This is a genomic window from Pseudomonas sp. AS2.8 (assembly GCF_014190935.1).
Taxonomy (GTDB): Bacteria; Pseudomonadota; Gammaproteobacteria; order Pseudomonadales; family Pseudomonadaceae; genus Chryseomonas.
This window is the reverse complement of the sequence record NZ_JACHVV010000001.1, coordinates 111,400-226,742: the sequence shown is the minus strand read 5'-3', so window position 1 is coordinate 226,742 and position 115,343 is coordinate 111,400. Positions and strand designations below refer to the sequence as shown.

Sequence of the window (115,343 nt, the reverse complement as noted above, 5' to 3'; positions counted from 1 at the left end):
TGCCCTGCTGGCCAGCTACAGCCTGGGTGCGGCCAATGTGCACCGCGCCCAGCACTGGGCCGCCGAGCGGACCACCGCTGCCTACGAAGGCGCCCGTGGACGGATCGCCGCCTGGCTGGGCGCTACCTCGCCGCACGAGGTGGTGCTGACCCGCGGCGCGACCGAGGCGCTCAACCTGCTGGCCTATGGGCTGGAAGATACCTTCGAGGCGGGCGACGAGATCCTCGTCAGCGCCCTGGAGCACCACGCCAATCTGCTGCCCTGGCAGCAGCTGGCCCGGCGTCGCGGCCTCGAACTCAGGGTCATCCCCCTGACCCCGAGCGGTCATCTGGACCTGCAGGCCGCCGAGCGGCTGCTGGGACCGCGGACGCGCGTGGTCGCGGTCAGTCAGCTGTCCAATGTGCTCGGCACCTGGCAGCCGCTGGCGGAGCTCGCGGCCCTGGTACGGGCGCGCTCGCCGGCCTGGCTGGTGGTGGATGGCGCCCAGGGCGCGGTCCATGGCCGCCACCGTCCGGGCGACTTCGACGCCGACTTCTATGTCTTTTCCGGCCACAAGCTCTATGCGCCCGAGGCCATCGGCGTGCTCTGGGGCAAGGCCGCTGGCCTGGCACGGCTCAAACCCTGGCAGTTCGGCGGCGAGATGGTGCAGCACACCACCTTCACCGACGCCCGCTTCCACGCCGCGCCCATGGGCTTCGAGGCGGGAACGCCGCCCATAGGCGCGGCCATCGCCCTGGGCGCGGCGGTCGACTGGCTGCAAGGCCAGGACGAGACGCTGATCCGCGGTCACGAGCAGGCGCTCAGCCTGAAGCTCCTGGCCGGGCTGGCTGCCCGTGACGGCGTCCAGGTGCTGGGTGAACCCCAGATCGCCCTGGCCAGCTTTCAGGTCGCGGGCGTCGATGTGGGTGATCTTTCGCACCTGCTGGGTGAGCAGGGCATCGCCGTGCGCGCCGGTCAGCATTGCGCCATGCCGCTGTTCCAGACCCTGCAGACCCCCGGTGCGCTGCGGGTCTCCCTCGGCCTGTACAACGATGCCGAGGACCTGCAGCGCTTTTTCACTGCCTTGGACAACGCCCTGGAGCTGCTGCGATGAATCTGCTTCCCGATGCCGCGGAAGCCCGCCGCGCCTTCGTCATCGCCAAGGGCTGGGAAGCGCGCTCGCGACTGCTGCTGCAGTGGGCCGAGCGCCTGCCGGCGGTGCTCGAGGAGCGCGACGAGGATCTGGTGCAGGGCTGCGAGAGCCGGGTGCGGCTGACCCATGAAGCCCAGGGCGATCGCCACTTCTTTCGCGCCAGCAGCGAATCCCGGGTGCTCAAGGGGCTGCTCGCCGTGGTGCTGGTGCGCGCCAACGGCCTGACCCGCGAAGAACTGGGTCGCCTCGACATCCACGGCTGGCTGGGCGAACTCGGACTGGAACGGCAGCTGTCGCAATCGCGCAGCAACGGCCTGAACGCCGTGCTCACGCGGATGCGCGAACTGGCGGCCTAGCCTTCGCTGACCGCGGGATTACGTCGCGCGCGGAAGAATTCGGTCAGCACCTGGCCACAGGCCTCGGCCAGCACCCCGCCTTCCACCAGGACCCGGTGATTGAGAAAGTCCTGCTCGAAGAAGCGCCCGCGACTCTGGGCCATGCCGGCGCGCGGCTCGCTGGCGCCATAGACCAGCCGCTGGATGCGACTGTGGACGATGAGGCCGGCGCACATGCTGCAGGGTTCGAGCGTCACATAGAGCGTCGCCCCGGGCAGCCGGTAGTTGGCCAGACGCGCGGCGGCATCGCGAATGGCCTCCATCTCGGCATGGGCGCTGGGATCGTGGGCACCGATGGGCCGATTGAAACCGCGGCCGATGACCTCGCCGTCGAGTACCACCACGGCCCCGACCGGCACCTCGCCCTGCCCGGCGCCCTGCTCCGCCAGGACCAGGGCCTCGCGCATGAACAGGTCATCCCGGCTGCGATCGATGATGGGCAAGGGGCGGAAGCGGGCCATGACTGAACTCTGATCAAAGCGCCATGATACCGCCGTCAGCGCGGGAGGCCAGCCATGGGATCCGACAGCAAAGATGAACCCTTCGGCAAAAAATGATCGCGATAATGGTTATCGGATAATGTCGATGCGAGACTGGCGCGATGCCAGCAAGCCGTACGTGATCGGCATCACATTCACAGCCATTCGGTGCTAAAGCTTTAACAGGACCGCCTCGGTGCGGTCCTATTCAAGAGTTCATCTGAGACAGTCGCATGATTGCTGCACCTTCCGGTCAGTCGCTGCAAAGCTGCGAAAGCGAGCCGATCCGCATTCCAGGCGCGATCCAGGCACACGGTTACCTCATCGCCTTCGATGAGGCGGAGTGGCTGATCAAGCATGTCAGCCATAACCTGTCCGAGTTGCTGGGCAAGCCGCAGGTCGAGCTGCTGAATCGGCCACTGCAGCAGGCACTGCCCCTCGAGCTGTTCGAGCAGGTGCAGCAGGCGCTGACCCTGGAGCATCTGGAAGAAGCCAATCCGCTGAGCTGGACGCGTCCGGTCCGCGACATGGACGTGATCCTGCATCGCAGCCACGGCCTGGTGTTCCTGGAATTCGAGCCGGACGACCATGGCGGAGTCGAGCCCGCCGGCTTGGCGCGCGCCCTGGCCCGCCTGCAGCAGGCGCGCACCCTGCCCGAGCTGTGCGAAGGCGCGGTGCGCGAGGTGCGCGCCCTTACCGGCTTCGATCGGGTGGTGGTCTATCGCTTCGATGATGGCGGCGATGGCCAGGTGGTGACCGAGGACCGCGTCGACGACATCGACAGCTATCTGGGCATGCACTTTCCGGCGGCCGACATTCCTGCCCAGGCCCGCGCGCTCTATCACGAGAACTGGATTCGCAACATCCCCGACGCCCAGTACGAGGCGGTCCCGCTGGTGCCGGCCTTTCTGCATGGCACCGAACGGGATCCGATCGACCTGACCCATGCCGTGCTGCGCAGCGTATCGCCCATCCATTGCCAGTACGTGCGCAACCAGGGCTTGCGTGCGTCCATGAGCGTGTCGCTGATCAGCGACGACAAGCTCTGGGGGCTGATCAGCTGTGGCCATCGCGAACCCCTCTATCTGCCCTTCCGTACCCGGATGGCCTGCCGCTCGGTCGGGGTGCTGGTGTCGCTGATGATTCGCGCGCTGGAAAATCGCCAGGTGCAACGCGAGATCGATGCCCGCGAGGCGCAACTGGCGGCGCTGATCCAGGGCATGTGCGACAGCCGTGGCGAGGTGCTCAGCGGCCTCGGCGAAAGACCCGCCGATCTCCTCGAGCTGGTGAATGCCGCCGGTGTCGCGGTGCTGGTGGAGGATGAACTCACCACCCTGGGCGAATGCCCGAGTGCGGAAGACATCCGGCTCCTCGCCGCCTGGGTGACGGCCGAAATGGATGCCTCGGGCATCTATGCGACCCGCTGCCTGGCCGACGAACTACCCGAGGCCCGCCGTTACAGCGACAGGGTCAGTGGTGTCCTGGCACTGGCGCTGCCCAAGCCGGTGCGCAACCTGGTGCTCTGGTTCCGGCCCGAGATCGTCACCACCGTGGTCTGGAGCGGCAATCCGGCCAAGCTGGAAGGCACGTCACCCGCGCCGGGTCCGGGGCTCAACTATCCGCATCCGCGGCGCTCCTTCGATGCCTGGAAGGAATTGGTCCGCCTGCGTTCCGAGCGCTGGCGCCCGGCCGATCTGTTCGCCGCCAAGGACCTGCGTCGCTCGGCCATCGAGCTGGACCTGGCGCGTCAGGTCGAACGCGAACGCCAGGCGGTGCGCCTGCGCGACGAGATCGTCGCGGCGGTTTCCCATGACCTGCGCAGCCCCATCACCATCATCCTGATGAAGGTCGGGATGCTGCAGCGCCAACTGGAAAAGCTGGCGCTGGGCGATGACCGCCTGCCCAGTTCGCTGCAGGTGATAGAGACCGCGGCCAACCGCATGAACGCGCTGATCAGCGACCTGCTGGACCTGTCGAAGATCGAGTCGGATCGCCTGGCGCTGGACCTCAAACCGGCGCGTCTGGCGGACGTCTGCGCGCAACCCATCCTGCTGTCGCGGCCATTGGCGGAGATCAAGAACATCAGCCTGGAATACGCCGCCGATCCGGATCTCCAGGTGCTGGTGGAAGCCGAGCGCATCTTCCAGGTACTGATGAACCTGCTGGGCAATGCCATCAAGTTCACCGCGCCAGGTGGTCTGGTGCAACTCAGCATGCGCCAGCTCGGCAACCTGGCCGAGATCAGCGTGACCGACAACGGCCGCGGCATGAATCAGGCGCAACAGGCACGGGTGTTCGAGCGCTTCTGGCATGTGCAGGAAGACAATCCCACCGGTCACGGCCTGGGGCTGTACATCGCCAAGGGCATCGTCGAGGCCCACGGCGGCGAGCTGAGCGTCACCAGCGTGCTGGGTCAGGGCAGCACCTTCAGTTTCACCCTGCCTATCGCGCCCTAGCCTGCCAGGATTCGAGAAGAGAAAGCCCCGGTGGCCGACAGCGACGTTGAAACCACCGGGGGAGCGCTGGGCTCGCTGTAATGGACGTCAGCGAAACGCCGGGAATTCCCACCTTTCGTCGGGCTGGAAGGGTCATTTTCTTCAATACCGCCAGAGGTCGTCCTCGCTAGGTTCAGGTCTCCATAACTGTCGAGACCTCGCGATGACCCTGATCCTGTCCATGGCCGCCTTTGCCCTGGTGGCGTCCCTCTCTCCCGGCCCGGTCAATCTGGTGGGCTTCAACACCGGCCTGGTCCATGGCTGGCGACCGGCCCTGTGGCATGTCGCCGGCGCCACCCTGGGCTTCGTCGTCCTGCTACTGGCCGTCGGTCTCAGCCTGCACGAGGTGCTGGCCACCTGGCCGGCGCTGCTCTGGATCCTACGCGTGGCCGGCGCCCTCTTCCTGCTGTACCTGGCCGGAAAACTGGCACGAGCCTCGGGGGACCTGGGCAGCGGCGCAATGACGGCCTGCCCGGGCTTTCGCGACGGCGCCCTGCTGCAATGGCTCAATCCCAAAGCCTGGCTCGCCGCCGCGGCCGGGGTGGCGCTGTTCGTCGGTGAAGATCGCGGGCGCCTGGCGCTGTTTGCCGGCCTGTACCTGGTGATCTGCTTTGCCTCCCTGTCCTGCTGGGCCGTGGCCGGCCAATGGCTGCGCGGCCATTCACTGTCGGCAGCTCGCCTGCGCCTGCTCAATCGCGTCCTCGCGGCGCTGCTGGTGCTGTGCGCCGCGTCGCTGCTATGGGAGGGCTGAAGCGGCGCGATACTGACCGGGGGTGGCCGCCACCAGGCGCTTGAAGGTGCGCTGCAGATGGGCCTGGTCGGCGAAGCCGGTGGCCAGGGCGACCTCGGCCAGGCCAGCGCCTTGACGCAGGCGTTGCCGCGCCAGGCGGATGCGCCGATCGATCAGGTAGGCATGAGGCGTCAGGCCATAGCGTTGGCGAAAGCTGCGAATCAGCTGGTTGGGCGAGAGATCCGCCACCTGGCTGAGCTGGTCCAGGCTGACGCCCTCGCCGCAGTGGGCATCGAGAAATTCGGCGGCGCGCCTCAGGCGGCGATCCTCGCGCGCCCGCGCCGCCGCTACCGGGGTACGCCCCAGGCGGGCCAGTACGGCCTCGAAATACAGCAGCGCCTGACTCTGGCGCTGCAGGGTAAGGCTATCCGGGTCGGTCAGGCAGGCATGCAGCGCTTCCAATCCGGCGTACAGCTGGGCGTCACGGGACAGCTGTACGGCCAGCGGCTGGAAGTCGTCGGCCCCCGGGCGCTGCAGCTCGGCCAGCCAGCTGGCGTCCACGTGCAGCATGCGATAGCGCCAGGCGTCCTCGCCCTGCGGATTGCAGGCATGGACGTCACCGGGATTCATCAGCACCAGGGTGCCCGCCCCCACCAGTTCTCGGGTGGAGCCGTTGTGATAGCGACTGCGCCCACCCAGCACGGTACCGATGGAGAAGGTTTCGTGGGAATGCGGGGCATAGCAGAGCGCGCGGCCATCCTGGATGGAACGGGCTTCGAGAAAGGGCAGCGCGGGATCGTGCCAGAAGCGTGGGGTGGTCGCTGTCATGCCGTCTCCTTGCACCGGGTACTTCCACTGGACGCCAGTATCTGGCCAGGCCAGCCAGCTTAGCGGACGCTTGCTGGCGCTGCACCCGGCTGGGCGGGCGGTCTTGCGCTGCCTTCAGCGAATGCACGACGAGACCGTACAGGGAATCCGACAAAGGTCTAGATGCGACGAAATGTCGCACCAAGAGATATAAACAAATGTTTCCATTTACCCTCAGAGAGAAGGTAAACCTGCATTGCAGAGCCATTCAGGCGTAGCGGCTGGCACCCGGGTGCTGGCGCTGCGCGGGAAAAGGCAGCGATGAGTCCCATTATCGAAGACCCGCATCTGGGCGGGCACAGGAGTTTCGGATGCCTCGCCGTCCATTCGATGATCCAACGCCATTCAGCCGGTCTTTCGCCGCGTCCCTGGCAGCCGAGGGGTCTCGCGCATGATCGAGACCATTTCCCAGGCACTCGCGCCTATCGTCTTCGTCACCGTTCTGGGCTGGTGCGCCGGCCGCTGGAAGGTGCTGCCGCAGACGGCGAGCAAGCCCCTGGCGACCTTCGTGGTCACCTTCGCCCTGCCCATCGCCCTGTTCCTCGCCGCCGCCCACACCCGCGCCGCGCAGATCCTCAACCTGCCCTATGTGGCGACCCTGGCTACCGGACTCATCGGCGTCTGGCTGCTGGGCCTGCTACTGGGTCGCTACCGCGGTGGGCGGACGTGGCGCGAAGGGGCCATGCGCGGCATCACGGTAGCCTTTCCCAACATGGCCTATTGCGGGCCGCCGGTGCTGATCGCCGCCATCGGCCCCTCTGCCGTGCTGGCGGTGATCGTCGGCAACCTGATCTTCACCCTAGTGGTCATCCCGCTGTCGCTGCTGTTGTTGAGCGGCGGCGGTGCCCGCCAGGCGCTCGGCAAGGCGCTGCGCCAGCCGCTGGTGATCCTGCCGCTGCTGGGATTGCTCTGTGCGCTGCTGGGTATCCGCCTGCCCCAGTTGCTGGTGACGGCGACGGACGAGATAGGCCGGGCAGCCGGGGGCGTCGCGCTGTTCACCCTGGGCCTGATCCTGTCCGGCATCCAACCGCGGCTGGATCGCGACATCGGGCTGAATGTGGCCCTGAAGAATCTGCTGCAACCGCTGGTGATGCTGGGCGTCGGTCTGGCCGTGGGCCTGCAGGGCGCGCTGCTCCAGCAGGTGTTCCTGCTCGGCGTACTGCCGGCGGCCACGGCGGCGCCCACGCTGGCGATGGCCCACGGCGTCTACACCGAGGACGCCGCGCGGAGCGTGCTGTTCAGCACCCTGCTCGCCATCCCGGGTATCGCCCTGGGCATCGCCTTGACCACCCTGCTCTAGCCCGCCCGGCGCTCGCCAGGCGCAAGCCGCGGGCCCAGGCGGATCAGCGCGGTAGCAGGAGCGCGCCATGGCCCTCCGGCCGCTCAGCCGCCCAGTCGTATTGCGTAACCGTCAACCCCCTGCCCGCGAGGAACCTGGCATGTCGTTATCTTTCACGGATTCACCCGACGTCGTGTTGATCGGCGCCGGCATCATGAGCGCTACCCTGGGCACCCTGCTCAAGGAACTCGACCCCGGCCTGAGCGTGACGCTGTTCGAGAGTCTGCACGACTGCGCCCAGGAGAGCTCCCAGGGCTGGAACAACGCCGGAACCGGCCATGCCGCCAACTGCGAGCTGAACTACACCCCGCAGCGGGACGATGGCAGCGTCGACATCGCCAAGGCGCTCAAGGTGAACACCCAGTTCGATCTCTCGCGCCAGCTGTGGGCCTATCTGGTCCGCAAGGGCGCCATCCCCGATCCGCAGGCCTTCATCCATGCCTGCCCCCATATGAGCTTCGTCTGGGGCGCGGACAACGTTGCCTTCCTGCGCGAACGCTACCGCACCATGACCGCCCATCACTGCTATCACGGCATGGACTACAGCGAAGACCGCGCGCAGATCGCCCAATGGGCACCGCTGATCATGGAAGGCCGCACGGCCGACGAGCCGGTGGCCGCAACGCGCATGGTCACTGGCGCCGACGTCGACTATGGCGCCCTCACCCACCTGCTGGTGCGCCAGCTCAGCCAGCAATCCGGTTTCGCCGTGCACTATCACCAGCGGGTGGTGGACCTGGCGCGGACCGACAGCGGTCGCTGGCGGGTGACGGTGGAGGACGTCAAGCACGGCGGGCGGACGGAGGTCACCGCCCGGTTTGTCTTCATCGGCGCCGGTGGCGGCTCGCTGCCGCTGCTGCAGAAGTCCGGCATTCCGGAAGGCCGCGGCTTCGGCGGCTTTCCCATCTCCGGCATCTGGCTGCGCTGCGACGTCCCGGCCCTGGCCGAACGGCACCAGGCCAAGGTCTATGGCAAGGCGCCCTCGGGCTCGCCGCCCATGTCGGTGCCGCACCTGGATACCCGTATCGTCGGCGGCCAGCGCTCGCTGCTGTTCGGGCCCTATGCGGGCTTTTCCTCGCGCTTCCTCAAGCACGGCGCCCTGACCGATCTCTTCACCTCGCTGCGCCACGACAATATCGTGCCGCTGCTGAACGTGGCCAAGGACAATGTGGACCTGACCGAATACCTGATCGGGCAGATCTTCCAGAGCTCCAGCCAGCAATTCGCCATGCTGCAGCAATTCTTCCCCCTGGCGCTGAAGCGCGACTGGCAGGAAGCCGTGGCCGGGCAGCGGGTGCAGACCATCAAGCCCACCGGCCAGCACGGCCTGCTGAGCAAGAAGGGCGAACTGGAATTCGGCACCGAACTGGTCAGCGCCGCGGACCGCTCCATCGCCGCGTTGCTCGGCGCCTCGCCTGGCGCCTCGACGGCAGCGGCCATCGCCCTGGAAGTGCTGGAGACCTGCTTCCCGGAGCGCCTCACCGAAGACGCCTGGCTGCCGGCACTGAGGCGCATCCTGCCGACCTACGGCGTCGATCTGAAGACCGATGCGGCGGCCTGCCGGCAGAGTCGCGCCGAGACTGCCAAGGTCCTGGGGATCGCCGACGTCTGAGGTGTCCCTGGCCGCACGCCTGCGCGTGCGGCCAGGTCCGTCAGCGGGTGGCGGCGTCCTCGGCTTCTTCCAGCAGGACGTCGGCGGTGATCAGGTAGTCGGCATCCGGATGCAGCTCGGCGCCCAGCGCCAGTTGCTGCGCCGCGGCGGCCAGGGTCGGCGCACCCTGGAAGGTGGCGTTGAGTTCGGCCAGCAGGAGGCCCATGTCCTTGTGCATCAGCGCCGCCGGGAATTGCGGCGCGAAGTCGCCGTCACGCAGCGCCGCCAGCTTGCGCTGGTGATGGGGCGAGAGCACCGCCAGGTCGCCGAACACCTCGAACAGCACCTCGGCATCCAGGCCGGCGCGGGTGGCATAGGCCAGCGCCTCGGCCAGGGCGGCGAGCCCGGCGCCCATCAGACCGTTGATGGCCAGCTTGATGGCCGCGCCCTGCCCGGTCGGACCGACGTGGTGCACGGTCTTGCCCAGGACTTCGAGGATCGGCCGCGCACGCTCCACCGCTTCGGGCTCGCCACCGGCCAGAACCACCAGCTGCGCCTTTTCCGCCTCTGGAGTGCTACCGGACACCGGCGCCTCGACCACGGCGATGCCGCGGGCGCGGCCGGCCGCTTCCAGACGCAGCGACAGCGCCGGTGAGTTGGTGCTGGTGTTGATCAGCAGCCGACCGCTTTCCAGGCGGGCGAGCACGCCGTCGGGGCCTAGCAGCACCTGTTCGAGGATGGCGTCATTGGGCAGGGAGACGATCACGGCCTCGGCCTGGGGCAGCAGGGTCGCCAGGGATTCCATCGGCGTGCCATGGCGCTCGCCGTCCTGCTGGTGCTCGGCATAGGCGCTGACCGCATAGCCGGCCTCGCGCAAGTTGGCACCCATGCGCTGGGCCATGGCGCCAAAGCCGATGAAACCGATCGAGGGATGAGCGGACATGAGGGGAGCTCCCGGTAGAGGATGGTGGTATCTCGACTCTACCTCCGGGCCGGGGTTCCGCCACCAAAAGCTTAGGCAACGTCTCGCGAGCTAGAGCCAAACAAGGCGAAAAGACCTGAGGAAGCGCAGTTTACGAGTGGTAAATGAGCATTTCGAAGGTCTTTTCAACGCAGTTTGGCCGACGTGCAGCAGACGTTGCGCCTAGATCCCGCTGAACCAGTTGTAGCCCTGGTCTTCCCAATAGCCGCCGGGATAGTCGTTGGTCACGAACAGCGCCTGAATGTGCTTGGGATTCTTGAAGCCGAGCTTGGTGGGGACCCGCAGGCGCAGCGGATAGCCGTAGTCCGGCGGCAGGGCCACCTGGCCGAAGTCCAGCGCCAGCAGGGTCTGGGGATGCAGCGCCGAGGCCATGTCGATGCTGGAGTAGTAGCGGTCGGCGCACTTGAAGCCGACGTACTTGGCGCTGGTGTCGGCGCCGATGCGTTCGAGGAAGGTGCGCAGCGGCACCCCGCCCCAATGGCCGATGGCGCTCCAGCCTTCGATGCAGATGAAGCGGGTGATGTCTTCCCGTTGCGGCAGGCGGCGCAGGTCTTCCAGGGTCCAGGCCTGCTTGTTGGCGACCAGGCCGGAGACCTCCAGGCGATAGTCGCTGAGGTCCACTTCCGGCACGTTGTATTCGGGGTAGAAGGCATTGAAGGGAAAGGGGTTGGTGATCTGGCTGGCGGCATAGGTCGGCGCCAGGCGCTCGCGGCCGAACAGCCAGGCCTGCACCCGGTCGTTGAAGCGCGACATCGACCAGAGCACCTTGTCGACGCTGTCGCCGTCCTGCAGGTTGCAGCCGCTGAGCATCGCCAGGGCGCCCACGGTCAGGCCCTGCTTGAGCAGCAGCCGCCGTTGCAGATTTTCCACCTGCCGCTGTTGCGCCGGTTCCAGGCGCAGTCGTTCACGCCGACTCATCGTCAACCTCCTCGTGCGCCCGGCCGGTGATCATCGGCGGCAGGGTGCGGGGGACCAGGATGACCAGGGCCAGGTGCACGACGACGAAGGCGCCGATGCCGGCCATGGCGAAGAAGTGCACGTAGCGGGCGGTGTCGAAACCGCCGAGCAGCGCGGCCAATCCCTGCAACTGCACGGGTTTCCAGATGGCCAGTCCCGAGAGCACCACCAACACCCCCAGCGCCAGCACGCCCCAGTAGAGCAGGCGCTGCACGGCGTTGTAGGTGCCCAGCCGATGACCCAGGCGCAGGCGCATGGCGGCGGCGAAATCGCGACCGATGGTGCGCGGCGAAAGCGGCAGGAAATCGCGCCGGAAGTGGCCGCTGAACAGGCCATAGAGCAGATAGACCAGGCCGTTCACCACGAGCAGCCAGAACACCGCCAGGTGCCAGGCGATGGCACCACCCAGCCAACCGCCAAGGGTCGACCAGGCGGGAAAGGTGAAGGGGAACAGCGGCGAGGCGTTGTAGATCGCCCAGCCGCTCATGAACATGCAGGGCATCGCCAGGGCGTTGAGCCAATGGGTGAGGCGCACCGGCCAGCGGTGCACCAGGCGCCGTCGCGAGGTGGTCATGAGGTTCCCCTCCACGGAAAGTTGGACGCGGTCGCCAGGCGACCGCGCAGAGGCTTACATGGGCGGGGTGAAACCGTCCTTACCTACTGCCACGCCTTTGGCGTGCTTGCCGTCTTCGGCGGGGAACAGCACCACCTTGGCGCCGGGCTTGAGCAGGCTGCGGTCGCCCTTCTCGACATAGGCGATGGGCACGTCTTCCGGCACCACCAGTTGCTTCTCGCCGCCCTTGTACTGCACGGTCAGGGTGCGGCCGTTGGCTTTCTTCAGTTCGCCGACGGTGCCGTTGGTCATGGTGCCGGTGCTGCCATCGGCGTTTTCCCAGCCGTAGTGGCCCTCGCCGGAGCCGCGCAGGCTGGCTTCGAACACCGTCACCTCCAGCGCCTTGAGGGTGCCGTCGGGCTGCGGCGTGGCAGCGGAGCCGATGAAGCTGTTGGCTTCGATGCGATCCAGGTTGGCCTTGGACACGGCGCGGAAGCTGGTCTTGTCGTCCAGCATCAGGGTCTGGTGGGCACCATTGCGGGTGGTGAAGGCCAGGGTGTCGCCCTGGACGCTGTCCACGGTGCCACGCATGGGCTTGACGGTGGGCATGGGCGCGGCCTGGGCCAGCAGGGCGCTGCTGGCGAGCAGCAGGGCAAGGGAACCGCGGAGCAGAGTCTGGGTACGCATGAAGCCTCCTGGGATAGGGAATCGCCCCGCCACAGTGCGACGCGTGGGGGGTCAGCAAGATGACCGGCGAATGACAAAAATGTCACCCAGCGAAGCGACCGGAGGCCCTACCATTACGTCATGCACATTCTCCTCATCGAAGACGACCAGAAGACCGGCGAGTACCTGAAGAAGGGTCTCGGCGAATCCGGCTACGCGGTCGACTGGACCCAGCACGGCGCCGATGGCCTGCACCTGGCCCTGGACGGCCGCCATGACCTGGTCATCCTCGACGTGATGCTGCCCGGCATCGACGGCTGGCAGATCATGGAGGTGCTGCGCAAGAAGCTCGACGTGCCGGTGCTCTTTCTCACCGCCCGCGACGGCCTGCAGGATCGCATCCGCGGCCTGGAGCTGGGCGCCGACGACTACCTGGTCAAGCCCTTTTCCTTCGTCGAACTGCTGCTGCGCATCCGTACCCTGTTGCGGCGTGGGGTGGTGCGCGAGCCCGAGCATTTCCACCTCGCCGACCTGCAACTGGACCTCCTGCGGCGACGGGTGACCCGCGGCGACGACCTCATCGTGCTGACCAACAAGGAATTCGCCCTGCTGCACCTGCTGCTGCGCCGCGAAGGCGAGGTGCTGTCGCGCACCCTGATCGCCGCCGAGGTCTGGGACATGAACTTCGACAGCGACACCAACGTGGTGGACGTGGCCATCAAGCGGCTGCGCGCCAAGGTCGACAATCCCTACCCGGTCAAGCTGATCCATACCGTACGCGGCATCGGCTACGTCTGCGAGGTGCGGCCTTGAGCGCGCGGTCACCCTCGCTGATCCTGCGCGCCACCCTGGGGTTCGCCCTGGTGGCGCTGCTCGCCGTGGGCGGCGCGGGAGCCTTTCTCTACCACAGCCTGGAACGTACCGTGCTGGAGCGCGCCGACTACGCCCTGCTCGGTCGCCTCGCGCATTTTCGCAGCCTGCTCAGCGCCGACCTGTCGCTGGAGACCCTGGGGCGCAGTCCGCAGCTGTTCGCCAACATGCTGGGCAACGAGCAGGACGTCTTTCTCATCGGCACCCCGGGCGCCAAGCCGGTGATCGCCTCCAATCCGCTGCAGATCGCCCTCCCCGAGCTGGCCGTCATTCCCCAGACCCGGCGGCCGACCCGGGCCGATCTGCGCGAAGGCCAGCTGGCCGACGGCACCCGCTGGCGCGCGGCGCGGGTCGCGGTGAACACCCCCGAAGGCCCGGTGGAACTGACCGCCGCCCATGTGCTGCGCAACGAAGACGCCACCCTGGCCGACTTCCGGCTGGGCCTGCTCGGCGCCGTGACCCTGGCCTTCCTCGCCACCGCCGGGCTCGGCTATCTGCTGCTGCGGCGTGGCCTGGCGCCGCTGCGGCGTATCGCCCGCCACGCCGGCGGCATCACCCCGACCCGGCTGGCCGCGCCCCTGGAGCTGGCCGATGCCCCGCGCGAGCTGCAGCCGCTGGTGGAAAACTACAATGCCATGCTGGCGCGGCTGGCCGACGGCTATGGCCGGCTGGTGCAGTTTTCCGCCGACCTCGCCCACGAGATCCGTACCCCCATCAACGCCCTCATGGGCCATACCGAGGTCGCCCTGCGCCAGGTGCGCAGCAGCGAGGACTACCAGGCGCTGCTGGCGTCCAACCTGGAAGAGCTGGAGCGTATCTCGCGACTGGTAGAGAGCATCCTCTTCCTCGCCCGCGCCGACGACGCCCAGGCGGTGCTGACGCCACAACCGCTGCAACTGGACGAAGAACTGGCGCGCATCGCCGACTATTTCGAAGGCCCCGCCGACGAGCGCGGCCTGCGCCTGGTGGTGGCCGGGGGTGGCCAGGTGGTCGCCGATCCGCTGATGCTGCGCCGCGCCCTGAGCAATCTGGTGGCCAACGCCATTCGCTATGCCGAGCCGGAGGGCGAGATCCGCCTGCGGGCGGAGGGTGGCCGGATAAGCGTCAGCAACACCGGGCCCGCCCTGGCGCCGGCGCATCTGCAACGGCTGTTCGACCGCTTCTATCGCGCCGATCCCTCGCGCCATCAGCCCCATGATTCCAACGGCCTGGGCCTGGCCATCGTCGCGGCGATCATGCGCCTGCACGGCGGTCGCGCCGAGGTCGAGCAGGATGAACGGGGCATCCATTTCAGCCTGGTCTTCCCGCGACCGGCACGCTGAACCGCGACCCACCCCGCAAACCACGCAACCGCCCGTCACCAAAGGACTTTTTCCGCTTGCCCAAGCGGGCTATGGGCTGCATCGACTCGCCCACTACTGTACATTCATCTACCTTAGGCAATAAGCAAGGGTGGTAGGCGATGAGCGTGGATGTCGAACTGGTGCTGGCCGGCAAGATCGGCTTCGCGGCGCACCAGAACGCGGTACCCGTGCTGCGCGAATTGCGCCTCACCCACAGCGGCGAGGAATCCCTCGTCGACCTTAGTCTGACGGTCACGGCCGAGCCGGCCTTCGTGGTCCCGCGCACCTGGCACCTGGAGCGCCTGGATCCCCAGGGCACCCTCTATCTCGATGATCGCGACCTCGAATTCGATGCGGCGCTGCTCGGCAGTCTGCAGGAGAGCCTGGTCGCCCAGCTGACCTTCACGGTGCGCCAGGGCGAAGAGATCCTGCAGACGCGGCGCTATCCGGTCGAGCTGCTGGCGCGCAACCAGTGGGGCGGCGTGGACAGCATGCCGGAACTGGCGGCGGCCTTCGTCATGCCCAACGATCCGGCGGTGGATCGCCTGCTGGGCGCCGCCGCCGAGGTCTTGCGCCGCGCCGGCAAGTCCACCGCGCTGGACGGGTACCAGAGCGGCTCGCGGCGACGCGTCTGGGAGCTGGGTTCGGCGCTCTGGTCGGCGCTGTGCGGTCTGCAGCTGACCTACGCGGTGCCGCCGGCCAGCTTCGAGCGCCAGGGCCAGAAGATCCGCACGCCGGGCAGCATCCTCGACGGTGGCCTGGCGACCTGCCTGGATCTCGCCCTGCTCGCCTGCGCGGCGCTGGAACAGGCCGGTCTCAATCCGCTGCTGGTCATCACCCGCGGCCATGCCTTCGCCGGCGTCTGGCTGCAGCCCCAGGAATTCGCCCAGCTGCTCACCGATGACGCCGAGCCGGTGCGCAAGCGGGTGGCGCTCAAGGACCTGCTGGTCTTCGAGACCACCCAGGCCACCGCCTCGCCGCCGCCTTCCTTCAGCCAGGCCATGCAACTGGCCGAGCGGCAGCTCGACGACGAGACCTTCGTGCTGGCGCTGGACGTCCGCCGTGCCCGCCTGCAACGCATTCGCCCGCTGGCGGTGCCCGGCCAGCCGGCCATCAGCGCGGACGGCCTGCTGCTGCCAGGCGAAGCCCTGGAAGAGGCCCCGCCGCTGCCGGCCTTCGACGTGGATGTCGAGGCGGCGCCGACCACCCCGGTCGGGCGCCTGGCGCTGTGGCAGCGCAAGCTGCTCGATCTCACCACCCGCAATCGCCTGCTGCACGTGCCGGACAACGCCCGCAGCGTGCCCCTGCTCTGTCCCGAGCCGGCGGCGCTGGAGGATCGCCTGGCCGAGGGCCGGGCGCTGCGCCTGGTGCCGCTGCCGGACCTGGCGGTGAGCGGGCGCGACGCCGTGCTGCACGAGGCCCGCGAACACGAGAATCTCGACGACGAATACGCCCGCGGCGCCCTGGCCCGCGGCGAGGTGGTCGCCCCCCTGGATGCGACCAAACTGGACGCGGCCCTGGTAGAACTCTATCGCCGCGCCCGCAGCGATCTCGACGAGGGCGGCGCCAACACCCTCTACCTGGCGCTGGGATTCCTGCGCTGGAAAAAGGCCGCCGACGATCCCAAGCACTACCGCGCGCCGCTGATCCTGCTGCCGGTGCGCCTGGAACGCCAGAGCGCCGCCAGCGGCATCACCCTGCACCTGTTCGAGGACGAGCCGCGCTTCAACCTGACCCTGCTGGAGCTCTTGCGCCACGACTTCGACCTGGACATTTCCGGGCTCGACGGCCCGCTGCCCGGCGATGGCAACGGCATCGACGTGGATGGCATCTGGACCAAGGTGCGGCGTGCGGTGCGCGACCTGCCCGGCTTCGAGGTCAGCAGCGAATTGCTGCTCGGCCAGTTCTCCTTCGCCAAGTACCTGATGTGGAAGGACCTCACCGAGCGTAGCGACCAGCTGATGGAAAGCCCGCTGGTGCGTCACCTGCTCGAGCGCACTACGGAATCCGGCGCCTACCTGAGCGGCGGCAGCTTTCCCCGCGAGCGCGAACTGGATCGCCAGATCACCCCGGCCGAACTCTTCACCCCGCTGCCGGCGGATTCCTCGCAACTGGCGGCCGTGCTGGCCTCGGCCGGCGGCCAGGATTTCGTCCTCGACGGCCCGCCCGGCACCGGCAAGTCCCAGACCATCGCCAACATGATCGCCCACAACCTGGCGCTCGGTCGGCGGGTCCTGTTCGTCGCCGAGAAGCGCGCCGCCCTGGACGTGGTCTATCGCCGCCTGGAAGCCCAGGGCCTCGGCGAATTCTGCCTGGAACTGCATTCGAGCAAGGCCTCCAAGGCCGAGGTGCTCAAGCAGCTAGAGCGCGCCTGGGATACCCGCGACGGCCTGGATGAAGAGGAATGGCTGGCCGAAGCCGCCGAGGTGGAACGCCTGCGCGATCGCCTCAATGCCGTGGTCGAGCGCCTGCACCGGCGCTGGCCCAACGGCCTGACGCTGCAGCAGAGCATTGGCCGCGTGCTGCGCGACGCCGCCCCCGATACCCCGCGCCTGGCCTGGCCCAATGCCGACGCCCATGACGCCGAGGCCCTGGCCGAGTTGCGCAGCGCCGTGCGCCGCCTGGCCCTGCACGCCGAAACCGGTCGCAGCCTGGCGGCGGATTTCGCGCTCCTGCCGGCCCATCCCTGGTCCAACGCCTGGCAGGACGCCCTGGTCACCGCCGCCGAACGGCTGCGCGACACCCAACAGGCCCTGCAGCAGGCGCGGCAACGCCTGCGCGACGTCCTCGGCCTGCCACTGGCGGATCAGGTCGCGCCCCGTCGCCTGCTGGAATTCGCCGAGCTGCTGCAGAACGCCGCCGGCCAGGATCTGGCCTTCGCCTTCGGGCCTGGCGCCGCCGAGCGTCAGCGCCAGCTGGGGCGCGCCGTGGAGTTGCTGCGGGACTACCAGACGCTGGAGCGCGAACTGTCGGTACCCTATGCCGCCGAAGCCTGTCGCCGCGTCGCCCTGACCCAGCTGGAAACCGCCTGGGACGCCGCCGGGCAGCGCTTCTGGATCTTCGCCAGCCGCGCCCAGCGCCAGGTCACCCAGGATCTCGGCCGCCAGGGCGAAACCCAGGGCCAGCCCGATGTGGCCGCCGACCTGCCGCGGCTGCGGCGCCAGCGCACCCTGCTCACCGAACTGGACGAGTTGGCGCCGACCCTGGCCAACATCGGTGGCTGGCAGGGCGTCACCAGCGACCTGGAGGCCCTGCTCGCGCGCCGCGCCCTGGCGGAAAGGCTGAGCGCGGCGCTGCCAACCCTGGCGGAAACCCCCGAGCAGTTGCTGGCCTTGCGCCAGGCGGCGGCGCACCGGTTGCAGCCTCCCGAGGACCAGCCGTTGGACACCACCCTGGCCCAGGCCAGCAGCGCCTTCGCCGCTGCCCTGGAAGCCGCCGAAGCCGCGCGCCAGAGCTTCGCCGAACAGGCGGGATTGCCGGCCGACACCCCGGCCGCCGAAGGGGTACGCACCGCCGCCGCGCTGTTGCGCCAGCCCGGTCGCCTCAAGGCCTGGTGCGACTGGCAGCGGGTCCGCGAGGAAGCCGACGCCCTCGGCCTGGCAACGCTGATCGCCCGCGTTACGGCCGGCTCCGGCGAGGATCTCGCAGCCGTCTTCGAAACTGCCTATGCCCGCTGGTTCGCCGCTACCGCGCTGGACGCCGAGCCGCTGCTGCGCGACTTCGTCCCGGCCGAGCACGAGAGCGATATCCAGGCCTATCGCCGGCTGGACGATCGCCTGCAGACCCTCGCCGTGCGCCATATCCGCGCCCTGCTCTGCCACGGCCTGCCGCCCAAGAACGACGCGGCGCGCCAGGGTGGCGGCTTCGCCGTGCTCAAGCACGAATTGCAGAAGCAGCGGCGGCACAAGCCGCTGCGCCAGCTGGCCCTGGAAATGGGCGATGCCCTGGCCCGCCTGGCGCCCTGCATGCTGATGAGTCCGCTGTCCATCGCCCAGTACCTGCCGCCCGATGGCGGCCTGTTCGACCTGGTGATCTTCGACGAAGCCTCGCAGATCGCGCCCTGGGACGCGGTGGGTGCCATCGCCCGCGGTGTGCAGGTGGTGATCGCCGGTGACCCCCGGCAGATGCCGCCGACGCGCTTCTTCGACCGCGCCGCCGGCGAGGACGACACCGCCGAGGACCTGGAGAGCATCCTCGACGAATGCCTGGGCGCTGGCATCTACAGCCACAGCCTCAACTGGCACTACCGCAGTCGCCACGAGAGCCTGATCGCCTTTTCCAACCATCACTATTACGACGGCAAGCTCATCACCTTCCCTGCCCCGGAGATCCGTCCGAGCGCGGTGGAATGGCGGCGGGTGGACGGCGTCTACGCCAAGGGCAAGGGGCGTCACAACGCCCTGGAAGCCCAGGCCATGGTCGCCGAGGCGGTCAAGCGCCTGCTCGATCCGGCCTTTGCCGGTCTCAGCCTGGGGATCATCACCCTCAACAGCGAACAGCAGCGCCTGGTCACCGACCTGCTCGACCGCGCGCGCCAGCAGCACCCGGAGATCGAGGCGCACTTCGCCGAGGACCTGGCCGAGCCGGTGGTGGTGAAGAACCTGGAAACGGTCCAGGGCGACGAGCGCGACCTGATCATGCTCGGCATCGGCTTCGGCCCCACCGAGCCGGGTGCCAATACGATGTCGATGAACTTCGGTCCGTTGAACAAGGACGGTGGCTGGCGTCGCCTCAACGTCGCCGTGACCCGGGCGCGGCGGGAGATGCTGGTGTTCTCCTCCTTCGATCCGGGGCTGATCGACCTCAATCGCACCAATGCCCGCGCGGTGCGTGATCTCAAGCTGTTCCTGGAATTCGCCCAGCGCGGTCCCCAGGCCCTGGCCGCCGCGGTCAAGGGTTCGCTGGGGGGACACGACTCGCCCTTCGAGGAAGCCGTGGCCCAGGCGCTGCAGGCCAAGGGCTGGCAGGTGGTGCCGCAGATCGGCGTGTCGCGTTTCCGCATCGATCTGGGCATCGTCCATCCGGACCGGCCGGGCGATTACCTGGTGGGCATCGAATGCGACGGCGCCACCTACCACAGCGCCGCCACCGCCCGCGACCGTGACAAGACCCGCAGCGCCATCCTCCAGGGCCTCGGCTGGACGCTCCTGCGCGTCTGGTCCACCGAATGGTGGATCGACCGCACCGGGGCGACCGAGCGGTTGCATGGGGAGATCGAGCGGCTGCTGGAGGCATCGCGGGCGAAGGGTTGAGAGTGAGGGCTGTTGGGCTTCGCTGCGCTCAACCCAACCTACAAGGCTCAAACCCGTAGGTTGGGTTGAGGCGGCTCCATCGCCGAAGCCCAACACTCCGCGCTCGCCCCTGGCACCGTTGGTGGGGGCAACCCTCACCCCAGCCCTCTCCCCGAGGGAGAGGGGGCAATTGGGTCCGGCGCGAGGGGTAGCTTGTCCCCTAGTGTCGCGCTGCCAAGGCATCCGTAGCGTGGAAAACCGCGCAGCGTTTTCCACTGCCCTCTGCACCTACACGCGGATAAGGCTGCGCCGTTATCCACTCTACGCGACTACCCCCTCCCCCCTTGGGAGAGGGCTGGGGTAAGGGCATTCCCGGACATTCTGATGCCCAACGGACTGTTGGGCTTCGCTACGCTCAACCCAACCTACGAGACACCTGCTCACACCGAACTACCAGGCCCAGCCCTGTAGGTTGGGTTGAGGCGGCTTTATCGCCGAAGCCCAACAAGCCGCGCAGGACCTCGGCACCGTTGGGCTTCGCGGCGCTCAACCCAATCTGCGGAGCGCGACCAATTACAGGATATTCAGCGGGTACTCGGTGATCAGCCGGGTCTCGGCCACGGTGCCGCCGGTGCTCTGGCTGCCGGAATGCCAGGCCTGGCGCAGGCGGAAGCTCAAGTCCTTGGCCGGGCCGTTCTGCAGGACGTACTTGGCCTCCAGATCGGTCTCGTGTTCCTTGTCGCCGTCGCCATAGAGGCCGGCGTAGGCCGAGTCCGCGGCCAGGTGGCTGCCGTCGATGCCGCTGCCACGGGTATGGCGCACCATCAGGCTCAGGCCGGGCACGCCGTAGCTTTCCATGTTCAGGTCGTAGCGGGCCTGCCAGCTGCGCTCGCCCGGGCCGTTGAAGTCGGAGAACTGCATCGAGTTGCCGAGCAGGATGGAGTCACCGAAGGACCCCGGTACCGGCGCGCCGAAGACGGCGTAGTCGAAGGGCTGGTCGCCATGGATACGCTGGTGGATCAGGGTGAAGGTGTGGGCGCCGGTCTGGAAGGCGGCGGCCAGCGAGCCGGCGGTGTTGGCGATGCTGCCGGCCTTGGCGCTGCCGGCGTCCAGGGTGCGATAGAGGTTGGCGTCGAAGGTCAGGCTCTGCTCGGCTGCCAGCGGCACCACATAGTTGAGGTTGCCGTAGTACTGGTCCCAGACATCCTCGAAGTGCCCGGCATAGAGCGAGGCGCTGAGGTGATCGCTGAACTTGTAGACGCCCCCGGCGTAGCTGGCCGAGGCCGCTTCGATGCCGGCGTAACCGGCGAAGATGCCGCCGTCCGAACCGGTGGTGCGCGGCGCCGTGGCGGCGGTGAAGTGCCCGCCTTCGAGCATCAGGTGATCGACTTCCTGGCTCACCAGGCTCCAGCCACGGGCGGTCTGGGGAAACAGCCAGTTGCCACCCGCCGCCAGCACCGGCGCCGTGGGCTGCTGGTCGCCGTACTTGAGCACGGTGTTGGAGACGCGCAGCTTGACCGCCGCCCCGCCCTTGCTGAATTCGTTGCGCTGGCTGCCGTCGCCGTCCACCGGCATGTTCGGAGTGTTGGCGTGGCCATCGCCGCCGTCCAGCTTGAGGCCCAGATAGCCATAGGCATCCACGCCCACGCCCACGGTGCCCTGGGTGAAGCCCGATGTGTAGTTGAGCAGGAAGGCCTGGGTCCAGCTGCGCGGATCGCGACTGTTGCGCGCCGCGGCGCCATGGCCGTCGCCCTCGTTCTGGCGCAGGTAATAGTAGTTGCGCAGCAGCAGGGTCAGGTCGCCGTCTTCGACGAAGCCCTTGGCATCGGACTGCTGACTGGCCAGGGCGGCGCCGGTGAGGAGCAGGCCGGGCACGCCGAGCAGCCAGGTACGCTGGCGAGCAAGGGGGGAAAACAGCGATAGCTTCATGGGCGGTTCACTCAGGGATCTCGGTTGGAATCGTTAGGTCGCGAACGAGTTTGCCAGCTAGCGCCGGTGCATACCACTTCGCTGACCGTCGTCATCGTCTGGTCACCTTCCTGTGCTGCGCTGACGGTTCGCCCTCTACGCCCGAGACAACCCATGCCCAGCCAGCCCTTTGCCGTCGAGCTCGCCTATCGTCCGCGCCTCGCCGATCTGCGTCCCCTGTTGCCGGCGCAACCCGCCGGTCTGAGAGGCGCCGAGCCGCGCATCACCCCCGCCGCGAGCCTGGCCGACCGCCAGGGTTACCAGGTCGATTTCCTGGGCGACTTCCAGGTCCCCTGGCCCCGGCCGAGCGCGGCCCTGGCCGGCGACGTCTATCCATTGCCCGCCTCCGGCGATCGCCTGGACTACACCCACTTCTCGGTCAGCCTCTCGCGCAGCCGGCGGATGGCGCTCTGGGTCGGGGTCAACATCGACGGCGACCAGCACGTCGAGGTGCCCCGCAGCCGCGACGCCTGGGCCTACGACGGCCGGGTGCCGCTGGAGGCGCAGCTGGGCGAGGCGCTCTATGCCGACAACCTGCTCGACCGCGGCCATCTGGTGCGCCGCCAGGATCCCAACTGGGGGCCCGAGGCCATCCAGGCCAACCAGGACACCTTCCATTTCACCAACTGCGCGCCGCAGATGGCCGCCTTCAACCAGAAGACCTGGCTGGAGCTGGAGGACTATCTGCTCGACAACACCCAGCGCTGGCAGGCGCGTATCACCGTCTTCAGCGGTCCGGTCCTGCGCGCGGACGACCGCCCCTATCGCGAAGCGCGGATTCCCGAGGCCTTCTGGAAGGTGGTGGCCTTTGTCGGTGACGACGGCAAACCCTCCGCCAGCGCCTACCTCATCGACCAGCGCCGCGAGCTGGACGAGTTGTCCATCGCCTTTGGCCGCCTGCGTACCTATCAATGCAGCGTCCTGCGCATCGAGCAGCTGACCGGCATCGACTTCGGCCCGCTGGGCGACCACGACGGCTTTTCCAATGAAGAGCGGGCTACCGGCAGTCCCGTCGAGCGGGCCATTTTCGGTCCAGCCGACATCCTGCTCTAACCCGGCTGCACACAGGCGCGCGGCAGGCTGTTGCGCAGCCCCAGCGCCGCCAGCAGGATCACCCCGACCAGGTAGAGTTCGGCGGCGCCGGTCAGGCCCAGCCGTGGCACCAGGGCACTGACCGCCAGGGCCGGCAGGCAGAACGCCAGGTAACTGAGCACATAGAAGGCGGCCAGCAACCCGGCGCGCTGAGTCGCTTCCGCCAGCGGCAGCAGACTGCGGGTGGCGCCGAGAAAACCGCTGCCGAAGCCGACGCCGGTCACCAGGGTGCCCAGGGCGAAGAGTCCCAGCCGACCGCTGGCCACCGCCAGCCAGAGCACCGCCGGACCGGCCACCAGGGTGCTCGCCCCCAGCCGCAGCAGGCGCGCCGCCGGCCAGCGGCGCAAGCCGTGCAGACAGGCCGCACCGGTGAGCGTGAGACCCGCCACCACCACCCCGCCGACCAGGATCGACGTCGTCCCGGTCGCCGCCTTGACCAGCCCCGGCATCAACGACAGATAGAAGCCGCCCACTGCCCAGACCGCCAGTTCCAGCGGCAATACCCGCCAGAGCATGGCGCGGGCCTGGGGCGGCACCGCCAGCTGGGGACGCAAGGCGGCGAGCAGGCCCAGCCGGCGCGGTACGCTGTCGGGCAGGCGCAGCAGTGCCAGGCCCTGCAACACGAAAAGCAGCAGGAACAGCCGATAGACCAGTTGCAGCGGCGCCGGCGCGAATTCCACCAGTAGACCACAGCCCAGCGCCCCGACCGCCATGCCGAGCAGTGGCGTCAGGCTGTTCAACCAGGGACCGCGCTCGGCATCCACGTCGAGCAGGGCCGCACCCAGGGCACTGGTGGCGATGCCGGTCGCCAGGCCCTGCATCGCGCGGGCGAGCACCAGGTCCGCAAGGCCGTGGGCCTGGTGGAACAGCAGCATGGCCCCGGTTTCCAGCACCAGCGCGGCCAGGATCACCGGCCGCCGTCCCAGGTGATCGGACAGCCGCCCGCCCACCAGCAAGGCTGCCAGCAGGGCAAAGGCATAGACGGCGAACACCAGCGTCAGCCAGAAGGTGGAAAAGCCCCAGGCCTGCTGGTAGCTGGCATAGAGAGGGGTCGGCGCACTGGAAGCGGCGAGGAAGGTCAGCAGTACCGTGCCCAGTAGCGTCAGGCGCGCAGAGGAAGAGCCGTTCAGGGAAGACATGCCCGCACCTTAAAGCTAAATAATTGCTTTAAAGCCTGAACCCTTCCGGCAGCAAAAGCAATGCGTTTGCGTTAGGAGCCGGGTATCCTGTCACCATGACCACCAAGCAAGCCCGCCCCGGCGGCCGCAGTGCCCGCGTTCAGCAAGCCATCCATGAGGCCGTCCTGGCGCTCCTGCAGGAGCAGCCCCGGGAAGCCCTCACCGTCCCCCTGATCGCCGCGCGCGCCGGGGTCACGCCTTCGACCCTCTATCGTCGCTGGGGCAATCTGCCCAGCCTCCTGGCCGACGTCGACCTGCAGCGGCTGCGCCCGGACCAGCCGCCGGAGGACACCGGCAGCCTGAGAGGCGATCTCGAACGCTGGCTGGAACACTATGTCGACGACCTCGCCTCCACCCCTGGCCAGGCCATGCTCAGGGATGCCCTGGCGGCCACCGATCCGGGGTGCGCGGTGCGCTGCACCGAGCCGACCCGGGAACGCCTGGAGCTGCTGCTCGAACGCGCCCACCGGCGTGGCGAGCCGGCGCCGGCCCTGGACGCCCTGCTCGATGGCCTGGTGGCCCCGCTGATCTATCGCACCCTGTTCGGCGCCGAGCGCCCAGACCTGGCATTGTGCCTGCAGCTGCTCGCCCGGGTACTGCGGCCAGACCGTTAGGCAAGGCGTTATCCATGAACGACGAGGCCCGGACTGTCACCAGTCCGGGCCTCGTGCTTGGTCAGCGGATCCCGCGGGACTCGCCAGAGGTTGCGCTTAGGCAGCGACCACCTTGTTGGCCGGCTGGGTACGACGACCCAGGGCACCACCGATGGCACCGACGATGCCGCCGATCACCAGGCTGATCAGCAGGATCCAGCTGGCCTGGGAGACCTTGCGGGCAGCCACGTCAGCCGCTTCGCGGGCCTTCTGCTCGGCCTGGGTCTTGAGCTCCTGGTACTTGGCATAGGCCTGCTGATAGGTCTGCTGGGCCTTGTCGACGATGGCATTGGCCTCGGCATCGCTCTTGCCGGTACGGGCCTTGATCAGGTTGACCAGCGCCTGACGGTCAGCGGCGTTCCAGGCCTGGTCGCCACGCTGCTTCAGACGATCCAGCAGGGCACCCAGCTGGTCATCGGTCTGCTGCGGATTGTTGGCGCTGTTCTGGGCAGTGTTCTTGGCATCCTGTTCGGCGCCCTGAGCCTGCTGCTTCAGATTCTCCGGCTGCAGTTCGGTCTTGCCGGTCTGGCGCAGCGCGGTTTCCAGTTCGTTCTGCAGATCACCCAGGTCGAGCTGGATGCCCTGCTGGCGCAGTTGGTCCTGAACCTGGTTGGTCAGCGCCGGTGCCGCCTGGGACAGGCCGCTGCCGATCATCGACAGGCCGCTGCCCGCCACGTTCAGACCGGTACGCACCACGCCGCTCACGGCGCTGGACACCAGGTAGACGCTGACCAGGGTCACGCTGGCCCAGACCAGGATGCCGTGCAGGGCGCCTTCGCGCTGCGCCAGGCGACCGGCGATCCAGGCGCCGACGAAGACCGAGATCACGGCGCTGACGCCGACCCAGATACCGGTGCCCTTGCCCAGGCCGGACAGCGGATTGGCTTCCTGCTGCGGATCGATGGAAGCGGAGCCGATGGCGGTGCCGAGCAGGCTCAGCAACAGCGACACGGTCAGGGCGATGACCACGCCGGCGATGATCGAACTCCAGGAAATGCGCTTCAGCAGGGGCGCGGTGGCGGTAGCCGTAGTGGCTGCGTAGGCTGGGGTGTGACGGGCGTCATAGGACATGGCAAGTGCTCCGGGTAGTTATGGGAAGAACTTATTGTGGTAACGGATTGATACCGTCACGCTTTCGGAAGTTCCCAGACCCGTGTTCCAGAGCCCTCAGAGGTCGTAGGACCTCAGTTGTCCGCTATCCGAACAGGATATCGGCCAGCAGCTTCACATTGAGCACCACGATCAACCCGGCGATCGCCCAGGCCAGTACCTGCGTGACCCGCCCGATCACGAAGCTGCCCATCAGCTGGCGGTCCGAGACGAAGCGCACCAGCGGGATCACCGCGAAGGGCAGCTGCATGGACAGCACCACCTGGCTCAGCACCAGCAGCTTGGCCGTACCGCTTTCGCCGTAGAGACCGGTCACCACCACCACCGGGATCACGGCGATGCCCCGGGTGATCAGCCGTCGTGCCCAGTCGGGAATGCGCAGCGACAGGAAACCTTCCATGACGATCTGGCCGGCCAGGGTCGCGGTGACCGTCGAGTTGATGCCCGACGCCAGCAGCGCCACCGCGAACAGCAGCGAGGCGATGCCGACGCCCAGCATCGGCGACAGCAGGTGGTAGGCGTCCTGGATCTCGGCCACGTCGGTGCGCCCGGCGCTGTGGAACACCGCCGCGGCGGTGATCAGGATGGCGGCGTTGACGAACAGCGCCAGCATCAGCGCCAGGGTGCTGTCGGCCACCGCCCAGCGCAGGCCCATGCGCCGGCCCGCCTCGGTGCGTGGATAGGCGCGGGTCTGCACGATGGACGAATGCAGATAGAGGTTATGGGGCATCACGGTGGCGCCGATGATGCCGATGGCCAGGTACAGCGCGGCCGGATTGGTGACGATCTCCGCCTTGGGCAGGAAGCCGTTGGCGATTGCCGCCAGCGACGGCTGGGCCAGCACCATCTGCACGCCGAAGCAGACGAAGATCAGCGTCAGCAGGGCGATGACGAAGGCTTCCAGCCAGCGAAAGCCGCGATTCATCAGCAGCAGGATGAGAAAGACGTCCAGCGCCGTGAGGATGGCGCCCCACATCAGCGGGATGCCGAACAGCAGATTGAGCGCGATGGCGGTGCCGATCACCTCGGCCAGGTCGCAGGCGATGATGGCGATCTCGCAGGCGATCCACAGCAGCAGGCTCACCGGTCGCGAATAGCGCGCGCGGCAGGCCTGGGCCAGGTCCAGCCCGGTGGCGATGCCCAGGCGCGCGGCCAGGGCCTGCAACAGGATGGCCATGAGGTTGGAGAGCAGGATCACCGACAGCAGCAGGTAGCCGAATTGCGAGCCACCGGCCAGGTCCGTGGCCCAGTTGCCCGGATCCATGTAGCCCACCGAGACCATGTAGCCGGGGCCGAGAAAGGCCAGCAGGCGGCGTAGCCAGCTGCCGCCCTCGGGCACCGGCACGCTGGCATTCATCCGCCCCAGGCTGGGCCGGGCGGACGGCGAAGGCTCCTGCCAGGCAGGCTCGACGTAGCTGGCGGATTCTTTCATGACGGACTCGTGCGGCAAGGTAGGACTACCCTTTGGAGAATTTAGCCTAGGCTAAAATTCACACATCCAGCAATAAAAAATCTCTATCTCATCCGTCGATAACGCCCATTGGCGAAGGAATCTTTGGTATTCGCCCGCAACTCGGTCAAAATGGCGCCCGATCGCGTCCTCTCGACGCGCCTCAGGTCTTTGCGGAGAAGGTCATTCAGGTGGGCAACATGACAAAGGACGACGAACTGCTGAATCGGTTGGTCGATCCATCCATTCATATGGAAGGTTTTCAACAGGTCCGCGAAGCCCATCGTCAGGAGCTGATCGAAGACTATGTCGAGCTCATTTCCGACCTCATCCGGGACGGTGGTGAAGCCCGCCAGGTGGACATCGCGGCGCGCATCGGCGTCGCCCAGCCGACCGTGGCCAAGATGCTCAAGCGCCTGGCCGCCGCCGGCCTGATCGTGCAGCGCCCCTATCGTGGCGTCTTCCTCACCCCCGAAGGCGAAGCCCTGGCCGAAGCCAGTCGTGCGCGCCACCATGTGGTGGAGACCTTCCTGCTGACCCTGGGCGTGGACGCCGATACCGCACGGCGCGATGCCGAAGGCATGGAGCACCATGTCAGCGAGGCCACCCTGGCCGTCTTCCGCCGTTTCATCGCCAGCCGTCAGGCCTGATAGCTACGGCTTTAGTCGAAAGTCGCTGCGCTCCCCTTCAGAAAATCCCGGCACCGTCGAAGTAGTGGAAGTCATACTTTCACTCTTCTCGGTGCCCTGCCATGTTCAATCGTCCCCTCAAGAACGAACTCGCCCAACTGCGTGCCGAAGTCGCCGAATTGCGTCAGTTGCATGCGGGCTTCGAAAGCCAGGCGCTAAGTCTTACCGTGGATGACCGTGGCAACATCGAGAAGGTCAACGAGCGCTTCTGCCGCGAGATGGGCTACCGCGCCGAGAACGTGGTGGGGCGTCCACTGGACGCCTTCATTCCCGAATACGTCAAACAATTGCCCTGCTATCGCGACCTCAAGAGCGCGCTCAGCCAGGGCCAGCAGACCAGCGGCATGTACCGCCTGCTGCGGGCTAACGGCCAGGAAGCCTGGCTCTATGCCACCTGGCAGCCGCTGCGCGACGCCGATGGCCGCATCCACAAGACCATCTGCTACGGCAACGACCGTACCGAACAGGTGGAGACTTCCACCGAGCACTCCGGTCTGATCAACGCCCTGCTGAGATCCACCGCGGTCATCGAATTCAACCTGGCCGGCGAGGTGCTCACCGCCAACGACCGCTTCCTGCAGGGCATGGGCTATTCGCTCAAGCAGATCCAGGGCAAGCACCACCGCATGTTCTGCACCAGCGAAGAGAGTCACTCCGCCGACTACCAGGCGTTCTGGGCACGGCTGAATCGCGGCGAATTCATCGCCAGCCGGTTCAAGCGCATCGACAGCCACGGTCGCACCGTCTGGCTGGAAGCCTCCTACAACCCGGTGCTCAACACCCGTGGCGAGCTGTACAAGGTGGTGAAATTCGCCACCGTCATCACCGCCCAGGTGGAGCAGGAGCAGGCGGTCGCCGAGGCCGCCAAGGTCGCCTTCGACATCTCCCAGCAGACCGATGAAAGCGCCCGCCAAGGCGCCGAGGTGGTGCAGAACACCGTCTCGGTGATGCGCAAGATCGCCGAGGAGCTGCAGGTGGCCTCCAATGGCATCGAGGCCCTGGGCGAGCAGTCGCTGGTGATCAGCACCATCGTCAAGACCATCAGTGGCATCGCCGAACAGACCAACCTGCTGGCGCTCAACGCCGCCATCGAAGCGGCCCGGGCCGGCGAGCAGGGTCGTGGTTTCGCCGTGGTGGCCGACGAGGTCCGCCAACTGGCCGGCCGCACCAGCAAGGCCACCGAGGAGATCGTCGGCGTGGTGCAGCAGAACCAGCAACTGGCGCAGACCGCCGTGGCCAACATGGCGGCGAGCAAGCACCAGGCGGAACAGGGCCTGCAACTGGCCAATGCCGCCGGCACCCGCATCACCGAGATCCAGGACGGCGCCCAGCGCGTGGTCGGTGCGGTAGGTCAGTTCGCCCGCCGCCTGAACTAGCCCGCGGACTGGGGCCCGTCTCAGGCCGGCGCCGGACGCCGCCGGCCGAGCAGCCCCAGCGCTGCCAGGGTCACGCCAAGGCTGACCAGCAGGCACAGCCCGAGCAGGCCGCGATCCCCCCAACTCTCCCGCGCCAGGGCATAGCACCAGGGCGCGGCCGCCGAGAGCAGAAAGCTCGGCGCCAACAGCTTGCCGGTCAGGCGCGCATAGAGCGCCCGGTCGAACAACTCCAGCGGCAGGCTGGCTCGCAGCACCGCCACCAGGCCGTTGAGGGCGCCATAGAGAAAGACGAAGCCGGCGGTGAGGCCCAGGTGGCCTTCGCTCGCCAGCGCCAGAGCGAAACTCAGCGGCAGGCCCAGGCCCAGCAACAGATTGAGCTGACGCGCCGAGAGCCGTTGCCCGGAAGCCAGTTCCGCCAACCGTGCGCAGACCTGGCCGATCCCCCATAGCGCCGCCACCCCCACCGGCACCCCACGTTCGGCCAGCAGCGCCGGCAGATGGGCCGACAATCCCGCGGAAAGAAAGCCGATCAGCGCCATCCCGGTGGCGAACAGCACCCCGGCCAGGCGAGGTGAACCGCCCGCCGCCGCGACGGGCAGCTCGGCGCTGGGCAGGCGTCCTCGTACATTGGGCAGCGGCAGGAGCAACAGCAGCCCGGCCAGGGCGATGCCGGCATAGACCACCAGCCCCAGGCGCCAGCCCAGCAGCTCCAGCAGCCAGTGCCCCAGCGGCCAGAACACCGCCGACGCCAGCCCTCCGAGCAGGGTGATGCGCACCATCACCGCCCGCGACCGCTCGCCGGCCAGGCGCGCCAGGGTGGCGAAGGCGGCGTCGTACAGCGACAGCCGCATGCCCACGCCCAGGGTCACCCAGGCCAGGTAGAACAGTGGCGCCGACTGGGCCGCGGCCAGGCCCAGGCAACCCAGGGCATCGAGCACCAGGCCGAGTTGCAGGGTGCGACAGCCGCCCAGGCGTTCGATCACCGCGCCGCTGAAGGGCGAGACCAGGCCCATGGTGAGCATCGCCAGGGAAAAGCCGCCATAGACCCAGCGCGCGTCCCAGCCCAGCCCCGCGGCCATCGCAGTACCGTAGACCCCGGGCAGATAGAAGGCCAACCCCCAGGCCAGCAACTGCATCAACCCCAGCTGCCAGATGGCGCGATCGCTCGGCATCGGCGTCATCAGCGCGTACCCGGGGTCTGCTCGCCCTCACCCAGGCTGCACTGCATCAGCACCGTGTCCACCCAGCGCCCATGCTTGAAACCCACCGCCTCGAAGGTACCGACGGTGCGAAAGCCCAGCCGCTGGTGCAGGGCGATGGAGCCCTGGTTGGCGCTGTCGCCGATCACCGCCACCAGTTGGCGAAAGCCCGCCGTCGTGCAGGCCGCAACGACCTCTTCCAGGAGCCGGCGACCGATACCCTGGCCGCCCAGGCCGTCGCGCACGTACACCGAGTCTTCCGCGGTATGGCGATAGGCCGGTCGCGGGCGATAGAGCACCGCATAGGCATAGCCCACCACCTCGCCGTCCAGCTCGGCCACCCGGTAAGGCAGCCCGGCCTGGCGCACCGCGGCCAGGCGGCGTTCCAGCTCGGCCAGGTCCGGCGGCTCCAGCTCAAAGCTGGCGCAGCCGTGCAGCACATGCGGGGCATAGATGGCCTGGATGGCCGGCAGGTCGGCGGGGGTGGCATCGCGCAACTGCAGAGCGGTGTTCACGGGAGAGGTCCATTCGCGGGGTCGATGAGGCGATCATGCCGGGACGGCCAGCCAAAGATAAAGCTATGCTCGGTTATCACCGGTATAAGCGAAATCTTGGCATGGCCGACCTCAACCTCACCCAGCTGCAGACCTTTGTCCAGGTGGTCGCCACCGGCAGTTTTTCCGCTGCGGCCGATCGCCTGGGGCTGAGCCAGCCGGCGGTCAGCCTGCAGATCCGCCAGCTGGAGCGGCGCCTGGGCCTCAAGCTGCTGGAGCGCCTCGGGCGCGGCCTCAAGCCCACCGCGGCGGGCCGTCTGCTGCTGGACCACGCCGCGCTTATCCAGTCGGCGGTGGACCAGGCCCTGCAGGCGCTGGCCAGCCATGGCGAGACGGTCAGCGGACAGGTCGCCATCGGCACCGGCGCCACCGCCTGCATCCATCTCCTGCCGCCGCTGCTGGGCCAGTTGCGCCAGCGCTTTCCGCAGCTGGATGTGCGCGTCAGCACCGGCAACACCCTGGACGTGCTGCGGGCGGTGGAAGACAACCGCCTCGACCTGGGCCTGGTCACCCTGCCCGCCAGTGGCCGCAACCTGCAGGTCGAGCCCTTGCTGGAGGATGCCTTCGTCGCCCTGCTGCCCCCCGCCAGCCCCCTGCCATCGCGCGCCCTGGCCCCGGCGGACTTGGCCGAGACGCCATTGCTGGCCTTCGAGACCGGCAGCAGCACCCGGCTGCTGATCGACGACTGGTTTCGCCGCGCCGGCCAGGCCAGCCGGCCGGTGATGGAGCTGGGCAGCATCGAGGCGCTCAAGGAACTGGTGGCCGCCGGCCTTGGCTACAGCCTGGTGCCCGGCATCGCCGTGGCCACCGAGCACCATCGCCACGGACTAAGAGTGCAGCCGCTGGCACCGCCCCTGAGCCGTACCCTGGCCCTGGTGCTGCGTCGCGACAAACCCCTGAGTCGTCCGCTGCAGCAGGTGCTGGAAGCGTTGCGGCAGTTGCGCCATCAGGGCCAGGACGCGCTACGCTCGCGGTCTGGCCAGTCCGATGAGTGAAGCGCCCGTGCAGGACCCTGCAACCCACCGCGAATCCCGTCCCGACAGCGCCTGGCAGGTCTTGCTGATCTTCCTGCGTCTGGGCTGCACCAGCTTTGGCGGCCCTATCGCCCACCTGGGCTACTTCCGCCAGGCCTTCGTCACGCGGCGCCAGTGGCTGGATGAGGCCGCCTATGCCGAGCTGGTCGCGCTCTGCCAGCTGCTCCCCGGTCCGACCAGCAGCCAGGTCGGCATGGCCCTGGGACTGGGCCGCGCCGGCGGCTGGGGCCTGCTGGCGGCCTGGCTCGGCTTCACCCTGCCCTCCGCCGTGTTGCTGATCCTGTTCGCCCTGGGCCTCGCCCACGTTCCGGGACTGGCCGATTCGGGCGCGGTACATGGCCTCAAGGTCTTTGCCGTGGCGGTGGTGGCCCAGGCGGTCTGGAGTATGGGCCGCAGCCTGTGCCCGGATACCCCGCGCCGCCTCCTGGCGCTGGTCGCCGCCGGCCTGGCGCTGTGGCTGCCCGGTTCGGCGGGCCAACTGCTGGGGCTGGGCCTGGCCGCCCTGGTCGGGCGCCTGGCGCTGACGCCGGCCGGCACGCCGCCGGCCCTGGGCCTGAGAACCGGACTCTCCCGGCGGCTGGGGGTTGGCGCCCTGCTGCTGTTCCTGCTGCCACTGCTGCTCTTGCCCGCCTGGGACAACCTGGCCGCGGGTGTCTATCGCGCCGGCGCCCTGGTCTTCGGCGGCGGCCATGTGGTGCTGCCGCTGCTGCAGGCGGTGGTGGTGCCCAGCGGCCTGGTCGGCGATGGCCAGGTCATGGCCGGTTATGGCCTGGCCCAGGCGGTGCCCGGCCCGCTGTTCACCTTCGCCGCCTACCTGGGCGCCCTGGCGCCCGCCGCCCTGCCCGCCTGGCTCAATGGCCTGCTCTGGACCCTGCTGATCTTTCTGCCCGGCGCGCTCATCCTGCTCGCCGCCCTGCCCTTCTGGCAGACGCTGCGCAGCCACCCCGGCTGGCAACGCGTGCTGACCGGCCTCAACGCCGGCGTGGTCGGCCTACTGCTGGCGGCCCTCTACGATCCGGTCTGGACGGGAGCCATCCGCGGCCCGCTGGATGTCGCCCTGGCCGCGCTGGCGCTCCTGCTGCTTCTGCGAACCCGCTGGTCACCGGTGCTGATCGCGCTGCTGCTCGTCCTGACGAGCGGTCTACTGAACTTTTAGCGCACTACCGTTTAGCGGCATCCCCCTGGTGGCCCGATGAAATTGCGGCGTGGTTCGCTGTAGATCCGTGGAAAGCTAGGCACTGTCGGCGTGACGTTCAGCTGTATGAAACGTCTTGCCCTGCGCGAGAACGTGTCCAGCGAGCGCTCGGCCTGACATGCATTAAGGATGACCGCCATGACCTACAAGAACCCCCTGGACTCCGCCGCTCCCCTGTTCACCACTGCCGCCACCAAGGCGCCGCTGACCGCCGCGCCCGCGAAGGCTGCCGGCACCGCTGACGGCGTCACCTACTACGCCTTCCAGAGCCAGCCCCGGCTCACCCTCGACATCAATACCGCGCCCGAATACGTCGGCTTCGCCAAGACCTTCGACGCCAAGGGCCCGCACTATGCGCCCGCCTCGACCCTGAACGAACTGACCCTGACCGGTCATTGGGAAGACCAGGTCACCCGCCTCGACGGCCATACCCGCGGCGCCACCGCCAGCGACGGCACCCTGGATTCGAGCATCACCAAGCTCACGGTCAGCCTCACCGACACCGCTGACAACCAGTTCCACGAAGGCGACATCATCACCCTGGACAACTTTGACGGCCTGCAGACCTTCGATGGCTCAAAGTCCACCGTCGGCCTGTCGATCGACTTCCTCCATGACTACACCGAAGGCCATGACTACACCTATTCCAGCCAGAGCGCCTTTCTCAAGAACGTGACCACCGGCAGCGGCGGCGATCTGATCCAGGTCAGCACCCGCACCGCTCCGGAACTCGAAAACGTGGCGGCGTTGAGTAACTCGCGGGTCAAGGCCATCACCGTCGACAGCGGCGCGGGTGGCGACCAGATCGGTGCGCATATCCAGCAAGCGGACATGGTCATCAATGCCGGTGCCGGCAGTGATTATGTGGACCTGCTGTTCAAAGAAGGCATAGCCGCCCACAACGCCACCCTACGCGGCAACTACGGCCATGGCGCCACCGTGACCTTGGGTGAAGGCCGTGACCATCTCACCCTGGAATCGAGCCTGGTCAACTTCGATGGCAGCAGCGCCGCCGCCGCCAATCGCTCCCTGGCGGCCAACCATGTAACGGTCACCGACTTCAACGCGAGTGAAGACAATATCCTCTTCGGCTCCGCATTTACCGACCCGTCAGCCGTGGTGACCGTCCAGGATTCCGCCCTGACCAACGCCCACAGCCTTTACGCAGCACTCAATGTCGTCACTCAATCGACCACTGGGCTGGTCAACGCCGCGGTCTTCCATTACGGCCAGGACACCTATGTCTTCCGTGATACCGGCTACGAAGGCCAGGTCGATAACCTGGACTCACTGGTCCAACTGATTGGCGTTCACAACCTCGATGACGTCGCCAGCACCGTGGCGGCCCGTGAGCGCTATGAACCCGGTGGCACGCTCGGCTGGGCCTGATAACCCCTGAGCCGAACGGCTGGCCGCCCAACGCGATCGACCGGGCGGCTCGCCGGCTGCTTCTGTGAGGTATTCGTGGCTTGCCGAAGAAGCCGGGCACTCACAGCGAGGACCCAGGGTCTGTCTAGCGATACCCTTTCGAACACGAGGAACGCGCGATGAAGATCCTGATGGTCCTGACCTCCCATGACCAGCTCGGCGACACCGGCAAGAAAACCGGTTTCTGGCTGGAAGAATTCGCCGCCCCCTACTACGTCTTCAAGGATGCCGGTGCCGAGATCACCCTGGCCTCCCCTGCCGGCGGCGAACCGCCGCTGGACCCCAAGAGCGACGCCCCCGACGCCCAGACCGAGTCCACCGAGCGCTTCAAGAACGATCCCGAAGCGCAGCAGGCGCTGGCCAGCACCGTCAAGCTCGCCGAGGTGAAGGCCGATGACTACGACAGCGTCTTCTATCCCGGCGGCCACGGCCCGCTCTGGGACCTCGCCGAATCCCGCGACTCCATCGCCCTGCTTGAAGCCTTCGCCCACGCCAACAAGCCCTTCGCCCTGGTCTGCCATGCCCCCGGCGTGCTGCGCCACGTCAAGGCCGCCGACGGCACCCCGCTGGTCAAGGGCCGCACCGTCACCGGCTTCACCAACAGCGAAGAAGCCGGTGTGCAACTTACCGACGTGGTGCCCTTCCTGGTGGAAGACGAGCTGAAGAAGCTCGGTGCCCGCTACGAGAAGGGCGCGGACTGGGGCGAGTTCGTGGTCGAGGATGGCAACCTGGTCACCGGCCAGAACCCGGCCAGCTCGGAAGCCGCGGCGGATGCCCTGTTGACCAAGCTGGGCTGAACGGCCCGGACCTGAAAGAGCCCGCCTGATGGCGGGCTTTTTCATGGAGGCCTATTCAAGGGCGCGCATCGGAGCGCCAATCACAAGGCCGAGTCCGGCTGCTGCTCAAAGGGCCTGAACGCTCAGGCTTCGAAGGCTACAAGCAAGGCGCTCACGCCTTTGCAGGCGCAGCGAATGACCACCGATGACCGCCCCCTGACTGTTGATCGTTAAAGCGGTGCCAGCACGTCCATTTCGCCTATACCTATCAAGAATGGCTGATCGAATGAGATCAAAGTGCCATTGGTCGTAAGAGGTGCAGAAATCCGGACGCCAGCCGACATCCTCCCATGAGCGCAGCCTTCAACCCTGCTCCGCCCAGGCTGGAAAGGATATTCCGTGCAGTTGGTTACCTGGTCGTATTTTCAGAGCATTGCCCGATGAAGAGAATCCTGCTCGGCGTGCGAGCCTTGATGTCCGTGCCCAAGGACAATCCTGGCCTGGTCAAGGCGCAATACCTTGCGCTGTCGCGCCAGCTGCCAATGATGTACTTCATCCTGCTGACCAACACCCTGATGCTGGCCGGCACCCACTACGCCGTCGCGCCACGCTGGCTAGTGGTCTACTGCCCGTTGATCATGACGCTGTTCGGCGTGATCCGCGCGGCCGAATGGCTCCGCACACGCAATCGGCCGCGCAGTCCGACGCAGATGCTGACGGCCCTGAAGCGCACCAATTGGCTCGCGCCCTTCGTGGCCTCGGCCTTCACCGCCTGGGCGCTAGCGCTGTTTCCCTATGGCGACAGCTATACCCAGGCGCATGTGGGCTTCTACATGGCGATCACCGTGATCGGCTGCATCTTCTGCATGATGCACCTGCTGCCCGCGGCCCTGGCCACCACCGCCGTGGTCAACACCGCCTTCGTGGTGTTCTTCGCCTCGACCACCATCAGCACCTTCGTGGCCACGGCGATCGACGTCCTGCTGGTGTCCATCGCCATGCTGGTCATCCTCAAGGCGCAGTACGGCGACTTCACCCGCCTGGTGAACATGCAGGCGCAGACGGCGAAACTCAGCGAGGAAAACCTCAAGCTCGCCAATCAGGACAGCCTGACCGGCCTCGCCAATCGACGACAGTTCTTTGCCCGCCTCGATACCCTTCTGGCCGACGCGCGCGCCCAGGGGACCCGCCTGGCCGTGGGCCTGATCGACCTGGACGGCTTCAAGCCGGTCAACGATCTCTATGGCCATAGCGTGGGCGACCGGCTGCTCTATCAGGTCGGCCAGCGCCTGAGCACGCTGCTCGACGAAGACGTCCACCTGGCCCGCCTGGGCGGCGATGAATTCAGCCTGATCATCACTGGGGTCTTGAACGATGAGCAGCTGCGGGCGTTTGGCGAAAGGGTCTGCGCCAGCCTGCGCGAGCCCTTCCTGCTGGTGGACCTGCCCATCCAGATCAGTGGCTCGCTGGGCCTCGCGACCTTTCCCGACCAGGCCTTTTCCGCCACGGACGTCTATGAGCATGCCGACTACGCCCTGTACCAGAGCAAGCGCCACCGCCCCGGCACGGCCTGCCTGTTCAGCACTGCCCATCGCCAGCAGCTCAATCGCGAAGGCCTGACCGAACAGGCCTTGCGCCGAGCCGACCTGGAGCGCGAGTTCTACATGGTCTTCCAGCCCATCGTGGACATCCACAGCAAGCAGACGGTGGCCTTCGAGGCCCTGGCCCGCTGGGAAAGCCCGGAGCTGGGCAACGTGCCGCCGGGTGACTTCATCTCCACCGCCGAGCGCGTCGGCATGGTCAATAGACTCACCCTGCCCCTGCTGAACAAGGCCTTGAACGCGGCGGCGCGCTGGCCTGCAGGCATCCGCCTGGCCTTCAACCTCTCCGCCCACGACTGTGCCTCCGAGGAAGCCGCCCAGCAGATCGTCGAACTGATAAAGCGCAGTCCTTTCGACCCGGCCTGCCTCGACCTGGAAATCACCGAAACCGCCGCCATCCAGGACCTGCCCCAGACCCAGCGCGCCATCAGCCGCTTTCGCGAACTGGGCTGCGGCATCTCCCTCGACGACTTCGGCACCGGCTATTCCAGCCTGAGCCAGATCCACGCACTGCCCCTGACCAAGCTCAAGGTGGACCGCACCTTCGTCACCAACCTCCACCTCGACCCGGCCAGCTTCAAGATCGTCAAATCCCTGATCGCCCTGTGCCAGGACATGCAGCTGGAATGCATCGTGGAAGGGGTGGAGACCACGGCGGAACTGGGTGCGCTGAAGAATCTTGGCTGCACAAGGGCGCAGGGGTATCTGTTCGCCAAGCCGATGCGGGCGAGTGAGATCAGGGGTTGGTTGGAGGGGGAGCATTTGGCTGAGGTGCTGGCGGTATGACTCCTAGAGGTATTAGGTTCGACGCGAGCTCTTGTCCAAGCAGCGACCTCTGGTTCAGCCACGTCCGCTCACAACTGTAATCCCGCAACACCTTGCGCCGTTTGGGTTTACGTACTCACTCATGCCACTTCATTTTAATCATTCCGTAGCCGCTGGCGGCAAGAAGCGCATGTCTACAAGCGGCCGCTACCGACCCAAAGCTGCCGTTGGCGGTGGGCAGCTACTGGCTCGAAGCGGGCATCGGGCCGGGATGTCCACCTCTACGGGAGCATCTGCGGGTTAATGACAGCCTCTTACGAGCGCCCGTCTGGTCCTTTGAAGTGCGGTAACGGGCTGGAGGTCACGCCGCCTTATGAAAGTCATCTTTCTGGACCCAAGCAATTGAACGAAAGTGTCTCTATCGGCAAACTGGTACACAGTTCGATTAAAGCCTCTCGTGCTTAAGGTTGGAACGGATGCCATTAACGCTCACGCCAATAGTCCATGCGTCACTCTGTCACGGAGCCCGCTGGACAATAACTGATGAGGAAGAACTAGCGCGAATGGTGGCTCGAATAGCACTTGGCCAATCGCGTCATGTAGCGGCAATACTTACCTGCATCGATAAAAAGGCCCCTAGCACGCGCGCCGACACAGCTGCGGGTGCAATCACAATGCTTACCGTCCCAGTAGGTACGGATCCCTATCATCGAGACGGATGGGTTTTCCAGGCAATCTCATGGATAGCTGCTCACCGGAGCTCGTCTGGCGCGATCGTTCGAGCTCCTCACAACATCGTCGCTCATAAGGGCTTCGACGGTATACAACTCAAGCTAGATGAAGCAAACGAAAATGTAATTGCAGTAGTCATTTTTGAAGATAAGGCCACAGACCTCCATAGAAAAACAGTGAGACAGGATGTTTGGCCGGGCATTAGGGCTCTGGAGGAAGGCCAGAGGATGCCTGAGCTAATTCAGGAAACCGGCGGGATTCTTGAAGCGCACATCAATCGCTTTCCAGACTTGGATATAGATGCGGCGGTCGAGGCAATTGTTTGGGAGCAAGCCCGATACTACCGCGTAGCTATTACAACCGAAGCTGATCACGACAAAGACAAGCGTCGTGCCTCCCTGTTCAAGGGCTTCGATAAGGTCGCTCCTGGAGATATTCTGCGCAGGCAGGCGGAAACCATCTCTATCCCGAATTTGCGTAACTGGATGAGTCAATTTTCGGCGAATGCCGTTAAGCACATTGAGGCATGGAGAGACGATGTTTGATCCGGTAACAGTGAGTTTGATTAATGCTGCACCTCCTCTTCACTCGCTTAATCTGGAGGAGCTTCCACAGCAGTTCACAAACGCTTTCGCCGAGATCGTTGCTGCGCGTGTTAGGTTGCGGGGGGCTATCGATACTGAAGGACGTAGTAAGGTTCTGGACGAACTCCTTGAGCAAATGGGCCGCTTGGCGGCCACACAAGAGCTTTTGGTCGCGACCTCTCCCGAGCGCTCGGACCGCATAGCTGCAGCATTTGTAGCTGGAACGGCACACCAGCTTTGTCTAATGGCCCAAGCTGTGGCTGAGGATATCGAAAAGCGAGGCTCTTATATTGGCGCTGCTCACGTAGCCCCTGAGATATCTAGCACTTTGCTTTTCTTGATTGCAGACTCACAAAGCGACGCGGCCGAAATGGCAAAGCGCCTGATTCCTTTGAGTGATGGGCGTTCTTCGGAAAGTCGACTAATCAGAGCCATTGGGGATCTGGCTGCGGGTCGCCTTGAGGCGCCTCTTATAGTAGACGAAGCTTTTTCTTATGATTTACCCGTCGACACAAGTGGGCCGGGGTGCGCGGTTGATGCGTTGTTTAGGCGGCTACATGAAGGCGTACAGGAGTTAATGCGTGAGCTTCTCTCCCGCCCCAGAGCATCTGCGTTGGACGAACTCCCCTCAGCGAAAAAAATCTTCTCTGAGGTCATAGCGTTGTGCGTTAGCACTATCGAAGACGTTTTCGATGGCGATGGTCCTCGGGCAGTCAGTATTTTTCCTGGCCCCCTACATCTTGCGAAGCTTCTATACGCTGTTGCGAGCGATCTCGCCTCTTCCAGCTTGTGCCGCGTGACTGCCCCTTCTGGTATTGATGAGAATCAATGGTGGGGAGTAATCCGTAGAGCTGCCAGTAAGCGCCCGTATTTGTGGCGTAACCATCGTGCTGCGCTCAGTCAAGGGTATCTCACAAGGGGGTTTTCGGCCACTGTTAGCTTCCCTACCGGCGGTGGAAAGTCTACCCTCGCGGAGCTAAAGATCGCTGCAACCTTACTGCAAGGTAGTAAGGTAGTTGTTTTGGCACCGACTCTGGCACTTGTCGATCAAACAGCCTTCACCCTTCAGAATGCATTTAGTGGCTTCAGCGTATTTGGCGACCTCGACGAGGAAGTTTCTTTCTCTGTAGAGGCGGAGCTACCAGAGATTGTCGTAACTACTCCTGAACGATGTCTTATGCTGCAATCTTTGCAACCGGGCTCGTTCAGTGATGTTGGGTTGGTAATGTTTGATGAATGCCATTTGTTGCATCCGAGAGAGGCTGATCGTAGCCGTCGCAGCATCGACGCAATGCTATGCATTCTCAATCTCACGCGTTTAGTACCGGAAGCAGATCTTCTGCTGATATCAGCGATGATGCAGAATGCTGAAGAAATATCAGGATGGATTGCGGAACTAACAGGTAGACCCTGTCTGGCACTTGATTTGGCCTGGAAGCCAACCAGACAAGCTCGTGGATGCGTAGCTTACAGCGCTGAACGCATATCAGAGCTTGAATCATTACTTCGCACCGAGCTTGCAACCTCTACCACACTGGGGGTCCCGGCAAAGCTCAAAGCCAGGCTTAGTGCGCCACCATTCGCCTTTTTCTGCCTCAGACAGACTTGGGCCACCCGCAATCGAGATGACTATGCCTTAATGGCATTGCTCGACAAGCCTGTTGCGTTCGGAACCGGCGTGGTTTCAAAGCCTAAAAAATGGTATCTCACGCCAAATGGTAATCAGGTCGCTGGAGCTATCGCCGCTGCCGCAGCGGAGGTAGGCTTGAAAACACTGACGTTCGTACAAAGCACCGTCATGGCAGAGTCCTCGGTTCGCCATTTTCGAGAACTGCTACCCACACGAAAAACGCCGCTCACTGACGAAGAGCAATCCTGGCGAAAGCTTGCAGAGGAGGAGCTTGGGGGAGCACAGTATTGTTACCTGAAACTCGACTCCTCTGATTGTGTTGATGGTGGCGCTGCCAGTCACCACTCACAGTTAATTAAATACGAACGACTGCTTCATGAGTCGTTGTTCAAGCGTCGCGACGGTATCAACGCGCTTTTTGCAACATCGACACTCGCCCAAGGAATGAATCTACCCAGCGATATCGTTCTCATTGCTGGCGACAGCAGGTGGGATGTGGCAGGGGATAAGATGAAGCAACTCGACGCTCATGAACTGCTAAACGCGGCAGGGAGAGCGGGGCGCGCTGGTGAAGGAGGCCAAGGTTTCGTTTTAGTCGTGCCTAGCAAAATCATCAACCTAGACGACAAGAACAACAGCATCGCCAAGCATTGGATTACGTTACAGGGGATTTTCTCTCAATCTGATCAATGCTTGAAAATTGATGACCCCCTTACAAGTCTCTTAGACCGTATTCACTCTGATGTTTTCGAGGGAAACGAAGACTACCTTCTTGCACGTTTACCAATCGGCGATGAGGAAGCACCTGATGAGTTGGCAAAGTCTATAATCGGAAGATCCTTTGCCGCATTTCGTATGCGTCGAGATAAGAACCTAGAGTGGATCGAAAGCCGAATTGAATCAGCTCTTAGGCGCCGCGCCGAACTAACACCCGTAAAAGAGTTCAATTGGCTGGAGAGAGTGGCTTCATCATCGGGGCTTCCGTATGAGATCGTATCCAGTTTAAATAAATTAATCGAAACGGGTGCTTTTTCCGCAAACTCTTTGGATTGCATGCAGGTGTTATTTGACTGGATAGAAATGCAACCTGAGTGGCTCCTCCAGTTGATCAGGCCGACTGATATCGAAGGCCTGTTTGGCAATGAATATCGTGCACTTGATAGCGATAATGCAAAGGCGAAAAAGGCTCTCCCAGTGATTAAATTGCTCCTAAAAGCATGGATGGATGGAAAACCACTTTGCGACCTGGAGCGTGCAATAGGGACTGCGGAGAAAAAAATAAAAACCTGTGAGACTGCTCGCCATTTCTCCGTGCGCTTGGCAGCAGACCTCGCCTTTGTTGCAGGGCTCCCGGCTCGAATTCTTGCCGCAAAAGCCACCGCCGCTGGTGAGCCCCCTTTAATTTCGACAACGTTGCTCACCCTAAGCGGAGTCGTTCGAAAGGGTTGCGGTAGTCCAGAGCATCTTGCGCATGCAGTTCACCTCAAAGGGGTTTCGCGGCCCAGCGCTCGTGCCCAATTTACTAAGATCCAGCCTTACTTAGCCCCTAGCAACGACAATGAAGATTTCGAAGATTTATTAGAAAGGGTGCGAAAAGCAACTGTGATGGCAGCATTCAGCGAATTAACGCAAAGTCCATAGAGGCGGTTTAGCTAAATTTGCAGCCCTTTAGGGCCTGAATTTCGCAGACAGCATAACGGTCCGCTTTTGGCCGATAGCCGCCCTTCACGAACGGCTGCTATCGGCCAGAAGCGGACATTCGAGGCGTATCAAACGTCTGTTCCGGAGAGTTGTCGCTCCGTAGCCAACACCTCTACCCACCTTCGATAAACCTGCTCAGTCTTGCAGCGACTCGTGACAGCGCTGCCATGGTGTGTCAAGGCGGTTACTGGCAGCCGATGTTCTGCGTGTTGCCTCGCCGGGTTCTATCTTGGCTCGTGCAAGGACAGAATGCCGGAGAGCGCAGCCTGGAGAACGCCTTGTCCCGCGAAGGTGTGGCTGGGCTGGAATGCCCGGATGGCAATACATGCTGAGGAACATTAAACACCCCCCTAGGCCCTGCAGGGCTGAGCGCCTCTTCAAATCATAGGTAGTCCTCATAGTCGCGTATTTGATAGGTCAGGCTTTTCAACAGCTGGGGATCAAACGACAGTTGGAAAAGGCTGTTGGGCAAGCTCTGCGGTGACTCGATCACGCTTACCGATATCCGCCCGGTGTTCGCATCGCGCCAGGTCGCGCTAAGCCGATTCCCCCCCGGAACGGTTGCAACCCTCAACCACACTTGGCCACGCACGTCACTGGCGCTGACGGAACCTTGCTGCGTCAGCAGGCGGTCCCCGTCTCGAAGCGTAAGTTGCAGGGTCGCCAGTTCGTAACCTCGGTCATTGACCTGGAAGAACGAGACCACCTTGGTCAACCAATCAGGTGAAAGTGGCTGACGTCGGATAATCGCACTAATCACGCGTGGCTCATTGAGCCAATTGCCGGGCTCGACCAGCTCTGCGTAGCCTCCATCCAACTCCAGTGCCAGGCGTCTGTTACCCAACTGATCAGTCAGGCGAATGCCTGCTCCCAGCAGTACGCTATCACCGATCAGCGCACTGATATCGTCTAACGGCAACTCACCAGTGCTTGGCAAGATTTTACCCAAACCTCCCACCAGTCCCAGCAAATCGGATTGCCACCACTCTGGCTTTTTCTGACGCAGGAACTGTGCGTATTCGTTCATCGCCGCATAAGACCCCGTCTCCTTCGCGACGTAGAGCGCCAGCTTGGAGCGATAGGCACGGTCCGCCTCGTTCACATTGGCCTGGGCGAACGTCAAGGCCATAGGGTCTTCGAACAATTTGAGGTTATCGAATGCCAGCATTTTCATAGGCCAAACGCTATTTGCGTCAGCGATGAGGGTGCGCGAGAACGGTAGGAATGCACGGTCTAACTTCAGTCGCTCAAACAGCAGCTCCCGTTTGTGTTGGCTTAATGAAGGGTCGTTTACCAGTAGGGCAAGGGCCTTGCCGGTTGGGTCATCCATCCAAGCCGGTGCAAATAATCCACGACTACGGGTAATGATGGTCAGCGCATCGGAGAACTGCCCGGCATCCGATGAGGGATCCTGAAGAATCGCTAGTAGACGCTGCCGCTCGGCTTCCGTCAGAGACAATGAACCGTCGTGTCCACTCAGACGGTCACGGGCGAAACGCACCATGTATGCGTCGAGCAGCGCTTGAGTGCGCACTGCATCAAGTGCCCTGCTTTCATCGCTATCACCGTCTTCGAAGCGTAACCACCGATCAACCTTGTTCGTGAAGAGGTTCGTCAAGCTGTCGGTAAGGTTCTTGTAGCCAAAGAATGTTCCTACGGCTAATGCCAGGGTAATGAACGCGCCAACCGCGAGAATCCACTGCTTTATGTGATGAAGAATCGCCAGTGTTTTCTCAATGGCTCGCTCGGAGATCTTCGCCTCGGCATTGCCGATCAGGCTCTGGGCTTCGTGGAACAGACGCGTGTTTGACGTCTTGAGCTCTTCCAGCTCCAGGCGGAGGGCCCTGTTTTGCTCAAGCGCCTCGGCACGTAGTTGCGCCGCAGCCTTATCCAGGTGTAGGGAAATGAGATCCTTGGTAGCAGACAACAGCGTTCTTCCTTATATGTTCGGAGCGGCCAATGATTTCATACCCTCCGTTCCATGGACATCCTGTAACCCGCAGCGGTTTGAATCGCCCTAGATTGTCTAGACACATCGAACGGCTGCTTATGGCCGCTAGCTGCCTTACAGCAACGACAGCTTTGGGTCCATTCCTGCCGGTCAAGACCTACCCGTGCGCTGGCCACATCCGAGGCAAATGTCTGGTCAAGTCAGATGCAACTTTCCACGTGAGCGTCTAGGCGCTCCTGTGGCGCGCCCGACGGATAATCGCCCTTTCCTTTTGGTGCTGACCGGCCGCTAGCGATCGGTCACAAATAATTGCAAGGATTCACCCTCATCAAAAAGCCAAAAGCCAAAAGCCAAAAGCCAAAAGCCAAAAGCCAAAAGCCAAAAGCCAAAAGCCCGCAATTACGCGGGCTTTTGGTTTTCTCTGCTAGACGTACCGGTCTATGCCGGCTACGGGATCACTCCCACTCCATTATTGATAGAAAATATTTTTCTATCGAAATCAATCACTTGCTCAAGGAGCTTTTGTTGAGTGCCACGCTTAATACCATACCTCACGCGTGAACGGCGTTGCTTTGCTTATCGTCTCAGGATAAAAACCAGCAAGCTACATAACCCGAAAATTGAGCTCCTCTCGACAACCTGACCTTCCTCAACTGAGTGCTACGTTGATGGCCTCTTCCACCAGTTCCGGCGTCGCCTTGAACCACTCCACTGCACTGAAGGATCGCCCGTCCGGCCCTATCACCTTTAGAGCCGTGTGGTAGGTACGCAGCGCACGGTGAATGCGCTGTTCGGCTTCTTTCGCCGAGTAGCCCTTTAGTTCGTAAGTTACCAAAACCTCCACGGGCGCAAACAAGAACGTCGACTGAGTTTCGGCGCGGGCGACACGATCCTCGACTGTTCCTGATGTGGTGCCCACCTTAAGTAGTCCTTGGACTTCAGGCTTGTTTGATCGAGAACGCAGGACATAGACGAAGCCTGTTTGAGCGCCCTCGAAAAGGGGGCCGGCGCCCGCCGTACCGATTCTGCGGGCGTCTTTGTCCTCATAGAGCCGCCGTACCAGCGATGACATCAGCAAATTCGATTCCGTACCATTGTCGAAGATGACGCGCAGCCGTGCGTCCAGTTTGCCGTTGCGCCGGTGCTCGTCGCGAACATCAGCAACATGCACAATTTGCCCCTTTAGGACGAAGAACTCGCCCAGCTCTACGCGCTCCTGCCGAAAGGGTTGGGGGGTTCGCTTCCCGCCCTCGACAGTCTTCCGAACGCGTATAAACAACGACTCGAAGCGCTCGAAGTCGGGGCACGGGCGACGGTCAGCAACGAAGTCGGGTCGTGCCATCGGTTTCAGCTCTCCGCGCACCTCAAAGATGTCGAGATCGTCAGAAATGAGAGGATCATCCAGAGGGTCGGCACCGCTTGTCCTGCCGAAGATGAGGGCGCGCGTGTCGTAAGATGCGAGCCCATCAAGGTCCGCTTTCGATGCCCGCAGTCCAGCTAATTCATTGGCGAGCATGCGCTCTCGAACACCGCGTCCTGGCTCGGAGACAGGCTCGGCACCAGTCTCGTCGATAAATGCGTTAATACGCTTGATAACTTCGACTGCACGGTCGAGGAGGGGCGTTTGTGGCGCCCTCGGCTTCTCATCAGATGTGAGAAGAAGCTCATCGTTTAAGTAGTCGATTGTTTCAGGCATCAACTTCACCCTTGTCAGCCCCTGCCATAGCAGCGCGTTTGTCTCGCGAAAGCTTGCGCAGGAACGCCAAGGCTTCTGCTAGCCTTACCTCGCGGCCATTTGGAGAATTTAGATTGGGCTCACGGCCCTCGCGCTGGATAAATTCTTTGATACGCTGATAAAGCTTCTCAGCTTCTTCCTGCGTCATGCTTACCTTGAGGGCGCGGACCTCGCCGTGGAGGCGCGCAAGCAGCTCCTCGGAAAGTTCCTTGGATAGCAGTTCATATGCGTCATCGAAGTCTCGGCGGCCGCCGAGAAGATCGACCTGCAACTCCTGAACATTGATGAACCGCCTCGCCTGCTGAACGAAACGATCACCAGCGTTTGTGCCGGTCGTGGCATGCGCGCCATCGCCGTCCTCTTGCCCAGCAAAGAGAGACTGTTCCTCTTCGGAAAGGCTTGGAGTCTGAATGATGCTCGGGTCTTTTGCGACCTCACGGCCCAGCCCAGCGCGCACTCCGAATAGGCCAACCGCATCCTGGATTTGCTCTTCGGAGAAGCCGGGATAACGCCGTTTGATTACATCCGTGACTACGAGATCGTACATAACGTCCGTGTGGTGGTCATCGGGATTGATCATAACCGTGAGCGTGCGCGAGTCATTCTGCACGTCTGCGAACAAATCATTGAAGTCGGTTTCGATCGCTTCGATAGCCTTCGTATCGATCTCCGGCATACCAACAATTTCGATCTCTCCTGCATTGGTCACAGGCTCGGGCTTGAGCTTGTCGCCGGGCGAACCATCAAATCCGTCAGCACCTTTATGCGTACGGAACTTGAAGACTGGTGCCATCACCTGCTCCATCAGCAACGAGACGGAGATAGCCTTAAGCATATCGTTGACAGCGCGGCTTACCGCCTCGTCCTTGGCGAAGGGCGCTGAGACAAGGTTCGTAAACTGTGCCTCGGCCTTGCCGGGCGCATCGCGTGTCGCTCGGCCAATAATTTGCACCACTTCAGTCAGTGAGCCTCTATAGCCCACCGTGAGAACATGCTCGCACCACACCCAGTCGAAACCCTCTTTGGCCATCCCGAGTGCAATTATAATGTCGACGTCGTCGCGGTTCTTTACTGCGCGCAAACTCGCGAGTACCTTCTCGCGGTCTGCGCTGTCATCCACGAGATTCGCGATCTTGAGCGTACGGCCGCCAGCCGTCACGTGAACGAAACCTGTCACCAGGTTTACGCTGATCTGCGGATTCTTGCCCATCCGCTCGCCAATCGCATCCACGATCGCGTCCACAGCGAACATCTTGTTAAACCCGCTCCCCTCTGCCGAGCCGACGTGGGGGATATGCACGATGGTCTTGAGGCAGGGATCCAGCGCCGCGCCTATCGCGTCCAGATACTTACCTTGGTAGAAGCGGAAGTTGATGCGGAGCGTCTTTAGATATTCGTAGCCGTTGAGCTGCTCATAGTAAGTGTAAATCACCCTCTCGAAGCGCGCCTCGTCCTGCGGGTGCAGTACCGCCATGCCGTCACCGCGGAAGTAGGAACCCGTCATGGCGAGGATATGAGCCGCCTCACACCCAGCCTCGCCCGCTCTGTCGATCAGTCCGCGCAATAGGTTGCCGAGCCGACTGTTCTCGTCTGAAGACGCGTGGTGCAGTTCGTCCACGCAGACCAGCGTGCGGTCGAACAAGGCAACGTCATCAGTTTTAGCGTAGGCGGCGCGCAGAGTAGAGTGGGTGCAGAGAGCTGTCTGGGCGCCACCCTCGCCGCGAAGGAACCCGATCAGTTCATCGACCTTGCGGCCCGTTTCCGAGCCGACGGTGCAGAGGTCGAGGTCGAGCTGCCAGTCCGAATGGAAGCCGCCCGCGGCAAGACCAGCACTTCGAAAGGAGGCACCGATGGATCGTTCCGGCACCGCGATCACCACGCGATCGACGTCACGGGTTCTCAGCTTTTCGAGGCCCACGAACATGGCTGCACGTGACTTGCCCGAGGCAGGCGGCGACTTGACCAGAAGGTGCTGCGCGTCCCGCTTGTCCCACACGCGGACTTGCATTGCACGCATGCCGAAACTGTCGGTCGCCTTAGACGCGCCCGTTCCGTCGTAATTGAGCGTGATTGAGCCAAGACCGTTCTCACCCGCCTTGCTTTTCGTGTCACTCATGCGTCCACCTCTCCTCTGATCCCGAACGGCTTTTCATCTCCGAGCGCCATGCGTGCATAGAGTTGCAGCATATGCTCGATCCGGTCGGCGTCCGAGCGGTAGCGCCGGGAGCCGAAGATCGTCTCCATCGTCTCGTCCAGCTCCTCATGAGCGCGACGCAAGGCGCGTGGCATGGTGGCGGAGGCATACATATCCCCAAGCGAGCGCCCGAACCCCGCCTCCTTGCGCGCCTCGTCGATCGTCCACCAGTGCTCTTCGAGGTCCGCCTTGCGACGTCCCGAAAGGGGCGGGAGGGGAAAGGTGTTCCAGACGAGCGTGTTCGAGTAGCGCGGGTCCTCCTTGAGACGCCCGCCGACCGTCTCCAGCCATAATCGGTGCAGGCGCGAGGATAGGACAGCGGCCTGCCAGATCGCACCGTCGAAGATGCCGAAGGCCTCGCTGGACGTGATGTTTGTCTCGTCTTTTACATCGACGGGTAGGTAGTGGCGGTCCTTACTCGCTGGACGCGGAATCATGATTGTATGCGAAGCCGCCGCGCCTGGACGTTGCAAAAAGCGATGAGGCCGATCTGCAAACGCCTTTGAAATGTCGGACGCCTTCGGCTTGGAACGATCCTGCGTTACCGCTTCGAATCGTCTTGCCAGTTCAGGGATGGCCCTAGCCTCCTCGACCTCGTCGTCTCCCACCCACAGGCAATAACGCTCGATGCCCTTCATAAGTTCCTGAGAGCCGTAAAGCCGACGTACAAAGCGTGCCGCGGCCGGATGCGTCTCCAACAGGGCATCGCGATCGCCGCGGTCTAGTATCAAATTGCCGCCATCGGTCGGCTGGTTGCCGCGGGTCATCGGCTCAAGGTCAGGTGCGAGCGGCTTGCTCGTCTTTGCCACGATGGCAGTAGTCCCCGGCGCGAGGTAGGGACCGATTACCTCCACCTCGCGTACGGTTGCCCCGTCGAACAGGCGCTTAGGAGCACTACTCGGCCGTCCCATGCCAACGATAACGCAGGTCACGCCGGCATTATGCGCAGCGAGGTTGGACCATTTGAATGAGCGATGCGCGAAGCTTATCTCCATCCCATCGAGCAGATGCGGCCACAATTCAGGCACCTGCACGCCCTGCACGATGGAGTTAGTAGCCACGAAGGCAAAAGGCGCGCCGGTTGCCAACGCGTAATCGCGCGCCTTTACGAACCAAAGCGTCACATAGTCGAGATTGCCCCAATTTTTCACGCGCCCCTTGAATACGCGGGCCATGTCCGCCTTCTGCTCGGGCGACCAGTAAGACGAGCCGCGGAACTGCGGATTACCGACTACAATCGTCTCCGCCGTCGCATTCGGTGGGCATGCCTTTAGCCATTCGACCTCGGCCGCGTTGCCCCTCACTATCACGCCCGCCTTCTGGAGCGGGAGGAAGTCAGTTCGCTGACCGAGGTCCAGCTCCAATTGTTGGTCGCACTGGTACTTCGCAATCCAAAGACCGAGCCGTGCAGCCTGGCAAGCAAAATCGTCGATCTCTATTCCGAAGAACTGCTCTAACATGATGCCCGAAAGGCGCGGTATGGCGAGGCGGCGCATTGCCTCTATCTCCAGCGCCCGCATTTCCTTGTAGGCAAGGATCAAGAAATTGCCTGAGCCGCAGGCCGGATCAAACACACGGATGCGGCTCAGTCGCTCTAGAAAATCCCGCAGCCGAGCCTTGTTCACCCCGGCCCTATCTAACTCCGCTTGGAGCGAATCAAGTAGGATGGGATCCAGCACCTTCATGATGTTAGCTGGGGAGGTATAGTGCATCCCCAGCTCGCCACGCTTTTCCACGTCGACGACAGCCTGGAGCATAGAGCCAAAAATGTCAGGGTTGATAAGCTTCCAGTTCAGCCCTGCACAATCGAGGAGCAGCTTGCGACAGCGCCCGTCCAATCTCGGCAAGGGCACATTTTCATTAAATAGAGAGCCGTTGACGTACGGCAGCTTGGACCAACCCTTCGTCTCTGACGAGCGCTTGTCCCGCTCGGTGTTCATGTGCAGAAACGCGCCTTTGAGGAATGCTGCAAGGTCCGCTCCATCCGCGCTCGTCGACTGGCGCAAGGCGATCTCGAAGGCATCCTTCCCAAAGATACCAACATCGTCGGAGAACAGGCAGAACAGCATACGCGCCATGAAAATATTGAGCGCGTGCCGATCGGCTTCCGTAGTCCATCCTGGGTTGGCGTCGCGCACTGCGTCGTGGAAGCGCGAGATGAAGCGCGTAGCCCGAACGTCGGCCATACGCTCCTTTTTCGCAACGTAGCGTTCGTGTCCGCCCAGCGGGAAGAACACGTCGCCCTCCAGCGACAGCATATCGAGGCCGACACGAAGTGGCTCTTCGTCGAACTTGGAGCTCGTGTCATAGGCGGCGATCCGTTCGCCATCGTAAGCGAGCAGCACGCGGGGACGCCGCCCCTTGGGCGCAGCCTCGACTTCTGCACGAATCCGGTCCAGCGCCTTATCCGCTCCGCCGGGCTCGGTCGCCTCGAAGCGCAACATCCGCGTCCAAGTAAATGCGCCGTTCTTCGCGGTGTCGCGAAGTTTGGTGATAGTGGAGCGAGGAGCTCCCACAGCCTCCATCAGCGCCAAACCGAACGCCCCTCCAGCCGGAGGATCGGCAGCGAGATCATCTAGATTTGAGTATATTTCTCCTGGTGTTAGCATGGCGTTCGGTCTTGTTTCAGCAGGGATCCTTCCCCGATCCGTCTAATCCTATACCCATAGGTCGCACATGATCTTGGAGCCGGCCAAAGGATAGAAGCCAAATCATTTTCCTTTCAGGATCGCGCTTAGAAGAGATAAATGTAGCAACATGCGAACGGCATTATACGTCAGTGCTATGGAGATCAATACGATGAAAGCTGACGTAGTAGTACGGGCGCGTATCCCAGCGGACATGAAGGACAAGGCGCCACCTTGGACCGCTAGGAGTTGAGCGCCTGCAATCTTATCCGCCTAACCTTCCTACGGGTACCTGAGGAAGGGCGCTTACCTTTTGATCTGGCGGTGCCAACCTTTTCCATGCAGAGCCATGAACGAATTGGGACCGGGGCCGGGTAGCCTTTCGGTAGCGCGAAAAACTTTCCAATGGCTTGGGCGTCTGAAGTGCCAACCTCGTTAGCTCCAGCGTCTTCAGGCGTATGTGAAACGCGCCGAGGACCGCGACAATGGGCAGACGTCGCGTTTTGCTGCCATTACGGATAGTTGGGACAGGGTACCAGCTCAAACCCTGCATCCTCGTTCGTGAGCGACTTGATCTTGGAATAGCTTATCTGCCTATTCGTCGACGCAATCCTGACGCCGAAAATTCAAATAGTTTTGGATGGCTTTTACCATTTTTATAAAACCACGGTTTTGTGAACACAACAGCCAACCTCTCGACGCCAGCCCTAAGCGGCAAGGGTATTGAAGTAACTCGGGGAGGCAGCGACGCGGCGATAGAATTAATGTCTTCTGGAATGAATCGGGGACGATGCGAGGTTAAGCGTGCTGGGTCTGATCGAACGCTCCAAACGCGAGAGCTAGCTGTTGTAACAAAATAACCAGTTCTGCCGGGCAGCCGTCGCGTAGCACGTCAGCAAGTAGTTCAGCCGCATACGCAGGGTCCGCACCAAGCTGCTCGGCCATCGCCTCATTGTGCGATCGATCTCTCATTGGGTCACCACCTCTTGCTTTGAAACATTAGCTAAAGCCGATTCAGCATACATGAATATAGGGCGACGACATCAAACTCAAGACGGTCAAATGGAAGCCAGCAAATCAGCTATCGTTTTTTTGGTTTGCACATCAACGAACTGATAAGAGCTGAGATTTTACTTATGAGCTTTAACAATCGCCCAATCTTCATTCCAATCGTAACCTGCAACCTCGAAAATCCATCATTATGCTCTGTACATCAATGACGTTCGCGCCTTCTCCACATTTCTCTGCAAGCCAGAGCTTCAATAGCCCAGCAACCCGTCCGAGGTTGCAGTTTACCTTCGCCAAGTCATTCACTGCTCCCAGATCAACGACTGACTTTACCGGCATATTCAAACCCAATACTGGCAGATAGGCCGAGCATGCCATACCAGCTTCTTTAGAATGAGCAGTAATCGTCGCCATTTCTTCATCGGTGACCCAAACCTCGATTGGCTTGCCGCGTCTGCGAGCCGGTGTCTTTACTCTGGTGCCGCCTGTCATGGTTGCTCCTCTTTGCCGGTGCTGCCCCTAGACGCGGCAGCGGCTGCCTATATTGCAAAACAAGTTCCATTGAGCCGAAGGCGAATAAGGGGCGGTGTTGTACGGGCACGGGCTTGCCCGTACCCGTACAACACACATCTTGCCGTCTATTCCTATGCGATTCTATGCAACTGCAGCAAAGATGCCATTTGCATCTCGTCTAATCACGTAGATACGCGCAAGTTCGCATACATTCGCATACATTCGCATAGTGTCGCATTGATAAACGGCCTCAATCGCATAGAGTCGCGCAGAATCGCATAAAGCCGTCACAGCGAACGAGGTCGACTGAATTATCTAACGCCGGGCACCAAAACAGACTGATTGGTGGCGAGGGTGGCGGATCAGCCATTGGTTGCGGCAGCCCCTGCTGCTGCAGGTGCGGCGGATGCCGGAGGCATTAGCGGCGGCGGTCTGGCAGGAGCGATCAACTCTAGTATTACCTGTGCAAGCTCCGCTGGTGCTGCCTCGCCAGTAGGTGGCGCTACGTCCCCGGCCGTAGGGGCCAGCACTGATGGCGGTACAGCTACCCCATCGGCTACGTCCAGCAACGACGACCAGCAGACCGCTAAGTAGACCGGGAAGGCCGCGAAGAGCAGCGGTGACAATGGTCAGAAGGCAACACCGAAAAGCGGAGCTGTTATTTCCGGCAACGCACTGTCCCAAGCGGCCAATGGTGGCGCAAAAGCGCTTGGCATCATTGCATCACTGACAGTGTTGGGCATGGAAGATGCTTACTCAGCGACGCTTGGTGCTGGTCTTCCACAACCAGCTCACGGTGACTCCAGCTCGCTTAAATCCGCAGCGCCGCTGCGGAAGCCCCAGACATGGAAACCAATGTCATTCGACCAGATACGAACACCAGCTCGAATTCCGGACGCACCGATGTTCCGAGCACAACCTCAAGCAATGACCAACCGGAGAACCATGAATAGCATTCTGATGTTCGCTGGATTCGTCTTACTCGCCTCCACCCTGGCTATTGCCATGTAGGCGTTCGGCCGTAGGCTACGAAGCGAAGGCTACGGGCCATTGCTCGATAGACTGGATCGACAATGCGCCGCCTTGCGGCTTCGAGTTAGCCCGCTGGCCCTTTCGGCTTCCATTCACATGTTTTCCGGGGTGCAACACCTGAATCGCCTCCCACTGCTTGGTAGCAAGAGCGATGCTGATCAAGCCCAGCAAATCCTGGTGGCGATCCGAGGGGCGCAGGAAGCCTAAAGGTTTGACTCCCCCGGTAACCGCTGACCCTACAATTCCCCGCCAGAGTGCGGGGTGTTGTTTTCCGGAGATACCAAATCTTAGTAGTACGCACGGACCTGTCTCAACTCACCCTTTCGGACAAGCCCCCTACCGGTACTCCATCAGAGCGACGCCCCCAGACAGCCTTGATCAAAAGCGCGGAAGACTCTGCCGTTAGTAGCACGCACGGACTTTAAACACCTCGACCCTCAGCTCGTACAGCATACGGTCTAATGCGCAGGGGCTTCGCCATTAGTAATACGCACGGACTTGGTACACTGAATCGCCGGTGCGTTTATGTATCTAGAAACCGCCATGACTGATACAGCCATTTGCTTAGCGATGGCCCGTACGCTCAAGCCCTCGCGCCTGAGGGACTGTGCCTTCGCCTGCTTGGAGTTCGCGGCTTCAAGGTAGGTTTCCCGGTCTACCGCACCGGAGGCGCGTCTGCGACCTTCCTCGCGCTTCCTGTGCCGTTCCGCGGCTTCGGCCTGGCTGACGATGGTTTTAAGCTGACGCTGCTCGTCGGTGGTGATCCCGAACAGGTTGATAAGCGTGTCGTTTCGCGGCGTGTAAAGCGGTGTGTAGTCCTTGCCACCGAAGCTGATCTTTTCCCCAGCCTCGTAGGCTTTGGCCTTACTGAACAGCGTCATAAGCTCCTTCGAGCGGCTGTTCCATTGCGGATCGAGCTCGCGGGCTAGCGCGGCCGCCTCGTGGTACATCTGCTTGCTGTTAGTCGCCCCTGACAGCAACAGGAAATTCAGCCGCCAAAACAGATGCTGCATCCGGCTGCCTTCGCTAACGCCGCCTCGCAGCTCGGCGAGCTTGCGCAGGTCTTCGAGGCGATCCCATGCCAGCTGTCTACCGGAGAATCCACGCAAATTGCTGTCTTTGCCGCCGGACACCAAAAGGAAAGGCTTTTTCCTGGCGCGCTGCTCGGCAACCTCCTGCCGCTGCTGCTCGATCGTCCAGCGTGCCGCTGGTAGCAGCGCCTCGGTCAGATATTCAAAGTTGTAGCGAATCGGTTCGCTGTCTGCGCCTCTCTGGATATGAACAACGCGGCAGACTTCCCCGCTCTTGCTGTTGACCGTCTCCACGATGCGCAGCACACGGCTGGCGTCCTTGGCCATTGGGTCAGCGCCAACGTGCGCAAGGCGATCCACAAGGTATTGTTGACAAGCATTCCAACGAGGCAGAGCCTGACGCGGAATCGTGCCATCCAGCAGCCACTTGGCCTGTATGCCCCGGCCGCTGTAAATCAGCACGGATGGCAACGGCAAGCCCTCCTCGCCGCAAAAATACAGTACAGATGCCGCTAATGCCTCTGGGTTGCGTCCAGTCAGTGCTGGCACTCGGTAGGTGTCGAGGTCGACAAACAGCAGGCCTAGCCGCAGAAGGTTGACGACTCGCCTACTAGGCCGAATGAACTCAGCTTGGGACATCCATGTGTCACGTTCTTTGTCCAACAACGTGAGCACCTTCGGCATATCAGCCAAGCGATGAGAAGACTGGCGCTTTTCACCTCGGGAATCTACGAGCAAGGAAAAAAAGCCGGGTCTCTTGCTGTCGTGGTACATCTCCGCTTCGTACTGAGACCCGAAAAGGGCGAGCTGTGAGCTTGCGCCCGTCAGCTCTACCAGAGCGTTGGCAGTGTCTGAACGAGGAATCGATATCGACCTTGTCTCAGGCCCGATCCGCACCGTTCAGACTGCCATTCCTGGCCTTGGAGCGGGGCCAGCCACCCTACACGAATCAATCCACTCCTCTACCTCGGCCAAATCCCACACAACCTTGCGACTACTCACAGCAATGCGGCGCGGGAATTTACCCTTCATTTCAAAGTTATAGATCGTGCGCTCACACAGCGGAATCATCGCCAGGAGAGTCTTTTTGTCGATCAGTTTTTTGCTCGATGAATGCATAGCGAGGCCCTATCAGTCACAACGAATGTGTGCCTGATCGTGCCTGTATGTGCCTATTGCTTCGACGGAATAATTGGCTAAAATGGTTGACATGAAGAAACAGTCGACCATCGCTATTTGGGAGGGGTGTGACGCCTCCGTCAAAGACGCCCTACACAGATTCCTCGATCGCTGGCAGCCCTACTCCACAGCATCTAAACGTTATTCGATCTTTCGCCTGGTCGAAGAGCTTATCGATCCTGCCGTAGCGGCATACGCCAAAACCCTTCCATCGAGCTATCAGGGCCACATCCCCGGAGCGGGAACGAACGTAGCGTTCAGCACGATTATGCAGCTGGTTGGTAATGCCGCCATGGTTCGCCTACAGCGCCAATTGCTGCGAGCTTTTGTTCTGACGCATGACAAGCAGTCAGGGGTTGATCGTTGCTTCATTGCAACGCTTGAGACGTTGATAGAATTGGTGATGGCATGTAGACGCAAGCAGCCGTCGAAAAAAGATATGGGCGGTCTAAACGGTCAGCGTTTGAAAGGATTCTGTAGGTTCTGCGGCGCGCGAGCGGAACTTGCATTGTTCGCTGAAGGTGAGAGCCAGCGTGATATCGACGAACACTTACGCCTGAGCAACCTGTACTGCAGTGCTCATCGTCCAAAGACGCCAGATGGGATCTGGAATCCGGCATACAGGCAAGCAATGAGATCTGTAACTCAGTTCGATATAGAGCTGGCCAGACTCAGTAGGCAGTGCGCAATACGAACAGAGCCTCTAGCGAAGTCAGGCGACGAGCTCGTCGACGCGTATATCTTTCGATACATGCTTGGCCAAACCTTGCACCTAGCGGACGAATCGCAGCTAAGAAACCTTGCTCGCCTGATGGTAGACATGAAGCTGACAGACCGAAAAAAACAAATCCTCGCACTTCAAAAACTTGGCTTCAACCAGTCAGAAATTGCTCGCAGGTTAGCGATCGAGCGCCAAGCAGTATCTAAAGCTCTTCGCTCAGTTCCTGATTGCTTTCGACTTTCGACGCCGTGAGAGCATTGAACGGGGTAATTGCATCCACGTGGCCACGCGCCTGTATTCGACGTAATCAGTCTGTCGCATGACTGAGGAACGACAGCAGCCATCAACGCTCGGCAGATAACTACCAAAGCAGAATCTCGCTCAAAGGTGGAGGCTTACCCCCGAGGCGCTCCATCGTAATTCAAAATGCTTTTCTGCTCCCCATTCGACCTGATTAGCAAATGGTGACCAGGGCTATGCATCCTGATTTCGAGCCTCTTTAGCGGAGGCGAATTCCACCGTGATAAAGTACTCAGTCTCCTCCTTCGTGTTTGCGGTGATCTGCGCATTTGCGCCTGCTTGCAGCATTTGAGTTTGGATTTGGAACTCTATGTTGCGGTCGTTCGAGAACGACGTGGTCTCTTTGATTACGAGCGACGCTGCTTCACACGCACCGATTTCACGAGCCATCACCACCGCTGCCCAAGATGGTTCAAAGGCCAGCCAGAAATAATCCGCCCTAGTCAGGCGGTCGCCCTCATGCCACTGCTTACCCCTGAGCCGAAACTCCCTGGAGTCCATCGCATTCCTGGAATGATCGTTCTTGCTGGAGTAGGACGCACTACCACCGCCGTAACCAGCAACGTCAGTGGATGCAGATCCGTCGATTGAGCTACGAGCCACCTCAGCGGATTTTTTTGAGATCTGGATTCTGGTCGCTCCCATGTCGACCAGCATTTTGATCAGCTCTGCTTCACGCTCAGCGAGCAAAATTTGGTCATACCGCTCGCTTGGAATGTACAGGTTATGCTTGTCATGGGATGCGGCACCTGCCAGCGGATGACGCTTATAAACCTTTCCAACCAGCGGGTGCCCTGGCTCGAATCGGAACCCCGCCTTCTCGGCCTGAACGGGAGTCATAGAGTGCTTACGCATATACGCTGCAAATCGAGCAGCTTCTAGCGCCTGAGCTTCGTTCAACTGTTTTTGTTCTTCCGCATTCGCTACCGAATAGCGGGATAACAACTGAACAAAAAACGGGCTTATTGCCGCTGCGCCGACTGCAGAGGCTAAAAGTCCAATCGGAGTGGTCCGCATCGTAGCGATAGCGGCAAGGCTCAATCCGCTCAACGCCAGCTTATCCCAGCTTTTCTCATCTGGTGCGATTGGGCTAAGCGAGCCCTCTACGTGTTCGACTAGAGCATCTTCTGTCACGTAAATGTGATCAAGCACTAATGGCCCAAGGGTCTCGTCTTCACTAGGAAGATTGATTACATTCACTTGCGATCACCTCTGGGTATAGTTGGTCATACCTGCTTCGACTGATTTTCCAATTTCTTGAATTTTTGTGATGAGCGTGATGTGAAGGTGCGGGCGTGGAGCATGGCTGACCACTGGTGTCTGGGCAGCGCCTACCCATTTGTTTTCCGAGGTTTCTTAAGCGTCCATTCATCAATCATATCAGCCCAATCCTGCAACATTGCACGACGCTGATCCCGATACTCGGCCTTGTTGTAAACGGCTCGCACACCCTTCTGTTCGTGCGCTAAACACTTCTCGATCCAGTCAGAGTTGTAACCCGCCTCGTGCAGCAGCGTGCTAGCTGTGCGGCGTAGGTCATGGGGGCCGAATTTTACTAGCGGCACCCCCTCCTTTTGGGCAAGGCGATAGGTGAGTGTCAGTACCTGGTTGATCGTGGCGGCACTCATTGGCAAATCGGAGTCGTAGCGTGACGGCAGGATGTACTCAGAACCTCCAGCCAAAGTTTTCAGCGCAATGAAGAAATCCAATGCCTGACGGGACAGAAACACCAAATGAGGGTTTCGGCGCTTCATCCGCTCTTTGGGGATCGTCCATAGCGCCTCGCTGAAATTGATTTCACTCCACGTCGCATTGGTCAGCTCGCTTTTGCGTACCATCGTAAGCAGAAGGAGTTTGGCTGCGGCACGAACCGACGTCGCTGTCCCGATCCGATCCATGTACTGGTACATCAGCGCAATTTCATCAGGTGTCAGCGCCCGATCACGTGGCTCAAATTTGGCGATGCTGGCAGACCTCACCAGATCCGCCGGGTTTTCAACCTTCTGACCACGCTCAATAGCCCAGCGGTAGACCTGCAGCACGATCTCACGGGAGTGGACAGCAGTTGCAGGTGCACCCCGCTCCACTATCGCGTCAGTCAGCGCCCGCAGATCCTCGTGAGTAATTTCAGCCAGCTTCTGATTGCCAAACTTCGGCTTCAATTCGCGCTCGTAGACTGAACGGCGCATGTCTCGTGTCGAGTCCGCCATCTGATAGCCGCGCAGCCATTTTTCAGCCCAATCATCAAAGGTCTCAGCACCTTTGGTGCGAGCCTTCGCACGCGCCTTTTCCTTAGCTGGCGACTTACCTGCGGCGATCATCTTCTTCGCCTCCCCTAGCCTCTCACGCGCCTCTGCCAGGGTGATCCCGCCCAAGCCATAACGACCGAAGGTGACGGTCTCCTGCCGGCCATTGATGGAGTAGTTGTAGCGGAAGGAAATTGAGCCGGCCGGTGTAACGCCACGTACAAGCCATCACGGTCAATCACCTTGTAGAGCTTGTCTTGCGGCTTGAGGTTTCGAAGCTTGGTATCAGTGAGCATGGCTTCCGTTTATTCCATGAAAAAATACCATGCTCTGAAAAGCGCGGAAGAATGGGGCTTAACCCCAATAAAACCGGGCCTCTTGGCTATCCCGATACCATGCCCATCCTGAAACAAGGGACATGGTATCAAGCATCATGCATGGCATCGGATGCAGTTAGTACCCCGTACCATGCCATAAAAAAACCATGCTTGGCGATGCAGAACGCTACCTGAACTTGCCAAACCCAAAAAGCCAAAAGCCCGCAATTACGCGGGCTTCAGGGCATTTTTTGCTAGATCGTGCCGGGCAGTGCCGGACGCGGGATCATTCCCACTCAATCGTCGCCGGCGGCTTGCTCGAGACGTCGTAGGTGACGCGGGAGATGCCGTCGATTTCGTTGATGATGCGGTTGGAGACCTTTTCCAGCAGCTCGTAGGGCAGATGGGCCCAGCGGGCGGTCATGAAGTCGATGGTTTCCACCGCGCGCAGGGCCACGACCCAGGCGTAGCGGCGGCCGTCGCCGACCACGCCGACGGATTTCACCGGTTGGAAGACAACGAAGGCCTGGCTGACCTTGTGGTACCAGTCGGCCTTGCGCAGTTCGGTGATGAAGATGTCGTCGGCGCGGCGCAGCAGGTCGGCGTATTCCTTCTTCACTTCGCCGAGGATGCGCACGCCCAGGCCCGGGCCCGGGAAGGGATGGCGGTAGACCATGTCGTAGGGCAGGCCCAGCTCCAGGCCGATCTTGCGCACCTCGTCCTTGAACAGTTCGCGCAGCGGCTCGACCAGCTTGAGGTTCATTTCCTCGGGCAGGCCGCCGACGTTGTGGTGGGACTTGATGACGTGGGCCTTGCCGGTCTTGGCGCCGGCCGACTCGATGACGTCGGGGTAGATGGTGCCCTGGGCCAGGAACTTGATGTTGTCGAGCTTGCTGGCTTCGGCGTCGAAGACGTCGATGAAGGTGCGGCCGATGATCTTGCGCTTCTTCTCCGGGTCGGCTTCGCCTTCCAGGTTGGTCAGGAAGCGCTGCTCGGAATTGGAGCGGATCACCTTGACGCCCATGTTCTCGGCGAACATGGCCATCACCTGGTCACCCTCGTGCAGGCGCAGCAGGCCGTTGTCAACGAAGACACAGGTCAGTTGCTCGCCGATGGCCTTGTGCAGCAGGGCCGCGACCACGGAGGAGTCGACGCCGCCGGAGAGGCCCAGCAGCACGTTGGCGCTGCCGACCTGGGCGCGCACCTGGGCGATGGCGTCCTCGACGATGTTGGCCGGGGTCCAGAGGGCTTCGCAGCCGCAGATGTCCTTGAGGAAGCGCGAGAGGATGCGCCCGCCCTGCTTGGTGTGGGTCACCTCGGGGTGGAACTGCACGCCGTACCAGCCGCGCTCGTCGTCACCCATGGCGGCGATGGCGCAGCTCGGGGTGCTGGCGACGATGTGGAAGCCGTCCGGCAGCTTGCCGACCTTGTCGCCATGGCTCATCCAGACGTCCAGGCCGAGTACGCCGTCGTCGTCGATGTGGTCCTGGATGCCTTCGAGCAGGCGGCTCTTGCCGACCACGTCGACCTTGGCATAGCCGAATTCACGGATGTTGGAGCCTTCGACCTTGCCGCCGAGTTGCTCGGCCATCGTCTGCATGCCGTAGCAGATGCCGAACAGGGGTACGCCCAGGTCGAAAACCGCCTTGGGTGCGCGCGGGCTGCCGGCCTCATGGACCGACTCGGGACCACCGGCGAGGATGATGCCGCGCGGAGCGAAGGCGCGGATGTCGGCGTCGTCCATGTCGAAGGGGTGCAGCTCGCAATAGACGCCCAGTTCGCGCACGCGGCGGGCGATGAGCTGGGTGTACTGGGAGCCGAAGTCGAGGATGAGGATGCGGTGGGCGTGGATGTCTTGGGACATGGCCAGGTCTCGATAGCGCTAGGTTCAGACGATTCGGGGCTGTCTAGACAGCCCCGAATCGCAACGTAGGAACAGGTTGGGAATCAGCCCACGCGGTAGTTGGGCGCTTCCTTGGTGATCTGCACGTCGTGGACGTGGGATTCGGCCATGCCGGCGCCGGTGATGCGCACGAACTGCGGCTTGGTGCGCATCTGCTCGACGGTGGCGCAACCGGTGTAGCCCATGGAGGCGCGCAGGCCGCCCATCAGCTGGTGGATGATCGCCGCCAGCGGGCCCTTGTAGGGGACGCGGCCTTCGATGCCTTCGGGGACCAGCTTCTCGGCGCCGGAGGCGGAATCCTGGAAGTAGCGGTCGCTGGAGCCCTGGGTCTGGGACATGGCGCCCAGGGAGCCCATGCCGCGGTAGGACTTGTAGGAGCGGCCCTGGAACAGCTCGACCTCGCCCGGGGCCTCTTCGGTACCGGCGAACATGGAGCCCATCATCACGCAGTAGCCACCGGCGACGATGGCCTTGGACAGGTCACCGGAGAAGCGGATGCCGCCGTCGGCGATCAGCGGCACGCCGGTGCCTTCGAGGGCGGCGGCGACGTTGGCGATGGCGGAGATCTGCGGTACGCCGACACCGGCGACGATGCGGGTGGTGCAGATGGAGCCCGGGCCGATGCCGACCTTGACCGCGTCGGCGCCGGCGTCAGCCAGGGCCTTGGCGGCTTCGGCGGTGGCGATGTTGCCGCCGATGACCTGGACCTGCGGATAGGTCTGCTTGACCCAGCGCACGCGCTCGATCACGCCCTTGGAGTGACCGTGGGCGGTGTCGACCACGATGACGTCGACACCGGCGGCGACCAGGGCGGCCACGCGCTCGGGGGTCTCGGCGCCGGTACCGACGGCCGCGCCGACGCGCAGGCTACCGGCGTCGTCCTTGCTGGCGTTGGGGTAGGCCTTGGCCTTTTCGATGTCCTTGACGGTCATCATGCCCTTGAGCGCGAAGGCTTCGTCGACGATCAGCACCTTCTCGATGCGATGCTTGTGCAGCAGCTCGCGGACTTCCTGCTTGTCGGCGCCTTCGCGCACGGTGACCAGGCGATCCTTAGGGGTCATGACTTCGCGCACCGGCACGTCGAGACGGGTCTCGAAGCGCACGTCGCGGGAGGTGACGATACCGACCAGGTCGCGACCGGACAGCACCGGTACGCCGGAGATGTTGTGCAGGCGGGTCAGGTCGAACAGATCGCGCACGCTGGCGTCGGCGTCGATGGTGATGGGGTCCTTCACCACGCCGGCCTCGAAGCGCTTGACCTTGCGGACTTCCGCGGCCTGCTGCTCGACGGTCATGTTCTTGTGGATGATGCCGATGCCGCCTTCCTGGGCCATGGCGATGGCCAGACGGGACTCGGTCACGGTGTCCATGGCGGCGGACACCAGGGGAATGTTCAGCTCGATGCCACGGGTCAGGCGGGTCTTGAGACTGACGTCTTTCGGCAGGACATCCGAATAGCCGGGGATGAGGAGAACATCGTCGAACGTCAGAGCTTCTTGGCTGATGCGCAGCATGGCGGGCGCTCCCGGGCGGGAAAATTTAGGAGCGCGACATTATACCTGCGCTTGGGGATGGGCGGCAACGGACCTGGACACCAACGGTAAGAGGATTCGATTTACGTGAGAATGACTATCAACATAGAATCGCCGCCACTTTCCCCGCCCCTTCCGAGATTGCCCTTGAACACGCCGCCCAGAGCCCTTCGCCGTTTCGTGCCCTTCGCCTTCAGCACCCTGGCCCTGGCGACCAGTTCGAGCCTCCTGGCCGCGGAAAACGCCACCCTCGCGCCCATGGACATTTCCGCCACGGCCAGCGAGGCGGACGACAGCTATCGGGCGGCTACCGCTTCCACGGCGAGCAAGAGCGATGTGCCGATCAAGGAAGAGGCGCAGTCGGTGCAGACCGTGACCCCGCAGCTGATCCAGGACTACGAGGTGCGGACCCTGGACGACGCCTCGAAATTCGTCAGCGGCGTGACCCAGGGCAACACCCTGGCCGGGACCAAGGACGCCTTCGTCAAACGCGGTTTCGGCAGCAACAACGACGGCTCCATCTTTCGCGACGGGGTGCGCTCGAATCTGTCGCACAACTTCGACGCCACCGCCGAGCGCGTGGAAGTCCTGAAGGGCCCCGCCTCTCTGCTCTATGGCGCCCTGGAGCCCGGCGGCCTGATCAACGTGGTCAGCAAGCAGCCGCAGTATCAACCGCTTACCACCCTGAGCGGCTCGGCCTACAGCGAAGGCGGCGGCAATCTCGGCGTCGACACCACCGGCCCCCTGGGTGACAGCGGCTTCGCCTATCGGCTGATCGCCGAGCGGCAGAGCGAGGACTACTGGCGCAACTATGGCGTGGATCAGCACACCCTGGTGGCGCCGTCGCTGTCCTGGACCGGCGAGCGCGCCAGCCTGACCCTGGCCTATTCCTATAACGATTACACCGGCCCGGTGGATCGGGGGACGGTGTTCGTCAATGGGCATCCCAGCAGCGCCAGCTACGACAAACGCCTCGACGAGAAATGGTCCGAGACCAAAGGCATCACCGAGACAGCCAGCGCTCGTTTCGAGTACCAGCTCAGCGATGACTGGAAGACCCGGCTGATCTATGCCTGGAACAACGACCGCTATGGGCTTTCGTTCGCTCAGCCGCAGACGTCCAATCAACTGGCGACCACTGGCCAGCTGAATCGCCAGGCGAATGGCGGGCACTATGACTATGAGACCAAGTACGCCAGCTGGGACTTTGTCGGTCGCCAGGAGCTGTTCGGGCAACGGCACGATCTGCTGGTCGGTGTCGATCACGAAGACAACAATCAGGTGCGTGGCAAGACCTACCGCAACACGGGCGCCACACCGAGCTTCAACATCTTCAATCCCAGCTATGGTCGCTTGGCTGCGCCCAGCCGGGTCGACCCCGCAACCAGCGACCTGGTCAGCGAGCTGGAATCTACCTCGCTCTACGTCAAGGACAACTGGCATCTGAACGATCGCTGGATCCTGGTACTGGGCGGTCGCTATCAGCACTTCGACCAGTACGGTCGCGTGGGCGCAGGCAACAGCCGTCGCGAAACCCTGGATCGCCAGGACAATGCCTTGCTGCCGCTGGCCGGTGTCGTGTTCAAGGCCACCGATGAGCTGTCGCTCTACGGCAACTACAGCCGCTCCTTTGTCCCGAACACCCAGGATGGCTCCGGCAATACCTTCGATCCGGAGGAAGGTCGTAGCTACGAAGTGGGGGCCAAGTATGACCTCGCACCCGGGCTCAATCTGAACGTGGCGCTCTATGACATTGAAAAGACCAATGTCGTGGTACCGACGGGTAGGCTCAATGTCAGCGAAGCCGCCGGCAAGGTCGGCTCACGTGGCGTGGAGGTGGACCTTACCGGTCGCCTGGCCGAGCGCTGGGACGTTGTCGCCACCTACGCCTACGATCACACCGAGGTGCTCGACGACCCCAGCAACGAGGGCAAGCGCCTGTCCCAGGCGCCCAAGCACAGCGGCAGTCTCTACCTGACCCACCACCTGCTGGTGCCGTCCAACCTGGGTGGCTGGCACCTCGGCGGCGGCGCGCGCTACGTCGGCGAGCGGGCCGGCGATGCGGCCAACAGCTTCTACATGAGCAGCTACACCGTGGCCGACGCCTTCCTGCGTTGGGACCTGCCGGTGACCGGATACCAGACCCGCTTGCAGCTCAACGTCGACAACCTGTTCGACAAGCAGTACTACCCATCGAGCGCCAACAGCCCGCTGCAGGTCGCGGTGGGCGAGCCGCGAACGGCGCGGCTGAGTGCCACGGTGAGCTTCTAAGCCAGCGGCCTGCCCTCACCCCAGCCCTCTCCCGCGGGGAGAGGGGCGGATCGCTACGTGCAACCCGGTGGAAAACGCTTCGCGGTTTTCCACGCTACGCCCAAGATTGCATCACCTGTAGGAGCGGCCCATGGCCGCGATCCGCTAGCAGCCTGCGCTCACACCAAAGGGAGAGGGAACGGCCCGGCGTCCTTAGCGGATGTCAGCCCTGCGCTGATGCTCTATCCTAGCCGCCCCGTCACGGGGCCTCGGCCCGCCTGGCGGGGCTCTTTCGGTCTTCAGCCAGTCGCCCTCATGCTCGATCGTCGCGCCTTTCTCCAGCTCGCCACCGGTACCGCCCTGCTCGCCGGCCTGCCCGGTCGGGTATGCGCACGCGTGTCGGCGGCGGATGGCGACTTTCCGCGACAGGTGGAGCACGTGGTGGGCAGCACCACCATCCCCCGCCAACCCCAACGCGTGGCCGTGATCTCCACCGGCCAGCTGGACGCCGCCCTGAGCCTGGGCGTGATCCCGGCGGGCACTACCCGGGTGGACAATCGCGAACTGGCGCCCGGCTATCTGCGCACTGCCCTCGCCAATCGCGCGCCGGAGCTCGAGGCCATGGTCGATCTGGGCAGTCGCCAGGCGCCGGATCTGGAAGCCCTGGCGCGCCTGGCGCCGGATCTGATCGTGCTCAATCGCACCGTGCTCAAGGCCGGTGGGCTGGAGCTGTTCTCGCGCATCGCCCCCACGGTGGTGGCGCGCGGCACCGGCGGCAACTGGCGACCGGATTTCCTGCTGCTGGCCGATGCCCTCGGCCGGCGCCAGCAGGCCGAGCGACTGCTGGCGGACCTGGATCTTGAGCTGGCCGGCCTGGCGCGGCGCTTCGGCGCCCAACCCCCTTCCGCCTCCCTGCTGTTTTCCAGCGGCGCGCGACTGCGCCTGATGGGCGCGGATTCCTTTGCCGGCGGCCTGCTGCAGGCCATGGGCGTGACCCGTCCGGCGGCGCAGCGCTTCAAGGGCACCTCGCGGGATGTCAGCGCCGAGTTGCTGGACCTGGCCGACGCCGACTGGCTGTTCTATGCCGAACAGGGTACCGCCCTGGCCAGCCTGGCGCGACAGCCGCTGTGGCCCCGGCTCACGGCGGTGAGTCAGGCCCGGGCCGTTCGCGTGGACACCGACGCCTTCTATCTCAACGCCGGCCCCCTCGCGGCCCGCCAGGTGATCAGTACGGTCGCCGGCGCCCTGGGGGCGACATGACCGCGCCGGCCCGCCGCGCGCCTCTTGCGCAACGAGCTTCCGCCGCCCGCGGTGGCCTGGTGCTGGTCCTGCTGCTGAGCGTCCTGGCGCTGGCGGTGGTGGCGAGTCTGGGCATAGGGGCGCGGTCGCTGTCGGCGGCGCAGATCCTGCACCTGCTCGTCGCGCCCGATGACTCCACCGAGGCCGTGGTGCTCTGGCAGCTGCGCCTGCCGCGCACCCTGCTCGGGCTAATGGTAGGCGCGGCCCTGGGCCTGGCCGGTGCGCTGATGCAGGCGCTGACGCGCAATCCGCTGGCCGATCCCGGGTTGCTGGGGATCAATGCCGGCGCGGCCTTCGCCGTAGTGGCCGGGCTGTCGCTGCTGGGGCTGGACGACGCCCCGACGCGCCTGGCCTGTGCTCTGCTGGGGGCGGCCCTGGCCGCCGGCCTGGTCTATCTGCTCGGTGGCAGCGCCCCGGCCCGCGGCCAGCCCATACGCTTGATCCTGGCCGGCATCGCCCTCAGCGCCAGCCTCAACGCCTGCACCGGCATCATCACCCTGTTCGACAGCGCGGTGTTCGACAGCTACCGCTTCTGGGCGGTGGGCGCCCTGAGCGGCCAGACGCCGGGTGGCGCCCTCGGCATCCTGCCGCTGCTGCTGATCGGCCTGGCGCTGGGCCTGCCCCTGGGCAGCCGTCTCAACGCCCTGGCCCTGGGCGACGACCTCGGTCGCGCCCTGGGCGCTCGTCCTGGGCAACTGCGGCTGCTGGCCTTCGTCGCCATCGTGCTGCTCTGCGGCGCCGCCACCGCGGTGGCCGGACCCATTGGCTTTCTCGGCCTGGTGGTGCCCCACGCCCTGCGCCTGCTGGTGGGCGCCGACTGGCGCTGGATCCTCGCCCTGGCGCCCTTGGCCGGTGCCAACCTTCTGCTGCTGGCCGATACCCTGGGCCGCCGCGTGGCCCTGCCAGGGGAGCTGGAAGCCGGGATCGTCTGCGCCCTGCTCGGCACCCCGGTGCTGCTCGCGCTAATCATCCGTTCCGCCCGCCGGGTGCGCCCTTGAGTCGTCATCGCTTCGCCCCGCGGCGCTCGGCGCGCTTCAAGGCCTGCCTGTTGCTGCTCCTGCTTGCAGCCATCGGCATCTGCGCCCTGACCCTCACCGGTGGCGCCTTCGCCCCGGCGCCGCACCGGGTGGCGGTCACCCTGCTCGGTCGGGGCGACGCCCTGGCCAGCCTGATCCTGCTGGATCTGCGCCTGCCGCGGTTGCTGGCGGCCTTTGGCGTCGGCGCGGCCCTGGGCGCCAGCGGTGCCATCTTCCAGCGCCTGGCGCGCAATCCCCTGGCCAGTCCGGATCTGGTGGGTTTCACCGTCGGCTCGGCCAGTGGCGCCCTGATCACCCTGCTCTGGCTGCAACTGGGCGGCGCGGCGCTGATGCTGGGCGCCCTCAGCGGCGGGCTGCTGGCCGCGGTACTGGTAGCGGGTCTGGCAGCCCTGGCGGGTATCCGCGGCGAACGGATGATCCTGCTGGGCATCGCCGTCAGCGCCCTGCTCGCCTCGCTCAACGAATACCTGCTGACCCGCGCCGAGCTGGACGAAGCCCAGGAGGCCCGGCTCTGGCTGTTCGGCAGCCTGGACATGCTGACCTGGAGTCGCACCCTGACCCTGCTCGCCGGTTGCCTGCTGCTCCTGCCGCTGGCCGCCTGGCTGGCGCGGCGGCTGCGCCTGCTGGAGCTGGGCGACGACCTGGCCCGGGCCCTGGGCCTGGCCGTGCTGCCCAGCCAGAATCTGCTGCTGGCGGTCGCCGTGGCCCTGGCCGCCCTGGCCATCGCCACCGCCGGCCCCATCGGCTTCGTCGCCCTGGCGGCGCCCCAGCTGGCGCGTCGCCTGACCCGCAGCGCCGATCTCGGCATCCTCGCCCCCGCCCTGCTCGGCGCCTGCCTCACCGCCCTGGCCGACCTGCTGGCCCAGCGACTGCTGGCGCCCTTCCAGATTCCGGTAGGCTTGCTGACCGGCGCCCTGGGCGGCCTCTATCTGATCTTCCTGCTGAGCCGCGAATGGCGGCGGACCTCATGAGCCAAGACGCCCCTTCCAGTCGCCTCGCCGCCCACGGTCTCACCGTTGGCTATGGCGGCCAGCCGATCTGCGCCGACCTCGAGGTGCGGCTGCCCGATGGCCGCTTCACCGTCATCATCGGCCCCAATGGCTGTGGCAAGTCGACCCTGCTGCGCAGCCTGGCGCGGCTGATCCGCCCCAGCGCCGGCGAGGTGCGCCTGGACGGTCGGCTGATCCAGGACCTGCCGACCCGCGAGGTGGCCCGGCGCATCGGCCTGCTGCCGCAGAGCGCGGTGGCGCCGGACGACATCCTGGTCAGCGACCTGGTGGCGCGCGGGCGCCATCCCCATCGCCAGGCCTTCGCCGGCTGGACGGAGGCCGACGAGCGCGCGGTGCAGCATGCCCTGGAAGCCACCAATACCCTGGAGCTGGCCGAGCGGGCGGTGGACAGCCTGTCCGGGGGCCAGCGCCAGCGCGTCTGGATCGCCCTGGCGCTGGCCCAGGAGACCCCGCTGCTGCTACTCGACGAGCCCACCACCTTTCTCGACATCGCCCACCAGGTTGAGCTCATGGAATTGCTCTGCCGGCTCAACCGCGAAGGCGGCCGCACCCTGGTGGCGGTGCTGCACGACCTCAACCAGGCCTGTCGCTACGCCGACCACATCATCGCCCTGCGCGCCGGTCGCATCCTCGCCGAGGGTCCGCCGGCGGAGATCGTCACCCCCGAGCTGATCGAGGCGTTGTACGGCCTCAAGTGCGCGGTGATCGAGAATCCGCTGGCGGGTACGCCGCTGGTGATTCCCTATTAGACGTAGGCCCCGGAAAACGCTGCGCGGTTTTCCAGGCTACCGGTAGGGTGGACGACGGCGCAGCCTCGTCCACCGTTGCGCCCCATCTTGTCGGACGACCCCGCAGGTGCTCCACTGGCGATCCAGAACAACAACGGAGCTCGCCATGCATATCGTCATCCCGGACGACTACCAGCACGTCGTCGAAACCCTGGATTGCTATCCCCTGCTCCAGCGCGCCGGGCATCAGGTGACGCTCTATCACGATGCCGAACGTGATCCCAGGGTGCTGGTGGAGCGTTTCCGTGATGCCGATGCCCTGGTGTTGACCCGCGAGCGCACCCGTATCGACGCCGAGCTGCTGGCGCATCTGCCACGCCTCAAGCTGATCAGCCAGACCGGCAAGGCCACCGCCCACCTCGATGTGGCCGCCTGCACCCGCCAGGGCGTGGCGGTCTGCGAAGGCAGTGGTTCGCCGGTCTCCACCGCCGAGTTGACCTGGACGCTGATCCTCATGGCCCGCCGCAAGCTCAAGCCGGCCATCGACGCCCTCTATGCCGGGCGCTGGCAGGTCAACCTGGGCGAACGGCTGGACGGGCAGATCCTCGGCATCTGGGGCTACGGCAAGATCGGCCAGCGCCTGGCGCGCTACGGCCAGGCCTTCGGCATGCCGGTGCTGGTCTGGGGCAGCGAGGCCTCGCGCGCCCGCGCCGAAGCCGACGGCCATCGCGCGGCGCCCAGCCAGGAGTCCTTTTTCGCCGAGGCCGATGTCATCAGCCTGCATCTGCGATACAGCGAGCGCAGCCGCGGCTGCGTGCGGGCCGAGGACCTGGCGCGGATGAAGAAGAGCGCCCTGCTGGTCAACACCGCCCGCGCCGGCCTGATCGAGCCCGGCGCCCTGCTCACGGCGCTGGAGCTGGGGCATCCCGGCCAGGCGGCGCTGGATGTCTTCGAGCAGGAACCCGTGGCGCCGGACGATCCCCTGCTCGCCCATCCCCAGGTGCTCTGCACCCCGCACCTGGGTTACGTGGAAAAGCACAGCTACGAACTCTATTTCGGCGAGGCCTTCGCCAACCTGGTGGGCTTCTTCGCCGGCGAACCGACCGGTCTGGCCAATCCGGAGGTGTTGGGGCGGTAGGCTTGAGGGCGCGTGGATCGCCTGGATAAGGCTGTGCCGTTATCCACCCTGCGCAGCGCTCTGTTGGGCTTCGACGGTGGAGCCGTCGCAACCCAACCTACGAATCGGCACCTGCCTTACCGTAGGTTGGGTTGAGCGCAGCGAAGCCCAACATTGTCCAGCTTGAACGCTGTTGGGCTTCGACGATGAAGCTGTCTCAACACAACCTACGGCAGCCGCTCCCTGACCGCAGCGGCGAAGGCGGCGGGGGCTTCCTGGGGGATGTTGTGGCCGCAGCCGGGTAGCACCTCATAGCGGAAGGGTCCGCTGAAGTGCTGCGCCACCTTGGCTTCACCCTGCATCGCGGTGACCCCGTCGTCGGCACCGGCCAATACCGTGGTGGGTACGCGGATGGGTGGCTGAGCGGCGAGCCAGCGCTCGGTCTCGGTATAGGCCGGATCGTCCGGGGCCAGGCCGTAGCGGTGGCGATAGGAGTGGATCACGGTGTCGACGAAATCGGGATTGTCGAAGGCCGCGGCGGTCAGCGCATAGGTGGCGTCGCTGAAGCGCCAGCTGGGTGACCACAGCGACCAGAGCAGTCGACAGAATTCGCGGCGATGTTTCGCCAGTCCGGCCCGCCCGCGTTCGCCGTGGAAATAGTACTGGTACCAATAGCGCAGCTCCGCCGCCGGCTCGGCTGGCTGGGTGGCCGCGGCGGCGATGTCCTGGATCGGATAGCCGTCGCCCAGCACCAGCCCCGCGACCCGCTCCGGCCAGAGGGCGGCGACGATACCGGCGGCGCGGCCACCCCAGTCGTAGCCGGCCAGGGTCGCCCGTTCCAGGCCCAGGGCATCGAGCAGCGCCAGGACGTCATGGGCCAGGGCGGCCTGCTGGCCGGAGCGCGGGGTGTCGGCGCTCCGGTAGCGGGTGGCGCCGTAGCCGCGCAGAAAGGGCACATGGACCCGGCAACCAGCGGCGGCCAGTTCATCGGCCACCTCGGCGTAGGCGTGGATGTCGTAGGGAAAGCCATGCAGCAGCAGGACCGGCTGCCCAGCGTCCGGGCCTTGGACCTGGTAGGCGACGTCCAGGACGCCGGCCTGGATGGAGGTGAGCATGGGCGTTCTCCGCCAAGGGTGTTGTAGAGCGGAGAGGTGGGCGGGCCTGGGAGTTCCCAAGGTGGCCACTTCGCGTGGAAAACGTTGCGCGGTTTTCCACACTACCAGGCCGTCGAGGCGAAGTAGATTGGGTTGAGCGCAGCCAAGCCCAACAGGGGTGTCCGGCCTTGTTGGGCTTCGACGATGGAACCGTCTCAACCCAACCTACAGGATCGTCGAGGTGACGTAGGTTGGGTTGAGCGCAGCGAAGCCCAACAGGGTGTCCGGCGTCGTTGGGCTTCGACGATGGAGCCGTCTCAACCCAACCTACGGGACCGTCGAGGCGAAGTAGGTTGGGTTGAGCGCAGCGAAGCCCAGCAGGGGTGTCCGGCTTCGTTGGGCTTCGACGATGGAGCTGTCTCAACCCAACCTACGGTCTTCCGCCCCGGATGACCTGGCTAGCCCACCAGATACCGCCCGATCAGGGTCACGCCCGAGACCAGCACCAGCCAGGTCACCAGGCGGGTGAAGCGTTCCCGTGACAGACGCCGTTGCAGGTGGCGGCCGATCCAGCCGCCGAGCAGCATGGCGGGCAGCAGGCAGACCGCGAGGAGCAGCAGGCTGCCGTCGCTGTAGGCGCCGGCGATCAGCAGCAGGACGATGCGGATGGAGGCGCTGCAGCCGATGAGAAAACTCTGGGTGCCGCGGATGGCGTTCTTGTCTTCCAGGCGGCCGTTGAGATAGAGCGCATAGAGGAAACCGCCGCTGCCGAACAGGGCGCCACAGAGGCCTCCTACCCCGCCCGCCGGGATCGACCAGGCCGGCGCCAGTTGGCGAAAGCCCTTGGGGGTGAGCAGGCTGTAGGTGGAATAGGCGACCACGAACAGCCCCAGCCAGAGCATCAGCAGCCGGGCATCGGTGCGCATCAGCAGGTAGGTGCCCAGGGCCGCGCCGAGCAGCAGCATCGGCAGCAGCCGCCTGAGTTCGCGTCCGGCGATGGCGCGTCGATCCGGCAGCCAGTTGTGGAAGGAGGCGAGGAAATCCAGCATCACCAGCAAGGGCACGATGCGCGACAGCGGCATCCAGCTGGTGAGCAGCGGGCCGGCGACCAGGGCGCTGCCAAAGCCGGCGACGCCAAAGATCAGATAGGCCAGGACCACGATGGCTTCGACGAACAGCCAGTCGAGCGGACTGAAGGCGGGAACTAGGGCAGCGAGGGTCTCGAGCATGGGGCGCATCCTGCGACAAGAAGATGCATTCTGCGCCCCGCGGGCGGCCGGTGAAAACCGCCGGCCGCCCGCGTTCACGGGGACCGGCGTGCCAGAGCGGCTCAGGGAATCAGGCGCTGGGCCCGCAGCCGGGTGAAGAGGTCGAGAAAGCTCGCCCGGGTGTCGCGATAGCCGAAGAAGCCCAGGTCACGACTCTTGGTCATGTCGTTGAGGCACTCGATCTCGCGGCCCAGGTCGGCGTCGCTGTGCCACCAGGAGGCCAGCTTGTCGACGTCGGCTTCCACCAGGTCGTGCTCCTCGGCCAGCGTGCGCCACTGCGCCGGCGCCACGTCCTTCAGCCGCGCTTCCAGCGGCATGGGCTGCTCGGGATAGGGCGCCGGCTCCAGCTCGAAGAAGGCGGCGATCTCGCCCCACAGCCAGCGCCAGCGGAAGACGTCGCCATTGACGGTGTTGAACGCCTGGTTGCGCGCGGCCGGCGCCAGGGCGGCCCATTCCAGTTGCTCGGCGAGCAGGCCGGCGTCGGTGACGTCGGTGATGCCGTCCCACTGGGTACGGGAACCGGGGAAGACGAAGGGCTGGCCGGTGGCCTTGCACAGGGAGGCGTAGACCGCCAGGGTCAGGCCCATGTTCATGGCGTTGGTGCCCTTGGCCTGGCCGATCATGCTGTGGGAACGGTGCACGCTCCAGCCGAAGCCATGCCGCTCGGCGGCGGCGAAGAGAATGTCTTCCAGGGTGTAGTAGAAGTTGGCGCCGGCCTGGCGCGGTTCGCTTTCGCGGAAGGGCGTCTCGGCCTTGCCGCTGCCGTATTCCTCGAAGGAACCCAGGTAGTGCTTGGTGCCGGTGACCAGCGCCAGGTGCTCGAGCGGCGCGCCGTCCAGGGCCTGGCAGAGGTTGTCCATCATGGCGCCATTGGCCTCGACGTTTTCCTTCTCGGTGGCACGCCGGGTCCAGGTGCAGAAGAACACGTGGCTGATCGGCAGACCGGCCAGTGCCTGGCGGGTGGACTCGGCGTCGAGCAGGTCGGCGGCGACCGGGATGACGCCTTCCTGCGCCACCGGCTTGCGCGCCAGACCGTAGACGGTCCAGCCCGAGGCGACCAGGGTGTTGGCCAGGTTGTAGCCGGAAATGCCGGTCACGCCGACGATGAGAGCGGTGCCCTTGCGCATGAAACCTCCAGATAGGGATGAGGGACAGCCTGCGGCGGTCGCAGGCGCTGTAGATAAGGGAGTGCCTTGTCTCAGGGTTGATTCCAGCCTATTGGAGAATTAACGGCGTATCCTGGGTATAAATTCCTTTTTAACAGGAATCAGATTCCGCAATCGGGAGCTAGCCTTGTATTCCTCCGAACGCCTAAAGGGCCTCGACGTCTTTGTCACCGTGGCCGACCTCGGCAGCTTCACCGCGGCCGGCGAGCGCCTCAATCTTACCGGCTCGGCCATCGGCAAGAGCGTGGCCCGGCTGGAAAGCCGGCTGGGCGTGCGGCTGTTCCAGCGCACCACCCGCCGGCTGACCCTGACCGAGGCCGGCGCCAGTTTCTACCGCACCTGCACCGGGGTGTTGGCCGAGCTGGAACAGGCCGAAGTGGGCCTGACCGCCCAGGACGGTGAGCCACACGGCCGGGTGCGCATCGACCTGCCCGCCTCCTATGGCCGCCTGCATGTGCTGCCGGTGATCCTGGAACTGCTGCACCGCTATCCGCTGTTGCAACCGGATCTGTCGCTGTCGGATCGCTTCGTCGATCCGGTCCACGAGGGCATCGACATCCTGGTGCGCATCGGTGGCTCCGATGCCTGGCCGGCCAGCCTGGGGCACCGCTTCCTCGGCACCCAGCGCCAGGTCTTCTGCGCCGCCCCGGCCTATCTCGCCCAGCATGGCCGTCCCCAGACCCCGGCCGACCTGGTCGATCACCAGTGCATCGGCTTTCGCCAGGCCGATGGTCTGATCAGTCCCTGGCAGTTGCGCGGCGAACAGCCGGGCGACAGCGAACGCTGGATCTTCCAGCCACGCCTGGTGGTGGGTGATGGCGAAGGCGAGGTGCTGGCCGCCCTCGCCGGGCATGGCATCGCCCAGTTACCGACCTGGCTGATCGCCACGCACCTGGCCAGCGGCGCCCTGGTGGACGTGCTGCCGGACCACGGTGTCGAGGGTTCGCCGATCAATTTGGTATGGCCGCGCAGTCGCGAGAGCCTGCCACGGGTCCGGCTGCTGCTGGAGCACCTGGCCAGCCGGTTGCTGTCCACCGTGGCGCCAAAGCTTTCGCGCTAGCCACGACCGCTCGACCTCTGGCCCGGCTGCCGCGCCAGGGGCGGGAACATCCGCACGGGCACCCCGGTCGTAAAATCTCGTACCCCCGGCCACCCATGAGTTCCATCGATGGGCGGCATGACGATTATCGAGACGATCGATTGGTGCCGTCGGCTCTGGCTCAGCAGGATCGACGGTTTTTCACCGGGCCAGGCCCGCCTGGCCCCTCGGTTCCACCACCTAGATGAGGTATCCCATGAGCCAAGCCCAAGGCTACGCTGCCCAGTCCGCCGACCAGCCCCTGGCGCCCTTCTCCTTCGAGCGCCGCGAGCCGGGTGCCCACGACGTGCAGATCGACATCCTCTTCTGCGGCGTCTGCCATTCGGACCTGCACACCGCGCGCAACGAGTGGAACAACACCCTGTACCCGTCCGTGCCCGGTCACGAGATCGTCGGCAAGGTGACCGCGGTCGGTGCCCACGTGAAGAACTTCAAGGTCGGCGACACCGTCGGTGTCGGCTGCATGGTCGACAGCTGCCAGCACTGCGCCCCCTGTGACGCGGGCGAAGAGTCCTACTGCGAGAACGGCTTCACCGGCACCTACAATGGCAACCTCTACGGTGGCAGCGAGAACACCCAGGGCGGCTACTCCGACCACATCGTGGTCAACGAGAAGTTCGTGCTCAAGGTGAGCCACACCGAGAACCTGGCCGCCGTGGCGCCGCTGCTGTGCGCCGGCATCACCACCTACTCGCCGCTGGCCCACTGGAAGGTCGGTCCGGGCAAGAAGGTCGGCATCGTCGGCCTGGGTGGCCTCGGCCACATGGGCGTGAAGATCGCCCACGCCATGGGTGCCCACGTGGTGCTCTTCACCACCAGCGCCAACAAGAAGGACGATGCCCTGCGCCTGGGCGCCGACGAGGTGGTGGTGTCGAAGAACGAAGACGAGATGGCCGCCCATGCGAACAGCTTCGACTTCATCCTCAACACCGTGGCTGCGCCGCACAACCTGGACGCCTTCCTCACCCTGCTGAAGTGGGACGGCACCATGACCCTGGTCGGCGTACCCGCCGAGCCGCACCCGGCGCCCAGCGTGTTCAACCTGGTGATGAAGCGCCGCCAGCTGGCCGGTTCGCTCATCGGTGGCATCCGCGAGACCCAGGAGATGCTGGACTTCTGCGCCAAGCACGGCATCGTCTCGGACATCGAGCAGATCGCCATCCAGGACATCAACGACGCATACGAGCGCATGCTCAAGAGCGATGTGAAGTACCGCTTCGTGATCGACATGCAAAGCCTCAAGCAGGGCCAGACCGCGGCCTGATCCCGCGCTCCGCTCCGCCGACAACGCCCGCGCCCGTCGCGGGCGTTGTCATTTCCGGTAACGCATTTTTGGCGCGCCCCGCGGTCCTAGCTTCTGTCCGAAAAGTCGTCGAGCGAAGGTCAGGCGAGGCGAAAAGTCCTGAGGAAGCGGAATTTACGAGCGGTAAATGAGCATTCCGAAGGGCTTTTCAACGAAGCATCACCGAGCGCAGGCACTTTTCCGATAGAAGCGAGCGATAACGACAATCACGAGGCGGCCGCCATGCAGTGGGACAAGGGACAACGTAGCGACAACGTGCAACAGGCCAGCGGTGGACGCGGCATGAAGATCGGCGGTGGCCTCGGCCTGGGCGGCGTGGCCCTGGTGGTGGTGTTCGGCCTGCTCAGCGGCCAGAGTCCGACGCAGATCCTCGGCAACCTGATCAGCCTCAGCGGCCAGAGCGCGCCGAGCCAGCAGGAGACCACCACGCCGGCCGACAATCGCCAGGTGGACTTCGTCCGCGTGGTGCTGGGCGAGACCGAAAACACCTGGACGCGCATCTTCCAGGCCCATGGCGAGCAGTATCAGCCGCCCAAGCTGGTGCTGTTCAACGGCCAGGTGCAATCCGGTTGCGGGGGCGCCACTGCGGCCAGCGGTCCCTTCTATTGCCCGGTGGACAGCAAGGTCTACCTGGACCTCACCTTCTTCCAGGAACTGCAGCAGCGCTTCGGCGCCGACGGCGACTTCGCCCGCGCCTACGTGATCGCCCACGAGGTCGGTCACCATGTGCAGAACCTCACCGGCACCACCAGCAAGATGGAAGCGGCGCGCCGTCGCGGCATCCCTACCGAGGGTGCCACCGGGTTGTCGGTGCGCCTGGAACTGCAGGCCGATTGCTATGCCGGAGTCTGGGCCAACGATGCCCAGAAGCGGCTGAACTGGCTGGAGCCGGGTGACCTGGAGAAGGCGCTGAACGCCGCCAACGCCATTGGCGACGACCGCCTGCAGCGCCAGTCCCAGGGCCGCGTGGTACCGGATTCCTTCACCCACGGCAGCTCCGCGCAACGGGTCAAGTGGTTCCGCACCGGCTTCGACAGTGGCAAGGTGGAGAGCTGCGACACCTTCGCCGCCAAGGCGCTCTGACCCCTACCGGGAGATCTCCGATGCGTCGCCTGCTCGCGTTGTGCCTGGCCCTGGCCTGGGGCTCCGTCCTGGCGGCGCCCCCTGAGGGGGTCGCCCGTATCGTCAGCGACCGGCTGTCGATTGGGCAGGCGCAGGCCGCGCTGCAACTGTCGGCCGACTGGAACCAGCCCCATCCGGAGATCCGTCGCGCCCTGGTGATCGTGCATGGCCGGCTGCGCAATGCCGCGACCTATTTCCGCTCCGGCGAAACCGCCACGACGGCGGCCGGCGCAGCCGCGGACACCCTGGTGATCGCCCCGCAATTCCTCAACGAAACGGACATCCAGCGTCATCGGCTGCCAGACACCCTGCTGCGCTGGCAGGGCAATGCCTGGATGGGTGGCGAACCCGCCCTGGGTCCGCAGCCGCTGAGCAGCTTCGCGGTGTTCGACGCCCTGCTCGCCCGCCTGGCGGAGCGCCGGCTGCTGCCCAATCTGCAGGAGGTGGTGATCGCCGGGCATTCCGGCGGTGGGCAGGTGGTGCAGCGCTATGCCGTGCTCGGCCAGGGCGAGCAGGTCCTCGCCGCCCACGGCATCCACCTGAGATACGTGGTGGCCAATCCCTCGTCCTATGCCTATTTCGATGCCCGCCGTCCGGATGCCCGGGGCCAACCCGTGCCCTTCGCCGAGGCGGCCAGCTGCCCGGACTTCGACACCTGGAAATACGGCATGCAGGGTCTGCCGGCCTATGCCGGAAGACGTCCAGCGGCCAGCCTGGAGCAGCACTATGTGGCGCTCGATCTCACCTATCTGCTGGGCGCCGAGGACACCAACCCCAACCATCCGGCGCTGGACAAGGGCTGCGCCGCCAAGGCCCAGGGCCCCTATCGCCTGGCCCGCGGACTGAATTACTACCGCTATCTCCAGGGCCGTCATCCGGGTCTGCGCCAGCGGCTGGTCGAGGTGCCCGGCGTGGGCCACAACGGCGACGCCATTTTCACCTCGCCCGCAGGTCGCCAGGCGCTGTTCGGCGCCGGCGACCAGGCTTCAGCGCGCCAGGGCGGCAGGAACGTCCAGTAGCTCCTGCACCTGGGCGACCAGGGCCTCCAGGGTGAAGGGTTTGCCGAGCAGGGCCATGCGTTCGCCGACCAGGGGCGCAGGGGGTTCGTTGCCCGCCGCATAACCGGTGATGAAGAGGATCGGCAGGTGCGGCCTGAGGGTACGGGCTGCCCCGGCCAGCAAGCGGCCGTTCAGCCCCGGCAGGCCGACATCGGTGATCAGCAGGTCGAAGCCCTCGCCTTCGCGCAGGGCCGCCAGCGCCGACTCGGCATCCATGGCGTCGCGATAGCGCCAGCCGAGGTCGACGCACACCTGCACCAGCAACTGGCGAATGACCGCATCGTCTTCCACCAGCAGCACCCGGACGCCGGGCAGCGCACGGGCGGTCGGGGGGCTGGCGACGGTCAGGGGTGCCTGGACGGCCTTGGCCGGATGGCGCGGCAGCAGCAGCCTCACCCGGCAGCCCTGCCCCGGTGCGCTGGTCACGCTCACCTGGCCGCGCGACTGGCGCACGAAGCCATAGATCATGGACAGCCCCAGGCCCGAGCCCTGGCCCACCGGCTTGGTGGTGAAGAAGGGCTCGAAGACCCGCTCCAGCACCGCTGGCGTCATGCCCACGCCATCGTCGCCCACCTCGATCAGCAGGTAGTCGCCCGCCGGCAGCGCCGGGTCGGCGTCAGGCTGCACCCAGTTGCGCGCGTGGATGGTCAGGGTGCCGCCCGCCGGCATGGCATCGCGGCTGTTGATGGCCAGGTTGAGCAGGGCATTTTCCAGCTGGTGCGGATCGGCGTCGACCAGCCAGAGTTCGGCGTCCAGTTCGAGTTGGCAGCGGATCTGCGGCCCCAGGCTGTGCAGCAGCAACTCCTGGAAATCGCCGATCAGCCGGGCGACGTCCACCGCCTGGGGATTGAGCGTCTGGCGGCGGGAAAAGGCCAGCAGTCGATGGGTCAGACTGGCGCCCCGGCCCACCGACTGGGTGGCGGTATCGAGCAGGCTGCCAATGCCGCTCAGGGCCTCCGGCGCCAGGCGGCGGCGCATGAGATCCAGGCTGGCCTGGATGCCGGCCAGCAGGTTGTTGAAGTCATGGGCGATGCCACCGGTGAGCTGACCCACGGCTTCCATCTTCTGCGCCTGGCGCAGCAGTTCCTCGGCCTGGGCGCGACTGTGCATCTCTTCGCGCAGCTGGCGATTGCTCTCCTCCAGTTCGGCGGTCCGCGCCCGCACCTGGAGTTCCAGGGTGGCGCGTTCGCGGCGCAGGGCCTCTTCGGCCTCGCGACGGTCATCGATGTCTTCGCTGGTGCCGTACCAGCGGATCACCGTGCCCGCTTCATCGCGCCGCGGATAGGCGCGGGTGCGCAGCCAGCAATGGCTGCCATCCGCCACCCGCACCCGGTACTCCCGGTCGTAGGCCCGACCGGCGCTGCGCGCCACGTTCCAGGCCTGCCGGGTCGCCTGGTGATCGTCCGGATGCAGCAGCGCCCAGAAGGTATCGGCTTGCAGCGCCGGCTGGCCGGTCAGCTGCTGCCAGCGTGGCGAAAAGACCATCCGCCCGCCGTCGGGATCGCAGGTCCAGGTGTACTGGGGATTGAGCTCCACCAGGTGCCGATAGTGGTCTTCGCTCTCGCGCAGCTGCAGATCCGCCTGATGGCGCTCGATGGCCAGGGCAGCGGTCTCGGCGACCAGGCGGAAGGCGTCGCGCTCGGTGGCCAGGGGGCGCCGCGGTTCCAGGTAATAGTTGGCGAAGGTACCCAGCAATCGGCCATCCAGGGCCAGCAACGGCATCGACCAGCAGGCCCGCAGGCCGTAGCGCAGCGCCAGGTCGCGGGCGCCGGCCCACAGCGGATCGCAGGCGATGTCCTCGACATAGACGGCTTCGCGGCGGTAGGCGGCGGTGCCACAGGAGCCCGCCAGCGGCCCGATCTCCAGCCGACCGAGATCGCGGCTGTAGGCTTCCGGCAGACTCGGCGCGATGCCGTCCTGCAGATAGCGGCCATCCTCGCTGAGCAACAGGATGCAGGCGTGCAGGCGGACCTGGGCCAGGGCCTCCACCCGCTGCATCAGCGCGTGCAGCACCTGGGTCAGGGGCAGCCCGGTGGCAAGGCTTTCCAGCGTCTGGCGCTCGTACTGGCGCAGGTCGCTGGAGGTTGGCTGGTCGCTCGAAGGCGTGGGGAGGCTCATATGGCTGGCCCGACATGGATCCGAAGCCGGCATCTTAGCCAGCGACCAGGCAAACAACAGACTATTTACGCCTAACGGACAAATTTCCAGCGTCAGAGCGCCGCCAGGATCTCCGCGCAGGTGTCGAAGCGCTGGTCACGCGCCGCTGGCCAGGGATCGCCCGGCTGATTGACCTGCAGGGTGTGGCAGCCCACGGCCCGCCCGCACTCCAGGTCGTAGCGGTGATCGCCGACCATCACCAGGCGGGCCGGCGCCACCTGCCAGAGGTCGGCCAGCCGCAGCAGGCCACCCGGATTAGGCTTGGGCGCCGCCTCGTCGCGCCCCAGCACGGCAGCCGGATCGAAGCAGTCTTCCAGGCCGATGGCGGCCAGGGTCAGCAGCGCCAGATCGCGGGCATTGCGGGTGAGGATGCCCAGCGGCCGACCGTCCTCGTGCAGGCGCCGGATCAGGGCCACCGCACCCGGCGCCGGGCGGGCGGCGACGGCCAGTTCGCGTTCGTGCTCGAACAGCCAGGCGTGCTTGGCCGCGCGTTCGGTGGCCGGCAGCTCGGCCAGGTGATGGAGGATGTCGGCCTGCTCGGGAATGCCCAGGTGCCGGCGAATGGCGGCGAAGTCGTGTACCGCCAGGGTCAAGGTGCCGTCCAGGTCGAACACCCAGTGGCTGAGGTGACGCAGTGTCATGCAGGGATCCTTTGGCGAGAGGTGACCTTCGGGCACTCCGGGGGAACCCCCGTCACGCGCGCTCCGTCTGGTGGAGACAACCTTCTGCAGGAGTCTACCCATGACGACGACCGTCCGGGCGCTACTTTTCGATGTCTTCGGCACCGTGGTCGACTGGCGCGGCAGCTTGGTCGAGGGCTTGCAGGGGCTGTCCGCCAAGCATGGCGTCCAGGGCGACTGGGAGCGGCTGGCCGATGCCTGGCGCGCCGAAGCCTACGAGGCCATCCTGCCGCAGATCGCCGCCCGCAGTCTGCCCTGGCTGCCCCTCGACGAGGTGCATCGGCTGGCCCTGGACGAATTGCTGCCACGCCACGGGCTGGTCGGCCTGACCACCGCCGAGGTGGCCTGGATCAATCGCCTCTGGCACCAGCTGACCCCCTGGCCCGACGCCGTGCCGGGTCTCACGCGGCTGCGCCAGGGCTATCCGGTCTGCGCCCTCTCCAATGGCAATGTCAGCCTGCTGCTGGACATGGCCCGTCATGCCGGACTGCCCTGGGACATGCTCTTCGGCGCCGATCTCTTCCAGCGCTACAAACCGGCCGCTGAGGTCTACCTGGGCGCCTGCGCCCTGCTCGACCTGCAACCGGAACAGGTGATGCTCTGCGCCGCCCACAACGGCGACCTGCAGGCGGCCAAGGAGCTGGGGCTGGCCACCGCCTTCATCCAGCGCCCACGGGAAAAGGGGCCGGCCGGTGGCGAGGTGTCCAGCGGCGGCTGGGATCTCGAAGCGAGCGACCTCCAGGATCTCGCCGACCAGCTCGGCCTGCCGGCGATCGAGGGCGAGCGGGCCGAGCCCGGCGATTGAGCGCGGCCCGGGCGCTTCGGTATCCTGCCGGATACTTTTCGCCAGGGCACCGCCATGGGTTTTCTCGACAAACTGCGCAAGAAACGTGAACGCCAGGCCCTGGCCGCCCTGCCCCGCCTGCATCAGCGCACGGCACGGCTGCGCCGCGAGCTGCCCGACTACGAGATCGGCGCCGGCACCTATGGTGCGCCCAGGGTGTTCGATCTCAAGGAAGGCACCACCCTGCGCCTGGGCCGCTACACCTCCATCGCCGAAGGGGTGCGCATCCTGCTCGGCGGCCTGCACCGGCTGGACTGGGTGACCACCTATCCCTTCCCGGCCTTCGTCGACGACCTGGCCCATATCACCGACTACGGCGGCAGCCGCGGCGACGTGGTGATCGGCAGCGACTGCTGGATCTGCACCGATGCGCTGATCCTCTCTGGCGTCACCGTCGGCCACGGCGCCGTGGTGGCCGCCGGCGCCGTGGTCACTCGCGACGTGCCGCCCTATGCGGTGGTGGGCGGCAATCCGGCGCGCTTCATCAGGTGGCGCTTTGCCGAGGCCACCTGCCAGGCGCTGCTCGACATCGCCTGGTGGGACTGGCCCGAAGCCGAGATCCTGGCGGCCGGCGAGCACCTGTGCAGCGCCGACATCGAGGCCTTCATCGCCTACGCCCGGGCGCGCCATCCGGCGCCCTGACTGCGTGGTTCGGAACTCGGGACGCTTTTCGGCGCTCACCTTTATTAGTCAATCTATTGAAGGTTTTCCATGGAAGCGCTCGATCTGCTGCAATGGCCGGCCATGGCCATCACCCTGCTCGCCGCCTGGCTGGTGGCCTCCCAGCGCCAGGGCCGACGCAGCCTCGGCTTCTGGGTATTCCTGCTGAGCAATGGACTGTGGATCGCCTGGGGGCTGCAGGCCGAGGCCTATGCACTGATCGTGCTGCAGCTGGGCCTGGCGGCGATGAATCTGCGCGGCGTGCGCCGCAACGCCGACGAGGCCCCGGCCGCCGCCGAGGTCTCGGGCAGGGCATAATGACCGGCCCCGCGTCAGACGGCCCCGTCCCATGCAGTACAGCGTCACCCCCATCGGCCATGTCCGCTCCTGCTTCAAGGAGAAATTCGCCATTCCCCGGCAACCCGCGCTGGCCCCGGCCGCCCGTGGCGTGCTGGAACTGCTGCCGCCCTTCGACCGCCCCGAAGCGGTCGCCGGTCTGGAAGGCGTCAGCCATGTCTGGCTGCTGTTCCTCTTCCACCAGGCACTGGAGAGCCAGCCCCGGCTGCGGGTACGGCCGCCGCGCCTGGGCGGCAACCGCTACCTGGGGGTGTTCGCCACCCGCGCCACCCACAGACCCAACGGCATCGGCCAGTCGGTGGTCCGCCTCGACGGCCTGGAACCGGGGCGGCTGCTGCTCTCGGGGATCGACCTGCTCGACGGCACCCCGGTGCTGGACATCAAGCCCTATGTGCCCTACGCCGACAGCCCGCCGGGCGCCCACAACGCCATCGCCGAGGCGCCGCCGCCGGCCCTGGCGGTGGGCTGGACGGACGCGGCGCGCGTCCAGGCCGAGGCTCACGGCCAGCGCCTGGGCGAGCCCCTGGCCGAGCTGATCGAGCAGTGCCTGGCCCAGGACCCGCGCCCGGCCTATCAGGCGCCGGCGCCCGAGCGCCGCTATGGGGTGCGCCTCTGGGACGTGGAGGTGCACTGGCACTATCCGACCGCGGAGCAGATCCGGGTACTGGACGTGACCGCGGCGTCCTGACGCCGCCCGGTTTGCATTCCGGCGGCCAAGGCCCCAACAATGACATTGCCGGATCGCATGAGGCGGTCCGCACCCGGCTACGGCCGCCGTTCGGCCGTATCACCGATAGGGAAGCATCTATGGCTCCAAGCAGACAGGTCATCAACGCTCAGGTCAGCCCCAAGGGCAGCCTGGAGACCCTTTCCCAGCGCGAGGTCCAGCAGCTCAGCGCGGCCGGCTCGGGCAACCTCTACCAGCTTTTTCGCCAGTGCGCCCTGGCCATCCTCAACACCGGCGCCCACAGCGACAACGCCAAGACCATCCTCGAGGCCTACCAGGACTTCGAGATCCGCATCCATCAGCAGGACCGCGGCGTGCGCCTGGAACTGGTCAACGCCCCGGCCGACGCCTTCGTCGACGGCGAGATGATCGCCAGCACCCGCGAGATGCTGTTCAGCGCCCTGCGCGACATCGTCTACACCGAGAGCGAGCAGAGCAGCCTGCGCATCGATCTGGAGAGCTCCGAGGGCATCACCGACTACGTCTTCCACCTGCTGCGCAACGCCCGCACCCTGCGTGCCGGCGTCGAGCCGAAGATGGTGGTCTGCTGGGGCGGCCACTCCATCAGCACCGAGGAATACAAGTACACCAAGAAGGTCGGTCACGAACTGGGCCTGCGCAGCCTGGACATCTGCACCGGCTGCGGCCCGGGCGTAATGAAGGGGCCGATGAAGGGCGCCACCATCGCCCATGCCAAGCAGCGCCTGCAGGGTAGTCGCTACCTGGGACTCACCGAGCCGGGGATCATCGCCGCCGAGGCGCCCAATCCCATCGTCAACGAACTGGTGATCCTGCCGGACATCGAGAAGCGCCTGGAGGCCTTCGTCCGCGTGGGCCACGGCATCATCATCTTCCCGGGCGGCGCCGGTACGGCGGAGGAATTCCTCTACCTGCTGGGCATCCTCATGCACCCGGACAACCGGGACATCCCCTTCCCGGTGGTACTCACCGGGCCGCAGAGCGCCGCGCCCTACCTGGAGCAGTTGCACGCCTTCATCGGCGCCACCCTGGGCGAAGCCGCCCAGCGCCACTACCAGATCGTGGTCAACGATCCGGTCGAGGTGGCCCGGCAGATGGCCCAGGGCCTCAAGGCGGTCAAGCAATTCCGTCGCGAGCGGCACGACGCCTTCCACTTCAACTGGCTGCTGCGCATCGAGGAAGGCTTTCAGCGCCCCTTCGATCCCACCCACGAGAACATGGCCGCGCTGCAGCTGACCCACGCCGTGCCACCCCACGAACTGGCCGCCAATCTGCGCCGCGCCTTCTCGGGCATCGTCGCCGGCAACGTCAAGGCCAAGGGCATCCAGCTGATCGAGGAGCGCGGACCCTACGAGATCCATGGCGATCCCGACATCATGCGCCCGCTGGATCGGCTGTTGCAGGCCTTCGTCGAGCAGCACCGCATGAAGCTGCCGGGCGGCGCGGCCTACGAGCCCTGCTACCGCGTGGTCAGCTGAATCCTTTCACGTCGGCCTTTTTGGCCGATTTCTCCCCACCAGGACCGTTTGTCAGCGCCCTGTTCGACGAACGGTCATCATGCTAGCCAGGTGATATTAAAAAGTCGCTAGCTAGCTATCCAGAGCGCTTCGCTGACCCGCGTCCGCCGGGTCGCGAAGTGACTTTGCCGCCACAAAAAAACCTCGCGCGCTAACTGCATGGCTCCGGCCTCAAGCCCCTCTTCACCACGCCGATAGGGCAAGGCAAGCTACTCTCAGAGCGCAGGTTGCCGTTGTGAAATCTACCCGAGCCGGAGATCCCGCCGGGCCGTCTTCCTCCAGCCGCGCCAGACTTCCTGCCGAGGCCACGGAATGAACAATTGGCTGGGACTCGACTTCCTCGTCGCCCCGCTTGCCCAGGAGCAAGTGCACCTGCACGGCCAGCATGATGGCTGGCTGGTGGCGCTCGCCTATCTCGTCGCCGTCAGTGCCTGCTACGTCACCCTGGTATTCGCCGAGCGGATCGGCCAGACCCGTACCCTGGCGCGGCAGCGTGCCTGGAGTCTGATGGGCGCCCTGAGCTTCGGCTTCGGCGTCTGGGGCATGCACTTCATCGCCATGCTGGCCTTCACCGTGCCCACCCGGGTGCACTACGACCTCTTCATCACCCTGGCCTCGCTGCTGATCGTGGTGCTGGCCGGCCTCATGGCCATGCCCGCCCTCAGCCAGCCCGACCTCACCCTGGGTCAGCGACTCAAGGCCGGCACGGTGCTGAGCGTGGGCATCGTGCTCATGCACTACACCGGCATGGCCGCGGTGCACACCGAGGCCGTGGTGCTCTATCGCCCGCTGCCCTTCCTGCTGTCGATCGGCATCGCCGTGGGCGCCAGCTTCGCCGCCCTGCAACTGATCCAGATCTTTCGCCGCCACTACACCGGCATCTATCGCTGGCTGCGCATCGCCACCGCCTTGGTGATGGGCCTGGCCATCGCCGCCATGCATTTCACCGGCATGTGGTCCATGGTGCTGATCGCGCCCGCCGAGACCGAAAGCACCCTGCAGGGCGCCAGCAATTCCTGGCAGCTCGGCGTCGGCATCGCCATCATCGCCCTGCTGCTGGTGGTGGGTGGCCTGGGTGCGGCCTGGGCGGACCGCCAGCTGCAGCGCAAGGAAAACGACCTGGAGCGGGTCAATTCCCTGGTCGGCCAGCTCGACGAAGCCCGCGCCTCGCTGCAGCAGGCCGCGCACTACGACCCCCTCACCGACCTGCACAACCGCCGCGCCTTCAACCAGGCCTTCGCCGAGATCCTCGAACGCCACGCCCAGCAGGGGCGCAGCCTGGGAGTGATGTTTCTCGACATCGATCACTTCAAGCGCATCAACGACAGCCTCGGCCACGATGCCGGCGACCAGTTGCTGGTGGCCATGGCCAAGATCATTCGCGACGCGGTACGCGAAGGCGATCTGGTGGCCCGCTTCGGTGGCGACGAATTCTGCATCCTGGCCAGCCTCGCCGGCCCCGACGAGGCCCGGCACCTGGCCCAGCGCATCCTGGAACGGCTGCGCAATCCGGTCACCATCGGCAACCGCACCCTGGTGATGACCACCAGCATCGGCATCAGCCTCTATCCCCGCGACGGCGGCTGCTGCGAAGAACTGCTCAAGAGCGCCGACCTCGCGCTCTATCTGTCCAAGGGTAATGGCCGCAACACCTACAGCTTCTTCGACGAGACCCTGCGCGAGAAGATCTCGCTGCAACTGGAGCTGGAAGCCGAATTGCGCGAGGCGCTGACCGAGGAGCGCGGGCTGCAGCTCTACTACCAGCCGATCCTGGACGTCGCCAGCGGCCAGCTGGACAAGGCCGAGGCCCTGATCCGCTGGGATCATCCCCGCCTCGGCATGCTGGCGCCCAATGTCTTTCTCGGCGTGGCCGAAGCCAACGGCTTCATCGAGGAGCTGGATGCCTGGGTACTCAAACGCGCCTGTCAGGACCTGGTGGAGCTGACCGCCGCCGGCCTTGCGGACCTGCGCATCGCGGTCAACTGCTCGGCGCTCAGTCTGAGCAACGAAGCCCTGCCCGGGCAGATCGCCTGGCGGCTGGACGATCATCGGCTGTCGCCGCGGCGGCTGGAACTGGAGGTGACCGAGAACGCCCTGGTCAAGAACGTGCAGCCCACCGCCGAATTGCTGCAGCGCATCCGCGACCTGGGCGTGACGGTGTCCATCGACGACTTCGGCACCGGCTATTCGTCGCTGGCCTATCTCAAGCGCCTGCCGATCGATACCGTGAAGATCGACCGCTCCTTCGTCACCGGGCTGGTCGAAGGCAATGCCGATCACCAGATCGTCCAGGCCATCATCGGCATGGCCCGGCCGCTCAAGCTCAAGGTCACCGCCGAAGGCGTCGAGCATCTGGAGCAGCTACGGCTGCTGTGCGCCCTGGGCTGCGACTTCATCCAGGGCTACCACATCAGCCGACCGGTTCCCCTGGCCCAGGTGCCGGAGGTGATCGCCCGCTATGCCAGCGGGGTCTGCCCACTGCAGGCCCAGGCGGAGGCCGACGCCGATGCCCTGGCGCTGGCCAGGGCGCTCGGCTAGCTGCGGCGATACCTCAGCCAGACGCTGCCGTCGTCCTGAGCTTCGGCCGTATCCAGCTTGAGGTAGAGCGGCTGCTGCCAGGCCTGTTCGGCGATCTCGAAGGAGGCCGGATGGACGCCACGGCCATCCACCAGCGGGATGATCAGCACACTGATCTCGTCCACCAGGCCGGCGGCGACAAAGGAGCCGCTGACGTGGGGACCGCCCTCCACCACCAGTCGCTCGATGCCCAGTTCGGCGTTCAGCAATTCCAGCACGGCGCTCAGATCCAGTTCGTCCTTGCCGCCAAAGACGTAGGAGGCGCCGATGTTCTGCAGGTGAGTCAGGTAGTCGTCGCTGACCCCTTCGCTGAGCACCGCCACGACGTGGGAATCCAGGGCTTCGTTCTTCTTCCAGGCCACCTTGCCCTGGGGGTCGATGGCGATGGCGTACTTGCTGGCGTCGCGCTTGGCGAAATGGTGGATGCGCGGGATGGGCGCCTGGGCGACCCCGGTGGGATAGCCCTCGCCGTGGGCGATCTCTTCCATGGTCACCCGGCCACAGGCCCAGGCATCGAAGGCGAAGCGCTCGGCCAGGCGCTCGTAGGTGGTATCGGCCCGCTTCTTGACGGCGCGGTCCCAGCCGTCGGTGAGGGCGTGACCGTCGACCGACGACATCATGTGGCAGATCACATAGGGCTTCATGGGGGCTCCCGGCAATGGCGTGTCGCCATGACACGCCCTGCAGCAACCGACCGATCCGCCACCGGGAGAGTTCAGCCCGCCAGGCCGCGGAAACGAAAAACCCGCCGGAGGGCGGGTTTTCGGGGAGCCGGGTCGCGTTACTTCTCGACGAAGGCGCGCTCGATCAGGTAGTCGCCCGGATCGCCCATGCGCGGCGAGATGGTCAGGCCGAATTCGTTCAGCACGGCACTGGTCTCGTCCAGCATGCTCGGGCTGCCGCAGATCATGGCGCGGTCGTCCTGCGGATTGATCGGCGGCAGGCCGATATCCGCGAACAGCTTGCCGCTGCGCATCAGGTCGGTCTGACGACCCTGGTTGCGGAATTCCTCGCGGGTCACCAGGGGGTAGTAGATCAGCTTCTCGCGGACCAGGTCGCCGATGAACTCGTGCTCCGGCAGGGTCTTGGTGATGAAGTCGGCATAGGCCAGCTCGTTCACGTAGCGCACGCCGTGGACCAGGATCACCTTCTCGAAGCGCTCGTAGGTTTCCGGATCCTGGATGGTGCTCAGGAAGGGCGCCATGCCGGTGCCGGTGCTCAGCAGATAGAGGTGCTTGGCGGGCTTGAGGTCGCTGAGGATCAGGGTGCCGGTGGGCTTGCGGCTGACCATCAGGTTGTCGCCTTCCTTGAGGTGCTGCAGGCGCGAGGTCAGGGGGCCGTCCGGCACCTTGATGCTGAAGAACTCCAGGTGCTCTTCGTAGTTGGGGCTGGCGATGCTGTAGGCGCGCATCAGCGGACGACCGCCTTCGGTTTCCAGGCCGATCATCACGAACTGACCGTTCTCGAAACGCAGGCCCGCGTTGCGGGTGGTCTTGAAGCTGAACAGGGTGTCGTTCCAGTGATGAACGCTCAGGACGCGCTCGGTGTACAGGTTGCTCATCGATGACTCCAGGAAAAATCGGTACAGCCCGGGGCTGGATAGAAATTGCGCGACAGTTTATAGAGGGGGAAAATATCCGTGAAATGAATAATTCGAATATAGGTTATCCAAAAGGCAGATATGAGATTCACGTTGCGTCAACTCGAGGTCTTCGTCGCCGTGGCCCGTCAGGAAAGCGTTTCCCGGGCGGCCGAGGCGCTCAGTCTGTCGCAGTCGGCCACCAGCACCGCCCTCGGCGAACTGGAGCGGCAATTCGACTGCCGGGTATTCGACCGCGCGGGCAAGCGTTTGACGCTCAACGCCCTGGGGCGCCAGTTGCTGCCCAAGGCGGTGGCCCTGCTCGATCGCAGCGCCGAGGTGGAAAACCTGCTGCGCGGCAAGACCGGCTTCGGCTCCCTGGAGGTCGGCGCGACCCTTACCATTGGCAACTACCTGGCCACCCTGCTGCTGGGCGACTTCATGCAGCGCCACCCCGACTGCCGGGTGCGGCTGCACGTGCACAACACCGCCAGCGTGGTGCAGCGCATCGCCAACCATGACATCGACCTTGGCCTGATCGAAGGCGACTGCCAGCATCCGGATCTGGAGGTGCAGCCCTGGATCGAGGATGAACTGGTGGTGTTCTGCGCGCCCGGCCACGTCCTGGCAGGCAGGCAGGCTGCCCAGGCCGAACTGGAAGCTCAGGCCTGGATCCTGCGCGAACAGGGTTCCGGCACCCGCCTGACCTTCGACCAGGCCATGCGGCATCATGCCCAGCCGCTGGACGTGCGCCTGGAGCTGGAGCACACCGAGGCCATCCTGCGCGCGGTGGAATCGGGGCTGGGAATCGGCTGCCTGTCACGGCTGGCGCTAAGAGACGCCTTCGCCCGCGGCACCCTGGTGCCCATCGCGACGCCGACCCTGGATCTGCGTCGCCAGTTCTGCTTCATCTGGCACAAGCAGAAGTACCAGACCGGGGCCATGGTCGAATTCCTCGACCTCTGTCGCCAGCTGACTCTGGGCCTGAGCCGCAGCGATCAGATCGACACCGCGCGGCCCCGGCCCAGGCGCTAGCCACCGGCCCGGGGCCGGTTACTGCCCCTGGTAGATCCGGCGATTCTCCAGTTCCCGCTGCTCGTGGCGACGGTGGGCGCGCAGCGCCAGCAGGGCCAGGATGCCGATCACCAGGCGATAGCCCTGGGAATAGAGATCCAGCTCGGCGGTGGCCGACTCGCCCAACACGCCGCTGATCAGCCGCACCACGAACAGCGTCAGCTGCACGAAGGCCACCAGCAGCAGGCCGGCCGACAGCCATTCCGCTCGGCGAAAGGCCAGCACGGCGAACAGCGCCAGGGCGAATTGCATGCCGCCGTACCAGACCCGCGCCTCGGCCACCGACGCCGAATCCATCAGTACCATGCCGCGGGCATTGGCCATCTCGTAGGGATAGAACCAATGCGCCAGGGCGAGTCCAAACCAGACCAGGGCCTGCAGACCCAACACCAGACGTGCGAAGCGAAGCTCGGACATTCCCCGTTTCTCCTTGGGGCCAGAGATGGAAGACAGCCGCTCCAGTGTAGCCAGCGCCGGGAGCGATCTGCACTGCCGATGCAGACCGCCACAGGCGGGTTAGGGTTCGCCGGAAGGGCTGGGGTAAGCTGCAGGCCTCCACCTTTTCGGCTCCCGACCCGGAGCCCGCCGCCCGAGAGATCGCCATGCCCGCCGCCCTGCCCGCCCAGCCGCCGCTGGTGCTGTCCATCCAGTCCCATGTCGCCTACGGCCACGTCGGCAATGCCGCCGCCACCCTGCCGCTGCAACTGCTCGGCCTGCAGCCGGTGGTGGTCAACACCGTGCAATTCTCCAACCACACCGGCTACGGCGAATTCAAGGGCCAGGTCTTTCCGCCCGAACACATCCACGACGTGCTCGACGGCCTGCGCGCCCGCGGGGTGCTGGAGCGCTGCGTGGCGGTGCTCTCCGGCTACCTGGGCGACGCCGCCATCGGCGAGGTGATCCTGGGCGTGGTGCAGGAGATCCGCCGTCAGCGCGGCGACCTGCAGTACCTCTGTGATCCGGTGATGGGTGACGTCGGCCGCGGCATCTTCGTGCGCCCCGGCATCCCCGACTTCCTGCGCCGCCGCGCCATCGAACAGGCCAGCCTGATCACCCCCAACCAGTACGAATTCGAGTTGCTGCACGGCCAGCCGCTGGCCGACACCGCCGACGCCGTGAGTGCCGCCCGGCTGCTGCTCGGCCGCCCCGGCCAACCGGGCCCCAAGACCATCGTCATCACCAGCCTGCGCACCCCGGACCTGCCCACCGACGTCCTCAGCACCCTGGTGGTGGAGGCGGCGGATGCCTGGCTGGTGCAGACGCCCTACCTGGATCTGCAGCCGCTGCCCAACGGCATGGGCGACGTCTTTTCCGCGGTGCTGCTGGGCCAGTTGCTCAACGGCCAGTCCACACCCGCCGCGGCGTCCCATGCGGTCAGCGCCCTCTACGCCCTGGTCGCCCGCACCGGCCCCGGCAGCCGCGACCTGCCGCTGATCGCCGCCCGTGAGCAGATCGTGCGACCAGGCGAGTTGTTCGAGGCGCAGCGGCTTTCGTAGGTTGGGTTGAGCGCAGCGGTGCCGGGCACGACCCTGCCTGTTGGGCTTCGACGATGGAGCCGTCTCAACCCAACCTACGTAACCGCTTCGCCCCCTCTCCCCTTGGGAGAGGGCTGGGGTGAGGGTAACCTTTCACGCCTGAACCCTTGAGCGCGTGGAAAACGCTGTGCGGTTTTCCACCCTACGCCCCTTCCTGCTCCATACCGCCCCCTCTCCCCCGGGGAGAGGGCTGGGGTGAGGGAAAGCCCAGCCACCGTCCCTCACGATGGCTGCAGATGCTGTTCGCGCTGCTCCTGGCGCTTCTTGGCTTCCACGCTGAAGGTCGCGGTGGGCCTCAGTGGCAATCGGCGAAAGAATCCCCGCTGGACCTTGCTCCTGTAGTCCGCGGCAGGTTGCGCCAGCAGTTCTTCAGCCGTCATAGAACAGTCCTCCATCCGTAAACGTTATACAGGTGGCTCTATCCCGCCCCTGCCAGCCGTAGAATCCATCACAAAAATTCCGTAGTGCCTCCGCCAAAACCACTACACAAAGGCAAAAGCCTGTGCGAAAGTAGCGCCACAACCTGTATGACAACCTTACAACCACATAAGCAGGTCTCCATGTTCGCCAAGGTTCCCGCCAATGTGCTGAGCGACAACGTCGCCCAGCAGCTGCTGGACAAGATCGAAGCCGGCGTCTTCGCCCCCGGCAGCAAGATCCCCAGCGAAGCCCTGCTCTCCGAAGCCTTCGGCGTCAGCCGCACCGTGGTGCGCGAGGCCATCTCCCGCCTGAAGAACGAAGGCGTGCTGCAGCCCCAGCAGGGTCGCGGCATCTTCGTCACAGCCCACGCCAGCATCCGCCCGCTGCGTATCGACGCCGACGAAGCCAGCCTGCCCGGCAGCGTCTTCCACCTGCTGGACCTGCGCCGCGCCATCGAGGCCGAGATCGCCTCCGAAGCCGCCATCAACCGCAGCGAGACCGATCTGGTCGCCATCGACGAGGCCCTGGCCGCCATCGACGAAGAGGTCGCCGACGGCCATGACGGCGTACGCGCCGACGTGGCCTTCCATCGCACCATCGCCCAGGCCACCGGCAATCCCTACTTCATCAGGACCCTGGAATTCGTCAGCCAGTACCTGGAGACGGCCACGCGCATCACCCGCACCAACGAGGCGCGGCGCGAGGACTTCTCCCGCCAGGTGCACGAAGAACACCAGGCCATCGTCGCCGCCATCCGCCTCGGCGATCCCCTGGCCGCCGCCAACGCCGCCCGCCAGCACATCTACAACGCCGCCCGCCGCCTGCGGCAGGCCGGCTTCGCCTGACCTTTTTACGGAGAACAACAAGATGCAAGACAACGTCGGTGTCATCGGCCTCGGGGCCATGGGTCTAGGCGTCGCCCGTTCGCTGCTGCGGGCCGGCTTCGCCGTGCATGCCTGTGACGTGCGTGCCAGCGTGCTGGAAGCCTTCGCCAGCGAAGGCGGCGTGGCCTGCACCTCGCCTGCGGCCCTGGCCGACAGCTGCGACATCCTCATCACCGTGGTGGTCAACGCCGAGCAGACCGAAGCCGTGCTGTTCGGTGAAGGCGGCGCCGCCTCTGCCCTGCGTCCGGGCAGCCTGGTGATCGCCTGCGCCACCGTGGCCCCGGCCTACGCCGTCGAGCTGGGCGAGCGCCTGGCCGCGCGCGGCATCCTGCTGCTCGACGCCCCGCTCTCCGGGGGCGCCGCCAAGGCCGCCAGCGGCGAGATGACCATGATGACCTCCGGCACCGCGGAAGCCTATGCCAAGGGCGAGGCAGTCCTGGCCGCCATGGCCGGCAAGGTCTATCGCCTGGGCGATGCACCCGGCCAGGGTTCCAAGGTCAAGATCATCAACCAGCTCCTGGCCGGGGTGCACATCGCCGCCTCCGCCGAGGCCATGGCCCTGGGCCTGCGCGAAGGCGTCGATCCGGACGCGCTGTACGAGGTCATCACCCACAGCGCCGGCAACTCCTGGATGTTCGAGAATCGCGTGCCGCACATCCTCAAGGCCGACTACACGCCGCTGTCCGCCGTAGATATCTTCGTCAAGGACCTGGGCCTGGTGCTGGATACCGCGCGCACCTCGAAATTCCCGCTGCCGCTGTCGGCCACCGCCCACCAGATGTTCATGCAGGCCTCCACCGCCGGCTACGGTCGTGAAGACGACTCGGCCGTGATCAAGATCTTCCCGGGCATCGAGCTGCCCAAGGCCGCGGAGTGAAGCCCATGAGCGCGACCGAGACCCGCCCGCTGCTGGGCTGCATCGCCGACGACTTCACCGGCGCCACCGATCTCGCCAACATGCTGGTACGCGGCGGCATGCGCACCGTGCAGGTGATCGGCGTGCCCGCGGCCGATGCCGAACTGGAAGCCGCCGACGCCGTGGTAGTGGCGCTGAAATCCCGCACCACGCCGGCCGCCGAGGCGGTGAGCGAATCCCTGGCCGCCCTCGCCTGGCTGCGCCAGCGCGGCTGCCGGCAATTCTTCTTCAAGTACTGCTCGACCTTCGACTCCACCGCCGCGGGCAACATCGGCCCGGTGGCCGAGGCCCTGCAGGAGGCGCTGGACTGCGACTTCACCCTGGCCTGCCCGGCCTTCCCGGAAACCGGCCGCACCCTGTTCCGCGGCCACCTGTTCGTGCAGGACCAACTGCTCAGCGAGTCCGGCATGCAGCACCACCCGCTGACGCCCATGGGCGACGCCAACCTGGTGCGGGTGCTACAGGCGCAGAGCCGTGGTACCGTCGGGTTGTTGCGCTACGACCAGGTCGCCAAGGGCCCCAAGGCCGTGCGCGCGGCCATCGCCGAACTCCGTACCTCCGGTCATCGCCTGGCCATTGCCGATGCCCTGTCCGATGCCGATCTGCACACCCTGGGCGCGGCCTGTGCCGACCTGCCCCTGGTGACCGGCGGTTCGGGCATCGCCCAGGGCCTGCCGGAGAATTTCCGTCGCGCCGGCCTGCTCCAGGCGCACGATGCCGCCGCCTTGGAGCTGCCCGCCGGTGGCGAGGCGGTCCTGGCCGGCAGCGCGTCCCAGGCCACCAATGGCCAGGTCGCCGCCTGGCTGGAAGCTGGTCGCCCCGCCCTGCGCCTCGACCCACTGGCGCTGGCCCAAGGTGACGAGTCCATCGACGCTGCCCTCGCCTGGGCGCGCGAGCAAGGCCAGGCCGTGCTGATCTATGCCACCAGCCCCGCTGACGAGGTAAAAGCCATCCAGCGCGAGCTGGGCGTGGCGCGCGCCGGTGAGCTGGTGGAACGTGCCCTGGGCCTGATCGCCCGCGGCCTGTTCGACGGCGGCGTACGCCGGCTGGTGGTGGCCGGTGGCGAGACCTCCGGCGCCGTGGTCCAGGCCCTGGGCGTACAGGCCCTGCGCATCGGCGCCCAGATCGATCCGGGCGTGCCGGCCACCCTCGGCCAGGTACAGGGCGAACCCCTGGCCCTGGCACTCAAGTCCGGCAACTTCGGCAGCCGCGACTTCTTCGCCAAGGCCCTGCGCCAGCTGGCGGGAGAACAGCCATGAGCGCCGAAGCCCGCCTGCGCGAAGAGATCTGCACCGTCGGCGCCAGCCTCTATGCCCGCGGCTACACCGTGGGCAGCGCCGGCAACATCAGCGCCCGCCTGGAAGACGGCTGGCTGATCACCCCCACCGATGCCTGCCTGGGTCGCCTCGATCCAGCCGCCATCGCCAAGGTCGGCCTGAACGGCGACTGGGTCTCCGGCGACAAGCCGTCCAAGACCCTGGCCCTGCATCGCCAGGTCTATGACCGCAATCCCAGCGTGGGCGGCGTGGTGCACACCCACTCCACCCACCTGGTGGCCCTGACCCTGGCCGGCGTCTGGCGCCCGGACGACATCCTGCCGCCCATCACCCCCTACCAGGTGATGAAGGTCGGTCATATCCCGCTGATTCCCTACGCCCGTCCCGGCGCCGCCAGCGTCGCCGAGCAGGTGGCGCAACTGGCCAACCGGGTCCGCGGCGTGATGCTCGAACGCCTCGGTCCGGTGGTCTGGGAAAGCAGCGTGAGCAAGGCCAGCTTCGCCCTGGAGGAGCTGGAAGAAACCGCGCGGCTGTGGCTGCTCAGCGAGCCGCGCCCGGCGCCGCTGGATGCCGCCGCGCTGGCCGAACTGGCGGAGACCTTCGGCACCGTCTGGTGACCTGAAGCCCGCGTCACCGCAATACCCCCACGATGGCCCCTGCCGGCCGTCGCGGGATCGGCTTGCCCTGGAAAAACAACAATAGCGAGGAAAGTGCCATGTCCCACGTCGTCAGCCCTACCCGCCCGGAGTCCCGTTCATGAGTCCGTTGCTGCTGGTCCTCATCGCCGCGGCGGGCATCGCCCTGCTGCTGTTCCTGGTTCTCAAGTACAAATTCCAGCCCTTCGTGGCCTTGATGCTGGTGAGCATCCTGGTGGCCCTGGCCGCCGGGGTCGAGCCGTCCAAGCTGGTGGCGACCATCGAAGGCGGCATGGGCAAGATCCTCGGCCACATCGCCATCATCATCGCCCTGGGCGCCATGATCGGTCGCATCATCGAACTCTCCGGTGGCGCCGAGGCCCTGGCCAAGACGCTGATCGAGCGCTTCGGCAACAGACGCACGCCGCTGGCGCTGACCCTGGCCGGCTTCCTGGTCGGTATCCCGGTGTTCTTCGAGGTCGGCGTGATCGTGCTGATGCCGCTGGCCTATGGCATCGCCCGCACCGCGCGCAAGCCGCTGATCGTCTTTGCCCTGCCGATGTGCGCCACCATGCTCACCGTGCATGCCATGCTGCCGCCCCACCCGGGCGCCGTGGCCGCCGCCGGCCAGCTGGGCGCCGACCTGGGTCGGGTGCTGCTGTTCGGCCTGCCGATCACCGCCGTGCTGGCCCTGATCGGCTGGTGGGTGGCCGGGCACATGACCCGTCGTCACTACCCCATGACCGACGACATCCGCAGCGACGTCTATGGCCCGCAGATCACCGACACCCACCTGCAGCAGTGGGGCCGCGGCCAGGACATGGCCCCCGGTCTGCCCAGCCTCGGCGCCGCCGCGGTCAAGGTCGACGAGACCCCGGCCGGCCTCGCCGCCGGTCTGCCGCCCGCCCCGGCGCCCGGCTTCGGTCTGGTGGTGACCCTGATCCTGCTGCCCATCGTGCTGATCCTGCTGGGGACCCTGGCCACCAGCTGGCTGCCCGCCGGCAACCTGCTGCGCGACATCCTCACCGTGGTCGGCGCGCCCCTGGTAGCGCTGCTGATCGACACCCTGCTGTGCGCCTATGTGCTGGGCTTCCGCCGCGGCTGGTCGCGCGAGCAGGTCTCGGACGTCATCGGCTCGGCGCTGCCCGGAGTCGCCATGGTCATCCTCATCGCCGGTGCCGGCGGCGTCTTCGGCAAGGTGCTGGTGGACACCGGCATCGGCGCGGTGGTCTCGGAGCTGCTGCGCGCCACCGGCCTGCCGGTGCTGGCGCTGGGCTTCGTGCTGACCCTGCTGCTGCGCGCGGTCCAGGGTTCCACCACCGTGGCCCTGGTCACCACCGCCGGCATCCTCGGCCCGCTGATCGCCACCCTGGACCTTTCGGCCAACCACATGGCCCTGCTGTGCCTGGCCATGGGCGCCGGCGGTCTGGCCGTGTCGCACATCAACGACGCCGGCTACTGGATCTTCACCAAGCTGGTCGGCCTGAGCGTCGCCGACGGCTTGCGTACCTGGACCGTCCTGACCACCCTGCTGGGGTGCCTGGGCTTCGCCATCACCCTGCTGCTCTGGCCCTTCGTCTGATCTGGGAGACAAGCCATGCCCCGCTTCGCCGCCAACCTCAGCATGCTCTACCCCGAGCATGCCTTCCTCGACCGCTTCGCCGCCGCCGCGGCGGATGGCTTCCAGGCCGTGGAATATCTCTTTCCCTATGAGCACAGTGCCGCCGAGATCCAGTCGCGCCTGAACGCCAGCGGCCTGACCCAGGTGCTGTTCAATGCCCCGCCCGGTGACTGGGCCGCCGGCGAACGCGGCCTGGCCGCCCTGCCCGGTCGCGAAGCCGAGTGCCGCGCCGGCATCGACCGCGCCCTGGACTACGCCGCCGTGCTGGGCAATCGCCTGGTGCACGTGATGGCCGGGCTGCTGCCCGCCGGGGTCGACCGAGCCCGCGCCCGCGACACCTACCTGGGCAACCTGGCCCATGCCGCCGAGCAGGCGGCCAAGGCCGGGGTGACGATCCTCATCGAACCGATCAACCCGCGCGACATGCCCGGCTACTTCCTCAATCGCCAGGACGATGCCCAGGCCATCTGCCAGGCCATCGGCGCCAGCAATCTCAAGGTGCAATTCGACTGCTACCACTGCCAGATCGTCGAAGGCGATGTCAGCAAGACCTTCGAGCGCGACTTCGCCGGCATTGGCCACGTGCAGATCGCCGGCGTGCCCGACCGCCACGAACCGGATCTGGGCGAGCTCCATTACCCCTACCTGTTCGAGCGCTTCGACGCCCTCGGCTACGACGGCTGGATCGGCTGCGAGTACCGCCCCCGCGGCGACACCTCGGCCGGGCTGGAGTGGCTGCGCAAGCTCAGGGCGTAAACCCAACCTCCCGCGCGGCCTGCTCCCTGTTGGGCCTCGACGAAAGCGCCGTCTCAACCCAACCTACCCTCCCGTAGGTTGGGCTGAGCAACGCGAAGCCCAACAGCTCGTACGCCTTGTCACACTCCCCCGTTGGGCTTCGACGAAAGAGCCGTCTCAGCCCAACCTACCGCCCCGTAGGTTGGGCTGAGCAAGGCGAAGCCCAACACTTCGTACGCCTTGTCACACTCCCCGTTGGGCTTCGACGAAAGAGCCGTCTCAACCCAACCTACGATCAGGCTTGTATGGTGGACAACGGCGCAGCCTTGTCCACCGCCAGGCACAATGCCCAGTGGAAAACGCTGCGCGGTTTTCCACGCTACGGGGCTATCGCGGCCATAGCCGCCCCTACACCTCCACTACCGCCAACGGCTGCCCCAGTCGCCGCCGGAATTCCTCCAGGAAGGCCGGGGCGAAGGCTCGTGCCGGCCAGTGGTTGAAGATGAAGCCCAGGTCGGAAAAGGCGCAGGGCTGGGGAAAATCGAAGCCGTTGATGTCGTCTTCGTGATCGCATTCCGGGCAGGCGAAGTTGTCGCTTTCCGCCGGCATCCAGACTTCCAGATGCTCGAACAGCGCCTCGCCGATCTCGCGACGGCAGGCGGGGCAGCGGGCGCGGCCTTCGAAGCCGTCCAGCGGGGTGAAGATGCAGCGTTCGGTGACGATTTCCAGACCGCCGTCGGCGAAGTCGCGTGGGTCGTCCATGCCTGGCGCCAGGCGCAGCACCTCGGTCAGGCGCGGCCCCGGCGCATGGCCACGCCGGCCGCGGCTGGGCAGGCAGGGCGAGGCCTCGGCCCGGACCACGCCGCTGGCGGCGAGCCAGCCAAGGATCTCCACGGCGGTGCGCTCCACTCGCGGATGACTGGAAATGCGGGGAGCGAGGATGGTCTGGCGCAGGCTCATGGAACAGGTGTCTCGGCAAAGGGGGCGCGCAGCTTAATCCCCTGCTCGCCGCGCGCCCAGAGCTGCTAAGGTGAGCCCGACGAAAGCCACAGAAAGCGCCCCATGTTCAAGGATCCCTTCGCCCGCCTCGGTCTCGATCGCGAGGTGCTCAGCGTCAGCCAGCTCAACAGTCGCGCCCGGGTGCTGCTGGAAGACGTCTTCGCCCAGGTCTGGGTCGAGGGCGAGATCTCCAACCTGGCCAAGCCGGCGTCGGGCCACCTGTATTTCACGTTGAAGGACGGCCAGGCCCAGGTACGCTGCGCGCTGTTTCGCCAGCACGCCAGCCGGGTGCGCCAGGCCCTGCGCGACGGCCTGGCGGTCAAGGTGCGCGGCAAGGTCTCGCTGTTCGAGGGCCGCGGCGACTACCAGCTGATCCTCGATAGCGTCGAACCGGCCGGTGACGGCGCCCTGCGTCTGGCTTTCGAGGCGCTCAAGGAGCGGCTGGCCGCCGAGGGCCTGTTCGCCACCGAACGCAAGCGCGCACTGCCCGCCCATCCCCAGCGCATCGGCATCGTCTCCTCGCCCACCGGCGCGGTGATCCGCGACATCGTCAGCGTGTTCAAGCGACGCGCGCCTCAGGTGGAGCTGACGCTGATCCCCACCGCGGTGCAGGGCCGCGAGGCCACCGCCCAGATCGTCCGCGCCCTGCAACTGGCCGACCGCCAGGGCTTCGATGCGCTGATCCTGGCGCGCGGTGGCGGCTCCCTGGAAGACCTCTGGTGCTTCAACGAAGAACCCGTGGCCCGTGCCCTGGCCGCCTGCCAGACCCCGGTGGTGAGCGCTGTCGGCCACGAGACCGATGTCTCCATCGCCGACTTCGTCGCCGATGTCCGCGCCCCTACCCCTTCGGCGGCCGCGGAATTGCTCGCGCCCCACAGCGCCGACTTGCGCCAGCGCCTGGACGGCCTGCATCGCCAGCTGCTCTTGCGCATGCGCGAACGCCTGGCCCGCGAGCGGCTGCGCCTGGAAGCCTGCAGCCGTCGTCTGCGTCACCCTGGCGAGCGACTGCGCCAGCAGGCCCAGCGGCTGGATGACCTGGATCTGCGCCTGCGCCGCGCCTATGTCATCGCCCAAAATCGCCGCCGCGATCGCCTGGCGCACCTGGACACCCGGCTCGCCGGCCAGCATCCCGGGCGCCAGCTGGCGCTGTTGCGCCAGCGCCTGGAGCAACTGGCCGAACGCTTGCCACGGGTCATGCAGCGACAGCTGAAAGAGCGCCAGCAGCGCCTGGCCGGTACCGTGCAGACCCTGCAGATCGTCAGTCCCCTGGCCACCCTGGGTCGCGGCTACAGCATCCTGCTCGACGAGCGGGGGCATGCCGTGCGTTCCGCTGCCGAGGTCGCCAATGGGCAGAAACTCATTGCCCGCCTCGCCGAGGGCGAATTGGCCGTGCGGGTACTGGACAATCACCAAGAACCCACCACTCTGTCTCTGTTGGACTGATCGGTCCAACCCGGACCGATGGTGGCATGCATCTTGAACCCTCGGTCAGGATTTCCCCCTACCGAGGCCCTCCATGCATTCCCTTCTGCGCGCTTCCCTGTTCCCCCTCACCACCGCCCTGCTGGCCGGCGCGGCCCAGGCCGCGACCCCGCCCGCCGCGCCGCTGCAACCCAAGGTCATGCTCGTGGCGATGTTCGCCCCCGAGGCCCAGACCTGGATCGATCGCCTCAAGCTCACCCACAAGGTCGCCGTCGACGGCCTCTCCGCCGACTATCCCGATGTGCTCTGCAATGAGGCACGGGTGTGCCTGATGACCACCGGAATGGGGCATGCCAACGCCGCCGCCTCGACCCTGGCGCTGACCCTGTCGCCCAGGTTCGATCTCAAGCACACCTACTTCCTGGTCGCCGGCATCGCCGGGATCAGTCCCAAGGAAGGCACCCTGGGCACCACCGCCTGGGCGCGCTACCTGGTGGACTTCGGTATCCAGTGGGAACTCGATCCCCGCGACGTGCCCAAGGACTGGCCCACCGGCTACCTGGGCATCAACACCCGGGGGCCTGGCGAGAAACCGCCGCTGGACTACAAGACCGAGGTGTTCGAACTCAATGTGCGGCTGAGAGACAAGGCCTATGCCCTGTCGCGCCAGGCCGAGCTGACCGAAAGCGCGGAATCCAAGGCCTGGCGCCAGACCTACGACTACGCCCCGGCCAACCAGCCGCCGGTGGTGACCCGTTGCGACACCCTAGCCGGCGACACCTGGTATTCCGGCACCCGCCTGTCCGAACGGGCCGAGGAATGGACCCGCCTGGTCACCGACGGCCAGGGCCGCTACTGCACCACCCAGCAGGAAGACAATGCCACCTACGAAGCGCTGCTGCGCGCCAGCCGCCTGGGCAAGGTGGATCTGCAACGCCTGGCGGTGGTCCGTGCCGGTTCCGATTTCGACCGCCCGGCCAAGGGCGCTTCCGAAGTCGACAACCTGCTCGACTACGCCAAGCAGGGCGGCTTCGCCCCGGCGCTGGAAAATCTCTATCGCACCGGCAATCCGCTGGTACAGGAGATCGTCGAACACTGGGACGTCTGGCAGAAGGGTGTACCGGCGAGCTGAGACCTACTGCGCCCGTTCCGTCCCCTGCGGCGTCGCCTGGGACGGATTGGCAGTGTCCGGCGCCCTTGGCGCCAGCAGGTCCTTGTGGGTCTGCTCGACCGTGCGGCCGGGCGACTGGGTCGCCGGATCACTACCCGGCGCGCTCTTTTGCACCACCTCGCTGCGCTGGGGTGGCGGCGTCTCCGGCGTTTTATCACAACCGGCGAGCAGCGCGCTCAGGGTAACCAGGGCCAGGCTGCTGGCGACTAGACGTGGCATGGTTTTCTCCTGTTGAGGTTTCAAGGAGGACTCCGGTATTCCCGGTCGCGTTCCCCTGCGGCCGCACGCCTGGCCAGTCGTCGGCCCTGGCGACCTTCGCCGCGACCGGCGCAGTCGTACCTGTAGCACCGGAGTGTCCGGTCACCCTCTACAAGGACCACTGCCATGCCCAGACCTGCCCTCTCCCGCCTCGCCCTGGCCACCCTGCTGGCCGCCCTGCCCCTGGCGCCGGTCGCCCTGGCCGCCGAATCCAGCGCCAAACTGGAAAAGGTCGCCAGCTTCGATCACCAGGTCACCGGCGTGACCGTCAGCGAGAACGGGCGGATCTTCGTCAACTTCCCGCGCTGGACCGAAGACAGTGCGGTGTCGGTGGCCGAACTCAAGCCCGACGGCAGCCTGGTGCCCTATCCGGACCCCGCCTGGAACGGCTGGCGCAATGCCAAGCGCGACGAGCTGACCCCGGGCAATCACTGGGTCTGCGTGCAATCCGTGGTGGCCGACGGTCGTGGCAGTCTCTGGGTGATCGACCCGGGCGCTCCGGCCCAGGCCCTGGTGGTGCCGGGCGCACCCAAGCTGGTCAAGATCGACCTGGCCAGCAACCAGGTGAGCAAGGTCTATGCGCTGGACGAGAGCGTGGCACCCCAGGGCAGCTACCTCAACGACGTGAGATTCAGCCCGGATGGCCGCCATGCCTATATCACCGACTCCGGTGCCCGTGGCGCCCTGGTGGTGCTGGATCTGGAGAGCGGCAAGGCGCGGCGCGCCCTGGATGGCGATCCGAGCACCCAGGCCGAGAAGGGCGTCAAGGTCAAGGCCGATGGCGAGCCGCTGGTGCGTCCGGATGGCCGTGGCGTGGAATTCTCCGCCGACGGCATCGCCCTCTCCCCGGCCGGCGACTACCTCTACTGGCAGGCGGTCAAGGGCAATACCCTCTACCGCATTCCCACCGCGGCGCTGCAGGGCGACGAACTCGCCAGCCTGCCGGCCAAGGTGGAAAAGGTCGGCGAGAACGGTCCGGCCGATGGCCTGCTGATGGACCCGCAAGGGCGCCTCTATGTCAGCGCGGTGGAGGACCATGCGGTGAAGATCCGCGAGAACGGCCAGCTCACCACCCTGGTGCAGGACAAGAAGCTGATCTGGCCGGACACCTTCGGCCGCGGTCCGGATGGCACCGTCTATGTCACGGATTCGCGCATCCCCGAGATGAGCTTCTTCGATCCCAAGCAGAAGCCGGCCCTGGAAACCGTGCTCTACAAGATCGTGCCCAACTGACTTAGAGGCTGTTCAAAGGCTCGCGAGCTAAAGACAAACAAGGCCTAGGCGGCCCCACGAAAATGCCTGAGGAAGCGGATCGGACTCGCGCTCGAGTTTACGGGTGGTAAATGAGCATTCCGACCGGGCTGGCGACCCAGGGCATTTTCAACGCGGTTTGGCCGACGCGCAGCAGACTTTGAATAGGCTCTAAGAGGGTCCGGGCGCCTTGCCCTGTGACCCTCACCTGCTCCAGCATGGGCGTTTTCGCCGTTGGAAAACCCCATGTCCCGCCTGCTGCCCCTGCTCTGCTGCCTGTTCCTCGCCCTGCCCGCCCATGCCGGTACCTACCTGCAACGGCTGCTGGACAAGCCCGTGCCGGGCGGCGTCGCCGTGGTGCCGATCCCGGGCGAGGCGCCGCCGCGAGTGCGCTACCTGGGCAAGCCGGTACTGGTGGTCAAGGACGGCAACGGCTGGGTGGCCATCGTCGGCATCCCCCTGGGCACCGCCGCGGGTCGCCAGCCGCTGGACGTCGCTGGCGCCGCACCCCAGGCCTTCACGGTCGGCAGCCGCCACTATGCCGAGCAGCGCATCACCCTGAAGAACCAGCGCCAGGTCACGCCCAATCCGGAGGACCTCAAGCGCTTCGAGCGCGAACTTGCCGAACAGCAAGCCGCCTACCGGCTGTTTTCAGCCAACCAGCCCAGCAACCTGCTGCTCGACAAGCCGGTGGACGGCCCGCTCTCCAGTCCCTTCGGCCTGCGCCGCTTCTTCAATGGCCAGGAGCGCAATCCACATTCCGGCCTGGACTTCGCGGTACCCGCTGGCACCCCGGTCAAGGCCCCCGCCGCCGGCAAGGTGGTCCTGGTGGGCGACTATTTCTTCAATGGCAAGACGGTGTTCGTCGACCACGGCCAGGGGCTGATCAGCATGTTCTGCCACCTCTCGCGCATCGACGTCCAGGTCGGCCAGGAGGTGCCCCGCGGCGGCGTGGTCGGGCGCGTCGGCAGCACCGGGCGCGCGACCGGCCCGCACCTGCACTGGAACGTCAGCCTCAACGACGTGCGCGTCGATCCGAGCATCTTCATCGGTGCCTTCAAGCCCTGACCGAGCACAAACACCAGGTTGCAATCGCAGGCATTGCCAGGCGCAGGGCGCTGGCTTAAAAGGAACGCCTTCCCTTGCCCGACCTGGAACCGCCATGACCCCAAGACCCCGCTTCGGCAGCGCCCTCGGCAGCATCCTGCTGGTCACCGCGGCCTGCTATCTGCTGGTGGGCTTTTCCCAGGGCTTCGTGCTGTCGGCCTGGTCCTGGCGCACCTGGGTGGTGTTCGCCATCATGGTGACGATCTATCCGGTCGGCCTGTTCGCCGGCTGGTGGAAGAAGCGCGAGCCGGTGGAGCGCTAGGCACCTCGCCCCAGCCGTGGCGGGCATAGGCCCGCTTCAGCCGTTCCTCGCGCGAACTGAACAGGTCGCCGTCCGCCAGATCGCTCGCGGCCAACAGCCGGTCTTCCAGCTCGGCCTGGCTTTCCAGCCGACCGTCCGGGTGGATATGGGTGACCGCCAGGCCCCGCTGCACCAGGCAGGGCGCCACCAGCAGGCCACGATGACAGGTCAGGGGATCGCGCTCGGCGCACAGCAGGGCGATGCGCCAGCGTGCCTGGCCCTGCTCCAGCCGCAGCAATCCCTGCTGGAACAGCGCGCTGGCGGCCAGGCGGTCATAGCGCACCTGCCCATCCTGATAGTGCGCCGCATCCGGACTGCGTGCCCCCAGCTCCCGCCCCAGGAATACATAGACGATCCCCGCCGCGGCCAGGCCGTCGCGCAAGGCCTCGCGGCAATACTGGGGTACATGGCGGCTGTAGGGTTGGGAGCGCACATCGGCCACCGCCGTCACCCCCTGCGCCTGCAGCAGCTCGACATAGCGCGCCAGCGGATGATTGGAATGGCCGAGGGTCAGGATCATGGCGTTTCAGCGCCAGGGATCGAGGCGATACAGCCCGCCGATGGGGCACTCCATACGGTTGCCCCGGGCATCGGTGGAGACGAGGAAGTCACCCGCTCGCAGGCCGGCGGCCCGCGAGCGATAGCCGAGCCGATTGCCGGCGGCCAGGTTGCGGCAGGGCACGGCGAAGTCCACCAGGTAGGCGCGGCCCAACCCGGTCCCCAGTGCCAGGTGCCGGTTGTCCAGGTAGTGCCAGCCGGAAAGATCGAAGCCCAGGATGGTGTCCATGGCCGCGCCCTGCCGATAGCCGAGTTCGGCCAGGCGATCGTCCAGGGTCGGCGGTCCGAAGGGACGCCCGGCGCAACCGGCGAGCAGCAGCACGGCGACGAGGGTGAAAAAGGCAGGGAGGACGCGCATGGAAATTTTCCTGGAAGGGCTGAACCTTGGACCGACCACGGGCGCCGAATACGGCAAGCGGGGCGCAGCTTTGCTAACGTGGCGCCCGTAGTATCCCGTCAAGAGACCCCCTATGCCCACGGCCCTGACCAACCTGATCGACGACCTCGAAAAACACCCGCAACTGCTCACCCTGGTGGCCTGCCTCGGCCTGCTGCTGGCGGCCTGGGTGCTCAACTGGATCGTCAAGCGCATCCTGGTGCGCGGCTTCTATCGCCTGCTGCGCAGCACCTCCTTCGGTCAGGACCAGGAGCTCAATCACCATCGCGTCATCGGTCGGCTGGCCAACATCGTCCCGGCGCTGGTGCTGTCGATCGGCATCGAACTGGTGCCCGGGCGTCCCGAGGCCCTGGTCACCGTGGTGCAGAACGTCTGCAGCGCCTTCATCGTGCTGACCATCGCCCTGGCCCTGGGCAGCGCCCTGAACGTGGTCAACGTGCTCTATTCGCGGCGGCCCTCGGCACGGCTCAAGCCGATCAAGGGCTATGTCCAGGTCAGCAAGATCGTCATCTACGCCATCGCGGTCATCCTGATGATCGCCACCCTGATCGACCGCTCGCCGCTGATCCTGCTCTCCGGCCTCGGCGCCATGGCCGCGGTACTGCTGCTGATCTTCCAGGACACCCTGCTCTCCCTGGTGGCCAGCGTGCAGATCTCCAGCAACGACATCATCCGCGTCGGCGACTGGATCGAGATGCCCCAGCTCAATGCCGACGGCGACGTCATCGACATCGCCCTGCACACGGTCAAGGTGCAGAACTTCGACAAGACCATCACCACCATCCCCACCAAGAGATTCATCACCGACTCCTTCCGCAACTACCGCGGCATGCAGGAAGCCGGTGGCCGACGGATCAAGCGCGCGCTCAACATCGACCAGAACAGCGTGCACTTCCTCAGCGACGCCGAGCGCGAGCACCTGCACCGCTTCAACCTGCTGGACGACTACCTCACCGCCAAGGAGCAGGAACTGGCGGACTGGAATCGCAAGCTGGAAAAGCGCGGCCAGGAGCCGGTCAACACCCGCCGGGTCACCAACCTGGGCACCTTTCGCGCCTATGTGGAGCGCTATCTGCGCGCCCATCCCGGGGTGCACCAGGGCATGACCCTGCTGGTGCGCCAGATGCCGCTCTCCGGCGAGGGTCTGCCGGTGGAGATCTACTGCTTCACCAACACTACGGTGTGGGCGCAATATGAGGGCATCCAGGGGGACATCTTCGACCACCTGCTCTCCATCCTCCCGGAATTCGGCCTCCATGTGTTCCAGCACCCGAGCGGACGCGATTTCCGCAAGCGGCTGGAGCCGACCGAGGCCATGACCTCCCTCGGCGAACCGGGCACCCCGGCGCCCTGACCCGCCCGCCCCAGGCCTAAGGAAAGACCATGATCGTCGTCCACCACCTGAACAACTCCCGCTCCCAGCGGGTGCTCTGGCTGCTCGAAGAGCTCGGCATCGAGTATCGGGTGCAACGCTACGAGCGAGCGGCGGGCGGCCTGTTCGCCCCGCCGGAATTGCGCAAGGTGCATCCGCTGGGCAAGTCTCCGGTGATCGTCGACGGCGACCTGACCCTGGCCGAATCCGGCGCCATCGTCGACTACCTGGCACGGCGCTACGGCCCGCAACTGCTGCCCGCCCAGGACAGCCCGGAGTTCGTGCGCTACACCTACTGGCTGCACTATGCCGAAGGCTCGGCCATGACCCCGCTGCTGCTCAAGCTGGTGTTCGACCGCATCGCCACCTCGCCCATGCCGTTCTTCGCCAGGCCCATCGCCAAGGGCATCGCCGCCAAGGCCACGGCCAGCTTCATCCAGCCCCAGCTCGACCTGCACCTGGACTACCTGGAAAGCCAGCTGGGCGAAAGCGGCTGGTTCGTCGGCGACCGCTTCACCGCCGCCGATATCCAGCTCAGCTTCCCCCTGGAAGCCGCCGCCAGCCGCGCCGGCCTGGACAATGGCAAGCGCCCCAAGCTGGTGGACTTCCTCACGCGCATCCATGCCCGCCCGGCTTACCAGCGGGCGCTGGAGCAGGGCGGGCCCTACGTCTACGCCTGAGGGCTGGGCTCGTTGGACTTCGCTGACGCTCAACCCAACCTACGGGTGCCTGCGCCCCCTCTCCATCGGGAGAGGACTGGGGTGAGGGAAAACTCCAGCCCCGTAGCGTGGAAAACCGCGCCAGCGTTTTCCACTGACGGCACGGCACCTTACCCGCGTGGACAAGGCTGCGCCGTTGTCCACCCTACGAAGCCGAGACTTGGACGCTGATGCCCGCACCCCGTAGGTTGGGCTGAGGCAGCTCCATCGCCGAAGCCCAACAGACACAAGGTGCCTTGGGTGTTGGGCTTCGCTGGCGCTCAACCCAACCTACGCGGTGTCCGGGTGGCCTCGGAGAACCCCCTCTCCCCCTGGGAGAGGACTGGACTGATGGAAAACTCCAGCCCCGTAGCGTGGAAAACCGCGCCAGCGTTTTCCACTGACGGCACGGCACCTTACCCGCGTGGACAAGGCTGCGCCGTTGTCCACCCTACGAAGCTGAGACTCGGACGCTGATGCCCACACCCCGTAGGTTGGGCCGAGGCGGCTCCATCGTCGAAGCCCAACAGGCACACTGAGCCCCGTGTTGGGCTTCGCTGACGCTCAACCCAACCTACTCGGTGTCCAGGTGGCCTCGGAGAACCCCCTCTCCCCCTGGGAGAGGGTTGGGGTGAGGGAACCACGCCTACCGCCGCATCGGCATCCGGTCGACCGTGCCGAACAGCGCCTTGAGCGACCATCCCTGCTGCTCACGCACCTTGACCCCGCCGTCCTTGCCCACCAGATAGAGCGTGGCCGGCTGGCCGGCACGGGCGTCCAGGGCCTTGAGCAGCGCCCGGGTCTGCGCCGGCCGCAGCGGCTCGTCATTGCGACTGCCGGCTTCCCCCACCACCGTATAGAGCACCATTTCCCGCTCGACGAAGGCTTCGCGATTGGCCGGCTGCGCCAGTTCCTCGCGGAGCTTCACCACCTGGGGATCATTCGCCGTCGGCGCCACCAGGATCAACGGTCGGGTCTTCCAGCGTTCCGCCTCCAGGGGGTTGTCGGCCACCTGGGCGGCCGACGCCAGACCGGCGATCAGGGTGGTCGCCAGGCCTGCCAGCGCGAGAGTCTTCATGGACGCCTTCCTTCCGTTCGGTTGCCGGGAATCGTCCAGCATTGACCCCTGCCCGGCGCCAGGAATCGCCCCGGTGATCTCGGGTTACACAAAAAACACTAACCCGCTCTTTTAGAAATCACCAATACCCAGCCTCAACTAGCAATAAATCCTCATGAAACTGACCTGAGCGAACATTCCTGCCAATTTCAAAAAGAACGTTGCGAGACTTGCCCCGGGCGGACTAACGTTAGCGCCATGCACAACGCCCATACCCTCATCCTCCTCAGGCAGCACCGCTGCTTGCGACTGGTCAGTCCACGACTGCGAAGCTCGACCGCGCTCGCTTCGTAAGTCCCGACCACGCCCAAGGAAAGAATCGCCATGACCATGCTCAAAGATCCCTCGCAGAAGTACCGTCCCTTCACGCCCGTCGCCCTGCCCGACCGTACCTGGCCGGACAAGGTCATCGACAAGGCGCCGATCTGGCTGTCCACGGACCTGCGCGACGGCAATCAGTCGCTGATCGAGCCGATGGACGCCGAGAAGAAGATGGCCTTCTTCAAGTGCCTGGTCGCCGTGGGCCTGAAGGAGATCGAGGTGGGCTTCCCCTCCGCCTCCCAGACCGATTTCGACTTTGTCCGCGAGCTGATCGAGGGTGGTCACATCCCCGACGACGTCACCATCCAGGTGCTGACCCAGGCCCGTGACGATCTCATCGAGCGCACCTTCGAATCGCTCAAGGGCGCCAAGCGCGCCATCGTCCACTACTACAACGCCTGTGCGCCGAGCTTCCGCCGCATCGTCTTCGGCCAGGACAAGGCCGGCGTCAAGGCCATCGCCGTGGCCGCCGGCCAGACCATCGTGCGCCTGGCGGCCGAGCGGCCGGAGACCCAGTGGGGCTTCGAGTACTCCCCCGAGGTGTTCAGCTCCACCGAGACCGACTTCGCCGTCGAAGTGTGCAACGCGGTGATCGCGGTGTTCGCGCCGACCCCGGCCAACAAGCTGATCCTCAACCTGCCGGCCACCATCGAGTGCGCCACGCCCAACAACTACGCCGACCAGATCGAGTGGTTCGGGCGCCACATCGACCGCCGCGACAGCGTGCTGATCAGCGTCCACACCCATAATGACCGCGGCACCGGCGTCGCCGCCTCGGAACTGGCGGTGATGGCCGGCGCCGATCGCGTCGAAGGCTGCCTGTTCGGCAATGGCGAGCGCACCGGCAACGTCTGCCTGGTGACCCTGGCGCTCAACCTCTACACCCAGGGCGTCGATCCCGAGCTGGACTTCTCCGACATCGACGCCGTGCGCAAGACCGTCGAGGAGTGCAACCAGCTGCCGGTGCACCCGCGTCATCCCTATGTCGGCGACCTGGTGCATACCGCCTTCTCCGGCTCCCACCAGGACGCCATCCGCAAGGGCTTCGCCCAGCAGAAGCCGGACGCCCTCTGGGAAGTCCCCTACCTGCCCATCGACCCGGCCGACATCGGCCGCGACTACGAGGCGGTCATCCGCGTCAACAGCCAGTCGGGCAAGGGCGGTATCGCCTTCCTGCTGGAACAGGAATACGGCATCAGCCTGCCGCGCCGCATGCAGATCGAATTCAGCCAGGTGGTGCAGCGCGAAACCGATCGCCTGGGCCTGGAGATGACCGCGGCGCAGATCCACGCCCTGCTCGAACAGGAATACCTGCAGGCCAAGAGCCCCTACGCCCTGGTCAGCCACAAGCTGCGCGAGGAAGACGGCACCTCCACCGTCGACATCAAGGTCGCCGTCGAGGGTCGTACCGAGCACTGGCACGGCACTGCCAAGGGTCCCCTGGAAGCCCTGGTCGCCAGCCTGCCCCAGGCGGTGGAGATCATGGACTATCACGAGCACTCCATCGGTGCCGGCGCCAACGCCAAGGCCGCTTCCTATATCGAGGTCCGCCTGGAAGGCCAGCGCCCGCTGCATGGCATCGGCATCGACGAGAACATCACCACCGCCAGCTTCCGCGCCCTGCTCAGTGCCCTGAATCGCGCGGTCACCCAGGCCCAGGCCAAGGCCGCCTGACCCTGACATTGGTCAAGCCCAGGGGAATACCGACCGGTATTCCCTTTTTTTATGGCCAACCAGCGGAGATACTCCCCGCTTCCTCGGGATCGTCTCGTCAGCCCGGCACTTGCCGGCTGAGCGCGTGTCTGGATAGGCAATGACTTCCACTCTGTCGCGAAACACCTCTCCGCTGCGTGACGCCACCGCGCTGGCGCTGCTGTTCCTGATCAGCTCGGTCCTGTGCATCCTCTTCACCCGCCAGGCGTCCTCCACCGTGGCGACCCTCTGGCTGCCCAATGGCCTGGCGATCGCCTGGCTGCTGCGCTCCGCCCCCCGTCGCTGGCCGCTGCAGCTGCTGGCGACCTGGCTGGCCGGCGCCCTGGCCGAGCTGCCCTTCAGTGGCCAGCCGGCCATCGGCGCCCTCTATTCCTTGCCCAATCTGGCCGAGATCCTGTTCGGCGCCTGGCTGCTGCACGATCGCATCCTCCATCCCGAACGCAATGTCGCGGCCATGGGCCGACTGCTGTTCTACGGGGTACTGGTGACGCCCCTGGCCGGTACCGCCCTGGGGACCCTGATCGCCGCCCAGCAGGGCAACCCGGAGTTGCTGCGAGTCGCCCTGCACTGGTACCTCGGCGACGCCCTCGGCCTGCTGGTGGTGATGCCCCTCGCCTTCCTCCATCGCCCGCTGCAGTGGCAGCAATTCAGCCGCCAGGGCGCCCGCGATTTCATCGTCCTGCTGCTGATCAGCCCGGTGCTGGTGCTCACCCTGCTGGCCTATGTGCCCTATCCCTTCGTCTACGTCTCCACCCTGCTGCTGCTAATGACCCTGAGGCTCAGCGCCGCGGGTACCGCGGTGGTGGGCGGCCTGAACATCCTGATCTTCACCTACCTGGTGGCCCACGGTTATCTGCTCGGTGTCCGCGGCGCCTCCCTGATGGATGAAGCCCTGACCTACATTCCCGTGGCCCTGATGCAGATTCCACCGCTGCTGCTGGCCGCCGCGGTGCAGCAGAGCCGCCACCACAACCAGCGCCTGGCGCGCAACGAGGCACGCTTCCGCCACGCCCTGAGCGCCGCGCCCTATGGCATGGCGCTGCTGTCGGTGGAAGGCCGCCTGAGTCAGGTGAACGTGGCCCTGGAGGTCATGCTCGGTTATCCGCGCCACAGTCTCGACGGCCGCTTGCTCCAGGAGTTGATCGCCGACGCCGAAGAACCCCTGACGATCGAGGAAGGCGAACAGACCCGGCGTCTGCTGCACCGCGACGGCCAGGGGTTGTGGATGCAACTGGCGCTGTCGCCCGACCATGACGACGGCGACCTGCTCACCGGCTATTTGCTGCAGGTTCGCGACATCGATGCCAAGCGGCGTGCCGATGCAGTCAACGCGCACCTGCGCGAGCGCTTGCAACTGGCGATTCGAGCGAGCAACGTCGGCATCTGGGAGTGGGACAGCCGCAGCCGCCAATTCGTCGCCGATGCCAAGGTCCATCAGCTTTACGGCCTGCCCACGATCGATGGCTACCACGAACTGGAGACCTGGATCGAAGCCCTGCATCCCGAGGATCGCGATGCGTCCATGGCGCTCTTCCGCGAATCCATTCGCAACCTCGCCTCCTATGAACACGAGTTTCGCATCGTCCGCCCGGATGGTGTCGTGCGCAGGATCCGCTCCGAGGTGATCGCCATCGAGAACAGCGAGGGGCACTGCCGCATGGTCGGTAGCAATAGAGACGTCACCGAGCACAACCAGCTGACCACGGCGCTCTACGAGGAAAAGGAACGGCTGCAGGTCACCCTGGCCTCCATTGCCGACGCCGTGCTGACCACCGACATGGAGGGTCGCATCCTCTTTCTCAATCCGGTCGCCGAACAGCTCACCGGCTGGTCGCTGGCGGATGCCCAGGGGCGCCCCCACGAAGAGGTCTTCCGCATCCACGACAGCCAGAGCGACGAGGTCCTGCCCAGTCCGGTGACCCGCTGCCTGCGCGAGCAGACCATCACCTCGCTGGACGAGGGCGCGGTGCTGCTCAGTCGCCAGGGTGAAAGACACGAGGTACAGGACTCCGCCGCGCCGGTACGTACGGTGGATGGCCACATCATCGGCGCGGTGCTGGTGTTCCAGAATGTCACCCATGCCCGCAACCTGCAGCGCGAGCTGAGCTACAACGCCTCCCACGACGCCCTGACCGGTCTCTACAACCGCCTGAAGTTCGAGCAGGAGCTGGACGCCGCCTGGCAGCAGGCCCAGGCCGGCACCACCCAGCATGCGCTGTGCTTCATCGACCTGGACCGCTTCAAGGTGGTCAACGACTCCGCCGGCCATGCCGCCGGAGACCTACTGCTGCGCGAACTGGGCACCCTGTTGCGCGACTCCCTGCGCGGCTCGGACGCCGTGGCGCGCATCGGCGGCGACGAATTCGCTCTGCTGCTGCGTGATTGCGACCTGGTACAAGCCGAGGCCGTCGCCGAAAAGCTCATCGCCAGCATCGGCGCCGTGCGCTTCAACTGGCAGAACCGGATCTACGACGTTGGCGCCAGTGCCGGCATCGTCGCCATCACCGCCGAAACCCGCAGCCCGGCCGAATTGATGAGCCAGGCCGACGTGGCCTGCTACACCGCCAAGCACGCCGGGCGCAATCGCGCGGCGCTCTATCGCGCCGGCAGCGAGGACGTGGAGCGCCAGCACCGCGAGATCCTCATGGCCAGCGGCTTGCGCGAGGCCCTGGAGCAGCACCGCTTCGAATTGCACGCCCAGGCCATCGTCCCCACCCGCGCCACCGGCGGCACCGCGCAGCACGTCGAGTTGCTGCTGCGCCTGCGCGATGTCCAGGGCCAGCTGATCTCGCCGGCCACCTTCATCCCGGCCGCCGAGCGTTTTGGCCTGATGAGCAGCATCGACCGCTGGGTGGTGCGCCAGGTGCTGGTCGAGCTGGTGCCCTGGCTGCAGGAACGACCCGAGCTGCACGTGGGCATCAACCTCTCGGGCAATAGCCTGAGCGATCCCGACTTCCTGCCCGAGTTGCTGGAGCTGATCGCCGCCTCGCCGCTGGATCCGCAGCGCCTGCTCTTCGAACTGACCGAGACCGCGGTGATCAACAAGCTCTCGGTGGCCTCCGCGCTCATCAGCCAGGTGCGCGAACGCGGCTGCCGCATCGCCCTGGACGACTTCGGCGCCGGCCTCAGCTCCTTCGCCTACCTCAAGCATTTCCGCGTCGACTACGTGAAGATCGACGGCAGCTTCATCCGCACCCTCGACCAGGATCCGCTGGATCGCGCTATCGTCGAGTCCATCAACCAGGTCGCCCATCACCTCGGCGCCGAGACCATCGCCGAATTCGTCGAATCCCAGGCCACCTTCGAATTGCTCGGCACCATCGGCGTCGACTACGCCCAGGGCTATGCCCTCGGCAAACCCCTCCCCCTGCGGGAGTGGCCGGGATCGTCGCGCCTCGAACCTTGAGCCGCGGCCATCGGTCGTAACCTGCATGACTCCCCCAACCGGATGAGGATTCCATGCATACACGTACCCTTGGCCACTCGGACCTCCAGGTGCCGCCGCTCTGCTTCGGTGGCAACGTCTTCGGCTGGACGCTGGACGAAGCCCAGTCCTTTCGCATGCTGGACGCCCTGCTCGAGGCGGGCCTCACGTTCATCGACACCGCCGACGTCTATTCGCGCTGGGCACCGGGCAACAGCGGTGGCGAATCCGAAACCCTGCTGGGCAAGTGGTTCGCCCGCAGCGGCAAGCGCGACCAGGTGATCCTGGCCACCAAGCTGGGCATGGACATGGGTGAAGGCCGCAAGGGTCTCAAGGCCAGCTATGTGCAGCAGGCGGTAGAGGCTTCGCTCAAGCGCCTGCAGACCGATCGCATCGATCTCTATCAGGCGCATTGCGACGACGAGGACACGCCGCTGGAGGAAACCCTGGGCGCCTTCGCGCGGCTGGTGGAGCAAGGCAAGGTGCGGGTGATCGGCGCCTCCAACTACAGCGGCCAGCGCCTGCGCGAAGCCGCCAGGATCGCCGAGCGCCTGGGCGTGCCGGCGTACCAGAGCCTGCAGCCCCACTACAACCTGCATGCCCGCCAGGATTACGAGACCGACCTGGAACCGGTGGTCGAGGAACTCGGCCTGGGCGTGATCAGCTATTTCTCCCTGGCCAGCGGCTTCCTGACCGGCAAGTACCGCACCAAGGACGATCTCCAGGGGTCACGCGCGGAGATGGTCAAGCGCTACCTGGACGAACGCGGCGTGGCCATCCTGGCCGGCCTCGACGAGATCGCCGAAAAGCACGACGCCACCCCGGCCCAGGTCGCCCTGGCCTGGCTGATCGCCCGCCCCAGCATCACCGCGCCG

General features: G+C 65.2%; 91 protein-coding genes and 3 pseudogenes (2 of these 94 only partly in view). 57 read left to right on the top strand and 37 right to left on the bottom strand.

Going from position 1 to position 115,343, the window contains the following annotated elements; genetic code table 11:
• Both FHR73_RS00985 and FHR73_RS00980 read left to right on the top strand, forming a co-directional pair.
• On the top strand, positions 1-1,093 hold the 3' portion of the coding sequence (locus tag FHR73_RS00985) for an aminotransferase class V-fold PLP-dependent enzyme (RefSeq protein ID WP_183628857.1). The gene continues 116 nt to the left of window position 1, outside the view; 1,093 of the gene's 1,209 nt are visible here — the last part of the coding sequence; its start codon lies off the left edge, out of view; its stop codon occupies positions 1,091-1,093.
• A complete protein-coding gene (locus FHR73_RS00980) occupies positions 1,090-1,488 on the top strand; it encodes a SufE family protein (RefSeq protein WP_007160618.1) in 399 nt (132 codons plus the stop codon). Before FHR73_RS00985 ends, FHR73_RS00980 begins: the two co-directional genes overlap by 4 nt.
• Here FHR73_RS00980 and tadA read toward each other — a convergent pair.
• On the bottom strand, positions 1,485-1,988 hold the full coding sequence (tadA, locus tag FHR73_RS00975; RefSeq protein ID WP_183628855.1) for a tRNA adenosine(34) deaminase TadA: 504 nt from the start codon (positions 1,986-1,988) through the stop codon (positions 1,485-1,487). The genes FHR73_RS00980 and tadA overlap by 4 nt on opposite strands.
• 251 nt (positions 1,989-2,239) lie before the next feature.
• On the opposite strand from tadA, the gene FHR73_RS00970 reads away from it, so the two are divergent.
• Positions 2,240-4,462, top strand: coding sequence for an ATP-binding protein (locus tag FHR73_RS00970; protein ID WP_183628853.1), 2,223 nt, complete (start codon positions 2,240-2,242; stop codon positions 4,460-4,462).
• Between the two features lie 202 nt (positions 4,463-4,664).
• Complete coding sequence (locus FHR73_RS00965; RefSeq protein WP_183628846.1) at positions 4,665-5,252, top strand: LysE family translocator; 588 nt, start codon at positions 4,665-4,667, stop codon at positions 5,250-5,252.
• Here the strand turns inward: FHR73_RS00965 and FHR73_RS00960 are convergent.
• Positions 5,238-6,059: an AraC family transcriptional regulator gene (locus tag FHR73_RS00960; protein ID WP_183628844.1), complete on the bottom strand. Its 822-nt coding sequence runs from the start codon at positions 6,057-6,059 to the stop codon at positions 5,238-5,240. The two genes, FHR73_RS00965 and FHR73_RS00960, sit on opposite strands and share 15 nt — an antisense overlap.
• 430 nt (positions 6,060-6,489) lie before the next feature.
• Here FHR73_RS00960 and FHR73_RS00955 point away from each other — a divergent pair, with 430 nt between their 5' ends.
• Positions 6,490-7,398, top strand: a complete 909-nt coding sequence (locus tag FHR73_RS00955) for an AEC family transporter (RefSeq protein WP_183628842.1) — start codon at positions 6,490-6,492, stop codon at positions 7,396-7,398.
• Positions 7,399-7,537: 139 nt separating this feature from the next.
• Complete coding sequence (mqo, locus tag FHR73_RS00950) at positions 7,538-9,049, top strand: malate dehydrogenase (quinone) (protein WP_183628840.1); 1,512 nt, start codon at positions 7,538-7,540, stop codon at positions 9,047-9,049.
• 40 nt (positions 9,050-9,089) lie between these two features.
• Here the strand turns inward: mqo and FHR73_RS00945 are convergent, their stop codons facing one another.
• From FHR73_RS00945 to FHR73_RS00930, 4 genes are all read right to left on the bottom strand, one after another.
• Positions 9,090-9,971, bottom strand: a complete 882-nt coding sequence (locus tag FHR73_RS00945; RefSeq protein ID WP_183628838.1) for an NAD(P)-dependent oxidoreductase — start codon at positions 9,969-9,971, stop codon at positions 9,090-9,092.
• 201 nt (positions 9,972-10,172) lie between these two features.
• Positions 10,173-10,928: a molybdopterin-dependent oxidoreductase gene (locus FHR73_RS00940; RefSeq protein ID WP_183628836.1), complete on the bottom strand. Its 756-nt coding sequence runs from the start codon at positions 10,926-10,928 to the stop codon at positions 10,173-10,175.
• Entirely contained in the window at positions 10,915-11,541 is a 627-nt protein-coding gene (locus FHR73_RS00935; RefSeq protein ID WP_183628834.1) for a cytochrome b/b6 domain-containing protein, read from the bottom strand. The genes FHR73_RS00940 and FHR73_RS00935 overlap by 14 nt, the downstream gene beginning before the upstream one ends.
• 54 nt (positions 11,542-11,595) lie before the next feature.
• Positions 11,596-12,207: a hypothetical protein gene (locus FHR73_RS00930; protein WP_183628832.1), complete on the bottom strand. Its 612-nt coding sequence runs from the start codon at positions 12,205-12,207 to the stop codon at positions 11,596-11,598.
• Between the two features lie 120 nt (positions 12,208-12,327).
• Here FHR73_RS00930 and FHR73_RS00925 point away from each other — a divergent pair, with 120 nt between their 5' ends.
• From FHR73_RS00925 to FHR73_RS00915, 3 genes are all read left to right on the top strand, one after another.
• Complete coding sequence (locus FHR73_RS00925; RefSeq protein ID WP_183628830.1) at positions 12,328-12,999, top strand: heavy metal response regulator transcription factor; 672 nt, start codon at positions 12,328-12,330, stop codon at positions 12,997-12,999.
• A complete protein-coding gene (locus tag FHR73_RS00920) occupies positions 12,996-14,378 on the top strand; it encodes a heavy metal sensor histidine kinase (protein WP_183628828.1) in 1,383 nt (460 codons plus the stop codon). Before FHR73_RS00925 ends, FHR73_RS00920 begins: the two co-directional genes overlap by 4 nt.
• Positions 14,379-14,518: 140 nt before the next feature.
• Positions 14,519-19,651: a DUF4011 domain-containing protein gene (locus FHR73_RS00915; protein WP_183628826.1), complete on the top strand. Its 5,133-nt coding sequence runs from the start codon at positions 14,519-14,521 to the stop codon at positions 19,649-19,651.
• A gap of 552 nt (positions 19,652-20,203) precedes the next feature.
• Here the strand turns inward: FHR73_RS00915 and FHR73_RS00910 are convergent.
• Positions 20,204-21,559: an OprD family porin gene (locus FHR73_RS00910; protein WP_183628824.1), complete on the bottom strand. Its 1,356-nt coding sequence runs from the start codon at positions 21,557-21,559 to the stop codon at positions 20,204-20,206.
• 153 nt (positions 21,560-21,712) lie between these two features.
• Here FHR73_RS00910 and FHR73_RS00905 point away from each other — a divergent pair, with 153 nt between their 5' ends.
• The gene (locus FHR73_RS00905) at positions 21,713-22,651 is read left to right on the top strand and encodes a DNA/RNA non-specific endonuclease (protein ID WP_183628822.1); all 939 of its coding nucleotides are present in this window, start codon (positions 21,713-21,715) and stop codon (positions 22,649-22,651) included.
• Here the strand turns inward: FHR73_RS00905 and FHR73_RS00900 are convergent.
• Positions 22,648-23,829, bottom strand: coding sequence for an MFS transporter (locus tag FHR73_RS00900; RefSeq protein WP_183628820.1), 1,182 nt, complete (start codon positions 23,827-23,829; stop codon positions 22,648-22,650). The genes FHR73_RS00905 and FHR73_RS00900 overlap by 4 nt on opposite strands.
• 95 nt (positions 23,830-23,924) lie before the next feature.
• Here FHR73_RS00900 and FHR73_RS00895 point away from each other — a divergent pair, with 95 nt between their 5' ends.
• Positions 23,925-24,482: a TetR/AcrR family transcriptional regulator gene (locus FHR73_RS00895; RefSeq protein WP_183628818.1), complete on the top strand. Its 558-nt coding sequence runs from the start codon at positions 23,925-23,927 to the stop codon at positions 24,480-24,482.
• A 96-nt stretch (positions 24,483-24,578) separates the two neighbouring features.
• On the opposite strand, the gene FHR73_RS00890 is transcribed toward FHR73_RS00895, so the two are convergent.
• Both FHR73_RS00890 and FHR73_RS00885 read right to left on the bottom strand, forming a co-directional pair.
• Entirely contained in the window at positions 24,579-25,592 is a 1,014-nt protein-coding gene (locus FHR73_RS00890; RefSeq protein ID WP_183628816.1) for a YrzE family protein, read from the bottom strand.
• A gap of 124 nt (positions 25,593-25,716) precedes the next feature.
• A complete protein-coding gene (locus FHR73_RS00885) occupies positions 25,717-27,063 on the bottom strand; it encodes an Nramp family divalent metal transporter (protein ID WP_183628814.1) in 1,347 nt (448 codons plus the stop codon).
• A gap of 218 nt (positions 27,064-27,281) precedes the next feature.
• On the opposite strand from FHR73_RS00885, the gene mntR reads away from it, so the two are divergent.
• Both mntR and FHR73_RS00875 read left to right on the top strand, forming a co-directional pair.
• On the top strand, positions 27,282-27,731 hold the full coding sequence (mntR, locus tag FHR73_RS00880) for a manganese-binding transcriptional regulator MntR (protein ID WP_017640022.1): 450 nt from the start codon (positions 27,282-27,284) through the stop codon (positions 27,729-27,731).
• A 101-nt stretch (positions 27,732-27,832) separates the two neighbouring features.
• On the top strand, positions 27,833-29,146 hold the full coding sequence (locus tag FHR73_RS00875) for a PAS domain-containing methyl-accepting chemotaxis protein (protein WP_183628812.1): 1,314 nt from the start codon (positions 27,833-27,835) through the stop codon (positions 29,144-29,146).
• Positions 29,147-29,166: 20 nt separating this feature from the next.
• On the opposite strand, the gene FHR73_RS00870 is transcribed toward FHR73_RS00875, so the two are convergent.
• Positions 29,167-30,327, bottom strand: coding sequence for an MFS transporter (locus FHR73_RS00870; RefSeq protein ID WP_183628810.1), 1,161 nt, complete (start codon positions 30,325-30,327; stop codon positions 29,167-29,169).
• Positions 30,327-30,860 carry a GNAT family N-acetyltransferase gene (locus tag FHR73_RS00865; RefSeq protein WP_183628808.1) on the bottom strand — a complete coding sequence of 178 codons (534 nt, stop codon included), beginning with the start codon at positions 30,858-30,860 and terminating at the stop codon, positions 30,327-30,329. The genes FHR73_RS00870 and FHR73_RS00865 overlap by 1 nt, the downstream gene beginning before the upstream one ends.
• A gap of 65 nt (positions 30,861-30,925) precedes the next feature.
• On the opposite strand from FHR73_RS00865, the gene FHR73_RS00860 reads away from it, so the two are divergent.
• From FHR73_RS00860 to FHR73_RS22650, 8 genes and pseudogenes are all read left to right on the top strand, one after another.
• Positions 30,926-31,894 (top strand): LysR family transcriptional regulator, encoded by a 969-nt coding sequence (locus FHR73_RS00860; RefSeq protein WP_183628806.1) that lies wholly within the window; start codon positions 30,926-30,928, stop codon positions 31,892-31,894.
• Positions 31,887-33,089, top strand: coding sequence for a chromate efflux transporter (chrA, locus tag FHR73_RS00855; RefSeq protein WP_183628804.1), 1,203 nt, complete (start codon positions 31,887-31,889; stop codon positions 33,087-33,089). Before FHR73_RS00860 ends, chrA begins: the two co-directional genes overlap by 8 nt.
• Before the next feature lie 177 nt (positions 33,090-33,266).
• Entirely contained in the window at positions 33,267-34,517 is a 1,251-nt protein-coding gene (locus FHR73_RS00850) for a hypothetical protein (protein ID WP_183628802.1), read from the top strand.
• Between the two features lie 158 nt (positions 34,518-34,675).
• Positions 34,676-35,353 (top strand): type 1 glutamine amidotransferase domain-containing protein, encoded by a 678-nt coding sequence (locus FHR73_RS00845; RefSeq protein WP_183628800.1) that lies wholly within the window; start codon positions 34,676-34,678, stop codon positions 35,351-35,353.
• A gap of 419 nt (positions 35,354-35,772) precedes the next feature.
• Positions 35,773-37,719 carry a bifunctional diguanylate cyclase/phosphodiesterase gene (locus tag FHR73_RS00840; protein ID WP_183628798.1) on the top strand — a complete coding sequence of 649 codons (1,947 nt, stop codon included), beginning with the start codon at positions 35,773-35,775 and terminating at the stop codon, positions 37,717-37,719.
• Between the two features lie 653 nt (positions 37,720-38,372).
• Positions 38,373-38,975 carry a hypothetical protein gene (locus FHR73_RS00835; RefSeq protein WP_260175362.1) on the top strand — a complete coding sequence of 201 codons (603 nt, stop codon included), beginning with the start codon at positions 38,373-38,375 and terminating at the stop codon, positions 38,973-38,975.
• Positions 38,968-42,285, top strand: a complete 3,318-nt coding sequence (locus FHR73_RS00830) for a DEAD/DEAH box helicase (RefSeq protein WP_183628794.1) — start codon at positions 38,968-38,970, stop codon at positions 42,283-42,285. Before FHR73_RS00835 ends, FHR73_RS00830 begins: the two co-directional genes overlap by 8 nt.
• Before the next feature lie 191 nt (positions 42,286-42,476).
• Positions 42,477-42,677: pseudogene (locus FHR73_RS22650) on the top strand (molybdenum cofactor guanylyltransferase MobA); the annotation flags it as partial.
• Between the two features lie 50 nt (positions 42,678-42,727).
• Here FHR73_RS22650 and FHR73_RS00825 read toward each other — a convergent pair.
• The 5 genes from FHR73_RS00825 to FHR73_RS00805 form a co-directional block, all read right to left on the bottom strand.
• Complete coding sequence (locus FHR73_RS00825) at positions 42,728-44,272, bottom strand: hypothetical protein (RefSeq protein ID WP_183628792.1); 1,545 nt, start codon at positions 44,270-44,272, stop codon at positions 42,728-42,730.
• A 673-nt stretch (positions 44,273-44,945) separates the two neighbouring features.
• The gene (locus FHR73_RS00820) at positions 44,946-45,992 is read right to left on the bottom strand and encodes a GIY-YIG nuclease family protein (RefSeq protein ID WP_183628790.1); all 1,047 of its coding nucleotides are present in this window, start codon (positions 45,990-45,992) and stop codon (positions 44,946-44,948) included.
• Positions 45,985-48,147 (bottom strand): DEAD/DEAH box helicase, encoded by a 2,163-nt coding sequence (locus FHR73_RS00815; RefSeq protein WP_183628788.1) that lies wholly within the window; start codon positions 48,145-48,147, stop codon positions 45,985-45,987. Before FHR73_RS00815 ends, FHR73_RS00820 begins: the two co-directional genes overlap by 8 nt.
• The gene (locus FHR73_RS00810) at positions 48,144-50,834 is read right to left on the bottom strand and encodes a DNA methyltransferase (RefSeq protein WP_409258635.1); all 2,691 of its coding nucleotides are present in this window, start codon (positions 50,832-50,834) and stop codon (positions 48,144-48,146) included. The genes FHR73_RS00815 and FHR73_RS00810 overlap by 4 nt, the downstream gene beginning before the upstream one ends.
• A 1,179-nt stretch (positions 50,835-52,013) precedes the next feature.
• On the bottom strand, positions 52,014-52,352 hold the full coding sequence (locus tag FHR73_RS00805) for a plasmid mobilization protein (RefSeq protein WP_183628784.1): 339 nt from the start codon (positions 52,350-52,352) through the stop codon (positions 52,014-52,016).
• A gap of 966 nt (positions 52,353-53,318) precedes the next feature.
• Here FHR73_RS00805 and FHR73_RS22460 point away from each other — a divergent pair.
• Positions 53,319-53,612 (top strand): annotated as a pseudogene (locus tag FHR73_RS22460) (hypothetical protein).
• 251 nt (positions 53,613-53,863) lie between these two features.
• Here the strand turns inward: FHR73_RS22460 and FHR73_RS00800 are convergent.
• Entirely contained in the window at positions 53,864-55,210 is a 1,347-nt protein-coding gene (locus FHR73_RS00800) for a replication protein (RefSeq protein WP_183628782.1), read from the bottom strand.
• A 126-nt stretch (positions 55,211-55,336) separates the two neighbouring features.
• Positions 55,337-55,555 carry an AlpA family transcriptional regulator gene (locus tag FHR73_RS00795; protein ID WP_183628780.1) on the bottom strand — a complete coding sequence of 73 codons (219 nt, stop codon included), beginning with the start codon at positions 55,553-55,555 and terminating at the stop codon, positions 55,337-55,339.
• 91 nt (positions 55,556-55,646) lie between these two features.
• On the opposite strand from FHR73_RS00795, the gene FHR73_RS00790 reads away from it, so the two are divergent.
• Positions 55,647-56,588, top strand: coding sequence for a LuxR family transcriptional regulator (locus FHR73_RS00790; RefSeq protein ID WP_260175360.1), 942 nt, complete (start codon positions 55,647-55,649; stop codon positions 56,586-56,588).
• A 222-nt stretch (positions 56,589-56,810) separates the two neighbouring features.
• Here the strand turns inward: FHR73_RS00790 and FHR73_RS00785 are convergent, their stop codons facing one another.
• From FHR73_RS00785 to guaB, 4 genes and pseudogenes are all read right to left on the bottom strand, one after another.
• The gene (locus FHR73_RS00785; RefSeq protein WP_183628776.1) at positions 56,811-57,836 is read right to left on the bottom strand and encodes a hypothetical protein; all 1,026 of its coding nucleotides are present in this window, start codon (positions 57,834-57,836) and stop codon (positions 56,811-56,813) included.
• Between the two features lie 131 nt (positions 57,837-57,967).
• A pseudogene (locus tag FHR73_RS00780) lies at positions 57,968-59,178 on the bottom strand (tyrosine-type recombinase/integrase).
• 307 nt (positions 59,179-59,485) lie between these two features.
• The gene (gene guaA, locus FHR73_RS00775) at positions 59,486-61,063 is read right to left on the bottom strand and encodes a glutamine-hydrolyzing GMP synthase (RefSeq protein WP_183628774.1); all 1,578 of its coding nucleotides are present in this window, start codon (positions 61,061-61,063) and stop codon (positions 59,486-59,488) included.
• Between the two features lie 83 nt (positions 61,064-61,146).
• Positions 61,147-62,616, bottom strand: coding sequence for an IMP dehydrogenase (gene guaB, locus FHR73_RS00770; RefSeq protein ID WP_093254485.1), 1,470 nt, complete (start codon positions 62,614-62,616; stop codon positions 61,147-61,149).
• A 165-nt stretch (positions 62,617-62,781) separates the two neighbouring features.
• On the opposite strand from guaB, the gene FHR73_RS00765 reads away from it, so the two are divergent.
• The 6 genes from FHR73_RS00765 (at position 62,782) to FHR73_RS00740 (ending at position 70,096) form a co-directional block, all read left to right on the top strand.
• Positions 62,782-64,905, top strand: coding sequence for a TonB-dependent siderophore receptor (locus FHR73_RS00765; protein WP_183628772.1), 2,124 nt, complete (start codon positions 62,782-62,784; stop codon positions 64,903-64,905).
• Positions 64,906-65,199: 294 nt separating this feature from the next.
• Positions 65,200-66,144, top strand: coding sequence for an ABC transporter substrate-binding protein (locus FHR73_RS00760; protein WP_183628770.1), 945 nt, complete (start codon positions 65,200-65,202; stop codon positions 66,142-66,144).
• A gap of 59 nt (positions 66,145-66,203) precedes the next feature.
• Positions 66,204-67,181, top strand: coding sequence for an iron chelate uptake ABC transporter family permease subunit (locus FHR73_RS00755; RefSeq protein ID WP_183630161.1), 978 nt, complete (start codon positions 66,204-66,206; stop codon positions 67,179-67,181).
• Positions 67,178-68,191, top strand: coding sequence for an iron chelate uptake ABC transporter family permease subunit (locus tag FHR73_RS00750; protein ID WP_183628768.1), 1,014 nt, complete (start codon positions 67,178-67,180; stop codon positions 68,189-68,191). Before FHR73_RS00755 ends, FHR73_RS00750 begins: the two co-directional genes overlap by 4 nt.
• Positions 68,173-68,979, top strand: a complete 807-nt coding sequence (locus FHR73_RS00745; RefSeq protein ID WP_183628766.1) for an ABC transporter ATP-binding protein — start codon at positions 68,173-68,175, stop codon at positions 68,977-68,979. The genes FHR73_RS00750 and FHR73_RS00745 overlap by 19 nt, the downstream gene beginning before the upstream one ends.
• Before the next feature lie 145 nt (positions 68,980-69,124).
• Positions 69,125-70,096: a D-2-hydroxyacid dehydrogenase family protein gene (locus tag FHR73_RS00740; RefSeq protein ID WP_183628764.1), complete on the top strand. Its 972-nt coding sequence runs from the start codon at positions 69,125-69,127 to the stop codon at positions 70,094-70,096.
• Positions 70,097-70,302: 206 nt separating this feature from the next.
• Here FHR73_RS00740 and FHR73_RS00735 read toward each other — a convergent pair whose 3' ends face one another.
• The 3 genes from FHR73_RS00735 to FHR73_RS00725 form a co-directional block, all read right to left on the bottom strand.
• Entirely contained in the window at positions 70,303-71,190 is an 888-nt protein-coding gene (locus FHR73_RS00735) for an alpha/beta fold hydrolase (protein ID WP_183628762.1), read from the bottom strand.
• A gap of 437 nt (positions 71,191-71,627) precedes the next feature.
• On the bottom strand, positions 71,628-72,398 hold the full coding sequence (locus FHR73_RS00730) for a sulfite exporter TauE/SafE family protein (protein ID WP_183628760.1): 771 nt from the start codon (positions 72,396-72,398) through the stop codon (positions 71,628-71,630).
• 101 nt (positions 72,399-72,499) lie between these two features.
• Entirely contained in the window at positions 72,500-73,564 is a 1,065-nt protein-coding gene (locus FHR73_RS00725) for an SDR family oxidoreductase (protein ID WP_183628758.1), read from the bottom strand.
• Positions 73,565-73,730: 166 nt separating this feature from the next.
• Between FHR73_RS00725 and FHR73_RS00720 the strand changes: the two genes are divergently transcribed.
• From FHR73_RS00720 to FHR73_RS00705, 4 genes are all read left to right on the top strand, one after another.
• The gene (locus FHR73_RS00720; protein ID WP_183628756.1) at positions 73,731-74,663 is read left to right on the top strand and encodes a LysR family transcriptional regulator; all 933 of its coding nucleotides are present in this window, start codon (positions 73,731-73,733) and stop codon (positions 74,661-74,663) included.
• 235 nt (positions 74,664-74,898) lie between these two features.
• Complete coding sequence (locus FHR73_RS00715) at positions 74,899-75,966, top strand: NAD(P)-dependent alcohol dehydrogenase (RefSeq protein ID WP_183628754.1); 1,068 nt, start codon at positions 74,899-74,901, stop codon at positions 75,964-75,966.
• A gap of 261 nt (positions 75,967-76,227) precedes the next feature.
• Positions 76,228-77,088, top strand: coding sequence for a neutral zinc metallopeptidase (locus FHR73_RS00710; protein WP_183628752.1), 861 nt, complete (start codon positions 76,228-76,230; stop codon positions 77,086-77,088).
• 20 nt (positions 77,089-77,108) lie between these two features.
• Complete coding sequence (locus FHR73_RS00705) at positions 77,109-78,146, top strand: alpha/beta hydrolase (RefSeq protein ID WP_183628750.1); 1,038 nt, start codon at positions 77,109-77,111, stop codon at positions 78,144-78,146.
• On the opposite strand, the gene FHR73_RS00700 is transcribed toward FHR73_RS00705, so the two are convergent.
• Positions 78,114-80,303, bottom strand: a complete 2,190-nt coding sequence (locus tag FHR73_RS00700) for an ATP-binding protein (protein WP_183628748.1) — start codon at positions 80,301-80,303, stop codon at positions 78,114-78,116. The genes FHR73_RS00705 and FHR73_RS00700 overlap by 33 nt on opposite strands.
• 92 nt (positions 80,304-80,395) lie before the next feature.
• Positions 80,396-80,983, bottom strand: a complete 588-nt coding sequence (locus FHR73_RS00695; protein ID WP_183628746.1) for an HAD family hydrolase — start codon at positions 80,981-80,983, stop codon at positions 80,396-80,398.
• 100 nt (positions 80,984-81,083) lie between these two features.
• On the opposite strand from FHR73_RS00695, the gene FHR73_RS00690 reads away from it, so the two are divergent.
• The 6 genes from FHR73_RS00690 (at position 81,084) to FHR73_RS00665 (ending at position 87,644) form a co-directional block, all read left to right on the top strand.
• Positions 81,084-81,827, top strand: coding sequence for a haloacid dehalogenase type II (locus FHR73_RS00690; protein ID WP_183628744.1), 744 nt, complete (start codon positions 81,084-81,086; stop codon positions 81,825-81,827).
• Positions 81,828-81,881: 54 nt separating this feature from the next.
• Positions 81,882-82,508 carry a CatB-related O-acetyltransferase gene (locus FHR73_RS00685; protein ID WP_183628741.1) on the top strand — a complete coding sequence of 209 codons (627 nt, stop codon included), beginning with the start codon at positions 81,882-81,884 and terminating at the stop codon, positions 82,506-82,508.
• 69 nt (positions 82,509-82,577) lie between these two features.
• Positions 82,578-82,844 carry a hypothetical protein gene (locus tag FHR73_RS00680; RefSeq protein ID WP_183628739.1) on the top strand — a complete coding sequence of 89 codons (267 nt, stop codon included), beginning with the start codon at positions 82,578-82,580 and terminating at the stop codon, positions 82,842-82,844.
• Positions 82,845-82,875: 31 nt separating this feature from the next.
• Complete coding sequence (gene tsaA, locus FHR73_RS00675) at positions 82,876-83,571, top strand: tRNA (N6-threonylcarbamoyladenosine(37)-N6)-methyltransferase TrmO (RefSeq protein ID WP_183628737.1); 696 nt, start codon at positions 82,876-82,878, stop codon at positions 83,569-83,571.
• Positions 83,572-83,690: 119 nt separating this feature from the next.
• Entirely contained in the window at positions 83,691-85,067 is a 1,377-nt protein-coding gene (gene ppnN, locus FHR73_RS00670; RefSeq protein WP_183628734.1) for a nucleotide 5'-monophosphate nucleosidase PpnN, read from the top strand.
• 351 nt (positions 85,068-85,418) lie between these two features.
• The gene (locus FHR73_RS00665) at positions 85,419-87,644 is read left to right on the top strand and encodes a bifunctional diguanylate cyclase/phosphodiesterase (RefSeq protein ID WP_183628732.1); all 2,226 of its coding nucleotides are present in this window, start codon (positions 85,419-85,421) and stop codon (positions 87,642-87,644) included.
• On the opposite strand, the gene FHR73_RS00660 is transcribed toward FHR73_RS00665, so the two are convergent.
• Positions 87,641-88,327: a dihydrofolate reductase family protein gene (locus tag FHR73_RS00660; protein WP_183628730.1), complete on the bottom strand. Its 687-nt coding sequence runs from the start codon at positions 88,325-88,327 to the stop codon at positions 87,641-87,643. The genes FHR73_RS00665 and FHR73_RS00660 overlap by 4 nt on opposite strands.
• Positions 88,328-88,464: 137 nt before the next feature.
• On the bottom strand, positions 88,465-89,244 hold the full coding sequence (gene fpr / locus FHR73_RS00655; protein WP_007160677.1) for a ferredoxin-NADP reductase: 780 nt from the start codon (positions 89,242-89,244) through the stop codon (positions 88,465-88,467).
• Between the two features lie 120 nt (positions 89,245-89,364).
• On the opposite strand from fpr, the gene FHR73_RS00650 reads away from it, so the two are divergent.
• Positions 89,365-90,297 carry a LysR family transcriptional regulator gene (locus FHR73_RS00650; RefSeq protein ID WP_183628728.1) on the top strand — a complete coding sequence of 311 codons (933 nt, stop codon included), beginning with the start codon at positions 89,365-89,367 and terminating at the stop codon, positions 90,295-90,297.
• 18 nt (positions 90,298-90,315) lie between these two features.
• Here FHR73_RS00650 and FHR73_RS00645 read toward each other — a convergent pair whose 3' ends face one another.
• Positions 90,316-90,753: a DUF4345 family protein gene (locus FHR73_RS00645; protein WP_132831787.1), complete on the bottom strand. Its 438-nt coding sequence runs from the start codon at positions 90,751-90,753 to the stop codon at positions 90,316-90,318.
• 185 nt (positions 90,754-90,938) lie between these two features.
• Here FHR73_RS00645 and pdxY point away from each other — a divergent pair, with 185 nt between their 5' ends.
• Complete coding sequence (gene pdxY / locus FHR73_RS00640) at positions 90,939-91,832, top strand: pyridoxal kinase PdxY (RefSeq protein ID WP_183628726.1); 894 nt, start codon at positions 90,939-90,941, stop codon at positions 91,830-91,832.
• A 260-nt stretch (positions 91,833-92,092) separates the two neighbouring features.
• Here the strand turns inward: pdxY and FHR73_RS00635 are convergent, their stop codons facing one another.
• Positions 92,093-92,251 carry a hypothetical protein gene (locus tag FHR73_RS00635; RefSeq protein WP_183628724.1) on the bottom strand — a complete coding sequence of 53 codons (159 nt, stop codon included), beginning with the start codon at positions 92,249-92,251 and terminating at the stop codon, positions 92,093-92,095.
• A gap of 180 nt (positions 92,252-92,431) precedes the next feature.
• Between FHR73_RS00635 and FHR73_RS00630 the strand changes: the two genes are divergently transcribed.
• The 6 genes from FHR73_RS00630 to otnI all read left to right on the top strand — a co-directional run bounded on the left by FHR73_RS00630 (position 92,432) and on the right by otnI (position 98,380).
• On the top strand, positions 92,432-93,136 hold the full coding sequence (locus FHR73_RS00630) for a FadR/GntR family transcriptional regulator (RefSeq protein ID WP_007163085.1): 705 nt from the start codon (positions 92,432-92,434) through the stop codon (positions 93,134-93,136).
• Between the two features lie 22 nt (positions 93,137-93,158).
• Complete coding sequence (ltnD, locus tag FHR73_RS00625) at positions 93,159-94,052, top strand: L-threonate dehydrogenase (RefSeq protein WP_183628722.1); 894 nt, start codon at positions 93,159-93,161, stop codon at positions 94,050-94,052.
• A gap of 5 nt (positions 94,053-94,057) precedes the next feature.
• On the top strand, positions 94,058-95,350 hold the full coding sequence (gene otnK, locus FHR73_RS00620) for a 3-oxo-tetronate kinase (protein ID WP_183628720.1): 1,293 nt from the start codon (positions 94,058-94,060) through the stop codon (positions 95,348-95,350).
• On the top strand, positions 95,347-95,985 hold the full coding sequence (locus FHR73_RS00615; RefSeq protein ID WP_183628718.1) for an aldolase: 639 nt from the start codon (positions 95,347-95,349) through the stop codon (positions 95,983-95,985). Before otnK ends, FHR73_RS00615 begins: the two co-directional genes overlap by 4 nt.
• 139 nt (positions 95,986-96,124) lie before the next feature.
• Positions 96,125-97,585, top strand: coding sequence for an SLC13 family permease (locus FHR73_RS00610; protein ID WP_183628716.1), 1,461 nt, complete (start codon positions 96,125-96,127; stop codon positions 97,583-97,585).
• Between the two features lie 15 nt (positions 97,586-97,600).
• Complete coding sequence (gene otnI, locus FHR73_RS00605) at positions 97,601-98,380, top strand: 2-oxo-tetronate isomerase (protein ID WP_183628714.1); 780 nt, start codon at positions 97,601-97,603, stop codon at positions 98,378-98,380.
• 387 nt (positions 98,381-98,767) lie between these two features.
• On the opposite strand, the gene FHR73_RS00600 is transcribed toward otnI, so the two are convergent.
• Entirely contained in the window at positions 98,768-99,319 is a 552-nt protein-coding gene (locus tag FHR73_RS00600; protein WP_183628712.1) for a sugar ABC transporter ATPase, read from the bottom strand.
• 102 nt (positions 99,320-99,421) lie between these two features.
• On the opposite strand from FHR73_RS00600, the gene xseA reads away from it, so the two are divergent.
• Complete coding sequence (xseA, locus tag FHR73_RS00595) at positions 99,422-100,801, top strand: exodeoxyribonuclease VII large subunit (RefSeq protein ID WP_183628710.1); 1,380 nt, start codon at positions 99,422-99,424, stop codon at positions 100,799-100,801.
• Between the two features lie 73 nt (positions 100,802-100,874).
• Entirely contained in the window at positions 100,875-101,912 is a 1,038-nt protein-coding gene (locus FHR73_RS00590) for a purine nucleoside permease (RefSeq protein ID WP_183628708.1), read from the top strand.
• A gap of 3 nt (positions 101,913-101,915) precedes the next feature.
• Here the strand turns inward: FHR73_RS00590 and FHR73_RS00585 are convergent, their stop codons facing one another.
• A complete protein-coding gene (locus FHR73_RS00585) occupies positions 101,916-102,170 on the bottom strand; it encodes a hypothetical protein (protein ID WP_183628706.1) in 255 nt (84 codons plus the stop codon).
• A 165-nt stretch (positions 102,171-102,335) separates the two neighbouring features.
• On the opposite strand from FHR73_RS00585, the gene FHR73_RS00580 reads away from it, so the two are divergent.
• The 3 genes from FHR73_RS00580 (at position 102,336) to FHR73_RS00570 (ending at position 104,829) form a co-directional block, all read left to right on the top strand.
• Positions 102,336-103,442 (top strand): L-dopachrome tautomerase-related protein, encoded by a 1,107-nt coding sequence (locus FHR73_RS00580; RefSeq protein ID WP_183628704.1) that lies wholly within the window; start codon positions 102,336-102,338, stop codon positions 103,440-103,442.
• A gap of 264 nt (positions 103,443-103,706) precedes the next feature.
• A complete protein-coding gene (locus FHR73_RS00575) occupies positions 103,707-104,528 on the top strand; it encodes a peptidoglycan DD-metalloendopeptidase family protein (RefSeq protein WP_183628702.1) in 822 nt (273 codons plus the stop codon).
• 94 nt (positions 104,529-104,622) lie between these two features.
• On the top strand, positions 104,623-104,829 hold the full coding sequence (locus FHR73_RS00570) for a hypothetical protein (RefSeq protein WP_183628700.1): 207 nt from the start codon (positions 104,623-104,625) through the stop codon (positions 104,827-104,829).
• Here FHR73_RS00570 and FHR73_RS00565 read toward each other — a convergent pair.
• Together FHR73_RS00565 and FHR73_RS00560 are read right to left on the bottom strand one after the other, a co-directional pair.
• Positions 104,759-105,388: a DUF488 family protein gene (locus FHR73_RS00565; protein WP_260175347.1), complete on the bottom strand. Its 630-nt coding sequence runs from the start codon at positions 105,386-105,388 to the stop codon at positions 104,759-104,761. The two genes, FHR73_RS00570 and FHR73_RS00565, sit on opposite strands and share 71 nt — an antisense overlap.
• A gap of 6 nt (positions 105,389-105,394) precedes the next feature.
• Positions 105,395-105,784: a DUF6491 family protein gene (locus FHR73_RS00560; protein ID WP_183628698.1), complete on the bottom strand. Its 390-nt coding sequence runs from the start codon at positions 105,782-105,784 to the stop codon at positions 105,395-105,397.
• A gap of 112 nt (positions 105,785-105,896) precedes the next feature.
• On the opposite strand from FHR73_RS00560, the gene FHR73_RS00555 reads away from it, so the two are divergent.
• Both FHR73_RS00555 and FHR73_RS00550 read left to right on the top strand, forming a co-directional pair.
• Positions 105,897-107,177: a mechanosensitive ion channel family protein gene (locus FHR73_RS00555; RefSeq protein ID WP_183628696.1), complete on the top strand. Its 1,281-nt coding sequence runs from the start codon at positions 105,897-105,899 to the stop codon at positions 107,175-107,177.
• Positions 107,178-107,206: 29 nt separating this feature from the next.
• Entirely contained in the window at positions 107,207-107,875 is a 669-nt protein-coding gene (locus FHR73_RS00550; RefSeq protein ID WP_183628694.1) for a glutathione S-transferase family protein, read from the top strand.
• A gap of 664 nt (positions 107,876-108,539) precedes the next feature.
• On the opposite strand, the gene FHR73_RS00545 is transcribed toward FHR73_RS00550, so the two are convergent.
• Positions 108,540-108,971: a DUF4174 domain-containing protein gene (locus FHR73_RS00545; protein ID WP_183628692.1), complete on the bottom strand. Its 432-nt coding sequence runs from the start codon at positions 108,969-108,971 to the stop codon at positions 108,540-108,542.
• A 363-nt stretch (positions 108,972-109,334) separates the two neighbouring features.
• On the opposite strand from FHR73_RS00545, the gene leuA reads away from it, so the two are divergent.
• The 3 genes from leuA to FHR73_RS00530 form a co-directional block, all read left to right on the top strand.
• Positions 109,335-111,005, top strand: a complete 1,671-nt coding sequence (gene leuA, locus FHR73_RS00540) for a 2-isopropylmalate synthase (protein ID WP_007162440.1) — start codon at positions 109,335-109,337, stop codon at positions 111,003-111,005.
• A gap of 139 nt (positions 111,006-111,144) precedes the next feature.
• Entirely contained in the window at positions 111,145-114,450 is a 3,306-nt protein-coding gene (locus FHR73_RS00535) for an EAL domain-containing protein (RefSeq protein ID WP_183628690.1), read from the top strand.
• A 53-nt stretch (positions 114,451-114,503) separates the two neighbouring features.
• Positions 114,504-115,343, top strand: partial view of an aldo/keto reductase gene (locus tag FHR73_RS00530; RefSeq protein WP_183628688.1) — the 5' portion only. 111 nt of this gene lie beyond the right edge of the window; only the first 840 of its 951 coding nucleotides appear in the window; its start codon is at positions 114,504-114,506; the stop codon falls past the right edge of the window.

Coding starts and splice junctions, on each gene's coding strand:
- FHR73_RS00980 (WP_007160618.1), top strand. CDS start 1,090: ATGAATCTGCTTCCCGATGCCGCGGAAGCCCGCCGCGCCTTCGTCATC.
- tadA (WP_183628855.1), bottom strand. CDS start 1,988: ATGGCCCGCTTCCGCCCCTTGCCCATCATCGATCGCAGCCGGGATGAC.
- FHR73_RS00970 (WP_183628853.1), top strand. CDS start 2,240: ATGATTGCTGCACCTTCCGGTCAGTCGCTGCAAAGCTGCGAAAGCGAG.
- FHR73_RS00965 (WP_183628846.1), top strand. CDS start 4,665: ATGACCCTGATCCTGTCCATGGCCGCCTTTGCCCTGGTGGCGTCCCTC.
- FHR73_RS00960 (WP_183628844.1), bottom strand. CDS start 6,059: ATGACAGCGACCACCCCACGCTTCTGGCACGATCCCGCGCTGCCCTTT.
- FHR73_RS00955 (WP_183628842.1), top strand. CDS start 6,490: ATGATCGAGACCATTTCCCAGGCACTCGCGCCTATCGTCTTCGTCACC.
- mqo (WP_183628840.1), top strand. CDS start 7,538: ATGTCGTTATCTTTCACGGATTCACCCGACGTCGTGTTGATCGGCGCC.
- FHR73_RS00945 (WP_183628838.1), bottom strand. CDS start 9,971: ATGTCCGCTCATCCCTCGATCGGTTTCATCGGCTTTGGCGCCATGGCC.
- FHR73_RS00940 (WP_183628836.1), bottom strand. CDS start 10,928: ATGAGTCGGCGTGAACGACTGCGCCTGGAACCGGCGCAACAGCGGCAG.
- FHR73_RS00935 (WP_183628834.1), bottom strand. CDS start 11,541: ATGACCACCTCGCGACGGCGCCTGGTGCACCGCTGGCCGGTGCGCCTC.
- FHR73_RS00930 (WP_183628832.1), bottom strand. CDS start 12,207: ATGCGTACCCAGACTCTGCTCCGCGGTTCCCTTGCCCTGCTGCTCGCC.
- FHR73_RS00925 (WP_183628830.1), top strand. CDS start 12,328: ATGCACATTCTCCTCATCGAAGACGACCAGAAGACCGGCGAGTACCTG.
- FHR73_RS00915 (WP_183628826.1), top strand. CDS start 14,519: ATGAGCGTGGATGTCGAACTGGTGCTGGCCGGCAAGATCGGCTTCGCG.
- FHR73_RS00910 (WP_183628824.1), bottom strand. CDS start 21,559: ATGAAGCTATCGCTGTTTTCCCCCCTTGCTCGCCAGCGTACCTGGCTG.
- FHR73_RS00905 (WP_183628822.1), top strand. CDS start 21,713: ATGCCCAGCCAGCCCTTTGCCGTCGAGCTCGCCTATCGTCCGCGCCTC.
- FHR73_RS00900 (WP_183628820.1), bottom strand. CDS start 23,829: ATGTCTTCCCTGAACGGCTCTTCCTCTGCGCGCCTGACGCTACTGGGC.
- FHR73_RS00895 (WP_183628818.1), top strand. CDS start 23,925: ATGACCACCAAGCAAGCCCGCCCCGGCGGCCGCAGTGCCCGCGTTCAG.
- FHR73_RS00890 (WP_183628816.1), bottom strand. CDS start 25,592: ATGTCCTATGACGCCCGTCACACCCCAGCCTACGCAGCCACTACGGCT.
- FHR73_RS00885 (WP_183628814.1), bottom strand. CDS start 27,063: ATGAAAGAATCCGCCAGCTACGTCGAGCCTGCCTGGCAGGAGCCTTCG.
- mntR (WP_017640022.1), top strand. CDS start 27,282: ATGACAAAGGACGACGAACTGCTGAATCGGTTGGTCGATCCATCCATT.
- FHR73_RS00875 (WP_183628812.1), top strand. CDS start 27,833: ATGTTCAATCGTCCCCTCAAGAACGAACTCGCCCAACTGCGTGCCGAA.
- FHR73_RS00870 (WP_183628810.1), bottom strand. CDS start 30,327: ATGACGCCGATGCCGAGCGATCGCGCCATCTGGCAGCTGGGGTTGATG.
- FHR73_RS00860 (WP_183628806.1), top strand. CDS start 30,926: ATGCTCGGTTATCACCGGTATAAGCGAAATCTTGGCATGGCCGACCTC.
- chrA (WP_183628804.1), top strand. CDS start 31,887: ATGAGTGAAGCGCCCGTGCAGGACCCTGCAACCCACCGCGAATCCCGT.
- FHR73_RS00850 (WP_183628802.1), top strand. CDS start 33,267: ATGACCTACAAGAACCCCCTGGACTCCGCCGCTCCCCTGTTCACCACT.
- FHR73_RS00845 (WP_183628800.1), top strand. CDS start 34,676: ATGAAGATCCTGATGGTCCTGACCTCCCATGACCAGCTCGGCGACACC.
- FHR73_RS00840 (WP_183628798.1), top strand. CDS start 35,773: ATGAAGAGAATCCTGCTCGGCGTGCGAGCCTTGATGTCCGTGCCCAAG.
- FHR73_RS00835 (WP_260175362.1), top strand. CDS start 38,373: ATGCTTACCGTCCCAGTAGGTACGGATCCCTATCATCGAGACGGATGG.
- FHR73_RS00830 (WP_183628794.1), top strand. CDS start 38,968: ATGTTTGATCCGGTAACAGTGAGTTTGATTAATGCTGCACCTCCTCTT.
- FHR73_RS00820 (WP_183628790.1), bottom strand. CDS start 45,992: ATGCCTGAAACAATCGACTACTTAAACGATGAGCTTCTTCTCACATCT.
- FHR73_RS00815 (WP_183628788.1), bottom strand. CDS start 48,147: ATGAGTGACACGAAAAGCAAGGCGGGTGAGAACGGTCTTGGCTCAATC.
- FHR73_RS00810 (WP_409258635.1), bottom strand. CDS start 50,834: ATGCTAACACCAGGAGAAATATACTCAAATCTAGATGATCTCGCTGCC.
- FHR73_RS00805 (WP_183628784.1), bottom strand. CDS start 52,352: ATGACAGGCGGCACCAGAGTAAAGACACCGGCTCGCAGACGCGGCAAG.
- FHR73_RS00800 (WP_183628782.1), bottom strand. CDS start 55,210: ATGTACCACGACAGCAAGAGACCCGGCTTTTTTTCCTTGCTCGTAGAT.
- FHR73_RS00795 (WP_183628780.1), bottom strand. CDS start 55,555: ATGCATTCATCGAGCAAAAAACTGATCGACAAAAAGACTCTCCTGGCG.
- FHR73_RS00790 (WP_260175360.1), top strand. CDS start 55,647: ATGAAGAAACAGTCGACCATCGCTATTTGGGAGGGGTGTGACGCCTCC.
- guaA (WP_183628774.1), bottom strand. CDS start 61,063: ATGTCCCAAGACATCCACGCCCACCGCATCCTCATCCTCGACTTCGGC.
- guaB (WP_093254485.1), bottom strand. CDS start 62,616: ATGCTGCGCATCAGCCAAGAAGCTCTGACGTTCGACGATGTTCTCCTC.
- FHR73_RS00760 (WP_183628770.1), top strand. CDS start 65,200: ATGCTCGATCGTCGCGCCTTTCTCCAGCTCGCCACCGGTACCGCCCTG.
- FHR73_RS00745 (WP_183628766.1), top strand. CDS start 68,173: ATGGCGGCGGACCTCATGAGCCAAGACGCCCCTTCCAGTCGCCTCGCC.
- FHR73_RS00740 (WP_183628764.1), top strand. CDS start 69,125: ATGCATATCGTCATCCCGGACGACTACCAGCACGTCGTCGAAACCCTG.
- FHR73_RS00735 (WP_183628762.1), bottom strand. CDS start 71,190: ATGCTCACCTCCATCCAGGCCGGCGTCCTGGACGTCGCCTACCAGGTC.
- FHR73_RS00730 (WP_183628760.1), bottom strand. CDS start 72,398: ATGCTCGAGACCCTCGCTGCCCTAGTTCCCGCCTTCAGTCCGCTCGAC.
- FHR73_RS00725 (WP_183628758.1), bottom strand. CDS start 73,564: ATGCGCAAGGGCACCGCTCTCATCGTCGGCGTGACCGGCATTTCCGGC.
- FHR73_RS00715 (WP_183628754.1), top strand. CDS start 74,899: ATGAGCCAAGCCCAAGGCTACGCTGCCCAGTCCGCCGACCAGCCCCTG.
- FHR73_RS00710 (WP_183628752.1), top strand. CDS start 76,228: ATGCAGTGGGACAAGGGACAACGTAGCGACAACGTGCAACAGGCCAGC.
- FHR73_RS00705 (WP_183628750.1), top strand. CDS start 77,109: ATGCGTCGCCTGCTCGCGTTGTGCCTGGCCCTGGCCTGGGGCTCCGTC.
- FHR73_RS00700 (WP_183628748.1), bottom strand. CDS start 80,303: ATGAGCCTCCCCACGCCTTCGAGCGACCAGCCAACCTCCAGCGACCTG.
- FHR73_RS00695 (WP_183628746.1), bottom strand. CDS start 80,983: ATGACACTGCGTCACCTCAGCCACTGGGTGTTCGACCTGGACGGCACC.
- FHR73_RS00690 (WP_183628744.1), top strand. CDS start 81,084: ATGACGACGACCGTCCGGGCGCTACTTTTCGATGTCTTCGGCACCGTG.
- FHR73_RS00685 (WP_183628741.1), top strand. CDS start 81,882: ATGGGTTTTCTCGACAAACTGCGCAAGAAACGTGAACGCCAGGCCCTG.
- FHR73_RS00680 (WP_183628739.1), top strand. CDS start 82,578: ATGGAAGCGCTCGATCTGCTGCAATGGCCGGCCATGGCCATCACCCTG.
- tsaA (WP_183628737.1), top strand. CDS start 82,876: ATGCAGTACAGCGTCACCCCCATCGGCCATGTCCGCTCCTGCTTCAAG.
- ppnN (WP_183628734.1), top strand. CDS start 83,691: ATGGCTCCAAGCAGACAGGTCATCAACGCTCAGGTCAGCCCCAAGGGC.
- FHR73_RS00665 (WP_183628732.1), top strand. CDS start 85,419: ATGAACAATTGGCTGGGACTCGACTTCCTCGTCGCCCCGCTTGCCCAG.
- FHR73_RS00660 (WP_183628730.1), bottom strand. CDS start 88,327: ATGAAGCCCTATGTGATCTGCCACATGATGTCGTCGGTCGACGGTCAC.
- fpr (WP_007160677.1), bottom strand. CDS start 89,244: ATGAGCAACCTGTACACCGAGCGCGTCCTGAGCGTTCATCACTGGAAC.
- FHR73_RS00650 (WP_183628728.1), top strand. CDS start 89,365: ATGAGATTCACGTTGCGTCAACTCGAGGTCTTCGTCGCCGTGGCCCGT.
- FHR73_RS00645 (WP_132831787.1), bottom strand. CDS start 90,753: ATGTCCGAGCTTCGCTTCGCACGTCTGGTGTTGGGTCTGCAGGCCCTG.
- pdxY (WP_183628726.1), top strand. CDS start 90,939: ATGCCCGCCGCCCTGCCCGCCCAGCCGCCGCTGGTGCTGTCCATCCAG.
- FHR73_RS00635 (WP_183628724.1), bottom strand. CDS start 92,251: ATGACGGCTGAAGAACTGCTGGCGCAACCTGCCGCGGACTACAGGAGC.
- FHR73_RS00630 (WP_007163085.1), top strand. CDS start 92,432: ATGTTCGCCAAGGTTCCCGCCAATGTGCTGAGCGACAACGTCGCCCAG.
- ltnD (WP_183628722.1), top strand. CDS start 93,159: ATGCAAGACAACGTCGGTGTCATCGGCCTCGGGGCCATGGGTCTAGGC.
- otnK (WP_183628720.1), top strand. CDS start 94,058: ATGAGCGCGACCGAGACCCGCCCGCTGCTGGGCTGCATCGCCGACGAC.
- FHR73_RS00615 (WP_183628718.1), top strand. CDS start 95,347: ATGAGCGCCGAAGCCCGCCTGCGCGAAGAGATCTGCACCGTCGGCGCC.
- FHR73_RS00610 (WP_183628716.1), top strand. CDS start 96,125: ATGAGTCCGTTGCTGCTGGTCCTCATCGCCGCGGCGGGCATCGCCCTG.
- otnI (WP_183628714.1), top strand. CDS start 97,601: ATGCCCCGCTTCGCCGCCAACCTCAGCATGCTCTACCCCGAGCATGCC.
- FHR73_RS00600 (WP_183628712.1), bottom strand. CDS start 99,319: ATGAGCCTGCGCCAGACCATCCTCGCTCCCCGCATTTCCAGTCATCCG.
- xseA (WP_183628710.1), top strand. CDS start 99,422: ATGTTCAAGGATCCCTTCGCCCGCCTCGGTCTCGATCGCGAGGTGCTC.
- FHR73_RS00590 (WP_183628708.1), top strand. CDS start 100,875: ATGCATTCCCTTCTGCGCGCTTCCCTGTTCCCCCTCACCACCGCCCTG.
- FHR73_RS00585 (WP_183628706.1), bottom strand. CDS start 102,170: ATGCCACGTCTAGTCGCCAGCAGCCTGGCCCTGGTTACCCTGAGCGCG.
- FHR73_RS00580 (WP_183628704.1), top strand. CDS start 102,336: ATGCCCAGACCTGCCCTCTCCCGCCTCGCCCTGGCCACCCTGCTGGCC.
- FHR73_RS00575 (WP_183628702.1), top strand. CDS start 103,707: ATGTCCCGCCTGCTGCCCCTGCTCTGCTGCCTGTTCCTCGCCCTGCCC.
- FHR73_RS00570 (WP_183628700.1), top strand. CDS start 104,623: ATGACCCCAAGACCCCGCTTCGGCAGCGCCCTCGGCAGCATCCTGCTG.
- FHR73_RS00565 (WP_260175347.1), bottom strand. CDS start 105,388: ATGATCCTGACCCTCGGCCATTCCAATCATCCGCTGGCGCGCTATGTC.
- FHR73_RS00560 (WP_183628698.1), bottom strand. CDS start 105,784: ATGCGCGTCCTCCCTGCCTTTTTCACCCTCGTCGCCGTGCTGCTGCTC.
- FHR73_RS00555 (WP_183628696.1), top strand. CDS start 105,897: ATGCCCACGGCCCTGACCAACCTGATCGACGACCTCGAAAAACACCCG.
- FHR73_RS00550 (WP_183628694.1), top strand. CDS start 107,207: ATGATCGTCGTCCACCACCTGAACAACTCCCGCTCCCAGCGGGTGCTC.
- FHR73_RS00545 (WP_183628692.1), bottom strand. CDS start 108,971: ATGAAGACTCTCGCGCTGGCAGGCCTGGCGACCACCCTGATCGCCGGT.
- leuA (WP_007162440.1), top strand. CDS start 109,335: ATGACCATGCTCAAAGATCCCTCGCAGAAGTACCGTCCCTTCACGCCC.
- FHR73_RS00535 (WP_183628690.1), top strand. CDS start 111,145: ATGACTTCCACTCTGTCGCGAAACACCTCTCCGCTGCGTGACGCCACC.